The sequence below is a fragment of the Klenkia terrae genome (assembly GCF_900491935.1).
GTDB classification, from domain to species: Bacteria; Actinomycetota; Actinomycetes; order Mycobacteriales; family Geodermatophilaceae; genus Klenkia; species Klenkia terrae.
This window is the reverse complement of sequence record NZ_UEXK01000004.1, coordinates 3,551,575-3,665,496: the sequence shown is the minus strand read 5'-3', so window position 1 is coordinate 3,665,496 and position 113,922 is coordinate 3,551,575. Positions and strand designations below refer to the sequence as shown.

The following is a 113,922-nucleotide window of genomic DNA, read 5'->3' as shown; positions in this document are numbered from 1 at the left end:
GCGGGGTGGGTGCCCAGGTGCTCGAGGAGCTGGCCGGTGGCCAGGCGCTGTTCTTCCGCGGCCTGTCCGACCGGGTGGGTGCCACCGACGACCAGGCCTTCGCCGAGGTGGTCTGGGACCTGGTCTGGGCCGGCGCGCTCACCAACGACACGCTGGCCCCGCTGCGGGCGCGGCTGGCCGGCGGCGGCGCGCACAAGAAGGCGCCCGCCGCGCCGCGCGCGCGGCTGGACCGCACCCGGTACGGCCGCACCCGGGTGGGCCGCCCCGCGATGCCCAGCCGCACCGGTCCCCCGATGGTGGCCGGCCGGTGGTCCCGGCTGCCGGAGCTCGAGTCCAACTCCACCAAGCGCAACAACGCCCGCACCGAGTCGCTGCTCGAGCGGCACGGCGTGCTGACCCGGGGCGCGGTGATGGCCGAGCAGGTGCTGGGCGGGTTCTCCGCGGTCTACCCGATCCTGCGGGCCTACGAGGAGAACGGCCGGGCCCGGCGCGGGTACTTCGTGGAGACCCTCGGCGCGGCCCAGTTCGGCACCCCCGGGTCGGTCGACCGGCTGCGCAGCTTCGCCAGCCCCGACCGCACCCCCACCCCCGCGGTCGTGCTGGCGGCCACCGACCCGGCCAACGTGTACGGCGCGGCCCTGCCCTGGCCCGACCGGGCCGCCGGCGCACCCGGTGACGCGCCCACCGGGGACGGCGCCGACGAGGCGGTCGACCTCGGCGAGGGCACCGCACCCGGGGTGGCCAAGAAGCGCGGCGCCACCGGCCACCGCGCCGGTCGCAAGGCCGGTGCGCTGGTCGTGCTGGTCGACGGCGAGCTGGTGCTCTACGTCGAGCGCGGCGGCAAGACGCTGCTGTCCTGGACCGAGGACGAGGTGGCCCTCAAGGAGGCCGCGACCGCGCTGTCCAACGCCGTCGCGGCCGGCGCGCTGGGCCGGATGGTGGTGCAGAAGGCCGACGGCGCCTCGGTGCACGAGCCCACCCCGCTGTCGGCCGCGCTGCAGGCAGCCGGGTTCAGCGCGACCCCCCGGGGGCTGCGGTTGCGCGGGTGAGGTCGACCTGTCGACACGTCGACCCGGGCAGCCGCCCGCGGCCGGCTCAGTCGCGGGAGCGGGGCCGCAGCCAGCGGGCCAGCCGACGGGTCAGGAACGGCATGCAGACGTAGCCCAGCGCCAGGACCAGCACCACGGCGTAGAACAGCGCCCGCAGCACCAGCGGCCAGTGCCCGACGTACGGCGCGACGACGGCCTGCACCACCAGCTGCAGCGCGAAGACGACCGCGATGGTCAGCACCGTCAAGCGGGTGCGGGACGGGCCGTCGGCGCGGTCGGGCGCGGTGAAGAAGCTCTCCAGGCCGCTGACCCGGCTGTACCGGGAGCTGTCCACCATCGCCCCGGCCCGGCCCAGCGCGCGGTGCCGCTCCGGGGAGCGCTCCCAGGCCGCCAGCGCCTCGCGGTCGTGGAACCGGTAGACCAGGTGGTACTCCGAGCTGCCCGCCCCCGGCCGCAGCAGCGTCGAGCCCAGGTGACCCGGGAAGGTGGCCGCCAGCGCCATGATGTCCTCGGCCCACGCCTCGAAGGCCGGCACCTGGTCCGGGCGCACCTGCCGGGCCGCGGTCACCGTCACCGGCTGGGTGTCCGGGGAGGCCGGGCGGCGGCGGGGAGGCACCGGGTCAGCCTGCCTCGACGAGGTGCCGCCCGCGAGGTCCTAGCGGCGTGAGCCCGGACGCAGCCAGCGCGCGGACAACCGGGTCAGCACCGGCATGACCACGAAGCGCAGCCCGTTGACGACCACCAGCGCCGAGACCAGCAGCTGGGCCGGCCACGGCCAGTCGGCCACCAGCGGCCCGAGCAGCAGGTGGAAGGAGGAGGTCAGCAGGAACACCCCGAGGACGGTCAGCAGGATCACCCGCCAGGCGGGCGCCGCCGGGGCGGTGCGCCCGAAGAACCCCTCCAGACCCTCGACCCGGGCGAAGCGCTCGTCCTCGACGAGGTCGCCGAGCCGGGCCACGAGTGCGGCACGCTCCGGCGAACGCTCCCAGCCGGCCAGGGAGTCGGCGTCGGCGAACCGGTACACCAGGTGGTACTCGTCGCTGCCCGCACCGGGCCGCAGGGTGGAGGACCCCAGATGACCGGGGAACGTGGCCGCCAGGGCCTGCACGTCGCGGGCCCACTCCTCGAAGGCCTCGCGCCGGTCGGGCCGGACCACGCGGGCCGCGGTGACCGTCACCGGCTGCGGGGCCACCGCGTGGCCGGGGCTCCTCGTCTGCACGGAATGTCTCAGCACTGAGACATCTGGATGTCTTCCGGATGTCGGCGGCCTCACACCGCCGGGCACACCACCTCACCACCGGGGAGGATGGCGACGTGCCCGAGGGAGACACCGTCTGGCTGGCAGCGCAGCGGATGGACACCGCGCTGCACGGCGCGACGCTGACCCGCGGCGAGCTCCGGGTCCCCCAGCTGGCCGCGGTCGACCTCACCGGCGCCACCGTCACCGAGGTGGTGCCGCGCGGCAAGCACATGCTCATCCGCTTCGCCGACGGCCGCACCCTGCGCACGCACTACCGGATGGACGGCAGCTGGCACCTCTACCGCCCGGGCGCGCGGTGGCGGGGTGGGCCGGGGTTCGCCGTCCGCGCGGTCCTGGCCACCCCCGAGTGGGAGTGCGTCGGGTACCGGCTGCACGACATGGCCATGGTGCCGACCAGCCAGGAGGACAGCCTGGTGGGGCACCTGGGCCCCGACGTCCTGGGCCCGGACTGGGACCTGGCCGAGGCGGTCCGCCGGTTGCGCGCCGCACCCGAGCAGCAGGTCGGCGTGGCCATCCTGGACCAGCGCAACCTCGCCGGGATCGGGAACCTCTACAAGGTGGAGAGCCTGTTCCTCTCAGGGGTGAACCCGTGGGCGCGGGTGGCCGACGTCCCGGACCTGCCCGGCCTGGTCGAGCGGGCCCGGACCCTCATGCTGGCCAACCGCGACCGGCCGGAGCAGAGCACCACCGGGGACACCCGGCGCGGCCAGGACCACTGGGTCGCCGGCCGCAAGGGCCGTCCCTGCCGACGCTGCCGGACGACGATCCTGCTCGGCGACCAGGGCCCGGACCTGCAGGAGCGGGTCACCTGGTGGTGCCCCCGCTGCCAGGCCACCCCGGTGCCCGTCGACCCCCGCGCCCGCACCGGCCAGGCAGGCACCGAACCCCGCCGCGCGCGCTACTGACGACGAACGCCCTCCCCGCAGCGCGGGGAGGGCGTTCGTCGGTCGGAGTGCTTCTGCTTACTGCTGGGGCCGCTGGTCGTGCTGCTCGATCGGCTGGGAGACCTGCGGGGCGACCTGGGGGGCACCCTGCTCGATCGCACCGGCGGCCTGCGAACCCGTGACGGCCTGCTGGCCCGCCCCGGCGCCGCCGCCCATGCCGGCCCGGATCTGGGCCAGCCGGGACGCACCGGCGACGTCGAGGGTCGCCTTCTGCACCTCGGCCATGCGGCCCTCGACAGAGTTCTGCGCCAGCTCGGCCTGGCCGAGGGCGTTGGCGTAGCGCCGCTCGATCTTGTCCCGCACCTCGCCCAGGTTCGGGGTGTTGCCCGGCGCGGACAGCTCGTTGACCGACCGCAGCGAGGCCGAGACCTGCTCCTGCATCTTGGCCTGCTCCAGCTGGGAGAGCAGCTTGGTGCGCTCGGCGAGGATGGTCTGCAGCCGCATGCGGCTCTGCTCGACGGCGCCCTTGGCCTGCTCGGCGGCCTGCAGCGCCTCGTCGTGGCTGCGCTTGAGGTCCTCCATGGACTGCTCGGCGCTGACCAGCTGGGTGGCGAACGCCTGCGCGGCCTGCTCGTACTCCCCCGCCTTGGCCGGGTCGGTCGCCCGGGTCTGGTCGGCCAGGGCCAGTGCCTGCTGCGCCGAGGACTGCAGCTGCTCGACCTCGCCCAGCTGCCGGTTGAGCCGCATCTCCAGCTGCCGCTGGTTGCCCAGCACGGCCGCGGCCTGGTTGGCCAGCGACTGGTGGCGCTGCTGCTCGCCCTCGATCGCCTGTGCGATCTGGATCTTCGGGTCGGCGCGCTCGTCGATCTGCGCGTTGGCCGACGCCGTGAGGTACTTCCAGAACTTCACGAACGGGTTGGGCATGGTTCCTCCTGGTCGGGCGCGCCCCGCAGGGCAGGTGCGCACCGCGCGGGCGACGTCGTCGGGACCCATCGTCCCAGTACCAGGGTGCCCGGGGCCACAAGGGCTCCGCGGGAGCGCGCGCCGCTACTGTCCGACCCATGCTGACCGTGCTCGGGGAGCTCGTCGTCGACCTCATCCCGGACCCCTCCGGTGACGCCGGGGCCGAGGGCACCGCACCGCGGTTCGTGGCCCGGCCGGGGGGCAACGCGCTCAACGTGGCGGTCGCCGCCGGGCGCCTGGGCCACCCGGTGCACCTGCTCGCCCGGTTCGGCACCGGTCCCCTGGCGGGCAACCTGCGCCGGCACGCCGAGCTGTCCGGCGTGGACGTCGGCCGCAGCGTGCAGTCCGCCGACCCGGTGAGTCTGGCCGTGGTGGGCCTGGCCGCGGACGGCTCGGCGGACTACGGCTTCCACGTGCTCGGCGCCGCCGACTGGCAGTGGACCGACGCCGAGGTCGCCCAGGCCTGGCCCCAGGGCAGCCAGGCGCTGCACGTCGGGTCGATCTCGTCGTGGACCGCGCCGGGCTGCGGGGCGATCGCCGGGCTGGCGGAGCGGCTGCACGCCGACGGGTCGGCGCTGGTCAGCGTCGACCCCAACATCCGGGTCTCGCTGGCCGAGGGCTTCGGCAACACCGCAGACGACGTCCGGGCCCGGCTGGACCGCCTGCTCGCCGTCGCCGACGTGGTCAAGGTCAGCGCTGAGGACCTGGCCTGGCTCGAGCCCGCCACGACGGACCTGGACGAGGCGGCGCAGCGGTGGGCCGACCGGGGCCCGGGGGTCGTCCTGCTCACCGACGGCGGGGCACCGCTGCGGGTGGCCCGCCCGGGCCGACCACTGCTGCGGCACACGCCGCCGACGGTGACCGTCGCGGACACCGTCGGCGCCGGGGACTCCCTCGCCGCCGGGTTCCTGACCGGCCTGCTGGAGGCCGGGGTCACCACCCGTGCTGCGCTGGACGCCGTCGAGGACGACGTGCTGGCCCGGGTGGTCGCCGACGCCTCGCTGGTGGCGGCGCTGTGCTGCACCAAGGTCGGCGCGGACCCGCCGACCCGGGACGAGCTGGCCGCCGCGCGCGGCTGAGCACGCACGAGGGCCCCGCACCGTCCGGTGCGGGGCCCTCGTCGTGCGGTGCGGTGCCGGTCAGGCGGCGGTGCTGCCCGTGCCCGCGCCGGAGCCCGAGCGCTCGCCGGTCAGGCCGCCGGCGGCCTCGGCCACCTGCTCCTCGCGGTCCTCGGTGGCCATCCGGGTCAGCTCGGCGCCGGCCTCGGCGTCCCGGGTCAGGTTGTCGCCGGTCTCCGGGTCGAAGACGTGCACCTTGCGGGTGTCCAACCAGAACTCGGCGTCGCGGCCCTCGCGGATCCGGCTGGTCGAGTCGATGGACACGATCGCCTGGGTGCGCAGCTCCTCGCTGTCCAGCTCCCGGGACAGGTCCCGCAGCTGGGTGCGGATGGCGTCCGGGGCGTCGTAGGGGATGTAGGCGTACTGCTGGTCCCCCAGCCACTCGGTGACGTCGACCTTGGCGGTGAACGTCGTCCCCACGTGCTTCTTGGCCTCGTCGACCAGCGACGCGTCCTCGAAGTACTCCGGCCGGATGCCCACCAGCAGGAGCTCGTGCCCGGCGACCGCGGCGGCCCGCTTCTCGTCGAGCTCGATGGTGCCGAAGGGCGTCGTCAGCGTGGCGCCGTCGATGGTCGCGGGCAGGAAGTTCATCGGCGGGGAGCCGATGAACCCGGCCACGAACAGGTTGACCGGCTGCTCGTAGAGCTCGCGCGGCGAGGCCACCTGCTGGATGGAGCCCTTGCGCAGCACGCAGACCCGGTCGCCCAGGGTCATGGCCTCGGTCTGGTCGTGGGTGACGTAGACCGTGGTGATGCCCAGCCGGCGCTGCAGGCGGGCGATCTCGGTGCGCATCTGGCCGCGCAGCTTGGCGTCCAGGTTGGACAGCGGCTCGTCGAAGAGGAAGGCCTCGGCCTGCCGGACGATCGCGCGGCCCATGGCCACCCGCTGGCGCTGACCACCGGAGAGGTTGGCCGGCTTGCGCTCGAGGTGCTCGTGCAGCTCGAGGACGTCGGCGGCCTCCTTGACCAGGCGGTCCACCTTGTCGTCGGGGGTCTTGGCCAGCCGCAGCGGGAAGGCGATGTTCTCGTACACGCTCATGTGCGGGTAGAGGGCGTAGTTCTGGAAGACCATCGACAGGTTGCGGTCGCGCGGCGCCTTGTCGTTGACCCGCTCGCCCCCGATGATCATGTCCCCGGAGGTGATGTCCTCCAGGCCGACGATCATCCGCAGCAGGGTCGACTTCCCGCAGCCGGACGGGCCCACCAGGATCATGAACTCGCCGTCGGCGATGTCCAGGCTGATGTCGTTCACGGCGGGGAACCCGTCGCCGTACTTCTTGACGATGTTCTTCATCTCGATCGAGGCCATCGTGGACTCCTTGCGATGTCGGGGTCGGGCTGGGTGGTGGGCCGGTCAGCCCTTGACGGCGCCGTTGGTCAGCCCCGCGACGATCCTGCGCTGGAAGACCAGCACCAGGACGACGACGGGGATCGTGACGATCACGGCGGCGGCGGCGATCGCACCGGTCGGGTCCTCGAACTGCGAGGCCCCGGAGAACAGGCCCAACGCAGCCGGGACCGGGCGGGACGCCCCGGTCGACGTCAGCGAGATGCCGTAGACGAAGTCGTTCCAGGCGATGAAGAAGGCGATGATCGCGGTGGTGAACACCCCAGGTGCCGCCAGGGGCACGATCACCTTCCGGAAGGCCTGCCAGGTGGTGGCGCCGTCGACCTGGGCGGCCTGCTCCATCTCCCAGGGGATCTCGCGGAAGAACGCCGACATGGTCCAGATCGAGAGCGGCAGGGTCAGCGACAGGTACGGGATGATCAGCCCGGGCCAGGTGTCGTAGAGCCCGATCTGGCGCCACAGGTTGAACAGCGGCGTGACGATCGAGATGACCGGGAAGATGGCCACCGCCAGCGCCGTCCCGAGGATGAACTTCTTGCCCGGGAAGTCCAGCCGGGCGATCGCGTAGGCCGCGAACATCGACAGCACGCAGCTGATGAACGTGGCGATCAGGCAGATGCCGAACGAGTTGCGCAGGGCCGGCAGGAAGAGGTCGCTGGCCGCGCCGTCGAGGATCAGCGAGTAGTTCTCCGTGGTGAACAGCGACGGCAGGAACGAACCGTTGGCCAGGTCACTGGGCGCCTTGAACGACAACGACACGATCCACGCGATCGGGAACAGCGCGTACAGCGCGATCGCGACGCCGGCGACGATCCACCAGCTTCTCTCCTTCGTCGACATCAGCTGTCCCCTCGTGCCTGGGCCAGGTCGACCTTGAAGCCCTTGATGAACGTGAACGCGATCAGCACGACCACGATGAACAGCAGCACCGAGACCGCCGACCCCAGCCCGATCTCCAGCCGGGAGATGGTCTGCCGGTAGGCCAGGAACGACACCGACTCGGTGTTGTTGGCCCCCGCCGTCATGACGAAGATCGAGTCGAAGACCCGGAAGGCGTCCAGCGTGCGGAACAGCAGCGCGACCATGATCGCGGCCTTCATGTTGGGCAACGTCACCCGGCGCATCCGCTGCCACCAGGTGGCACCGTCCACCTGCGCGGCCTCCTGCAGCACCTCGGGCACCTGGGCCAGACCGGCGAGCAGGAGCAGCGAGATGAACGGGGTGGTCTTCCAGATCTCGGCCAGGCAGATGACGAACAGCGAGGTGCCGGTGTCCCCGAACCAGTCGGTGTCGGCGCCGACGCCCGGGATCCAGGCGAACCAGCTGTTGACGAACCCGGTGTTGATGTCGAAGGCGAACTGCCAGGCGAAGGCCGACACCACGGTGATGACGGCGTAGGGGATGAGGATGACCGCCCGCAGGAAGGGCCGGATCGCCCGCAGCGCCTTGTTCATCACCATCGCCAGCGCGAAGCCCAGCACCAGCTCGACCGCGACGGTGATCACGGTGATCAGCGCGGTGACGCCGATCGCGGTCCACCACAGCTGGTCGGTGAGGATCACCACGTAGTTGCTCAACCCGGTGAAGGACCGGTTGTCCGGGTCGGTGAGCCGGTAGTCGAACAGCGAGTCGTAGAACGCCTGGGCGATCGGGTACGCGGTGACCAGGAGCATCACCGCCAGCGCCGGTCCGGCGAGCAGCCAGCCGAGCTTGCGCTCGGCCTTGGCCCGGTCGCTGATCAGAGCCTTCGGCTTGGAGACCGGCTCGGTCTTCGGGGCCGGCGGCAGCGTCGTCGTACTCACAGCAGCTGCTCCTTCCGCAGGACGGCTTCGATGAGCTCGGTCGCGGATTGCGGCGTCTGCTCGGGGTCGACGGACGACGGCGGGTGGTACTCGCGCTGGATCCCGCCGGAGACCTCGCTGTAGTACGGCGTCTGCGGCCGGGGGGCGGCCTGCTGCAGGGACTCGAGGATCACCGGGGCCTGCGGGAACTCGTCGAGCACCGCCTGGTCCTCGTAGACCGTGCTGTCCGAGGCCGGGTTGCCGTTGGTGACGAAGTAGTAAGCCTGGTTCTCGGTGCTGGTGATGCACTCGGTGGCCTCGTAGGCGAGATCGGTGTGCTCGCTGAACGCGCCGATCCCGAGGTTGATCCCGCCGTACGGCGGGGCGGCCTCGGTGCCCGCATCCACCTGGGGGTAGATCGTCGCGGCGTAGTCGTCGACGGTCGCCTGGTCCAGCGTCCCGGCCTCGACCGCGGCGAGGCCCCGGGGGTAGACGAAGGGGTAGTTGACCATGAAGCCCCCCTGGTCGCTCTCGAACCCGGTGGCCGTGGAGTCCTCGTTCCCGGTGGACAGCGCCGGGCCCACCTGGCCCGACGTGGCGATGTTCCGCATGACCTCGGCGGCTCGTATCCCTGCCTCGGAGGTCAGGCCGAGCTCGATCTGCTCCGGGTCGGTGGAGTTCTCCGCGATGATCGAGCCACCGGCGCTCTCGATGAGCGCGTTGAACCACACGGTCAGTGCCTCCGCGCGGATGCCCTGGACCCCGATCAGCACGTCCTGGTCCTGGGCCGCGGTGATGATCTGGTCCCAGGTGACCGGCTGGGTCATGTCCAGCCCGGCCGCCTCGGCGACCGAGGTCCGGTACCAGAGCAGCTGGGTGTTGGCCCAGAACGGGACGGCGACGAGCTCGCCGTCCCAGGTCGAGCCCTCGATGGCGCTCTCCACGACGTCCTCGGTGACCCGGTCGGCGACGTCGTCGGGCACCGGCGCGAGGAAGCCGGCCTGGGCGAACTCCGGGATGAAGGGCGGGTCCAGGCTCATGATGTCGATCGAGGAGTCGTTGGCCGCCAGCCGACGGACCAGCTGCTCCCGCTGCGCGGAGGCCTCCCGGGGCAGCACCGCGGTGGAGATGGTGTAGCGGCCCTGCGCGGCATCGGTGCAGCGGGAGGCGATCTCGGCCTGCCCGCCGGAGTCCGGGTTGGTGTACCAGACGAGTTCCGGCACCCCGGAATCGCTGCTGCCGCACGCGGCGAGCCCGGAGGCGGCGACGACCGCGGCCGCCCCCGCCCCGAGCAGTTTGGCCCTCGACCGGACCCGGGTTCTCGTCGTCCTCGGCACGCGCAGCGCCTCCGATGGGTCGGGCGGCACAGCGCCGCGGACGGTCCGGCGATGCATGATCACCAGCTGTGAGGCGACTGTGGCCCAGGCCACTCAGGGTGTCAAACCGAGATCAGGACCGTTGCCGCCCCGTTACCCGAGCCGCTCAGGACGGGGTGTCCGATCCCGCTTCGTCGACGGCGGCGAGCACCGCGGGGGTGGTCATCTCGGCCGGGGTGCGGGGCAGCTCGGAGTCCAGGTAGGAGGCCAGCGCGGCCGTCGTCCCGACGTCCCGGCCGGCCTGCTCGGACAGGAACCAGCGGTGCTCGAGCACCTCGTGGAACATCTGCGCCGGCGCCACCCGCCCGGCCAGGTGTCGCGGCACGGCCTCCACGACGGGCAGGTAGATCTCAGCCATCCAGCGGTGGCCGGCCACCGCCTCGGGCACCGGGCGGCCGCTCTCCTGCTCCAGCCACGCGCGGTAGCTGCGCAGGTCGTTGAGCATCCGGCGGGCCTGGTTCTCCTGCGCCTCCAGGCCGGTCAGCCGGAGCAGCTCGCGGCGGTGCTGCCCCGGCTCGGAGACCCGGGTCTGCACCCGCATCCGCACACCCTCGGCGGTCGGCACCAGCTCCAGCTCGCCGGCGTCGAACCCCAGGTCGTTGATCCACTGCAGCCGCTCGGCGACCCGGTAGCGCTGCTCCTCGGGCCGGAACACCTCGGTCCTGGTCACCGCGTCCCACAGCGCCTCGTACCGCTGCGGCAGCGACTCGGCCACCTGGATCGGGTCGATGTCGGCCGAGAGCAGGTCACCGAACTGCAGATCCATGAGCTCGGCCCCGACCCGCTCGCGGGCCAGGTCGACGTCGTAGCGACGCATGCCGGGGCTCAGCTCCGGACGGCGCTCGACGGTCTCGGCGTCGACGAGGTAGGCGGTCAGCCCGTCGGCGTCGGGCCGGAACAGCGTGTTGGACAACGAGCAGTCGCCCCAGAACACCCCGGCCAGGTGCAGCCGGACCAGCAGCACGACCATCGTGTCCAGCAGCTGGGAGGTGGAGTACTGGGTCCGCGGGCTGGAGAACAGGTGCCGGTAGGACATCGAGTACTCGAGGTACCGGGTCACCAGGATGGCCTCCTGGTCGGCCGGGCGGTCCACGCAGATGCCCAGCGCCGAGACCGACGGCAGGCCCTCCTCGACGAACTCCCCCAGCAGCGAGTACTCCTTGCGGGCCAGCGGCTCGGCGATCTCCTTCAGCGCGAAGACGCTGCCCTCCGCGGCGACGAAGCGCACCACGTGCCGGGAGATGCCGCGCTGGGGCACCGACAGGAGCAACGACTCGTCCCACTCCGCCAGCGGCTGCTCCCACGGCAGCGCGAGCAGCGCCGCTGCCTCGTCTGCCGGTGGCCGGAACAGGTACCGCACGCGCGGGAAGCTACCCCGTCCGCTCAGCCGGCGGCAGCCACCCGGGCGACGGTCGCCGCCTGGCGCGCGCGCTGCTCGGCGCTGCCCGGCCGCAGCACCAGGCCGACCAGCCAGGACAGGACGACGGCCGCGGTGTCGTCGTCGACGAACAGGGCCGAGCCCAGGCGGGCGGCGCACCGGCCGTCGTCGGCGCGCTGCAGGAGCCGGGACAGCACCTCGGGCTCGGTCTGGGCCAGGCGGCGCAGCACCGGGTGTCCGCCGACCTCCTCGGCCAGGGCGAGCAGGGCCCGCTCGCGGGGCAGTCCGGCCGCGAGGCCGGCCAGCCGGGCGAGCTCGGCCTCGACCAGCGCAGCGGCGACGTCGTCCTTGGTCCGGAAGTGGTTGTAGAGCGTCGCCTTGGCGACCCCGGCCGCGGCGGCCACGTGCTGCATGGTGGCGCGCTTGAGTCCGTGCTCGGCGAACGCGACGGCCGCGCCGGCCAGGAGACCGCGCCGGGTACGGGCGAGGGTGGCCCCGGCCCGGGTGTGCCCGCCGGTCGTCGACCCGGCCGGCGGCCGCAGCAGCGGCAGCTCGCCCAGCACGACGGTGGCGTGCCGGCCGGTCTCCTCCGCGTGGGGTCCGGTCGAGGGCGTGGCGGTGAGCACGGTGCCGGTGTCCTCGATGGTGCGCGGTGAGTACCGGTCGGGCAGCGGGAGCGGATTCACCCACACTGTGTCCCATCCCGGTCACCGAGGGTCAAGGACGTCGGGCCGGAGCACCGCTCGTGTCGCCCCACCCGTCCGGGTCGTCCCGCCCGCCGCAGAGCCCCGGTCGACCCGCCGGGCCCCTACCGTGGNGGACGGCGCGGTGCACCCGACCTCCCGACCCCGACCGGCGGACCGCCCGCCGGTCGGGGTCGGGAGGTCGGGTGCACCGCGCCGTCCTGGTCCTGACCCTGCTCGTCGGCCTGCTGGCCGGCAGCGCGGTGGGGCTGCCCACCCCAGCGCAGCCGGGCACCACGGCCCCGGTGGACGCCGCCGACCCGGCCCTGGCCCCGGGGCGCCCGCTGTTCGGCAACCCGGACGCGCTCGCCGCGCTCTGGGTGGCCGCGCACCCGCAGGACCCGCGGCGGGCGGCGGTGGCCGACCTGGCCGCGCAGCCGGTCGCGCGCTGGTTCACCGAGAGCGGGCCGGGCACCCGCGGCGAGGTCGCCGGGTTCGTCGACGCCGCCGCGGCCGCCGGGGCCACCCCGGTGCTGGTGGCCTACGCCGTCCCCGGTCGGGACTGCGGGCAGTTCTCGGCCGGCGGCGCCCCGGACGCGGCGACCTACCGGGCCTGGATCGCGGCGGTCGCCGCCGGCATCGGACCGCGCAAGGTCGTGGTGGTGCTCGAGCCGGACTCCCTGGTGCACCTGGACTGCCTCACCGCGGCCGCGGCGCTCGAGCGGCAGGACCTGCTGGCCGACGCCACCGCGACCCTCGCCGCGTTGGCCCCGCAGGCGCAGGTCTACCTGGACGGCTCGCCGGCGAACGGGGCGGTGACCCCCGAGGAGCTGGCCGACCGGCTGCTGGCCTCCGGCCTGGCCGACGCCCGCGGGCTGGCCCTCGGCGTCTCCGCCCACACGCCGACCGAGACCGCGCTCGCCTTCGGGCGGGCCACCGCCGAGGTGGTCGCCGGGCGGACCGGTCAGCAGCTGGGGCTGGTGGTCGACACCAGCCGCAACGGCACCGGGACGACGCAGTGGTGCAACGCGGCGGACCAGCGGGTCGGTGAACACCCCACCACCGACCCGGACCTAGGGGACGACGTGGACGCGCTGCTGTGGATCAAGCCGCCGGGTGAGTCCGACGGCGACTGCGGGACCGGCTCGGGCACGGTCGCCGGCGAGTTCGACCCCGACCTGGCGGCCGCCCTCGCGGGCTGAGGATCAGGCGGCGAGGGAGACCGGGTCGCGACGGCGGCGGGGCGCACCCACGAGGGCCAGGGCCGGCTCGGCGGCCGGCGCGGGCTGCTCGGCCGGGGTGGCGGGCACCAGCGGGGTGACCTCGCGGCGGAGCGACCCGGACCGGAGGTCGTCGCTGACCTGGGCGAGCAGGTCGGCCAGCTCGACGTCCAGGGCGTCGCAGATGGAGGCCAGCAGCTCGGAGGAGGCCTCCTTCTGGCCGCGCTCGACCTCGGAGAGGTACCCGAGGCTGACCCGGGCGGCGCCGGAGACGTCGCGCAGCGTCCGTCGCTGCTGCAGCCGGTGGCCGCGCAGGGTGGTGCCGAGCTGGGTGCGCAGCAGCGTCATCGCCGTCTCCTGTCCCGATCTGTGGTCGTGCTCCCACGGTACGCCCGCGGGCCGGTCGCGACCTGCCCGGACGCTCCGCGTCCGCTCACGGCACAACGCCGCCGCTCCCCCGCACGTTCCGGGGGCCGCCTCAGGCCGCGGTGTCGGTGCGGTGACCGGTCCCGTCGGACCCGTGGTCGGCCGCGGCGGCGCGGCGCGCGGCGGCGTTGCGCATCGCCCGGGCGCTCGTGCGCCGCAGCCGCAGCGCGCGCACGACGTAGTCCAGCCCGGTGGCCAGGGTGAGCAGCAGCGCCACGCCCATGAACCACCAGCGGACCGAGGCGAGCACCCCGGTCAGCGGCATCAGGTACAGCCCGATCGCCAGCGCCTGGACGACGGTCTTGACCTTGCCCCCGCGGCTGGCCGCGATCACCCCGTGCCGGATCACCCAGAACCTCAGCAGGGTGACCCCCAGCTCGCGGACCAGGATCGCCAGCGTCACCCACCAGGGGAGCAGCCCCAGGGCCGAGAGCCCGACCAGCGCGGCGCCGGTGAGGGCCTTGTCGGCGATCGGATCGGCGAGCTTGCCGAACTCGGTGACCTGGTTGGTGCGCCGGGCGATCATCCCGTCGTACCGGTCGGTGATGATCGCGCCGGCGAAGAACAGCGTCGCCCACCAGCGCCGGCTGGTGTCCATGCCGCCGTCGGCGAGCAGCAGCCAGGCGAACAGCGGCACCACGGCCAGCCGCAGCACGGTCAGGGCGTTGGGCAGGTTCACCAGCCGCACCGACTGGGGCGGGGTGGCGGCCGGGTCGGGCAGGGGGCTGCTCATGCGACCCCCGGACCGGCTCCCGTGCCCGCGCCGGCCTCGACCAGGCACGCCGCCACCAGGTCGATGCCCTCGGTGCCGGTCACCCGGGCGGCCACGACCTGGCCCGGCACCGCGTCCAGCGGGACGCCGGTGACCGTGGTCGTGCCGTCGGCGTCGGGGTCCTGGTGCTCGGCATGGCCGGCCCAGCTGCCGTCGTCCTGGCGCTCGGTGACCAGCACCTGCACCGTCGACCCGACCCGCTCCTCGGCCCGCTGCGCGGTGAGCTCCTCGACCAGGTCGGTGATCCGGGCGACCCGGGCGTCGACCTCGGTCTGCGGCAGGTGGCCGTCCAGGCGGGCGCCCTCGGTGCCCTCCTCGTCGGAGTAGCCGAACACCCCGACGGCGTCCAGCCGGGCGGCTACGAGGAACCGCTCGAGCTCGTCCACGTCGGCTGGCGTCTCCCCCGGGAACCCGAGGATGACGTTGGTGCGGAACCCGGCGTCCGGGGCCAGTGCACGGGCCCGGGCGACCAGGCCCAGGAAGTCCTCGGTGCCGCCGAACCGGCGCATCCGGCGCAGCAGGGTCGGCGAGCTGTGCTGGAAGGACAGGTCGAAGTACGGCGTCACCCCGGGGGTGGCGGCGATGACCTCCAGCAGCCCCGGTCGCAGCTCGGCCGGCTGCAGGTAGGCCACCCGGACCCGCGACAGCCCCGGGATGGCGGCCAGCTGCGGCAGCAGCTTCTCCAGCGTCCGCAGGTCGCCGAGGTCCTTGCCGTAGGAGGTGGAGTTCTCGCTGACCAGCACCAGCTCGGTCACGCCCTGGCCGGCCAGCCACTGGGCCTCGCCCAGCACCTCGCCCACCGGCCGGGACACGAAGGCGCCGCGGAAGGCCGGGATGGCGCAGAACGCGCACCGCCGGTCGCAGCCCGAGGCGAGCTTCAGGGAGGCGACCGGGCCGCTGGTCAGCCGGGTGCGCTTGAGCCAGTCGTGGCCCGGGATGGCCGGGGCCGTCGGGGCGACCGCCGCCCGCGTGCGGTCGGCCGGGCTGATCGGCAGCAGGGTGCGCCGGTCGCGCGGGGTGTGCGGCACGAGGGGGCGCCCGGCCAGGACGTCGTCCAGCCGGTCCCCGATCGCCGAGTAGTCGTCGAAGCCCAGCACGGTCGCCTCGGGCAGGGCGGTGGCCAGCTCGCTGCCGTACCGCTCGGCCATGCAGCCCACGGCGACGACGTGCGCACCGCCGTCCCCGGCCTCGAGGATGGCGTCTACGGAGTCCTTCTTGGCGGTCTCGATGAACCCGCAGGTGTTGACCAGGACGGCGTCGGCGTCGGCGGCGTCGGCCACCAGCTCGTAGCCGTCGGCGGCCAGCCGACCGGCCAGCTCCTCGGAGTCGACCTCGTTCCGGGCACAGCCCAGGGTCACCATGGCCACCTTGGTGGCACCGGAGGGGAGGTCGGCGAGGGGCAGAGCGGGCACAGCAGTCACCGGATCAGCTTAGGCGCCCGGTCAGGCGTCGCTGCCGCCGCGCAGGAGGAAGAGTGTGCTCTCCAGCTCGTCGGGCTTGAGCAGCACGTCGCGGGCCTTGGATCCCTCCGACGGCCCGACGATCCCCCGGCTCTCCATCAGGTCCATCAGCCGGCCGGCCTTGGCGAAGCCGACCCGCAGCTTGCGCTGCAGCATCGACGTCGAGCCGAACTGGCTGGTGACGACGAGCTCGACGGCTTGGACCAGCAGCTCCAGGTCCCCGCCGATGTCCTCGTCGATCTCCTTCTTCTCGCCGGCCGCGGCGGTGAAGACCTCTTCCCGGTACTCGGGCTCGGCCTGCCGCTTGGTGAACTCGACGACCGCCTCGATCTCGGCGTCGGAGACGAAGGCGCCCTGCACGCGCAGCGGCTTGCCCGCACCGATCGGCAGGAACAGGGCGTCGCCCATCCCGATCAGCTTCTCCGCACCCGGCTGGTCGAGGATGACCCGGCTGTCGGTGAGGCTGGAGGTGGAGAAGGCCAGCCGCGAGGGCACGTTGGCCTTGATCAGCCCGGTGACGACGTCCACCGACGGCCGCTGGGTCGCCAGCACCAGGTGGATGCCGGCCGCACGGGCCTTCTGGGTGATCCGGACGATCGACTCCTCGACGTCGCGGGCGGCGACCATCATCAGGTCGGCCAGCTCGTCGACGATCGCCAGGATGTAGGGGTAGTGGCGGTAGACCCGCTCGCTGCCGGGGGGCACGGTGACCTCGCCGCGCTCGACCTTGCGGTTGAAGTCGTCGATGTGCCGGACGCCGGTGGACTTCATGTCCTGGTAGCGCTGCTCCATCTCCTCGACCAGCCAGGCCAGCGCGGTGGCGGCCTTCTTGGGGTCGGTGATGATCGGCGTGATCAGGTGCGGGATGCCGTCGTAGGGCGTGAGCTCGACCATCTTGGGGTCGATCAGGATCATCCGGAGCTGGTCCGGGGTGGCCCGCAGCAGCAGCGAGGTCAGCAGCGAGTTGACGCACGAGGACTTGCCGGCGCCGGTGGCGCCGGCGACCAGCAGGTGCGGCATCTTCGCCAGGTTCGCGCAGACGAACCCGCCCTCGATGTCCTTGCCCAGCCCGACCAGCATCGGGTGCGGGTCCTGCTTGGCCGCCCCGGAGCGCAGCACGTCGCCGAGGCTGACCTTCTCGCGGTCCAGGTTGGGCACCTCGATGCCGACCGCGGACTTGCCGGGGATCGGGGCCAGGATGCGGATGTTGTCGTTGGCCACGGCGTAGGCCAGGTTGCGGGCCAGCGCGGTGATCTTCTCGACCTTGACCGCCGGGCCCAGCTCCACCTCGTACCGGGTGACCGTCGGGCCGCGGGTGAACCCGGTGACCGCGGCGTCGACGTTGAACTGCTCGAGGACGCCGGTGATCGCCTCGATGGCGATGTCGTTGGACTTCGAGCGGGCCTTCGGCGGGTCACCCGCGCGCAGCGAGTTCAGCGACGGCAGGACGTAGTCGCCCTCCACCGGCTGGATGACCATCTGCTCGGGCTCGGTGATCGGCGGCAGCTCCGGCTCGGGCTGGCGCATGGTGCGGTCGACCACGGGCATGCGGCGCAGCTCGGTGCCGGGGGTCGGCTCGACGGCCACCGCGTCGCCGGCGCCGTCGACGTCCCCGGTGTCGATGATCCGGTCTCGGCGCTGTCGGCGCCGGACTGCAGGGCCGCCATGGCCGCCTGCGCGCGGCTGCGCCGGGTGCTGCGCGGCGCCGGCGGGTCGGCGTCCAGGCCGAGGTCGGGGACGAACTCGTCGTCCTCGTACTCCTCGTCGTCGTACTCGTCCTCGCCGCGGCCGGTGACCCGGTCGAGGAACCCGCGGAGCCGCTCGGGCACCTGGTGCACCGGGGTGGCGGTGACGACCAGGACGCCGAAGAACACCACGAGCAGGAACAAGGCGACCCCGACGGCGGTGCCCACGCCCGCGCCGACCGGGTTGCCGATGGCCCAGCCGACCGTGCCGCCGCCGCCGTCGCGGTCCTCGCCGGTGGGCGAGCCGGTGACCAGGTGGGCGATGCCGAGGACCGGGAGGACGACGCAGATCCAGCCGATGATCAGCCGGCCGCGCGCCTCGGGGCGGGGGCCGTGCCGCAGCAGCCGCAGTGCGGCCAGCAGCAGGACGACCGGCAGCAGGTAGGTCAGGGCGCCGAACGCCCAGCGGAAGGCGCCGACGATGCCCGACCCGACCGGGCCGACGTCGCCGACGTAGGCGGTCACGCCCAGCACGATCGCCAGGCCGAGGACGGCGAGGCCGACCCCGTCGCGGCGGTGCTCGGGGGCCAGGGGCTCGGTCTCGTCGGGCCGGGCGACCGAGCGGGCGAGCCCGCCGGCGCCGCGGGCCAGCAGCGACCAGGTGCCGCTGGCCGCACCCCAGAGACCGGCGCCGACCGACCGGCGCTTGGGGGCGGGACGGCGGGCGGCGGTGGTCGCGCCGCGCTTGGCCGGCGCCCGCTTGGCGGGCGCCTTCTTCTTGGCGGCTGTGGTGGCCGGACGGCTGCGCGACGTACCGCCGGCCGCCGGCCGTCGGTTCGAGGTCGTCGAGCGCGCAGGCATGTCGCCGACGGTAATCGCGTGCGTGGTGCCCGTGTGGCAGGCGGGAGTGCGTGTCTGCACCACCGCACTAGCGTCACAGGGCATGCAGACCCTCCCCTACGGTTCCTGGCCCACCCCCATCACCTCCGAGCTCGTCGTCCGGGCGGCGGCGCGGCTGGGCGAGGTGGCGGTGACGTCGGACGGCGTGTGGTGGGCCGAGTCCCGGGCCGCCGAGGGCGGGCGGACCGTGCTGGTGCACCGCGCGGCCGACGGCACCACCACCGACCTGCTGCCCGAGCCGTGGAACGCCCGGACCCGGGTGCACGAGTACGGCGGCGGTTCGTGGACGGTGGACGGCGGCACGGTGTTCTTCACCGACTTCGCCGACCAGCGGCTGTACCGGGTGGTCCCCGGGGCCGACCCCGAGCCCTTGACCGCGGCACCGGACATCCCCTCCGGGGTCCGCTTCGCCGACCTCGCGGTGACCCCGGGCGGCCAGGTGCTCTGCGTGCGGGAGACCCACACGGCCTCCGGCGCCTCGGCCGAGGTGGTCCACGAGGTGGTCGCCGTGGCCCCCGACGGCACGGTCGCCGTCCTGGTCAGCGGCCCGGACTTCGTGTCCGACCCGCGCACCGGACCCGACGGCGCGCTCAGCTGGTTGCAGTGGCAGCACCCGGACATGCCCTGGGACGCCGCCCAGCTGGTGGTCCGCGCCGCCGACGGCACCGAGACCGTGGTGGCGGGAGGTCACGGGGAGTCCGTCGTCCAGCCGTCGTGGGCCGCCGACGGGTCCCTGCTGTTCTTCGCCGACCGCACCGGGGTCTGGGCGCTGTACCGGTGGCGGCCGGGCGGGGAGCCCGAGCTGCTGCTGGACCCCGGCGGCGACATGGCCGGGCCGCAGTGGGTGTTCGGCGCCAGCCGGTACGCCGAGCTCGCCGACGGCCGGCTCGTCGTCGCCTACGGGCGGGACGGCGCCGACCGGCTGGCCGTGCTCGAGCCCGGTGGCCCGCGCGAGCTGCCGACCCGTTACGCCTCCTTCGGCCAGCTCCGCGCCGACGGCACCGCGGTGGTCTGCGTGGCCGGCGGCCCGACCTCCAAGCCGGAGGTGGTCCGGGTGCCCGTGGACGGCGGGGACGTCGAGGTGCTCCGGCCGGCCCCCCAGGACCTGGACGAGGCCTGGTTCTCCCGGCCCGAGCACGTGGTGTTCCCCAGCACCGACCTGGACGGCGTCACCGAGGCGCACGCGCTGGTCTACCCGCCCACCAACCCCGAGGTCACCGGACCGGCCGGGGAGCTGCCGCCCCTGGTGGTCGTCGTGCACGGCGGTCCGACCGCCGCGGCGTCCCCGGTGCTGACCCTGGGCGTGCAGTACTGGACCTCCCGCGGGTTCGCCGTCGCCGACGTGGACTACCGCGGGTCCACCGGCTACGGCCGGGCCTACCGGGACGCCCTGCAGGGCCGGTGGGGCATCGCCGACCTGGACGACGTGGTCGCCGTCGTCGGGTACCTGACGTCCGACGCCGCCCCGGACCGGCTGCGGGTGGACCCGGCCCGGGCGGTGATCCGCGGCGGCTCGGCCGGCGGGTACACCACGCTGGCCGCGCTGACGTTCCGGCCGGGGGTGTTCGCCGCCGGGGCCAGCCACTACGGCGTCGCCGACCTGGCCGCGCTGGCCGCCGACACGCACTCGTTCGAGTCCCGCTACCTCGACGGCCTCATCGCGCCCTGGCCGGCCGGCGAGGAGGTGTACGCGGAGCGCTCGCCGATCCACCACGTCGACTCCCTGGCCACCCCGCTGGCGGTCTTCCAGGGGTCCGAGGACCGGGTGGTGCCCCCGGAGCAGGCCGAGATGATGGTCGCCGCGCTGCGCGACAAGGGCGTGCCGCACGCCTACCTGCTCTTCCCCGGCGAGCAGCACGGCTTCCGGCAGGCGGCCAACATCCGGGCCTCGCTGGACGGCGAGCTGTCCTTCTACGCCCAGGTGCTGGGGTTCGACCTGCCCGCCGAGGAGGGCATCGAGCCGATCGAGGTCGTCCGCCCGTAGGCCGCGGTGCTCAGACCTCGAGGACCGTCGGGATGATCATCGGGCGGCGGCGGTGGGTCTGGGACACCCAGGCGCCCACCGTCCGCCGGACCACCTGGGCCAGCCGGTGGCTGTCGACCGGGCCGTCGGCCAGCGTGCGGCGCAGCGCCTCCTCGACCAGCTCCAGCACCGGGGCGAACACCGCGGGGTCGTCGGAGAACCCGCGGGTGGACAGGTGGACCGGGGCGACGACGGTCCCGGTGGCGGGCTCGACGACGACGGTCAGCGCCACGAAGCCCTCGTCGCCGAGGATCCGGCGGGCCTGCAGCGACTCCTCCCCCACGTCGCCCACGGCCAGGCCGTCGACGTAGACGTTGCCCACCGGCACGGCGCCGACGACCGAGGCGACGCCGTCCACCAGGTCGACCACGACGCCGTCCTCGGCGAGCAGCACCTGGTCGGGCCGCATGCCGGCCTCGGCGGCGATCGCGGCGTGCGCGCGCAGGTGCCGCCACTCCCCGTGCACCGGCAGCAGGTGCCGGGGACGCGCGACCTGCAGCAGCAGCCGCAGCTCCCCGGCCGGGGCGTGCCCGGACACGTGCACCCGGGCGGTCTCCTTGTGCACCACGGTCGCGCCCAGCCGGGCCAGCCCGTTGATCACCTTGTAGACCGCGGTCTCGTTGCCCGGCACCAGCGAGCTGGCCAGCACGACGGTGTCGCCGGGCTGGATCGTCACGTGCGCGTGGGTGCCGGCCGCCATCCGGCCCAGCGCGCTGAGCGGCTCGCCCTGCGACCCGGTGCTGACCAGCACCACCTGGTGGGCCGGCAGCGCGGTGGCCTCCTCGAGCGGGACCAGCAGGCCGTCGGGGACGTGCAGCAGGCCCAGCTCCTGGGCCACGCCCATGTTGCGGACCATCGACCGGCCGACCAGCGCCACCTTCCGGCCGTGCCGGGCCGCGCTGTCGAGCACCTGCTGGATGCGGTGCACGTGGCTGGCGAAGCTGGACACCACCAGGCGCTGCCGCGCACCGGCGAACACGGTGTCCAGCACCGGCCCGATGGAGCGCTCGCTGGTGACGAACCCGGGCACCTCGGCGTTGGTGGAGTCGCTGAGCAGCAGGTCGATGCCGGCCGCCCCCAGCCGGGCGAACGCGCCGAGGTCGGTCAGCCGCCCGTCCAGGGGGAGCTGGTCCATCTTGAAGTCCCCGGTGTGCACCAGCGTGCCGGCCGGGGTGTGCACGGCGACGGCCAGGGCGTCGGGGATGGAGTGGTTGACGCAGACGTACTCGGTGTCGAAGGGCCCGGCGCGGTGGTGGTCCCCGGCGGCCACCTCGACCAGCTGCGGCACGATCCGGTGCTCGCGCAGCTTGGCGGCCACCAGCGCCAGGGTGAACCGGGAGCCGACCAGCGGGATGTCCGGGCGCAGCCGGAGCAGGTAGGGGACGGCGCCGATGTGGTCCTCGTGCCCGTGCGTGAGGACGACGGCCTCCACGTCGTCCAGCCGGTCCTCGATCACCGAGAAGTCCGGGAGGACCAGGTCCACGCCGGGCTGCTCGGCCTCCGGGAAGAGCACGCCGCAGTCGATGACCAGCAGCCGCCCGGCGAACTCCAGCACGGCCATGTTGCGGCCGATCTCGCCCAGCCCGCCCAGGGCGATCACCCGCAGCCCGCCGTCGGCCAGGGGCGGCGGGGCGGTCCGCGGGGTGGTCACCGCAGGAGCCCGCCGGCGGCGAGGTCCCGCCGCAGCTGGGCGACCTCCTCGGCGGTGGCGTCCACCAGCGGGGGCCGGGTCGGGCCGGCGGGCAGGCCGAGCAGGTGCAGGGCGGCCTTGACCATCATCGCGCCCTGGCCGCCGCCCATGATCCCGGCGTACACCGGCAGCAGCGCGTCGTTGACCGCGCGGGCCCGGACCAGGTCACCGGCCTCGACGGCGGCGACCAGCTCGGCCAGCTGCGGGCCGACCACGTGGCCGACCACGCTGACGACGCCGACGGCGCCCACGGCCAGCAGCGCCAGGTTCAGCACGTCGTCGCCGCTGTAGTAGGCCAGGTCGGTGCGGGCGAGGGTCCAGGAGACGTCGTTGAGGTTCCCCTTGGCGTCCTTGACCGCGACGATCCGCGGGTGCTCGGCCAGCCGGACCAGGGTGTCCACGGCGATCGGCACCTGCGAGCGCGGCGGGATGTCGTAGAGCATCACCGGCAGGTCGGTGGCGTCGGCGACCGCGCCGAAGTGCGCCAGCAGGCCGCGCTGGGTGGGCCGGTTGTAGTACGGCGTCACCACGAGCAGCCCGTGCGCGCCGAGCCGCTCGGCGGCGCGCGCCTTGTCGATCGAGTGCGCGGTGTCGTTGGTGCCGGCGCCGGCCACGACGACGGCGCGGTCCCCGACCGCGTCGAGCACCGCCTCCAGGAGGGTGGTCTGCTCGGCGTCGGACACCGTGGGCGACTCACCGGTCGTGCCGTTGACGACCAGGCCGTCGTGGCGACCGCGGTCGACCAGGTGCGCGGCGAGCTCCTGCGCCCCGGCGAGGTCGACCGACCCGTCCTCGGTGAACGGGGTGACCATGGCCGTGAGCACACGACCGAAGGGGCGCGCGGGGTCAGGCATGACCGTCACGCTACCCAGCGCGGTCGGGCGCCGCGCCGTCCCTCCCGGCAGGATGCCGGGCATGTCCCCGCTCCCCCTCCGCCGTCCGCTGCTGCTCACCGGGTCCCCGGCGGCGGGCCTGTCCTCGGTCGCCGGCGCGCTCGCCGCGGCCCGGGAGCTGTGCGCGGTGGTGGAGGTGGCCGACGTCCGGGCGATGGTCCGGTCGGGGGCCGTGCAGCCGTGGCGGCCCGGCGCCGGGGAGGACCAGCACCGGCTGGCCGCCGTCCAGGCCTGCCTGCTGGCGGCGTCCTTCACCGCGGCCGGGGTCGAGGTGGTGCTGTGCGACGTCGTCCGCGGGCCGGTGGGCGAGGTGTACCGGACGTCGACCGCAGCGCCGTTCGTCGTGGCGCTGCGGGTCCCGCTGGAGGTGGCCCGGGCCCGCGCCGCGGGCGGACCGCTGACCGGTCCCGAGCTCGACGCGCTGCACGCCGAGAACGCGGCGGTGCGCGACGTCGACGCCGAGGTGGACGCCACCGCCGACCTGCCCGCCGTCGTGGCGGCGGTCGAGCAGCTGTGGGCCGCGGCCGGGACGGCGGTCCCGACCCGCTGACTCAGGCCTCGCCGACCAGCGGGCTGGCCGCGACCTCCGAGCCGTCGGCCAGCGCGCTGATCCGGAAGTCGCCGAACACGTTGCCGGCCACCCGCTGCAGCTCGCGCAGGCACCGCACGGCCAGGTCGCGGATCTCGACGTCGGCGTGCTCGCTGGCCCGCATGGCCACGAAGTGCCGCCAGGTCCGGTAGTTGCCGGTCACCACGATGCGGGTCTCGGTGGCGTTGGGCAGCACCGCCCGCGCGGCCTGCCGGGCCTGCTTGCGGCGCAGGGTGGGGTTCGGGACGTCGGCGAACCGGTCCTCCAACCCCGCCAGCAGGGCCTCGTAGGCCTGCCGCGAGCTGTCCACGGCGGCGGTGAACAGGGCGTGCAGCTCGGGGTCCTGGGCGATCGCGGCGGGCTCCACGAAGGCGGCGTCCCCCTCGCGCACGTAGCGCTGGGACAGCTGGCTGAACGAGAAGTGCCGGTGCCGCACGAGCTCGTGGGTCAGCGACCGGGAGACGCCGGTGAGGTACATCGACACCGTGCCGTGCTCGAGCACCGACAGGTGGCCGACCTCGAGGATGTGCCGCAGGTAGCCGGCGTTGGTCGCGGTCTGCGGGTTCGGCTTGCCCCAGGACTGGTAGCAGGCCCGGCCGGCGAACTCGGCGAGGGCCTGCCCGCCGTCCGCGTCGGTCTCCCAGGGCACCTCGGCCGGCGGGGTGAACTGGGTCTGGGCGACCACCTGGACCGTCAGCGGGGCGATGTCGGGCACGGCTGCCGACCCTACGGCGGCCGCGTCGCGCACCACGGAGATGTCGTCATGGTGTTGCCATGACGTCACAGTGGTACCATGCTGACGCCATGACCTCCGACCCCTACGTCGAGGAGCTGCGCAGCCAGCTCACCCGGCGGCACCCCGACCGCACCCCCGACCGCTCCCACGACCGGGACGTCGCCCGCCTCCTGTCGCCCTGGCGGCGGCAGCGCAACCTCGGCGTGCTCCGCCTCCGCTGAGCCGGCGGCAGGATCACCGCATGGACCTCAGCCAGTACGTCGACGCGCTCGGCGCCCACCTGCGCACCACGGCCGCGGCCGGCACCGAGCAGACCCAGGCCACCGCCCGGCTGCTCGCCGACACCCTCGAGCCCGCCGTCCGGCTGGCGGTCACCGACGCGTTGGCCGCGATGGCCGCCGAGGTCACGGCCGCCCTGGACGGCGCCTCGGTGGACGTCCGCATCCGGGGCCGCGACCCCGAGGTCGTGGTGACCCAGGCCGCCCCGCCCGCCGAGCCGGCCCAGGAGACCGCCGACCCCGACGACGACGGCGCGGTCGCCCGGATCAGCCTCCGGCTGCCCGAGTCGCTCAAGGGCCGCGCCGAGACCGCGGCCGCCGACGCCGGCGTCTCCCTGAACACCTGGCTGGTGCGCGCCGTCGCCGCCGGCCTGCAGTCCCCCACCCCGTCCGCCCCGCGACCCGGCCCGGGTCGCCGGTTCACCGGCTTCGCGCGCAGCTGAGCCCACCACCCCTGGAGTCCCCGTGCCGATCCGCCGCGAGTCCTTCCCCACCGACGGCAGCGCCCCGGCCGTCGAGGTCCGCAACCCCGCCGGCACGGTCACCGTGACCGCCGTCGAGGGCCTGACCGCGATGACCGTCGACGTCGAACCGCTGAACGGGTCGGCCGAGCGGCTGCTCGACGAGGTGTCGGTGGAGCTGCTCCGCGACCCGGCCCGCCTCGTCGTGGCCGTGCCGACCGCGCGCCTGCTGTCCAGCCCGCGGTTCGCGGTGGCGGTGACGGTGCCCGCGGGCTGCCCGGTCACCGCCGTGGTCGCCTCGGCCGGGTGCACCCTGCGCGGACCGCTGGCCGACGTCGAGGTCACCGGGGCCAGCGCCGACGTGCGGGTGGACTCCTGCACCGGGTTGCAGGTGCGGACGGCCAGCGGCGACCTGCACGCGGTCGCCGTCCACGGGGACGTCGGGGTGCGCTCGGCGTCCGGCGACGTCCGGCTGGACGACGTCGCCGGGTCGGTCGCGGTGTCCACCGCCTCGGGCGAGGTCCGGCTGGGCGCCGTGGGCGGGGACGTCGACGTCTCCACCGCCTCCGCGGACGTGACGGTCGGCCGGGTGACCAGCGGCGAGGTCGCGCTGCGCACCGTGTCCGGGGACGCCACCGTCGCCGTGGCCCCCGGGCTCCGGTTGTGGCTGGACCTGCAGAGCGTCAGCGGACGGCTGGACTCCCAGCTCGCCGGGGACGACGACGCCGAGGGCGCGGCGACCCTGACCGTCCGGATGCGCTCGGTCTCCGGCGACCTCCGGCTGCGCCGGGCGGGCTGATCAGACCGCCCGGGCGAGCTCGGGTGCCAGGTCACCACGCGGCTGCACCTCGACCCGGTCGAGTGAGAGCCAGCCGGCCATCAGCCGCAGCTCGGCGGCCAGCTCGTCGGCGACCAGGGCCGGCGCGGGGTGGTGCTCCTCCACGTGCGCGGCCTGGACGCGCAGCACGCCGGCCGCCCGGTCGGCCTTGAGGTCCACCCGGGCCACCAGCTCGTCCCCGAGCAGGAAGGGCAGCACGTAGTAGCCGTGCACCCGCTGCGCGGCCGGGGTGTAGATCTCCAGCCGGTAGCGGAAGCCGAACAGCCGCTCGATGCGCGGGCGCTCCCAGACCAGCGAGTCGAACGGCGACAGCAGCGCCCGGGCCCGGGCCCGCCGCGGCCGGCGCGCCGCCGGGTCGAGCCACCCGGGTCGACCCCACCCCGCCACCTCGACGGGCAGCAGCTCACCGGCCTCGGCCAGCTCGGCCACCGCCGTGCGCGCGTCGGCGACCGGGAGCCGGAAGTAGTCGCGCAGGTCGGTCTCGGTGGCCACGCCCAGCGCCCGGGCGGCCGTGCGGACCAGCTCGCGGACGGCGTCGGCCCGCGGCGGGGTCGGCGTCGCCACCACCGCGGCCGGCAGCACGCGCTCGGTGAGGTCGTAGACCCGCTCGAACCCGGCGGTGCGGGACCGGGCGGTGAGCGCGCCGACGAAGAACAGGTACTCCAGGGCCGCCTTGCCCGGGTGCCAGTTCCACATCTGCCCGGGGGTGCTGGGTCGCTGCTCCCCCAGGTCGCTGGCGCGCAGCGGGCCCGTCTCGCGCACCCGGTCCAGCAGCTCCGACACGTACTGCGGGCGCTCCCGCTGCACCCGCAGCATCGACCCCCAAGCGTGCTGCTCGGCCGCGGCCATCCGCCACCGCAGGTGGGGGTGCAGCCGCACCGGCAGGTAGGACGCCTCGTGCGCCCAGTACTCGAACACGTCGTGCCGCGGGGCGTGCAGCCGGTCCAGCAGCTCGCGCGGGTAGGCACCCAGCCGGCTGAACGCGGGCAGGTAGTGGGAGCGGGACAGCACGTTGACCGAGTCGATCTGGACCACCGCCAGCCGCTCCACCAGCGCCCGCAGCTGCCGGGTGCCCGCGGCGGTCACCGGGCGCTCGTCGGCCAGCCCCTGCGCGGCCAGCGCGATGCGGCGGGCCAACGGGGCCGGGAGGTGCTCGACGGGGGGCAGATGGTGCACGTGGTCGATCCTGCCCCCGGGGTCCGACAGCACGCGCCGCCTAGGGTGCGGGGGTGCAGCTCACCGGACGCGCCGAGTCCTCCGTCCGGCCGGCCCGCCCCACCGACGCGGCCGACATCGCCCGCGTGCAACGGGTCACCTGGCGCACCGCCTACCGCGAGCTGCTGCCGGCCGCCGTCCTCGACGAGTGGGACGACGACGCGGTCGCCGCCCGGTGGGCCGACTCGATCGGCACGCCGCCCACCCCGGGCCACGGCGTGCTGGTGGCCACCGAGAACGGCGAGGTCGTCGGCTTCCTCGCGCACGGCCCTGCCGAGCTCCAGCCCGGTGAGGCGTCGTCCGCGGACGGCCCCACCGGGGAGCTGCAGGCCCTGCTCGTCGAGCCCCGCTGGGGACGACGGGGGCACGGCAGCCGGCTGCTGGCCGCCGTCGTCGACCTGGTGGTGCCGACCGGCGTGCGCCGGCTGCAGGTCTGGGTGCCCACGGCGGACGAGGTGACGGCTGCGTTCCTGACGTCCGCCGGGTGGGCAGTCGACGGCTGGACCCGCGCGCTGGACGCCGGGACCACCACCATCCACGAGCAGCGGTGGCACGCCGCGCTGGTCGACGACGAAGGGCTGGGATGAGCTTCACCGGGTTCCCCGACGAGGGTCTGGTCTTCTTCGAGGGCCTCGAGGCGGACAACAGCAAGCCCTACTGGACGCAGCACAAGGCCTCCTACGAGGAGCACGTGCGCGGTCCGATGCTGGCGCTGGTCGAGGAGCTGACGGCCGAGTTCGGCACGCCCAAGCTCTTCCGCCCCTACCGGGACGTGCGCTTCAGCAAGGACAAGACCCCCTACAAGACCCACCAGGGTGCCGTGCTGCACCTCGAGGGGGCCGGCACGGGCGCCTGGTACGTCGAGGTGTCCGCCGACGGACTGACCGCACGCGGCGGCAGCTGGCGCATGCAGCCCGACCAGGTCGAGCGCTACCGCCGCGCCGTGGACGACGACCTCCCCGGCGGACAGCTGGAGCAGCTGGTCGCGAAGATCCGCCGCGCCGGCCTCTCGGTCGACGGCGAGCAGCTCAAGCGCGCCCCACGGGGCTACGAGCCCGACCACCCGAGGATCGAGCTCCTGCGTCACAAGAGCATCCACGGCGGCACGCACTGGACCCCGGAGGACTGGTTGGACAGCCGCGAAGTCATCGACCGCGTCCGGAAGACCTGGCGCGCCCTCAAGCCCCTCAACGACTGGCTCGCCGACAACGTCGGCGCGACCACCGCCCCACCCGACCGTCGCCGCTGACGCAGCCAGAGGCGCGGCGCGCCCTCGTCGTCGGAGTGCCGGCAACCGGGGGTGCGTCGCTTGGACGATCCTTGTCCTGAATGCACGAAACGGGGCCACAGCAGATGCTGTGACCCCGTTTCGGAAATGGTGTCCGGCGGCGTCCTACTCTCCCACCCAGTCCCCCGGGCAGTACCATCGGCGCTGAGAGGCTTAGCTTCCGGGTTCGGAATGAGACCGGGCGTTTCCCTCTCGCCATGACCGCCGTAACGCTGTGAAAGTTTCCACCCCTGTCGCACCCGGTCAAAGGGATGCTGGTGGGGCGGTCTGTGGAGCACACACGAGGTGTGTCCGTTCTTTCAGAACCGCACAGTGGACGCGAGACAAGATCTTGCTGATTGCGTGAATGTTTGAGGTGAGTCAAGTCCTCGGCCTATTAGTACCGGTCAGCTCCACACATTGCTGTGCTTCCACCTCCGGCCTATCAACCCGCTGGTCTGGGCGGGGGCCTTAACCCACAAGGGGTGAGAGACCTCATCTTGAAGCGAGCTTCCCGCTTAGATGCTTTCAGCGGTTATCCCTGCCGAACGTAGCCAACCAGCAGTGCTCCTGGCGGAACAACTGGCACACCAGAGGTTCGTCCGTCCCGGTCCTCTCGTACTAGGGACAGCTCTTCTCAAGTCTCTTACGCGCACGGCGGATAGGGACCGAACTGTCTCACGACGTTCTAAACCCAGCTCGCGTACCGCTTTAATGGGCGAACAGCCCGACCCTGGGGACCTCCTCCAGCCCCGGGATGCGACGAGCCGACATCGAGGTGCCAAACCATCCCGTCGATATGGACTCTTGGGGAAGATCAGCCTGTTATCCCCGGGGTACCTTTTATCCGTTGAGCGACACCGCTTCCACATGCCGGTGCCGGGTCACTAGTCCCAGCTTTCGCTCCTGCTCGACCCGTCGGTCTCACAGTCAAGCTCCCTTGTGCACTTGCACTCGACACCTGATTGCCAACCAGGCTGAGGGAACCTTTGGGCGCCTCCGTTACATTTTGGGAGGCAACCGCCCCAGTTAAACTACCCACCTGACACTGTCCCTGATCCGGATCACGGACCGAGGTTAGACATCCAATTCGACCAGAGTGGTATTTCAACGACGACTCCACGAACACTGGCGTGCCCGCTTCACAGTCTCCCACCTATCCTACACAAACCGAACCGAACACCAATATCAAGCTATAGTGAAGGTCCCGGGGTCTTTCCGTCCTGCCGCGCGTAACGAGCATCTTTACTCGTAGTGCAATTTCGCCGAGCCTGTGGTTGAGACAGCTGAGAAGTCGTTACGCCATTCGTGCAGGTCGGAACTTACCCGACAAGGAATTTCGCTACCTTAGGATGGTTATAGTTACCACCGCCGTTTACTGGCGCTTGAGTTCTGAGCTTCGCCCTAAAAGAGCTAACCCGTCCCCTTAACGTTCCAGCACCGGGCAGGCGTCAGTCCGTATACATCGTCTTTCGACTTCGCACGGACCTGTGTTTTTAGTAAACAGTCGCTTCTCACTGGTCTCTGCGGCCACCCACCGCTGCCCACCGCAAGGGTGATGACAGTGAATGGCCCCCCTTCTCCCGAAGTTACGGGGGCATTTTGCCGAGTTCCTTAACCACAGTTCGCTCGATCGCCTTGGTATTCTCTACCTGACCACCTGAGTTGGTTTGGGGTACGGGCCGCTCAGAGCTCGCTAGAGGCTTTTCTCGGCAGCATAGGATCATCCCATTCGCCTCATTCGGCTATGCGTCAGGCCTCACCCTATTGCGGAACGGATTTGCCTATTCCACGGGCCACACCCTTGCACCGGTACTACCACTCACCGGTAGGACTACCTTCCTGCGTCACCCCATCGCTTGCCTACTACCAGTCCGGGTCCCACGTTCCACCCACACGCCACCACCCCGAAGGGCAGCAGTCACGGAGCTTCAGATGGTTAGCATCGCTGGGTTCAGCATGGACGCTCTTTCGCGGGTACGGGAATATCAACCCGTTGTCCATCGACTACGCCTGTCGGCCTCGCCTTAGGTCCCGACTCACCCTGGGCGGATTAGCCTGGCCCAGGAACCCTTGGTCATCCGGCGGGGGAGTTTCTCACTCCCCTTTCGCTACTCATGCCTGCATTCTCACTCGTGTGGCGTCCACGGCTGGATCACTCCGCCGCTTCCATCGCCACACGACGCTCCCCTACCCATCCACACACCTGGCTCAACGACCTTGATCGAGGAGCAGGCTATTGCGTGAATGCCATAGCTTCGGCGGTGTGCTTGAGCCCCGCTACATTGTCGGCGCGGAATCACTTGACCAGTGAGCTATTACGCACTCTTTCAAGGGTGGCTGCTTCTAAGCCAACCTCCTGGTTGTCACTGCGACTCCACATCCTTTTCCACTTAGCACACGCTTAGGGGCCTTAGCTGATGATCTGGGCTGTTTCCCTCTCGACTACGAACCTTATCGCCCGCAGTCTCACTGCCACGCTCTCACTTACCGGCATTCGGAGTTTGGTTGATTTCAGTAACCTTGTGGGGCCCCTAGACCATCCAGTGCTCTACCTCCGGCAAGAAACACGTGACGCTGCACCTAAATGCATTTCGGGGAGAACCAGCTATCACCGAGTTTGATTGGCCTTTCACCCCTACCCACAGCTCATCCCCTCCGTTTTCAACCGAAGTGGGTTCGGTCCTCCACGCGGTCTTACCCGCGCTTCAACCTGGCCATGGGTAGATCACTCGGCTTCGGGTCTAGAGCACGCGACTGGAACGCCCTATTCGGACTCGCTTTCGCTACGGCTACCCCACACGGGTTAACCTCGCCACGTACCGCTAACTCGCAGGCTCATTCTTCAAAAGGCACGCAATCACCCCCACGCACGAATGCGCATAAGGCTCTCACGGCTTGTAGGCACACGGTTTCAGGTACTATTTCACTCCCCTCCCGGGGTACTTTTCACCTTTCCCTCACGGTACTTGTCCGCTATCGGTCACCAGGGAGTATTTAGGCTTAGCGGGTGGTCCCGCCAGATTCACACCGAATTTCACGAGCTCGGTGCTACTTGGGAACACATCAAAGGAGAGTGCGCGTTTTCGTGTACGGGGCTCTCACCCTCTATGGCGACCCCTTCCAGAGGCCTTCCACTAACACAACACTTTTCTGACTCCCCGAACCTTCGGCAGAAGGATCAAGATGCGTCCCACGACCCCACATGCACAACGCCTGCCGGCTATCACATGCACATGGTTTAGCCTCATCCGCTTTCGCTCGCCACTACTCACGGAATCACGGTTGTTTTCTCTTCCTGTGGGTACTGAGATGTTTCACTTCCCCACGTTCCCTCCACACGCCCTATATATTCAGGCGCGGGTCACACCACATGACTGGTGCGGGGTTCCCCCATTCGGAAATCCTCGGATCAACGCTCGGTTGACAGCTCCCCGAGGCTTATCGCAGCCTCCTACGTCCTTCATCGGCTCCTGGTGCCAAGGCATCCACCGTGCGCCCTTAACAACTTGAACACACAAACAAACAATCACTACAAGATGCTCGCGTCCACTGTGCAGTTCTCAAAGAACGAACGACCACCCACCCCACACCCACCACCAACACCCGCAAACGGGCTGATGTGACGGACAGGCAGGCCCCGTACGAGATCGCATACCCCAATCCCCACCTTCCGGTGGGCATCGGGTCCGCTCCCTCAGGACCCAACAGCGTGCCTACAACCCCTCAACCGTCCCCACCCCCGTTCCCACCAGCAAGCTGGCTGTACTTGGGGCCGATGACGACCGATCGGTCGAACTGGTCAGTGTTCCACCCGTGAGCGACACCCCACACACTTCGCGCCACCAGAAGACCTGGCGACGTCATCGGCGTGGGCGTGACTCTGGACCGGACACCCACAGGAGGAACCCCATGGACATGCGCCGGCCAGTGCTCCTTAGAAAGGAGGTGATCCAGCCGCACCTTCCGGTACGGCTACCTTGTTACGACTTCGTCCCAATCGCCGATCCCGCCTTCGACGGCTCCCTCCCACAAGGGGTTGGGCCACCGGCTTCGGGCGTTACCGACTTTCGTGACGTGACGGGCGGTGTGTACAAGGCCCGGGAACGTATTCACCGCAGCGTTGCTGATCTGCGATTACTAGCGACTCCAACTTCATGGGGTCGAGTTGCAGACCCCAATCCGAACTGAGACCGGCTTTTTGGGATTCGCTCCACCTCGCGGTATCGCAGCCCTTTGTACCGGCCATTGTAGCATGTTTGCAGCCCTAGACATAAGGGGCATGATGATTTGACGTCATCCCCACCTTCCTCCGAGTTGACCCCGGCAGTCTCCCATGAGTCCCCACCATGACGTGCTGGCAACATGGAACGAGGGTTGCGCTCGTTGCGGGACTTAACCCAACATCTCACGACACGAGCTGACGACAACCATGCACCACCTGTGTGCGACCCTTACGGACCCACCATCTCTGGAGGATTTCCGCACATGTCAAGCCTAGGTAAGGTTCTTCGCGTTGCATCGAATTAAGCAACATGCTCCGCCGCTTGTGCGAGCCCCCGTCAATTCCTTTGAGTATTGGCGTAGCGGCAGTACTCCCCAGGCGGGGCGCTTAATGCGTTAGCTGCGGCACGGAGACCGTGGAATGGCCCCCACACCTAGCGCCCAACGTTTACGGCGTGGACTACCAGGGTATCTAATCCTGTTCGCTCCCCACGCTTTCGCTCCTCAGCGTCAGTTGTTGCCCAGAGACCCGCCTTCGCCACCGGTGTTCCTCCTGATATCTGCGCATTTCACCGCTACACCAGGAATTCCAGTCTCCCCTGCAACACTCAAGTCTGCCCGTATCGACTGCAGACCCGGAGTTGAGCTCCGGGCTTTCACAGCCGACGCGACAAACCGCCTACGAGCTCTTTACGCCCAATAATTCCGGACAACGCTTGCACCCTACGTATTACCGCGGCTGCTGGCACGTAGTTGGCCGGTGCTTCTTCTGCAGGTACCGTCACTTTCGCTTCGTCCCTGCTGAAAGAGGTTTACAACCCGAAGGCCGTCATCCCTCACGCGGCGTCGCTGCGTCAGGCTTCCGCCCATTGCGCAATATTCCCCACTGCTGCCTCCCGTAGGAGTCTGGGCCGTGTCTCAGTCCCAGTGTGGCCGGTCACCCTCTCAGGCCGGCTACCCGTCGTCGCCTTGGTAGGCCATCACCCCACCAACAAGCTGATAGGCCGCGGGCCCATCCCCAGCCGAAAAACTTTCCACACAACCCCATGCGAGGCTGAATGAATATCCGGTATTAGCACCAATTTCTTGGAGTTATCCCAGAGCTGAGGGCAGGTTGCCCACGTGTTACTCACCCGTTCGCCACTAATCCACCAGCAAGCTGGCTTCATCGTTCGACTTGCATGTGTTAAGCACGCCGCCAGCGTTCGTCCTGAGCCAGGATCAAACTCTCCGTAGATGAATTTCGATCCAAGGCCGAGAACCAAGAGTTGGCACTCTCGATATCAATCAACCCAACACCCACCCCCCGAGAGGAGTGGGGATCAAACATATGGCACTGACTTTCGGCACGCTGTTGAGTTCTCAAGGAGCGGACGCGCGTTCAACCCGACCCGGAGGCCTTCGTGAACGGCTTGGTTTGTCCTGCTCGGCGCTTCAGGTCCGGCCTCTCGGTCGTTCCCGGCGCAAAGAGAAAGTTACGCCATGGGGTGGGGGTCGTCAAACCCGGGGGGTCCCCGATGTGGCCCGCAGGGGTCGGCGCGGTGGGCCGCGGAGGACAAACCGCAGGTCAACCAGGTTCCGATCCGGACCCGTCTACGACGCAGGTCACGTGTCCGCGGTGTGTCGCGGGGGTGTCGGGCCGGGTTCGACCCGGTCCCCCGCCCCCGCGGACGGGGTCAGAGACCGAGCAGGGAGTCGATCCCGATGGTCAGGCCGGGCCGGCGCTGGATCTCGCGCACGGCCAGCAGCACCCCGGGCATGAAGGACGCCCGGTCGTAGGAGTCGTGGCGCATCGTCAGCGTCTCGCCCTGGGTACCGAGCAGCACCTCCTGGTGCGCGACCAACCCCGCGAGCCGGACCGCGTGCACCGGCACGCCGTCGACCAGTGCCCCGCGGGCCCCCGGCAGCGAGGCCTCCGCCTGGGTGGCGTCCGGGGCGGGCCCGAGCCCGGCCGCGCGACGGGCCTCGCCGATCAGCTGCGCGGTCCGGGTCGCGGTGCCCGACGGGGCGTCCACCTTGCCCGGGTGGTGGAGCTCGACCAGCTCGACGGAGGAGAAGAAGCGGGACGCCTCGGCGGCGAACTTCATCAGCAGGACGGCACCGATGCCGAAGTTCGGCGCGATCAGGACGCCGAGGTCCGGCTTGGGCGCCAGCCACTCCCGGACGGTGGCGATCTTGGCCTCGTCGAACCCGCTGGTGCCCACCACGCAGTGGATGCCCTGGTCGATGCAGAACCTGATGTTCTCCATCACCGACTCCGGGCGGGTGAAGTCGACCGCGACCTGCGCGCCGCCGTCGGCGACGTTGAACAGCCACTCGCTGCCCTCCACCATGGCCACGAGCTCGAGGTCCTCGGCCTCGTTGACCGCCTTGCAGACCTCCACCCCCATGCGACCGCGGGCCCCGAGGACGGCGACCGACGTGAGCGGGGCCTCAGGGGCAGGGGTGGTGGGGCTGCTGGTGGTCATGTCGGCACTCTCACCAACCCCGGACGCCGATGCAACCCCGGGCCGGTCAGGGACGCGGCCGGACCTGTTCCGCGAGCCGCCAGAGGGCCAGCCCGACCAGGACGCCGACGACGTCGGCCAGCAGGTCCCCCAGCGAGGCGTCCCGCTGCACCAGGTCGGTGCCCTGCACCACCTCGCTGACGGCGCCGTAGAGCACCACCAGCCCGGCGGTGACCGCCTGACCCACCCCGGCCCAGCGGGCGGTGAACGCCAGCGCGGCGAACAGGGCCGCGTGGACGACCTTGTCGATGCCGTAGGGGCTGGGCGGGACGTCGCCGGGCGGGGCGAAGAGGACGGCGAGCGACACCAGCACCGTCACCACGAACGCGCCGCGGGCCAGTGCGCCGTGCTCGCCGAACCACTCCCTCATGCCGACAGCCGCTCCAGGTCCTTGTCCCGGTACGGCCCGACCACGGCCAGCGCCGTCGGCCGGGTGAACAGGTCGGCCGCGACCGCCCGCACCGCGTCCGCACCGACGGCGTCCAACCGGGCGAGCACCTCGGTGACCGGCAGGTACTCCCCGTAGGACAGCTCGCTCTTGCCCAGCCGGCTCATCCGGGACCCGGTGTCCTCCAGACCGAGCACCAGGCCGCCCTTGAGCTGGCCGATGCCGCGGGCCACCTCGTCGTCGGTGATGCCGTGCGCGGCGACCTCACCCAGGGACTCCCGGATCAGCCGCAGCACCTCGGGCACCCGCTTGGGCGCGCAGCCTGCGTAGACGGAGAAGACCCCGGTCCCGGCGTAGTGCGTGAGGGCGGAGCCCACGCTGTAGACCAGGCCCCGCTTCTCGCGGATCTCCTGGAACAGCCGGGAGCTCATCCCCCCGCCGACGGCGGCGTCCAGCACCGCTGCGGCGTAGCGCGCGTCGTCCAGCCGCCCCATGCCCACCGAGCCCAGCAGCAGGTGCGTCTGCTCGGTGCGGCGGTGGATCAGGCCGGTGCGCCGGGCCGGCGCGGTGGACACCCCGTCGTCCCCGGTGCGCAGCGGGTCCGGGCGGGTGTCGCCGGACAGCCGCTCGCCGAACGCCTGCCGGACCAGCTCCAGGACCTCGCGGTGGTCGACCCGGCCGGCGGCGGCCACCACGATCGAGGGGGCGGCGTACCGGCCGCGGTACCAGCCGTCGACGTCCTCGCGGGTCAGGGACTCGATGGACCCGACCGTGCCCAGCACCGACCGGCCCAGCGGGGTGTCGCCGAAGAGCGTCTCGGCGAACAGGTCGTGGACGGCGTCGGCGGGCTCGTCGTCGCGCATGGCGATCTCCTCGAGCACCACCGTGCGCTCGGACTCCAGGTCCGGGGCGGTGTTGAGCGCATCGGTGACCAGGTCACCGAGCAGGGTCACCGCCAACGGCAGGTCGCTGGCGAGCACGTTGGCGTAGTAGCAGGTGTGCTCCTTGGCGGTGAAGGCGTTCATCTCACCGCCGACGGCGTCCATCGCCGTGGCGATCTCCAGCGCCGTGCGCGACCGGGTGCCCTTGAACAGCAGGTGCTCCAGGAAGTGCGAGGACCCGGCCAGCACCGGCGTCTCGTCCCGGGAGCCGACACCGACCCAGATGCCCACGGTGGCCGACAGGACACCGGGCATCAGCTCGGTGATGACCCGCAGCCCGCCGGGCAGCTCGGTGCGCTCGACGCGACCGCCGAACTCGTCGACGTCGAGGACCTCCGTGTGCCCGACGACCACCGGGGTGGGCGCGGCCGCAGCCGCACCCACCCCGGCGCCGTCCAGGCTGGTGTCAGCCGTGGTCACTCACCCGCAGGGGCGTCGGCGGCCTCGGCCGGCGCCTCCGCGGAGGCACCGCCCTCGACGACCGGGACCAGGCTGATCTTGCCGCGGGCGTCGATGTCGGTGATCTCGACCTGCAGCTTGTCGCCGACGTTCGCGACGTCCTCGACCTTGGCGATCCGCTTGCCGTTGCCCAGCTTGCTGATGTGCACCAGGCCGTCGCGGCCGGGCAGCAGGGAGACGAAGGCACCGAAGGCGGTGGTCTTGACGACCGTGCCCAGGAACCGCTCGCCGACCTTGGGCAGCGTCGGGTTGGCGATGGCGTTGATCCGGTCGACCGCGGCCTGGGCGGACGGGCCGTCGGAGGCGCCGACGTAGATCGTGCCGTCGTCCTCGATGGTGATGTCCGCGCCGGTCTCGTCCTGGATCGCGTTGATCATCTGGCCCTTGGGCCCGATCACCGCACCGATCTTGTCGACGGGGATGCGCACCGTGGTCACCCGGGGGGCGAACGGGCTCATCTCGTCGGGACCGTCGATCGCCTCGAGCATGACGTCAAGGATGTGCAGCCGGGCCGCGCGGGCCTGGGTCAGCGCACCAGCGAGGACGTCGGAGGGGATGCCGTCGAGCTTGGTGTCCAGCTGCAGCGCCGTCACGAAGTCCTTGGTGCCGGCGACCTTGAAGTCCATGTCCCCGAAGGCGTCCTCGGCGCCGAGGATGTCGGTGAGCGCGACGTACTGCGTCTGCCCGTCGACCTCGTCGGAGACCAGACCCATGGCGATGCCGGCGACCGGGGCGCGCAGCGGCACGCCGGCGTTGAGCAGCGACAGGGTGGAGGCGCAGACCGAGCCCATCGACGTCGAGCCGTTGGAGCCCAGCGCCTCGGAGACCTGGCGGATGGCGTAGGGGAACGCCTCGCGGTCGGGCAGCACCGGCAGCAGCGCCCGCTCGGCGAGGGCACCGTGGCCGATCTCGCGACGCTTGGGCGAACCCACGCGGCCGGTCTCGCCGGTGGAGTACGGCGGGAAGTTGTAGTTGTGCATGTAGCGCTTGCGGGTCACCGGGTTCAGCGTGTCCAGCTGCTGCTCCATGCGGAGCATGTTCAGCGTGGTGACACCCATGATCTGGGTCTCGCCGCGCTCGAACAGCGCCGAGCCGTGCACCCGCGGGAGCACCTCGACCTCGGCCGACAGCGGCCGGATGTCGGTGACGCCGCGGCCGTCGATGCGGACCTTGTCGCGCAGGATGCGCTGGCGCACGACCTTCTTGGTCACCGCGCGGAAGGCACCGGAGACCTCCTTCTCGCGACCCTCGAACTGGTCGGCCAGCGCGGCCTTGACCTCGTCCTTGAGCGCGTCGGTGGCGTCCTCGCGCTCGGCCTTGCCCGGGATGGCCTGGGCAGCGGTGAGCTTCTCGGTGGCCTGGGCCTCGACCGCGGCGTAGACGTCGTCCTGGTAGTCCAGGAAGCGGGGGAAGTGCGCCTCGGGCTTGGCGGCCTTGCCGGCCAGCGCGGACTGGGCGTCGCACAGCGCCTTGATGAACGGCTTGGCGGCCTCGAGGCCCTGGGAGACGACCTCCTCGGTCGGGGCGGTGGCCCCACCGGCGACCAGGTCGATGGTCTTCTCGGTGGCCTCGGCCTCGACCATCATGATCGCGACGTCGCCATCGGGCAGCACGCGGCCGGCCACGACCATGTCGAAGACGGCGTCCTCGAGCTCGGTGTGGGTCGGGAAGCCCACCCACTGGCCGTTGATCAGCGCGACGCGGGTGGCGCCGACCGGGCCGGAGAAGGGCAGGCCCGACAGCTGGGTGGACGCCGAGGCGCCGTTGATCGCCAGCACGTCGTACAGGTGGTCGGGGTCCAGGCTCAGCACGGTGATGACGACCTGTACCTCGTTGCGCAGGCCCTTGGCGAAGGTCGGGCGCAGCGGGCGGTCGATCAGCCGGCAGGTGAGGATGGCGTCCTCGGACGGGCGGCCCTCGCGGCGGAAGAACGAACCGGGGATCTTCCCGATCGCGTACATCCGCTCCTCGACGTCCACCGTCAGCGGGAAGAAGTCGAAGTGGTCCTTGGGCTGGCGGCCGGCCGTGGTGGCCGACAGCAGCGTGGTGTCGCCCATGGTGGCGACGACGGAGCCGGCGGCCTGCTTGGCCAGCCGGCCGGTCTCGAAGGTGACGGTGCGGGACCCGTAGGACCCGTTGTCGATCACGGCGGAGGCGGTGAAGACGCCGTCCTCGTCGTAGTCGACGACGTCGGTGGTGGGTGCGGACATCGTGTCCTCTTCCTGCGCCGCATGCGGCGGCGCCCTCTTGGTTCGGCGGCGGTGCACCGGGTGGTCCCTGGGACCGGTCTTCGATCGAAGCCCTCGGGCTGCGGGGCGTGCGCCTGCCGCATCCCGGGGGCCACCACCGAGGACCGGGCCGTGCGCCGGGGTGGCGCGACCAGGGCCGGGCGTGGCCGCCTGGGCCCGTGCGACGGGTGCCGCACGAGTGAGGGGACCGACTCCGCGGTGCGGAGCGGTCCCCTCGACTGGCTAGCGGCGCAGGCCGAGCCGCTCGATGAGCGAGCGGTACCGGCTGATGTCGGTCTTCGCCAGGTAGTTCAGCAGCCGGCGACGCCGGCCCACCAGCAGGAGCAGGCCCCGCCGGCTGTGGTGGTCGTGCTTGTGCATCTTGAGGTGCTCGGTCAGGTCGCTGATCCGTCGGGTCAGCATCGCGACCTGCACCTCGGGGGAACCGGTGTCGCTCTCGACCGTGGCGTACTCGGTCATGATCTGCTTCTTCGTCGCGCTGTCGAGCGCCATGTGGTGCCTCCTGGGCAGGTCACGTGTGGCCCCCGGTCGGTGTCACGGGGGCAGCATGCACACGCGTCGGTCTCCCGACGCTCCCACCAGGTTACACGGTGCTGATGGTCGTCCTGCGGACTCCGACCGCGGCCAGGTGCCGTCCCGACCTCCGACGAGCCCCCCTGCCGATCCTTGCGGGACCCTCCGGGCCCCACTCGTCACGGCACCTGCAGGACGACCCGCGCCTGGACCACGTCCTGGTCCATCTGCTCGATGAGGGCCTCGACGCCCCGGTAGGCGACCATCGGGCGCAGGCGCTCGACGAACTCGACGCCGACGTGCTCGCCGTAGAGGTCGCCCGACCAGTCGAGCAGGAAGGCCTCCACGGTGCGCCGGGTGCCCTGGAAGGTCGGGTTCGTGCCCACCGAGATGGCGGCGGGGAAGCTCTCGCCGCTGCGGCCGTGCGGGTCCTGCAGCACCAACCGGCCGGCGTAGACGCCGTCGGCGGGGACGGCGGTGAACTTCGGCGACTCGACGTTGGCCGTGGGGTAGCCGAGCTCGCGCCCGCGCCGGTCCCCGCGGACGACGACGCCGTCCACCCGGTGCGGGCGGCCCAGGGCACGGGCGGCCGAGCGCATGTCACCGGCGGAGACGCACGCGCGGATGTAGGTCGAGGAGATGGTGACCTCGCCGTCGTCGGCCACGTCGGTGGCGCTGGCGGTCTGCAGCCCGAGCCCCTCGACGGCGAAGCCGAACCGGCGGCCCTCCCGGGTCAGGGAGGCGACGTCACCGGCGGCGAGGTGGCCGTAGGTGAAGTTCTCCCCCACCACCACCGCGGCCGCGTGCAGGTGCTCGACCAGCACGGTGTGCGTGAAGCCCTCCGGGGACAGCCGGCTGAACTCCGGGGTGAACGGCAGCACGCACATGGCATCGACGCCCAGGTCGGCGACCAGCTCGGCCTTGCGGTCCGGCGAGGTGAGGATGGCCGGGTGCGAGCCGGGGCGGACCACCTCGGCCGGGTGCGGGTCGAAGGTCAGCAGCAGGGCCGGTCGACCCAGCCCCCGCGCCTTCGCGACCGCCGCGGCCACCAGCTGCTGGTGCCCCAGGTGGACGCCGTCGTACATGCCGACGGTGACCACCGTGCGACCCAGGTCGGCCGGGGTGGCCTCCAGCCCGCGCCATCTCTGCACCGGTTCAGCCCGCGGTGACGGTGTGCCGCCAGCCGTGGTCGTCGGCGACCCGGCCGTGCTGGATGTCCAGCAGCCGCTCGCGCAGCGCCATCGTCAGCGTGCCGGGGGTGCCGTCGCCCACGGTGAAGTCGCCGGTGCGGGCCTTGACCTCGCCGACCGGGGTGATGACCGCCGCGGTGCCGCAGGCGAAGGTCTCGGTGACCGTGCCGTCGGCGACGCCGGCCCGCCACTCCTCGACGGTGAACCGGCGCTCGGTCACCCGGTGGCCCATCTCGCGGGCCACGGTGATCAGCGAGTCGCGGGTGATGCCGGGCAGCAGGGTGCCGGTGAGCTCGGGGGTGACCAGCTCGGCGTCGGCGCCGGTGCCGAGGACGAAGAACAGGTTCATCCCGCCCATCTCCTCGACGTACTTCTTCTCCGTCGCGTCCAGCCAGACGACCTGGTCGCAGCCGGCCGCGATGGCCTGCTCCTGGGCCAGCAGGCTGGCGGCGTAGTTGCCGGCGCACTTGACGTCGCCGGTGCCGCCGGGGGCGGCGCGGATGTAGTCCTCGGAGAGGTAGACCGACACCGGCTGCACGCCGCGGGGGAAGTAGGCCCCGGCCGGGCTGGCGATGACGACGAAGAGGTACTCCGCCGCCGGCCGCACGCCCAGGAAGGGCTCGACCGCCAGCTGGTAGGGCCGGATGTAGAGGGTCTGGTCCGGGCCGGTGGGGACCCAGTCGCGGTCGGCGTCGACCAGGGCGTCGACGGCGGACAGGAAGCCCTCGGCCGGGACCGGCGGCATGGCCATGCGGACCGCGCCGCGGGCCATCCGCGCGGCGTTCTGCTCCGGCCGGAAGATCGAGACCGAGCCGTCGGGCTGGGCGTAGGCCTTCAGCCCCTCGAAGATCGACTGCGCGTAGTGCAGCGCGGCGGTGCTCGGGTCCAGCTGCAGCGGCGCGTAGCCGGTCAGCTTCGCCTCGGTCCAGCCCCGACCGGCGACGTACCGCGCGACCACCATGTGGTCGGTGAACACCTTGCCGAAGCCCGGGTCGGCCAGCAGCTGCTGGCGCTCGGCGGCCGGGCGCGGGGTGGCCTGCTCCACCACCACCGGCACGCCCTCGGCGAAGGTGCGCGAGGAGGTACGGCTGGGGCTGAGCATGTCGGTCATGGCTCCCACTTCGGATCGGGACGACGCCGGGCACGTGCCCGGCGACCCGAGACTAGCCCCGGTCCCCCGGCCCGGCCGCGACGGCGGAGCTGCACTGCCGGGCTGCCCGGCGTCCTAGGCTCGGTGCATGTCACCCGCGGACACACCATGGACGTCGACCCGCGTGCGGCGGATCCGGGTCCGCCTGCACGGGCACGACCTGCACGCCCGGATCGGCGGCGTGGACGGCCCCGTGCTCCTGCTGGTGCACGGCCTGCTCGGGTCCGGGGCCAGCTTCGGTCCCGCGCTGGGCGAGCTGGCCCGCACGCACCGGGTGGTCGCCCCGGACCTGCTGGGCCACGGGCAGTCGGAGAAGCCGGCCGGGGACTACAGCCTGGGCTCGTTCGCCACCCAGGCGCGCGACCTGCTCACCGTGCTGGGCGCCGAGGCCGCCACCGTGGTGGGGCACAGCCTGGGCGGGGGCATCGCCCTGCAGTTCGCCCACCAGTTCCCCGCCCTGGTCGAGCGGCTGGTGCTGGTGGACTCCGGCGGCCTGGGCCGCGACGTCTCCCCCGCCCTCCGCGCCGTGACCCTGCCGGGCGCGGAGTGGGTGCTGCCCGCGGTGTTCAACCGCTGGACCCGCGCGGCGGGCCGGCAGGTGCTGGGCCCGCTGCAGCGCTTCACCCCGCCGGGCACCACCCAGGTGGTCACCGGGCTGGACACGCTCGCCGACGCGGACTCCCGCGCGGCCTTCGTGCACACCGCCCGCGCCGTCCTGGACGCCGGGGGCCAGCGGGTGAGCGCCGCCGACCGCCTCTACCTCGCCGAGGCCCTCCCGCTCCTGCTGGTCTGGGGCGGCTCGGACACCGTCATCCCGGTGCGGCACGCCCACGACCTGCACGCTCAGCTGCCCGGCAGCCGGCTGGAGGTCTTCGCCGGGGCCGGGCACTTCCCGCAGGTCGACGACCCGGCCCGGTTCGCCGCCGTCGTCGCCGACTTCGTGGCCACGACGGCCGACCAGGTGCTCACCCCCGCCGGGCGGGAGGAGCGCTGGGCGGCCGCCGTCCGGGGGGCGACCACGGTCCGGGACGTCGAACGGGACGTCGAACGGGCCGTCATGCCTTCGGCGACGCCTGGGTGACCACCTCGAAGGACCACACGCTGGACCCGGTGGCGGCCGGGGCCATCCCCGACCCGCCGCCGGAGTGGCCCCGGGCGAAGTCCTGCCCGTTCTGCCACGCCTCGAAGTCGGCCTCGCTGCGCCAGCGGGTGTAGACGAGGTAGGAGTCGGTGCCCTCCACCGGGCGGAGCAGCTCGAACCACTCGAACCCGTCGGAGGCCTCCACGGCCCCGGCCCGGTTGCTGAAGCGGTCCTCCAACCGCTCGCGGGCCTCGGCCGGCACGGTCAGCACGTTGATCTTCACGACGCTCATGCCTCCAGCCTGCCCCAGCCCCCGGGGGTCCGCAGCCCGTTCAGGCGGGGAAGCCGACCCCGACCCGGGCCGTCGTCCCGGCGTCCTCGACGAGGGCGACCAGCCGCCCGTCGGGGTCGACGGCCGCGTGCAGGCCGGGCGCCCCGGTCGCCGCGACCCGCTTGCCGTGGCCGAGGTCCACCGCCTCCGCGGCGGTCACCCGGCGCTCGGGGAAGACCGCGGTCGCGGCGGTGGTCAGCGGCACGAACCCGGTACCGCCGCCGGCCAGCAGCGCCGCGGCGGCCTCCTCGACCGGCCGGGCCACCGCCTCGTCGAGGGGACCCGACCGGGGGCGCCGCAGCGCCGTGAGGTGGCCGCCCACGCCCAGGGCGGCCCCGGCGTCCCGGGCGATGGCCCGGATGTAGGTGCCGGTGGAGCAGGTGACGTCGACGTCCACGTCGACCAGGTCCGCGGTCGGACGGCGGATCCCGTGCACGGCGAGGGCGTGCACGGTGACCGAGCGGGCGGCCAGCTCGAACTCCTCGCCGGCCCGCACCCGGTCGTAGGAGCGCACGCCGTCGACCTTCACCGCGCTGACCGAGGACGGCACCTGCTGCAGGGGCCCGGTCTGGGCGGCCAGCGCCGCGCGGACGTCGTCGTCGGCGAGGTGCGCGGCGGAGGTGGTCTCGAGCACCTCGCCCTCCCGGTCATCGGTGACCGTGGTCTGGCCGAACCGGACGGTGGCCGCGTAGCTCTTGTCGTTCCCCGACAGGTACCCCAGCAGCCGGGTCGCGGTGCCGACGCCCAGCACGAGGACGCCGGTGGCCATCGGGTCCAGCGTCCCGGCGTGGCCCACCTTGCGCACCGAGAGCACCCGCCGGGCGATCGCCACCACGTCGTGGGAGGTCATCCCCGGTTGCTTGTCCACGACCAGCAGGCCGGGCGGGACGTCGGCGTCGGGCTTCCTCGGGCTCACCGGACCACCGTCGCAGAGGTCCACCGGTGGCCGGACACCCGGGCCACCACCGCCACCAGCCGGAGCGCGACGAACAGGGTCAGCCCGCTCCACACCCCGGGCAGCCCCCAGCCCAGCGGGACCGACAGCAGCGACAGCGGGACGAAGCCGACCAGCGAGGAGCCGATGGTCACCGTTCGCAGGTAGGCCACGTCGCCGGCGCCCATGAGGACGCCGTCCAGCGCGAACACCACACCGGCCACCGGCTGCATCAGGGCCAGGAACCACCAGACGACCGCGGCCTGGGCCAGCACGGCCGGGTCGTCGGTGAACAGCGGGACCACCACCGGACGGGCCAGCAGCAGGGCCGCCGCCACGACCACCCCGGTGCCCAGCCCCCACCGGGCGACCCGCAGGGCAGCGCCGCGGGCCTCGTCCACCCGGCCGGCACCCAGCGCCTGGCCCACGAGGGTCTGCGCGGCGATCGCGTAGGCGTCCAGGACCAGGGCCAGGAAGAGCCACAGCTGCAGCGCGATCTGGTGGGCGCCGAGCTCCGCGGTGCTCGACCGGGCCACCACGGCGGCGGCCACCGCGAAGGCGCCCTGCAGGACGGCGGCGCGCAGCAGCAGGTCGCGGCCGATCGTCAGCTGGGCGAGGACCGCCGGCAGCCGGGGCCGCAGCGGGACGCCCTCGCGGCGCAGGGTGGCCAGGAAAAGGACGGCGGACACGGTCTGGCCGGCGACGTTGGCCACCGCCGAACCCTCCAGCCCCAGCCCGGCGGGGTAGACCAGCAGGGGGTTGAGCGCCAGGCTCACCAGGCTCCCGGCCACGACGAACCGGACCGGGCGGCGCAGCTCGGCGACCCCGCGCAGCCAACCGTTGCCGGCCAGGGCGACCAGCAGCATGGGCAGGCCGAGGACGGCGATCCGCAGCCACCCCTCGGCCGCCGACGCCACGGGTCCCGCCCCGCCGGCGAGCAGCCGGGTGAGCGGTCCGGCGGCGAGCTGGAAGCCCAGGACGCCCAGCAGGCCGAGGCCCAGGGCCAGCCAGGTGGCCTGCACGCCCTCGGCGACGGCGCCCGCCCGGTCCCCGGCGCCCGCCCGCCGGGCCGCGCGGGCCGTCGTCCCGTAGGCCAGAAAGTTCAGCAGCCCGACGACCGGGGCGAGCAGCCCACCGCCCACGGCCAGCCCGCCCAGCTGGACGGTGCCCAGGTGGCCGATGACCGCGGTGTCGACCAGCAGGTACAGCGGCTCGGCCGCCAGGACGACCAGCGCCGGCAGCGCCAGGGCGGGGACGGACCGGTCGCGGGGCCCGGAGGGCTCCCGACCGGGTCGTCCGAGCCGGCTCATGCCCGGTCGGGGACGGCCCCTGGCCGCGGGTGGAGGCCGGAGGCCGACATCAGGTGTCCCCGAATGGCGGCCATCGTCTCCTCGCGGCCGACGTGGGAGGTGAAGCCGGCGGCCATCCGGTGGCCGCCGCCGCCGAGCGCCTGCGCGATCGCGGACACGTCGGTGCCGCCCCGGGAGCGCAGCGAGACGTTCCAGCTGCCGTCGTCGTCGCCCTTGAGCACGCAGGCCACGTCGGCCTCCTGCGCCGAGCGCACCACGTCGACCAGGGCCTCCAGGTGGTCGGCGGCCAACCCGTGCCCGGCGGCCTCGGCAGCGGTCGCCCAGGTCCACACCAGGCCGGCGCCGGTGCCGGTCTCCAGCGCGGCCCGGCCGGCCGCCAGCGACAGCAGCGCCAGCCAGCCGAAGGGCGCGGTGTCGAACAACCGCTGGCTGATCCGGGCGTGGTCGATCCCGGTGCCCAGCAACCGGCCGGCCAGGGCGTGCGTACCCGGGGAGGTGTTGCCGAAGCGGAAGGACCCGGTGTCGGCCGCCAGCCCCGCGTACAGGCAGGTGGCGAGGTCGACGTCCAGGTCGACGCCGAGGCCGTCGAGCAGGTCCGCGACCAGGACGACGGTGGCCGCGGCGTCGGCGTCGATCAGCCGGACCGCGCCGAAGCCGGGGTTGGACGCGTGGTGGTCCACGACGAGGGACTGCGGGGCCGCGGCCAGCACCGGTCCGACCTCGCCGAGCCGGCGGAGGTCGGCGGCGTCCAGCCCGACCACGAGGTCGGGGGCGGCGGGCAGCGCGTCGGCGGGCACCAGGCGGTCGGCGCCGGGCAGCCACCCCAGCGAGGCGGGCAGCACGAACGGCCCGGGGAAGGTCGCGGTGACCCGGGCGCCGCGCCGGCGCAGCCCCTCGGCCAGCGCCAGCGTGCTGCCCAGGGCGTCGGCGTCGGGCTGCACGTGCGCCGACAGGACGACGACCGAGCCGTCGTCGGCGGCCCGGGACAGCAGGGCGACCGCGGCACCCAGGGCACCCTCGGGGGCCACCGGGATCAGCTGTCGGTCGGGCCGGACGAGGCGTGCGGGACCTCGTCGGGCTCCTCGCCGGGCGAGCCGCCGGCGACCGGGATGGGCGGGCCGCCGTCGGTGGGCTCGTCGGCGGCGATGGAGGCCGCGTTGGGGTCGGTGGCCGGGTCGGCGGAGCCGGCCTCGCCGTCCCGACCGCCCGCGGTGGGGTCGCGCCGGTCCCCCGGCACGGTCCGACCACCCAGGGTCGAGCCCGGCTGGTCCTCCTGCGGGGTGTTCGGGTCGGGGTCGACCGCCTCGGTCACGGGGTGCTCCTCTGCCGGTGGGTGTCGAGCTCGTCGTCGGCCGGGACGCCGCCGTCGGCGGTGCCGTCGGTGACGTCGTCGGTGGTGCCCTCGGTGCCGTCCTCGTCCTCGTCGTCGAGGGCGGGCTTGCGGTAAGGGTCGGCGTCGCCGGCGTAGGCGGCACCCTCCCGGGCCCGGGCCAGCTCCTCGTCGGCCCGGCGGGCCCGCTCGAGGGCCTCCTCGAGCTCGCGGGCGGTGTCCGGGACGACGTCGGCGATGAACTCCAGCGTGGGGACGAACTTGATGCCGGTCTGCTTGCCGACCGTAGAGCGCAGCACCCCCGTCGCGCTGGCCAGCGCCGCCGCGGAGTCGGCGACGGCCTCGGCGTCGCCGTACACGGTGTAGAACAGCGTGGCCTCGCGCAGGTCGCTGGTCACCCGCGAGTCGGTGATGGTGACCATCCCCAGCCGGGGGTCCTTGATCTGCATCTCGATCGTGGCGGAGACGATCTGGCGGATGCGCACCGCCAGCTTCCGTGCACGGGCCGCGTCGGCCATAGCGAGGACCTCTCAGGAATCGGTGTCGCTGATCAGTTGTCGGTGGGTGGCCAGCAGGGTCACCTCGGGCCGTTCGGCCAGCATCCGTTCGCACGCGTCCAGGACGTCGGTCACCTGCCCGGCCTCGCCGGCCACGGTGGCGACCCCGACCTGCACGCGACGGTGCAGGTCCTGGTCGCCGACCTCCGCCGCCGCGACGGCGAAGCGGCGCCGCAGCTCGGCCACGATCGGTTTCACCACGGCGCGCTTGCCCTTCAGCGAGTGCACGTCACCGAGCAGCAGGTCAGCGGTCAGCGAACCGGTGAACAACCAGACCTCCCGGTGGACGTGCGGGAGGGACCCCGCTGCCCGGGGGCAGCGGGGTCCCGTCCGTCAGGCGCGGGGCTTCTCGCGCAGCTCGAACGTCTCGATGACGTCCTCGGGCTTGATGTCGTTGAACGACCCCAGCCCGATGCCGCACTCGTAGCCCTCGCGGACCTCGGTCGCGTCGTCCTTGAAGCGGCGCAGCGAGTCGACCGACAGGTTGTCGGCGACGACCGCACCGTCGCGGATGAGCCGGGCCTTGCTGTTGCGCACGATCGTGCCGCTGCGCACCAGCGAACCCGCGACGTTGCCGATCTTGGGCACCCGGAAGACCTCGCGGACCTCCGCGCGGCCCAGCTGGACCTCTTCGTAGATCGGCTTGAGCATGCCCTTGAGCGCGGCCTCGATCTCCTCGATGGCCTGGTAGATGACCGAGTAGTACCGGACGTCCACGCCTTCGCGGTTGGCGAGCTCGGTGGCCTGGCCCTCGGCCCGGACGTTGAAGCCCAGGACGATGACGTCGTCGGCCAGCGCCAGGTCGATGTCGCTCTTGGTGATCCCGCCGACGCCGCGGTGGATGACCCGCAGCGACAGGTCGTCGTCGACCTCGATCTTCATCAGCGCCTCTTCCAGCGCCTCGACGGTGCCGGAGTTGTCGCCCTTGATGATCAGGTTGAGCTCGCGGCTCTCCTTGAGGGCTGCGTCCAGGTCCTCGAGGCTGATCCGCTTGCGCGCCGAGGCGTTCTGCGCGTTGCGGATCCGGGCCTGGCGGCGGTCGGCGATCTGCCGGGCCGTGCGGTCCTCCTCGACGACGAGGAACGTGTCGCCGGCGCGGGGCACCGAGGTGAGACCCACGACCTGCACGGGGCGGGCCGGCAGGGCCTCCTTCAGCTTGTTGCCGTGCTCGTCGAGCAGCGACCGGACGCGACCGTAGGCGTCGCCGGCCACGATCGAGTCGCCGACGCGGAGCGTGCCGCGCTGGACCAGGACCGTGGCGACGGGGCCCCGACCCTTGTCCAGCTTGCCCTCGATGACGACGCCCTGCGGGTCCTGCTCGGTGTTCGCGCGCAGGTCCAGCGACGCATCGGCGGTCAGCAGCACCGCGGCCTCGAGGTCCTCCAGGCCGGTGCGCGCCGTCGCCGAGACGTCGACGAACATCGTCTCGCCGCCGTACTCCTCGGCGACCAGGCCGTACTCGGTGAGCTGCTGGCGGATCTTGGCGGGGTTGGCCCCCTCCTTGTCCACCTTGTTCACCGCGACCACGATCGGCACCTGGGCGGCCTGGGCGTGGTTGAGCGCCTCGACCGTCTGGGGCATGACGCCGTCGTCGGCGGCCACGACCAGCACCACGATGTCGGTCACCTTGGCGCCACGGGCACGCATCGCGGTGAACGACTCGTGACCCGGGGTGTCGATGAAGGTGATCGGCCGCTCGACGCCGTCCAGCTCGGTGACGATCTGGTAGGCGCCGATGTGCTGGGTGATGCCACCGGCCTCCTTCGCCACGACGTTCGTGTTGCGGAGGGCGTCCAGCAGCTTGGTCTTGCCGTGGTCGACGTGACCCATGACCGTGACGACCGGCGGACGCCAGTCCCAGTCGGTCTCGTCGCCCTCCTCGTCGCCGAAGGTGAGGTCGAAGGTCTCGAGGAGCTCGCGGTCCTCGTCCTCGGGGCTGACGACCTGGATGACCCAGTCGATCTCGGCGCCGAGGAGCTGGAGCGTGTCCTCGTTCACCGACTGCGTGGCGGTGACCATCTCGCCCAGGTGGAACAGGGCGGTCACCAGCGCGGCCGGCTGCGCGTCGATCCGCTCGGCGAGGTCGGTCAGCGAGGCACCGCGGGGCAGCCGGACGGTCTGCCCGTTGCCGCGGGGCAGGCTGACGCCACCCATCGAGGGCGCCGACATGGAGTCGAACTCCTGACGCCGCTGCTTCTTGCTCTTGCGCCCGCGGACGGGTCCGCGACCACCGGGACGCCCGAAGGCACCCGCGGTACCGGCACCGGAGCCACCGCGACCACGGCCGCGACCGCCACCACCGGGACGGAAACCGCCCGCGGGAGCGCCGCCGCCACCGGGGGCACCGCCACCGCCACCGGGGCGGAAGCCGCCACCGGCACCGGGAGCACCCGGACGGCCACGGCCACCGGGGGCACCGGGACGACCGGCAGCCCGGCCGGGCATCATGCCCGGGCTGGGACGCTGCGGCATCATGCCCGGGTTGGGACGCGGTCCACCGGGACCGGCGGCCGGACGCGGGCCACCGGGGCCCGACGGCGGACGGGGCCCACCGGCACCGGGGGCCGGACGGGGACCGCCCTGGCCCGGGGCACCCTGCGCGGGCGCGCTGCCGCCGGGGGCCTGACCGCCGGGGCGGCCGGGCGCGGCGGGACGCGGCGCACTGCTGAAGGGGTTGTTGCCCGGCCGCGGGGCCGGACGGGGGCCGGGCCGCGGAGCGGCACCGCCGGGGCGCGGGGCGCCCCCCCCCTCCCCCGCGGCCCCCCCCCCGCCGCGCGCGCCCCCCGGCGCCCCCCCCCCCCCCCCCCCGCCGGGGACCCCCCCGCCGTCCCCCCGCCGCAGGACGCCGACCCGCTCCAGCGCGGTGAGGTCCTTNTCGGCCTCACCGCGCTTGGCGCCCTCGATCGCCTCGGCGTCGGCCAGCGCCGACCGGCGGGCCCGCTCGCCCTCACCCGAGAGCTTTGCCTGCTCTGCGGCGGCCTGGGCGGCGGGGAGGGTGGCCCTCCCGGCGGGCGCTGCGGGGGGGGTCTTTGAGGGTTTTCGGGCCTCGGGCCCCTGCTTGACCCCGTACCGCCCCGCGGCGGGCGGGCCGGGGACCCGGGGTCGGCGTCGTGGACCCGTAGGCCTCGCGCAGACGGCGGGCCACGGGGGCCTCGACGGTGGACGATGCGGACTTCACGAACTCGCCCTGCTCCTTGAGCTTGGCGAGTACGGCCTTGCTGTCGACACCGAGCTCTTTAGCGAGCTCGTGTACGCGGGCTTTGCCTGGCACGGGTCTCCTCAGTGGTGAGGCCGGCGGCTAGCCCGCTCGACCTCGTCGTCAGTGGTACATGGTCATCGGTGCGACTTCACGGGTGGGTCATCCGAGGACGTCCTGCTCTCGACGAGCGGACCGGCCGGGTGCCGGTCCGACGGTTGGTGCTGTGCACTGCCGGTCCGCGCCGGGTCGACGTGGTCCTGCAGCAGTCCGGTCTCCAGCGGGGCGCTGACGCGCAGCGCCCGCGGGAAGGCCCGACGCCGATCCGCTGCGCGCAGGCACTCGAGGGTGGGGTGCACGGAGGCACCCCGTCCCGGGAGCCGGCGGGCGGGGTCCGGGGTGAGCCGGGAGTCCCGCACGACGACGCGCAGCAGTTCGGTGACCGGGGCGCGTCGTCGGCAGCCCACACAGGTGCGGACAGGGATCGGCGTCTCGGCCATCGACGAGTCTAGCGCGCCGACGGCCCGCGGTGTTCCGGCCGTCGGACGGGACCCCCGCGGGCGTCCCGCGGGCCGCCGCGCTGGGGGCCACCCCGACCGGGCAGGCCACCGGTCTCCCCCGCCGGCCGCGGGGCCGAGCGGAGCGGGGCCCGGCCGACGCCCGGGGACACGGTGTCCTCGGACTCGGGCTGGGCGTCGCTGCGGATGTCGATCCGGCAGCCGGTGAGGCGGGCGGCCAGGCGGGCGTTCTGGCCCTCCTTGCCGATGGCCAGCGACAGCTGGTAGTCCGGGACGACGACGCGCACCGCGCGGGCGGCCGGGTCGACCACCCGGGCGCTCGTCACCCGGGCCGGGGACAGCGCAGAGGCGACGAAGGTGGCCTCGTCGTCCGACCAGTCCACGATGTCGATCTTCTCGCCGTGCAGCTCGCTCATCACGTTGCGCACCCGCTGGCCCATCGGGCCGATGCAGGAACCCTTGGCGTTCAGCCCGGGCACCGAGGTGCGGACGGCGATCTTGGAGCGGTGGCCGGCCTCCCGGGCGACCGCCACGATCTCGACGCTGCCGTCGGCGATCTCGGGGACCTCGAGGGCGAACAGCTTGCGCACCAGGTTGGGGTGGCTGCGGGAGATGGTGACCTGCGGCCCGCGGAACGTGCGGGCGACCGACACGACGTAGGCCTTCAGCCGGCTGCCGTGCGGGTAGGTCTCGCCCGGGACCTGCTCGGTGGAGGGCAGGTTCGCCTCCACCTTGCCGATGTCCAGCAGGACGGTGCCCTCGCTGTTGCGGCGCTCGTGGGCCTGGACGACGCCGCCGACGATGTCGCCCTCCTTGCCGATGTACTCGCCGAAGGTCTTCTCGTGCTCGGCGTCGCGCAGCCGCTGCACGATGACCTGCTTGGCGGTGCTGGCCGCGATCCGGCCGAAGTCGGTGGGGGTGTCGTCCCACTCGTGCACGACCTCGCCGTCCTCGCCCAGCTCCTGGGCCAGCACGGCGACCTCGCCGCTCTTGCGGTCGATCTGCACGCGGACGTGCTTGGCGGCACCCTCGGCGTGCCGGTAGGCGGTGACCAGCGCGGTCTCGATCGCCTGCAGCACGGTGTCGGCCGGGATGCCCTTCTCGCGCTCGACCGCCTTGAGGGCGGTCACGTCGATGTTCACTGTCTCTCCTGGTCCTGGGCCGCGTCGGCGGCCCCGTCGTGCGCGTCGTCCTGCTCGTCTGTGCCGTCGTCCAGCTCGTCGACGTCGTCGGCGGTGAGCGGCTCGTCGTCGTCGTCCGCGGGTCCCTCGTGCACCAGGTGCTCGTCGCGGTGTCCGGCCGGGCGGTTGAACTCGACCTGCACCCGGCCCTCGCCGAGCTCGTCCCAGCCCAGCGTGCGGTCGCCGGCGGCCTTGCGGACCTGGCCCTTCTTGGCCCCGCCCTTCTCGACCGCCAGGGTCACGCCCTCGGCGTCGTCGACCGACACGACCCGGCCCAGCACCTCGGCGCCGCCGACGCTGGTGGTGACCAGCCGGCCGACGTTGCGCCGCCAGTGCCGGGGCAGGGTCAGCGGCCGGTCCACGCCCGGGCTGGTGACCTCCAGGACGTAGGGCGAGCGGCCCGGGTCGTCGTCCTGGACGTCGAGCACGTCGGACAGCGCGCGGCTGACCTCGGCGACGTCGTCCAGGCTCACGCCGCTGTCCCGGTCCACGACGACCCGCACCACCGACCGGGTGCCGGCGGCCCGGACGTCGAGGTCCTCGAGGTCGTAGCCGGCGGCGGTGACCACCGGGGTGAACCAGCCGGTGAGCCGCTGGGCGGCGACGGGACCGGAGCGGGAGCCGGACGTGGACACCGGGGGCCTCCTCGGGCGGGCTGGTGGCGGACCGGTGCGCGTCCCGGGCGGACCGGGGAGCGGGCACCGGACGCGGCGACGGTCGCGGGGAGCCGCGACGGAAGCCCCACGGTACCGCCCGCGGGCCCGCTCCCGGCCCGGCGGGCGTGCCCGGCCCCGGGGCTGCTGCCAGGATGTGCCCGATGTCCACCCGCCCCGTCCACCCGGCCGCCGCGGGCACGCTGTCCCGCCGGTCGCTGCTGGTCGCCGCCGGGGCCCTCCCGCTGCTGGCGGTGGTCGCCGGGTGCACCGACGCCCCGCCCGGCGCCGACGCCGTCACCCCGGCCCAGGTGGACCAGCTCGCCGAGCAGGTGGCGGTGCAGGAGCAGCTGGTCGCCGCCTACGCCACCGCGTTCACCGCGGCGCCGGACCTGGCGGCCGCGGGCACCGCGCTGGCCGACCAGGCGCAGGCCCAGCTCGACCGGCTGCGGGCGGCGGCGCCCTCGGTCACCGGGTCGGCGACCCCCTCGGGCGGGACGGCGCCGGCGGCGACGGGCGACCCCCGGGCGGACCTGCGCGCCCGGGTCGCCGCGGCGGCGCAGTCGCACGCCACCGCCTGCCTGGACTTCACCGGCGCCCGGGCGGCCCTGCTGGGCAGCATCGCCGCCGGGCTGCGCGGCCAGGACGGGCAGCTGGCATGACCTCCCCTTCCCCCTCCCCCGCGTCCACGTCCTCCTCCGACGACGGCGAGGCCGGGTCCACCCGCGCCGAGACCGCCGCGCTGCAGGAGGCGCTGGCCGCCGAGCACGCCGCCGTCTGGGGCTACGGCACCGTCGGCGCGGCCCTGGCCGGTGCCGACCGCACCCCGGTCGTCGCGGCCGCCGAGTCCCACCGCGACCTGCGGGACCAGGTGGCCGCCGTGCTGACCGCACGGGGCGCCGACCCGGTGCCGACGCAGGCGGCCTACCAGCTGCCGTTCCCGGTGCTGTCCGCCGTCGACGCCGCCCGGTTGGCGGTCACCCTGGAGGAGGGCACGACGTCGGCCTGGGTCTGGGTCCTGGACCAGGCCGCCGAGCGCTCCGTGCGCGAGACCGCCGTGGCCGCCGCCTGCGCCGCGGAGGTGCGCGCCGTGTCCTGGCGGCCGCAGGCCGGGGTCACCCCGGTGACGACGGCGACCCCGGGCCTGCCCGCGGCCTGAACCTGCGAGCCGGCTGTGCGGCCCCGATGATCGGCGGCATGGCCGAGCCCGAGACCGACCCCCTCGCCGCCCAGGAACCCGGACGCCGGTTCCCCACCGCCCGGGGTGCCCTGCCCGTGCCGGGGACCGCCGACCTGCCCGAGCCCCGGCCGCTGCGGAAGGTCCTGGGCCCCGGCGTCATCGGCGCGGGCATCGGGCTGGCGTCGGGTGAGTTCGTGCTCTACCCCTACATCGCCAGCGAGGTCGGGCTGTCGTTCCTGTGGGCGGCGTTCGTCGGGGTGACCCTGCAGCTGTTCATCAACATGGAGATCGAGCGGTACACCCTGGCCACCGGGGAGACGGCGCTGACCGGGTTCTCCCGGCTGTGGCGGCACTGGGGCCTGGTCTTCGGGCTGCTGACGATCCTGGCCAACCTGTGGCCCGGGTGGGCGACCAGCTCGGCCACGGTGCTGACCTACGCGGTCGGCGGCGGGGACGTCACCCTCATCGCCCTGCTGATGCTGGGCTCGATCGGGCTGGTGCTGACGCTGTCGCCGGTGGTCTACACCGCCGTGGAGCGGATCGAGTTCGTCAAGGTCGGCGCGGTGCTGGCGTTCATCGTGATCGCGTTCGTCGCCGTCGTGGGGGCCGACGACGTGGCCGAGACCCGCCGGGTCGTCACCGACTTCGGGTCGGTGCCCAGCCAGCTCGGCCTGGCCCTGGTGCTGGGCGCGCTGGCGTTCGCCGGCGGGGGCGGCGGGCAGAACCTGGTGCAGAGCAACTGGATCCGGGACAAGGGCTTCGGCATGGGTGCCCGGATCCCCCGCCTGGTCTCCCCCGTCACCGGCGAGGACCAGGCGAAGCCGTCCACGGGCTTCCTGTTCCCGGCCACGCCGGAGAACCTGCGGCGCTGGAAGGGCTGGTGGCGGGTCGCCAACACCGAGCAGATGGTCAGCTTCTGGTTCCTGACCTGGCTGACCATCTCGGCGACGTCGGTCATCGCCTACGCCACGGTGTTCGGCGCCGACACCCCCGGCAACGACATCAGCTTCCTGCAGACCGAGGGCCAGGTGCTCACCGACACCGTGGGCAGCTGGTTCGGCACGTTCTTCTGGTGGATCGGGGCGGTGTCGCTGTACGCGGCCGCCCTGGGCATCTGCGACTACACCGCCCGGCTGGTCGCCGACACCGTCAAGGTGACCTACCTGGCCGGGTCGCAGCGCTGGAGCGAGAGCCGGATCTACTCCACCGTCGTCTGGGGCCTGCTCGTCGTCGGCGCCGTGGTGCTGCTGTCCGGCTTCGACCAGCCGCTGGTGCTGCTGGTGATCAGCTCCGTGGTCGGCGGCTTCATGATGTTCGTCTACTCGATCCTGCTGATCCGCCTCAACCGGACCGCGCTGCCGCAGGCCATCCGGGTGCGCGGCTACCGCCTGGTCGTGATGGTCGTCGCGGTCCTGGTCTTCGGCGGCATCTCGGCGGTCATCATCGGCAACCAGGTCCTCAACCCCGGCGGTTAGCCCAGCCCGCCGAGGACGGCGTCGGCCACCTGGACGGCGACGCTGCTGGACTGCCCGGCTTCCACGAGGACGGCGAAGGCGATGTCGCCCTGCGGCCCGCCGAGCTGGTAGCCGACGAACCAACCGTGCGAGTCCGGCGGCGTGTTCGTGCCGAACTCGGCGGTGCCGGTCTTGCCGTAGACCTCGCCCTGCCCGGCCAGCCCGGTCGCCGTCCCGGAGAGCACCACCTGGCGCATCATCGGCCGCAGCTGGTCCAGCACCGCCTGGCCCGGACCGGCCGGCGCGGCACCGGCCGGGTCGGCGCCGACCACCTCGACCGGCGCGGCCGGGGTGCCGCTGGCGATGCCCGCGGCCACCAGGGCCAGCTGGGCGGGGCTCATGAGCACCTCGCCCTGGCCGATGGCGTCGGCGGCCTTGGTCGTCCCCGTGCTGGTCGCCGGCACGCTGCCGGAGAAGATGCCGACCGGCAGCTGCCAGTCGGTGCCCACCCCGTAGCTCGCCGCCGCCGCGCTGAGCGCGTCATCGGGCAGCGTCAGCCCCTGCTGGATGAAGGTGGTGTTGCACGACTGCGCGAAGGCCTCGGTGAACGGCACGGTGCCCAGGTCGAACTGGTCCTCGTTCTCGAACTCGCGCCCGTCGACGGTGGTGGTGCCCGGGCAGGCGACCGCGGTGTCGGGGGTGACCGCGCCGGCCTGCAGCAGGGCGGTCGCGGTGATCGTCTTCATGCTCGAGCCGGGCGGGAACTGCCCGCTCAGCGCGTTCGCCGGGTTGGCGGCCGCGTTCGAGCTCACCGCCAGCACCTCGCCGGTGCCCGGGCGCACCACCACGACGTGGGTGGCCAGGGACTGCCCGGCGACCGCGGCGTCGGCCGCGGACTGGATCGCCGGGACCAGCGGCACCTGCACCGGCGTGCCGGGCACCGGGTCGACCGAGCCCACGACCGTGCCGGTGTCGCCGGTGCTGGTGTCCAGGCTGATCACGGACACCGTGAAGCCGGCGGTGCCGGTGAGCTGCTCCTGGTAGGCGCGCTGCAGCCCGGACAGGCCCAAGGAGTCCCCGGCGGCGTAGAGCGGCTGGCCGTCCTCGCCGGTGGTCTCCTCGATCGCCTCGGCGGTGGCGTCGCCGACCCGGCCCAGCAGGGCGGCGCCGAACTGCGCGGTGGGGGCCAGCACGCGGGTGGAGGTCGGGAAGACCGCCCCGGGCAGGTCGAACACCTGGGCCCGGATGGCCTCGAAGTCCGGACGGCGCAGGGTGATCACCGGGACGAACTGGCCCTCGCCCGCGGCCTCGACGTCGGTGGTGATGGTGGCCGGGTCGATGCCGGTGGCCGCGCCCAGCGCCGCGGCCAGCGTCGGCAGGTCGGTGACCTGGGCCTTGTCGACGCCGACGTTCACCACCTCGGTCTCGGTGAACAGCGGGGCGCCGGAGGCGTCGGTGATCGCGGCCCGCTCGGGCAGGGCCCGCGACAGCTGCAGGTGCTGGCCCACGCCCAGCTCGGGGTGCACCCCGGTGGGCTCGGCGACGACCTGCCAGTCGGCGTCCGCGTCGGCGCGGGCGAGGTCGAGGGTGGCCGTGTAGGTCCAGTCCGGGGCCGCCGCGAGGTCCCAGGTCGCCGTCCACCCGGCGGTGGCGGCGGTCTCGTCGTCCCCGGTGACCGTCACCTCGCCGAGGTCGGCGGCCAGGGTGGCGTCGGGCAGGTCGGTGACGGTCTGCTGCAGCAGCGCGGTGGTCGTGGCGGGGTCGTCGGTGTCGCCGGCCGCGCCCTCGAGGTCGCCGCCGGTCCAGGCGTCCAGGAACGCCTGCGCGGCCGACCGGGCGCCGTCGGCGGGGTCGTCGGAGGAGCAGGCGGCCAGCACCGGACCGGCCAGCAGGGCCGTCGTCACCAGCAGGACCGCGCCCCGTCGTGTGCTCACCCCTGCACTCTGGCACGGGACCCCGACGGTCCTAGAAGAGCACCGACGCGTACGTGCCGGCGTCGCGGAAGCCCACCCGGTGGTAGGCCGCGCGGGCCGCGGCGTTGAAGTCGTTGACGTACAGGCTGACCACCGGGGCGATGGACCGGCGGGCGTACTCGACGACCGCGGCGGTGCCCGCCTGGCCGATCCCCCGGCCGCGGTGCTCGGGGGCCACCCACACGCCCTGCACCTGGCAGGCCCGGCGGGAGACCGCGCCCACCTCGGCCTTGAACACCACGGCGCCGTCCTCGATCCAGGCCAGGGACTGACCGGCCCGCACCAGCTCGGTGACCCGGGCCCGGTAGCCGGCCCCGCCGTCCACCCGCAGCGGGCTGACCCCGACCTCCTCGGTGAACATCGCGATGGCCGCCGGGAGCAGGGTCTCCAGCTGGGCCAGCCGGACCGGGCGGACCCGGGTGTCGGCGGCCACCAGCGGTGGCCCGTCGATGGCGAGCAGCGGCTGCCGCGGCCGGATGTCGCGGGCAGGACCCCAGTGCGGGGCCAGCCGGTCCCACAGCGGGGCGACGGCGGCCACCGGGCCGACGATGGTCGAGCACCGTCGGCCGGCCCGTCGGGCGCGGTCGGCGAAGGCCCGGGCGGCCTCGACCTCGATGCCCGGCCGGGCGAACGGGATCAGGTTCGCCCCGGCCAGGCAGACCGCGTCCAGCCGGCCCGGCGCCCCCACGCCCCACAGCGGGGCGCCCAGCGACGCCGGGTCCACGCCGTGGGTCTCGACCCGGCCGGCGAGCATGCAGGTGGCCACCGGGTCGGTGTCCAGCAGCTCGCGCACCGCCCGCTCGTCGGAGGCGTCCAGCACCCGGGCGGCCCGGGCGCCCAGCACGGTCACCGGGTCAGGAGACGCTGACGGTGGGCGCGCCGGAGGCCACGCCCGCGTCGGCCTGCTGCTCGGCGATCCGGAACGCCTCCTCGATGAGGGTCTCCACGATCATCGACTCGGGCACGGTCTTGACGACCTCGCCCTTGACGAAGATCTGGCCCTTGCCGTTGCCGGAGGCCACACCCAGGTCGGCCTCGCGGGCCTCGCCGGGGCCGTTGACGACGCAGCCCATGACGGCCACGCGCAGCGGGATCTCCATGCCCTCGAGCCCGGCGGTGACCTCGTCGGCCAGCTTGTAGACGTCGACCTGGGCCCGCCCGCACGACGGGCACGACACGATCTCCAGCCGGCGCGGCTTGAGGTTCAGCGACTCCAGGATCTGCAGGCCGACCTTGACCTCCTCGACCGGGGGCGCGGACAGCGAGACGCGGATGGTGTCGCCGATGCCCTGGCTCAGCAGCGCGCCGAAGGCCACCGCGGACTTGATCGTGCCCTGGAACTGCGGACCGGCCTCGGTCACGCCCAGGTGCAGCGGGTAGTCGCACTGCTGGGCCAGCAGCTCGTAGGCCCGCACCATGACGACCGGGTCGTTGTGCTTGACCGAGATCTTGATGTCGCGGAAGTCGTGCTCCTCGAACAGCGAGCACTCCCACAGCGCGGACTCCACCAGCGCCTCGGGGGTGGCCTTGCCGTACTTCTCCAGCAGCCGCTTGTCCAGCGAGCCGGCGTTGACCCCGATCCGGATCGGGGTGCCGTGCTCCTTGGCCGCGCGGGCGATGTCGCCGACCTTGTCGTCGAACTTCTTGATGTTGCCCGGGTTCACCCGGACGGCGGCGCAGCCGGCCTCGATCGCGGCGAAGACGTACCGCGGCTGGAAGTGGATGTCGGCGATGACCGGGATCTGCGACTTCTTGGCGATGATCGGCAGCGCCTCGGCGTCGTCGGTGTCCGGGACGGCGACCCGCACGATCTGGCAGCCCGAGGCGGTCAGCTCGGCGATCTGCTGCAGCGTGGCGTTGATGTCGGCGGTCTTGGTCGTGCACATCGACTGCACGCTGACCGGGGAGTCGCTGCCGACGCCGACCCCGCCGACGTCCAGCTGACGGGTCTTGCGTCGCGGGGCCAGGACGGGGGGCGGTGGGGCAGGCATGCCGAGGGAGACGCTCACGATTCCCAGTGTCCTCTACTGCAGCGTGATGGGGTTGACGATGTCGGCCACCAGCAGCAGACCCGACAGCGCGATGAACAAGCCGGCGACCAGGTAGGCCACCGGCATCAGCCGGGCGATGTCGAACGGGCCCGGGTCAGCCTTGCCCCGCATCCTGGCCACGGTGGACCGGGCCTTCTCGTACAGGGCGCCGGCCACGTGCCCGCCGTCCAGCGGGTAGATGGGCAGCAGGTTGAACAGGAACAGCACCAGGTTGACGCTGGCGAGCAGGCCGAGGAAGAAGCTGAGCTTCTCCAGGCCGCTGAACTGGGTGAGGGAGAACACCTCGCCGGAGATGCGGCCGACGCCCACGATGCCGATCGGGCCGTTCTCGTCGCGCTCGTCGCCGAGGAAGGCCGCGCCGAACAGCGCCGGGATGCGCTGCGGGATCTCCAGCAGGCGGTCCACCGAGCGGGCCACGATGTTGCCGAAGTAGGCCGGCACCTCGGTGATCGACTGCCGGGCCAGGGTGTCGGCCGGGCTGACGCCGAGGTAGCCGGCGGTGACCGTGCCCTCGCCGTCCAGGTCGGCCACGGTGTTCGGGATCGGGGTGATCTCGACCTGGCGCTCCTGCCCGTCGCGCTCGACGGTGAGGGTGAGCTGCCGGTCGGGCGCCCCGCGGACGGCGGTCTGCACCGTCGTCCAGGAGTCCCAACCGGTCGGGTCCAGACGCTGGCCGTCGATCGCGGTGATGGTGTCGCCGGGCTCCAGGCCCGCCTCGGCCGCGGGGCTCGCGGCCGGCACGGCGCAGTCCGCCGTCCCCTCCTCGCAGACCTGGCCGGCGTCCGCGCCGGTGGTCACCAGCGGGGTGGAGCAGCGCTGGGCGTCGGTGTAGTCCTGGGTCAGGGTCTCCGCGTTGGACGGGATCACGCAGGCGGGCACCGACGCCAGGGTCGTGGTGAGCACCTGCGTGCCGATCGCGGTGAGCGTGATGGTGAACAGCACGACGGCCAGCAGCAGGTTGTGCAGCGGACCGGCCGACATCACGACCACCCGCTGCCACCAGGGCTTCTTGTAGAAGACCCGGTCGCCGTCGGTGGGCAGGACGTCGTTGAGCGCCGCGCCGCGGACCTCGGCGATGAAGCTGCGCATGCGGGTGGCGCGCTTGCTCTCGCCCGCCTCGGCCGGCGGGATCATGCCGACGATGCGGATGTAGCCGCCCAGCGGGATCCACTTCACGCCGTACTCGGTCTCGCCGCGACGGCGGGAGAACAGGGTCGGCCCGAAGCCGACCATGAACTGCGGCACGCGCATGCCGAACTTCCGCGCCCAGTAGAAGTGGCCGAACTCGTGGAAGCCGATCGAGAACAGCAACCCGGCGAAGAAGGCGACGATCCCCAGGACGGTCAGCAGGAACCCGGTCAGCTCAACCTCCGGCGACGGTGCGGCGGGCGTGCTCCCGGGCCCACCTCTCGGCGGCCAGCACGTCCTCGACACGGGTGGGGACGCCGAGGTCCGGCGCCGCGTCGAGGGTACGCGCGATCGTCTGCACGATCCCTGGGAACGACAGGCGACCCGCCACGAACGCGGCCACCGCCTCCTCGTTGGCCGCGTTGAACACCGCGGGCACCACGCCGCCGGCCTCCCCGGCCGCCCGGGCCAGCCGCACGGCGGGGAACGCCTCGGCGTCCAGCGGGGCGAACTCCCAGGACTGCGCGGCCGACCAGTCCAGGGCCGGCTGCACGTGCGGCAGCCGGTCGGGCCAGGCCAGCGCCAGGGCGATCGGCAGCCGCATGTCCGGCGGGCTGGCCTGGGCGATGGTCGCGCCGTCGGCGAAGGTGACCATCGAGTGCACGATCGACTGCGGGTGGACCACGACGTCGATGTCGGCGTAGGGCACGTCGAAGAGCAGGTGCGCCTCGATCAGCTCCAGGCCCTTGTTGACCAGGGTGGCGCTGTTGATGGTCACCACCGGCCCCATCGCCCACGTGGGGTGGGCCGGGGCCTGCTCGCCCGTCACGTCGGTGAGCTCGGCGGCGCGGCGGCCGCGGAGGGGCCCGCCGCTGGCGGTGAGCACCAGCCGGGCCACCTCGCCGCGGGCACCGCCGCGCAGGCACTGGGCCAGCGCGGAGTGCTCGGAGTCCACCGGCACCAGCTGGCCGGGGGCCGCCGCGGCCGTGACCAGGGCGCCGCCGGCGACGAGGGACTCCTTGTTGGCCAGCGCGACGGTGCGCCCGGCACCCAGCGCGGCCAGGGTCGGGCCCAGCCCGATGGAGCCGGTGATGCCGTTGAGGACGACGTCGGCCGGGCGGATCGCCAGCTCCTCGGCGGCGCGGGGGCCGGCCAGGATCTCGGGCAGCCGGTAGTCCCCCGTCGCCCAGCCGCGCTGCTGGGCGGTGGCGTAGAAGGCCAGTTGCAGGTCCTGGGCCGCGGTCGCCCGGGCGACCGCCACCGTGTCGACCCCGAGGGTCAGCGCCTGCTCGGCCAGCAGGGCGATGTCGCTGCCCCCCGCGGCCAGGCCGGTGATCCGGAGACGGTCCGGGTTGGCCCGGGCCACCTCGATCGCCTGGGTGCCGATGGAGCCGGTGGACCCCAGGACGGTGACCGTGCGGGGCTCGCTCATGCGGCCATCCTGGCCGACCCGCCCGGCTGCCGGGTGCGGCGGGTGTGCGCCTGCCATGATGGGGCGGTGAGCGCGAACGACCACCTCGGCCAGCAGACCAGCGCGACCGTCGTCGCCCAGTCCAACCGCGAGGAGGCGATCGTCCGGGCGGGTTCCGAGCCGGTCCACGACATCGACCGCCCCGAGGACTGGGGCTGGCACGGCGAGACCGGCCGCAAGGGCCGCATCGGCGTCTTCGTCGCCGCGCTGGTGCTCTTCTCGATGCAGTTCACCAACCACGAGGGCGACGTCGAGAACATCTGGCTCAACGCCTTCGTCGTCATCCTGCTGGTGATCCTGGTGTGGGACTGGCGCCGCCGGAAGAACGCCTGGCGCTCCAAGTGACCGACCGGCTCCGTCCGCCCCGTGGGCGGACGGAGCCGAGCAGGTCAGTCGTCGGACTCGGCGCCCAGCTCCACGGTGGGCTCGAGCTGCGGCTGGGGCAGGGCCACGCCGGGCACACCGACGTCCTCGCTGGCCGCCAGCTGGCCGCACGCGCCGTCGATGTCCTGGCCCCTCGTGTCGCGCACCGTCGTCGAGACGCCGTGCGCGCGGAGCCGGGCCACGAACTCGCGCTGGGCCGGCAGCGGGCTGGCGTCCCACTGGCTCCCCGGCGTCGGGTTGAGCGGGATCAGGTTCACGTGCGCGAGCCGCTTGGCCAGCCGTGACCCGAGCAGGTCGGCCCGGAAGGGCTGGTCGTTGACGTCCCGGATCAGCGCGTACTCGATGGAGTACCGGCGACCGGTCTTCCGGGCGTAGGCGTCGGCGGCCTCGAGCACCTCGGTGACGTTCCACCGGGTGTTGACCGGCACCAGGGTGTTGCGCAGCTCGTCGTCGGGCGCGTGCAGGCTGACCGCCAGGGTCAGGTTGAGGCCCTCCTCGGTCAGCCGGCGGATCGCCGGGACCAGGCCCACGGTCGACACGGTGACCGAGCGCTGGGCCAGGCCCAGGCCGTAGGGCGCCGGCGCGAGCAGCGCGCCGAGGGTGGTGCGCACCCGGTTGTAGTTCGCCAACGGCTCGCCCATGCCCATGAAGACCACGTTGGACAACCGGCCGGGGCCCCCGGGGATCTCCCCGTTCGCCATCGCCGCGGCCGCCGCGACCGCCTGGCCGATGATCTCGGCCGCGGACAGGTTGCGGGTCAGCCCGCCCTGCCCGGTGGCGCAGAACGGGCAGGCCATGCCGCAGCCGGCCTGGCTGGAGATGCACACGGTGGCCCGGTCGGGGTAGCGCATGAGCACGCTCTCCACCAGGGCGCCGTCGTGCAGCCGCCAGAGGGTCTTGCGGGTCCGGCCGCCGTCCGCGCTCTGGTGCCGGACGACGGTCAGCAGCCCCGGCAGCAGCGCCTCGACGAGCTCGGTGCGGGTCGCCGCCGGCAGATCGGTCATCGCCGCGGGGTCGGTCACCCCGGCGTAGTAGTGCCGGGCGAGCTGGTCGGCCCGGAAGGCCGGGTGGCCCAGCTCGACGACGGCCGCGCGGGCCTGCTCGCGGGTCAGGTCGGCGAGGTGGCGCGGAGGCTTCGCCGCCCGGCGGGGGGCGTCGAAGACCAGGGGCAGCGGGGCCCGGGGAGCGGTGGTTTCAGCAGTCATGACCGCACCACTGTCCCACCGGCAGGTCCCCCGTGTCCTCGTCGGGACGGTGAGATCGGTCCCGGCTCAGGCCGGCGGGTCGGTCGTCGCCGGCCCGGCGGGGGCGGGTGGCGGCCCGGCCGCCGGCTCTTATANTGGATTGGACTGGAATGCAATGGAATCGAATAGATTGGAAACGGAATGCAAAGGAATGGAATGGAATAGTATGGAATGCAATGGAAGGGAATGGAGTGGAATAGACTAGAGTGGAGGGGAATGGTCGGCAACGCAAGAGGTTGAAAAGGAACGGGGGCGGCCCCGCCCCGCCGACCGTCCCCGCGGTGCCCGCCGCGGCGGGGACGGCGGCGGACGCGGGTGCCGGGGCCGTCGGGCTGCCCAGCGACGCCAGGACGGCGGCGAGGACGACCAGCACCACCGCACCGGTGGCCACGACCAGGCGGCCCACCGAGCCCGGGGACCGGGCAGGGGACGGGTCGACCTCCGGGACCTCCGGGACGGGGTCCCCGGCGGCGTCGGACGGGGCGACGGCGTCCCCCGCGGTGAGCCACTCGGGCAGCCAGCCGTCGTCCCAGGCCGGTCCGGGCCGCGGCACCACGGAGCTGCTCACGGGACCTCCCTCCGGCCCGGCGGGTCCCGGACGCAGGCCATGCTGACCGACCACCGGCGCCCGACGCGGGAGGCGCCACGGCCCGGGCCGGGGTGCGGTCAGCCGCCGTGACCGGTGGGGCTGGTGTGCTGCCGGATCCAGGCGTGCATCGCGATCCCGGCCGCCACCCCGGCGTTCAGCGACCGGGTGGACCCGAACTGGGCGATCGACACCGTCAGGTCCGCGCCGGCCCGCGCCTCGGGGGTGAGGCCGGGTCCCTCCTCGCCGAAGAGCAGCACGCAGGCCGCCGGCAGGTCGGCGGTCTCCAGCGGGACGGTGCCCGGGCCGTTGTCCACCGCGACCACGGCCAGCCCCTCGGCGTGGGCGTGGTCCAGCAGCCCGGCGACGTCGGGGTGGTGGCGCAGGTGCTGGTAGCGGTCGGTGACCATGGCCCCCCGGCGGTTCCAGCGGCGGCGGCCGACCACGTGGACCTCGGCGGCCAGGAACGCGTTGGCGGTGCGCACCACCGTCCCGATGTTCAGGTCGTGGCCGAAGTTCTCGATCGCCACGTGGAAGGGGTGCCGCCTGCGGTCCAGGTCGGCCACCACCGCCTCGAGGGTCCAGTACCGGTAGCCGTCGACGACGTTGCGCCGGTCGCCCTCGGCCAGCAGCTGCGGGTCGTACCGGGGGTCCGTGGGCCACGGCCCTGGCCACGGACCGACCCCGACCGACGTCGGCCACTCGGTGGGGCCGGGCTCGTCGACCTGGCCGGGCTCGTCGATCGGACCGGGCTCGTCGATCGGACCGGGGTCATCGGTGGCGTCGGGCTGCTGGTCCATCGCGGGCAGCCTAGGTTGGCCGCGTGTTGCTGCACCTGTGCACCGTCGAGGACTGGGACACCGCTGCTGCGCGGGGCGGTGTCGACCCGCTGCCCGAGGTCGGCTTCGTCCACCTGTCGACACCCGACCAGGTCCACCTGCCGGCCCAGCGGCTGTTCGCCGGCCGGGACGACGTCCTGCTGCTCGTGGTGGACGAGGACCGGCTGACCGACCCGGTGCGCTACGAGCCCGGCGTCCCCGGTGACCCGGAGTCCATGCGCTTCCCGCACCTCTACGGCCCGCTGCCCGCCGCCGCGGTGGTGCGGACCGTGCCGTGGCCGGAGCCGCGGACGGCGACCGACCTGCCGGCGCTCTAGCCCGGGACGATCGCGGTGAGCAGCAGGTAGGCCACCACGGCCGAGGGCAGCAGCGAGTCCATCCGGTCCATCAGGCCGCCGTGCCCGGGCAGCATCGTGCCCATGTCCTTGATGCCGAGGTCGCGCTTGATCAGGGACTCCGCCAGGTCGCCGAGGGTGGCGGTGGCCGCCATGGCCACCCCGAAGGCGATGCCGCCCCACCAGGGCCCGTGGAAGGTGAGCGTGATGACCAGGGTGCCGATGACCGCGCACGCCAGCACGGAGCCCGCGAAGCCCTCCCACGACTTCTTGGGGCTGATCGACTTGGCCATCGGGTGCTTGCCGAACAGCACGCCGGCGGCGAAGCCGCCGACGTCGCTGCAGACCACGGTGGCGATGAACAGCAGCACCCGGGCCGTGCCGTCCGCCGGGGTCAGCAGCAGGACGGCGAACCCGGCCAGCAACGGGACGTACAGCGCCACCAGAACCGCCGCGGAGGCGTCGCGCAGGTAGCCCACCGGGCCGTCGCCCAGCCGCCAGAGCAGCACGGCCAGCACGGTGAGCAGGAAGGCGACGACCAGGCCCGAGGCGCCGCGGGTCCAGGCCAGGCCCACCATCAGCAGCCCGCCGACCAGCACCGGCGGCAGCGGCGGCCGGTAGCCGCCCCGGTCCAGCGCCCGCACCAGCTCGGTCACGCTGACCACCACGGCCAGCGCCACGACCAGCAGGAACGAGGGCCGGTACAGGAACAGGGAGGCGATGACCACCGCCCCCATGCCGGCGCCGACCCCGATCGCCGCACCCAGGTTGCGCCCGGTCCGGCTGGTCCGCGGTGCCCCGCTGGGGGTGTCGGCCGGCGGCTCGCCGGTGGCCTCGGCGCCCAGGGCGTCGGGCAGCGCGGTCAGCGGGGGCTCGTCGCCGTCGTCGGCGGGGCTGGCCGGTGGCGGGATCTCGGGCCGGGGGCCGTCCGCGGCCGGCGCCGGCCGGCCGACCAGCGGCAGGGCCTCGGTGGTGGGCTCGGCCAGCCGGGAACGGCCGGAGCCCGGTCCGTCGGGACCGGGCTGCGGGTGCGGTGAGGAGGCCATCGGCGGTGGCGGCGGGGGTCGGTCAGACCTCGAGCAGCTCGGCTTCCTTGTTCTTCATCGCGTCGTCGATGCCGGTGATGTGCTGGGCGGTGAGGTCATCGAGCTCCTTCTCCGCGCGGCGCACCTCGTCCTCGCCGGCCTCGCCGTCCTTGTTGATCCGGTCCAGCTCCTCCTTGGCCCGGCGGCGGACGTTGCGGATCGCGATCTTGGCGTCCTCGCCCTTGCTGCGGGCCTGCTTGACCAGGTCGCGGCGACGCTCCTCGGTCAGCTGCGGGAAGTTGACCCGGATCAGCTGGCCGTCGTTGGTCGGGTTGACGCCCAGGTCGGAGTTGCGGATCGCCTTCTCGATGGCGCCCAGCTGGCCGGCGTCGTAGGGCTTGATGACCGCCATGCGGGCCTCGGGCACGGTGATGGAGGCCATCTGCGGGACCGGGGTCATCGCGCCGTAGTACTCGACCACGATGCGGTTGAACATCGACGGGGCGGCCCGGCCGGTGCGCACGGAGCCGAGGTCCTCGCGGGCCACGGAGAGCGCCTTGTCCATCCTGTCCTCGGCGTCGAGCAGGGTGTCGTCGATCACGTTGTTCTCCTCCTGCGGCCCTGCGGCCGGTCTGTTCTGGTCGTGCGGGCTGGGCCTCAGGCGGACCGGCTGATCAGCGTGCCGATCCTCTCACCCGCCACCGCGCGGGCGATGTTGCCGTCACGGAGCAGGTTGAACACGACGATCGGCATGCGGTTGTCCATGCACAGGCTGATCGCGGTCGCGTCGGCGACGGCCAGCTGGTCGGTGAGCACCGTGGCGTAGTCCAGGTCGGTGTACATCGTGGCGGCAGGGTTGGTGCGGGGGTCGTCGTCGTAGACGCCGTCCACCCCGTTCTTGGCCATCAGCAGCACCTGGCACTCGATCTCCAGGGCCCGCTGGGCGGCCACGGTGTCGGTGGAGAAGTACGGCATGCCGGCGCCGGCGCCGAAGATGACCACGCGGCCCTTCTCCAGGTGCCGCATGGCCTTGCGCGGGATGTAGGGCTCGGCGACCTGGCCCATCGTGATGGCGGTCTGCACCCGGGTCTCGATGCCGGCCTTCTCGCAGAAGTCCTGCAGCGCCAGGCAGTTCATGACCGTGCCGAGCATGCCCATGTAGTCGGCGTGCCCGCGGTCCATGCCCGCCTGCGAGAGCTCGGCGCCGCGGAAGAAGTTGCCGCCGCCGACGACGATGGCCACCTGGGTGCCCCGGGAGACGACGACGGCCAGCTGCTCGGCGATGTCGCGGATGATGGTCGGGTCGACCCCGACGCCACCTCCGCCGAAGGCCTCACCGGAGAGCTTGAGCAGCACCCGGTCGTAGCCGCCGGCCCCGGCGGCCTGGAAGGCGGTGGGGGCCGAGAGCGGCAGTGCGGGGGTCTGGGTCACGTGGTCCTCATCCGTGGCGACGTGCTGGGACGGCCCCGTCACGGGGACGGGATGCTTCGACGATCCTGCCGCATCGCGTGCCCGGCGGCAGCGGCGGGCGGACGCGCCACCGGCCCCGCTCCCGGGCGGGAGCGGGGCCGGTGGCGACGTGCGGGTCCTGCTGTCAGCTCTGGCCGACCTCGAACCGGGCGAACCGGTCGACGGTCAGGCCGGCCTCGTCGATGACCTGCTTCACCGTGCGCTTGGGCTCGGTGATGGAGGGCTGCTCGAGGAGCACGAAGTCCTTGTAGAAGGAGTTCACCCGACCCTCGACGATCTTGGTGATCGCCTGCTCCGGCTTGCCCTCCTCCTTCGCGGTCTGCTCGGCGACGCGGCGCTCGGTCTCGACGGCCTCGGCCGGGACCTCGTCGCGGGTGAGGAAGCGCGGACGGGCGGCGGCGATGTGCATCGCCAGCGACCGGGCGGCCTCCTCGGTGCCTGAGGAGTACTGCACCGCGACGCCGATGGCCGGGGGCAGGTCCGTGGCCCGCTTGTGCAGGTAGACCGCGGTCGGGCCGTCGAAGACGGTGAAGCGGGAGAGCACGAGCTTCTCGCCGATGCGGGCGGACTCGCCCTCGACGAGCTTCTCCACGGTCTGGCCGTCGACCTCGGTGGCCAGCAGCGCGGCGGCGTCGGCCGGCTTGCTCTGCAGCGCGATGTCGAGCAGACGCTCGGCCAGCGCGGCGAAGTCGGTGTTCTTGGCGACGAAGTCGGTCTCGCAGTCGAGCTCGAGCATCGCGCCGTCGCGGGTGACGACCAGGCCGTTGGTGGTCGAGCGCTCCAGGCGCTTGCCCACGTCCTTGGCGCCCTTGACGCGCAGGAGCTCGACGGCCTTGTCGTAGTCGCCGTCGGACTCGGTCAGGGCCTTCTTGCAGTCCATCATGCCGGCGCCGGTGGCGTCGCGCAGACGCTTGACGTCGGTCGCTGTGACAGCAGCCATGTCACTTCCTCTTCTGTGCTGGGTGTGGGGGGACATGCCGCGGCGCCGCCGTCCGCCCGGGTGGACGGACGGCGGCGCCGTCGGGTCACGCCTGGGTGGTGCTGTCCTGCACGATCTCGGTGACGGCCGGGTCGCCGGCGTTCGGCGCCTGGTCGGCCTCGGTCACCGCGGGGACCTCGGCAGGGGTCTCCGCCGGGGTCTCGGCAGCGGCGTCGGCCGGGACCGAGCTGTCGGCCGGCGCAGCGGCGTCGGCGCCCTGACCACCGGTCAGCAGCTCCTTCTCCCAGTCGGCCAGCGGCTCGGCGTCGGCGGCGGCCGGCGCAGCGCCGTCCTCACCGCGACCGGCGTTGGCCTGCGCGGCGGAGCGGGCCATGAGGCCCTCGGCGACGGCGTCGGCGATCACCCGGGTGAGCAGGGCGGCGCTGCGGATCGCGTCGTCGTTGCCCGGGATCTTGTAGTCGACCTCGTCGGGGTCGCAGTTGGTGTCCAGGATCGCCACGACGGGGATGCCCAGCTTGCGGGCCTCGCCGACGGCGATGTGCTCCTTCTTGGTGTCCACGACCCAGACGGCGCTGGGGACCTTCTTCATGTCGCGGATACCGCCGAGGGAGCGCTCCAGCTTGGCCTTCTCGCGGGAGAGGACCAGCTGCTCCTTCTTGGACAGGCTGACCAGCGAACCGGTCTGCTCGAGGTCCTCGAGCTCCTTGAGGCGCTCCAGCCGCTTGTAGACGGTCTGGAAGTTGGTGAGCATCCCGCCCAGCCAGCGCTGGTTCACGTAGGGCATGCCGACGCGGGTCGCCTGCTCGGCGATGGCCTCCTGGGCCTGGCGCTTGGTCCCGATGAACATGATCGAACCGCCGTGGGCGACGGTCTGCTTCACGAACTCGTAGGCCTGGTCGATGTAGCCCAGCGTCTGCTGGATGTCGATGATGTAGATGCCGTTGCGCTCGGTGAAGATGAAGCGCTTCATCTTCGGGTTCCAGCGACGGGTCTGGTGCCCGAAGTGGACCCCGCTGTCGAGCAGGTTCTTCATGCTGACGACTGCCACGTGGCGCCGCCTCTCTGTGTGCACGCGCGGCACCCGACCCTCCGGCCGGTCCACCGCGCTACTCGGTTGTCGCGGGCACCGGGTGGTGCACCGCCCTGGCGTCCTGAGCGGGCCACTCCCCCGCCGGAGCGGGACCGAGGTGGCATCCGCCCCACCGCGTGGCGGTGGGAGGAGGACGCGCGAAGTCGACCGGTCGCGAGACCGGTCGCAGGGGCGAGCATACCCGCACCCCGGGGACCTCCGACCGCGGTCCTCCACAGCCGGGCCCGCCGTCCACAGCCGGGCCTCGCCGGCCCTGCCGGGCGGTCCTCCGCGGCACCCTGCGGTCATGCCCGTGCTGCGCCTGGTCCTGCTCGCCGCGCTGACCGGCGCCCTGCTCACCGGGGCCGCCCCGGCGGTGGCCGCGCCGCCCGTGCCGGTCGGGACCTACGGCTGGCCGCTGGCGGGGACGCCGTCGGTGACCCGCCCGTTCGCACCGCCGGCCAGCACGTACGGGCCCGGCCACCGCGGGGTGGACCTGGCCGGCCCGGCCGGTGCCCCGGTGCTCGCCGCGGGCGCGGGCGTGGTGGCCTTCGCCGGCATGGTGGCCGGCCGACCGGTGGTCAGCGTCGACCACCCCGACGGCGTCCGGACCACCTACGAGCCGGTGCAGCCGACCGTGGCGGCCGGGCAGCCGGTGGCCCGGGGCGCACCGGTCGGCGTGCTGCTGGCCGGTCACGCGGGCTGCCCGGTCGAGGCCTGCCTGCACTGGGGTGCCCGGACCGGGGAGACCTACCTGGACCCGCTGCTGCTGCTCACCCCTCCGGGGGTGCGGCTGCTGCCGTGGGGCTGAGCGGCGTGCCCTGGTGGAACCAGATCTGCCAGCGGTCGCCCGTGCGCCGCCAGACCGAGCTGCGCCCCACGGCCACCCCGTCGCGCTCGGTGCGGTAGGTCAGGTGGACGACGTCGTCGGCCAGCCGGGTGCCGCCCATGCCGGACACCACCAGCTCGACGCCGGCCAGGGACAGCTCCCCCGCCATCGCCGCCACGATCTCCGGCCTGGTCCAGACCCGGCCGGAGGACCCGAACTCCACGAAGTCCGGGTGCAGGAGCTCCCCGGCCTGCGCCGAGGACCGCACCTGCGGCCGCAGCAGGGCGAGCTCGCCCTCGACCGCCTGGCGCACCCCGTCGTCGGTCGGCGTGCTCACCGACGGTGCCAGCGCAGGGCCCCGGCAGCGCTGGTGGCGAGGACCAGCAGGGACAGCACCGCGCTGCGGGTCGCGGTGTCGGACTTCCGCGTGGCCACCAGGACCGCAGCCGCGTCGATGCCGGTCAGCAGCAGGGTCACCTCGGTGGTGCGCTGCGCCTGGGGAGGCGGGCTGACCAGCAGGGCCGCACCCATGGCGATGTTGCGGGCGGCGGCGAGCCGGACCAGCAACGGCAGGGCGCGGTCGTGCTCCGTCGCCCGGGGGTGCACCCCGAGCAGCCGGGCCGTCCGCCGCGGTGCGAACAGGGCGACCGTGCCCAGCCACATCGAGAGGGAGCCGACGGACAGGCGGGTGGTGGCCCAGGGATCGGTCATGGCTCCCCGGTAACCCGGTCGCCCCCGTCCCGAACCCTGCCGGCGCCGACCAGCACCAGGACCAGCGCCAGGAAGGGCAAGGTGGCGGCGCTGGCCACGACGTCGCTGACGGTGGCGACGGCGAAGGCACCGACGTCCGGGTCCCGCAGCGGGCCGATCACCTGGCCCGCCCCGAGCGCCGCGACCGAGGCCGGCAGGGTGAGGACCGCCGACACCGCACCCCCGGCGACGACCCCGGCCAGCACCGTCGCCGGTGCCGCACGGACCGCCCGCAGGCCCACCCGCGTGCCCCGGGCGAGGGCCCCGCGGCGACGCGCCACCCCTCCCTCGGGCAGGTCCACCAGGGCACCGGTGACCCACAGCTGCGCGAGGACCGCGGTCAGCACGCCGACGACGTCGACCGCCAGCGCGTGCCAGCGGCTGGGGTCGTCCCGGACCAGGAGCTGACGGACGACGTCGGGGACGGTGTTGACCGCCGTGGCCAGCGCGGCGGTCAGGTAGGCGGTGCGGCGGTGGCGGACCAGCAGGCGGAGCGCCCGGGTCAGCACGTCCCGCGGCGACCCGGTCACCGGCGGGTGGCCACGCCCAGCAGCCACCGTCCCCCGACCCGGCTGCGGTGCGTCCGCGCGGGGACGTCGAAGCCGGCCTCCTCCAGCCCGCGGAGCAGGTCGTCCTCGGTGAACCGGTCCGTCGGGTGCCGGGAGACCAGGCGGAACCACCGGGCGTCGATCAACGCCGACGTCAGCTCGGCGTAGGCCAGCTGCCCGCCGGGCCGGAGCACCCGGGCGTACTCGGCGACCACGGCCGGCCAGTCCGGGACGTGGTGCAGCGTGTGCATCGAGACCACGAGGTCCTGGCTGGCGGAGTCCACCGGCAGCGCAGTCGCGTCGGCGCGCTCGACGGTGACCCGGTCGCCCAGGTCGGCCAGGGCACGCCGGGCCGCCTCGACCGAGGCCGGGTGCAGGTCGACCGCGCGGACCGCGGTGGCGCCCAGGGCTGTGACCGCGACCCGCGCACCGAGGCCGCGGCGGCCGGGGCCGACGTCCAGGCACCGGGCCCCGTGCGCACCCAGGCGGGCCAGCGCCGCCCCCTCGACCCGCAGGCCCAGCTCGTACCGCAGGCGTGAGTCCACCCAGAGCGGGGTGGCGTCGACGACGGTGGGCGGGGCGGGGCGGCGGGGTCCGGTCAGCTGGTCCACCACGGCGCGCTACCCGGGTCGAGGGGGGTGCTACGCCGGGATGTGGCCCCCGGCGGTACCGGCGCTCAGGCGATGTCGGCGAGCTTGGTGCGCAGGTGCAGCACGGCCTTGGTGTGCAGCTGGCAGATCCGGCTCTCGGTCACCCCGAGCACCCGGCCGATCTCGGCCAGGGTGAGGCCCTCGAAGTAGTAGAGGCTCACGACGACCTTCTCCCGGTCGGGCAGCTGCTCCACCGCGCGGGCCAGCAGCTGGCGGGCCTCGCCGTGCTCGGCCATCGCCTGCGGGTCCAGCGCGGAGGTGTCCTTGAGGGTGTCGACCAGCCGCGGCGCGCCGCCGTCGTCGTCGCCCAGGAGCTCGTCGAGGGCCACCACGTTGACCAGCGAGAGCTGGCCGAGGAACTTGCGGATCTCCTCCACCTCGACGCCCATCGCGTCGGCGACCTCGCTGTCGGTGGGGCTGCGCTGCAGCGTGGTCTCCAGCGACGCCACGGTGCGCTCGAACTCCCGGGCCTTCATCCGCACCGAGCGCGGGATCCAGTCGGTGGAGCGCAGCTCGTCGATGATCGCGCCGCGGATGCGGGCCATCGCGTAGCTCTCGAACTTGACCTCGCGCGAGGGCTCGTAGCGGCTGATCGCGTCGATCAGGCCGAACGTGCCGTAGGAGACCAGGTCGGCCTGCTCCACGTGCGCGGGGAGGCCGGAGCCGACCCGCCCGGCCACGTACTTGACCAGGGGGGCGTAGTGCAGGATCAGCCGGTCCCGCAGGCCGCCGTCCCGGCCCGCGACGTACCGGGCCCACAGGTCGGCCAGCGCGGCGTCCGCGTCCCGGGCCGCCTGGTCGTCCACCCGGGCCTCAGCCACGCGAGCGCTCCTGTGCCGTGCTGGTCGTCCCCGTCACCGTGTGCTCCTCCTCAGGCCCGCGGATGGGCTGCCGCATGGACCGCCCGGAGCCGCTCGACCGTCACGTGCGTGTAGATCTGCGTCGTCGCGAGGCTAGCGTGACCGAGCAGCTCCTGGACCGACCGCAGGTCCGCGCCCCCCTCCAGCACGTGCGTGGCGGCTGAGTGCCGCAGCCCGTGCGGGCCCAGCTCGGGCGCCCCGGGCACCGCCGCGGTGGCCGCGTGCACCACCCGGCGCACCTCCCGGGGGTCGATCCGCGCGCCGCGCACGCCCAGCAGCAGCGCCGGTCCGCTGCCCTCGCGGGCCAGCAGCGGGCGGCCGTCGGCCAGCCAGCGGCGCAGTGCCTGCTCGGCCGGGACGCCGAACGGGACGCTGCGCTCCTTGCGGCCCTTGCCCAGCACCCGCAGCAGCCGCCGGCCGTGGTCCACGTCGTCGACGTCCAGGCCGACCAGCTCGGCCACCCGGATGCCGCTGGCGTAGAGCAGGTCCACGGCCAGCGCGTCGCGCAGCGCGAGGGCGGCCTCGGCGGGCGGGGCGTCCGCGGCCACCGGGCGGGGCACCTCGGCCACCGCCCGCGCCTGGTCGGCGGTCAGCACGTCGGGGAGGGTGCGGTGCGCCCGGGGGCTGGCCAGCCGCAGGCCGACGTCCTCCGTCGTCAGGCCGCTGCGCCGCAGGTGGGCGGTGAACCCGCGCGCGGAGGCGGCGCGGCGGGCGGTGGTGGCCCGGCTGTCGCCCCGGGTGCGCCCGAGCGCCAGCCAGCTGCGCAGCGCCGCGAGGTCCAGGTCGGTCACCCGGGTCCCGCCCAGGCGCACCAGGTGGTCCAGCAGCGAGACCACGTCACCGGTGTAGGCGCGGACCGTGTGCGCGGACAGGTCCCGCCCGGCGACCAGGTGCTCGACCCAGGCGTCCAGCGGCTCGGCCAGCGTCGGCGGCAGCGCCGCACGCGCCAGGGCGGTCCGGCTGGTCATGACGGCGAGCCTGCGCGAGGCCGCCCCGGCTGGTCAACCGGCCACGCCGCGCACGCCATCCCCTCGGGCACGCAGGTGCAGGCCCCCGGGTGAGCGCCGTCGCAGCCGATCACCGAGCGTGCACCGTCGAGCTCCTCCCCCGCGCCCCCCGCCAGCCGGTGCCGGTGCGCTCGACCAGCCCGTGCAGCTCCAGCACCGGGAGCACCCGCAGCGCGTCGAGCTCGGCGCAGCCGGCGATCGCGGCCAGCCGCTCGGGCGGCACGCCGACCCGCACCGGGCAGGCGTCCAGCACCCGCCGGGCCACGTCGGGCAGGTCGTCGCGGACGTCGTCGGGCCGCGCGGGCGGGTCGGCCAGGTCGACCCCCAGCTCCCCCACCGCCTCCAGCACCTCGGCGGCCGAGCTGACCAGCTGCACACCGTCGTCGGCGCGCAGCAGCTGGTGGCAGCCCACGCTCATCGCGCTGGTGACCGGGCCGGGGACGGCCATCACCACCTTGCCCAGGCCGCGGGCCCGGTGGGCGGTGGCCTGCGCGCCCGACCTGGCCGCCGCCTCGACCACCACCGTGCCGGCGGTCAGCGCCGCGATCAGCCGGTTGCGGACCAGGAAGCGGTGCCCCAGCGACGCGCAGCCCGGCGGCCACTCGCTGACCAGCAGGCCCTCGGCCAGCACGGCGGCGAACAGCGCCTCGTGCTGCCGCGGGTAGACCCGGTCGACCCCGCACGCCAGCACCGCCACCGTCGTGCCGCCGGCGGCCAGCGCGCCGCGGTGCGCGGCGGCGTCGATGCCCAGCGCTCCCCCGGACACCGTCGACCACCCGCGGTCGGCCAGCCCGGCGGCGAGGTCGGCGGCCACGTGGTTGCCGTAGGCGGTGCTCGCCCGGGACCCCACCACGGCCACCGACCGGACCGTGGCGTGGTCCAGCCGCGGCCGCCCCCGCACCCACAGCGCCAGCGGGGGCACCAGCGCCGTCGTCCGGTCGCCGCCCTGGGCCCCGCCCGCGGCGGCGACGGTCAGGCAGTGCAGGGCCACCGTCGGCCACTCCTCGTCCTCCGGGGTGACCAGCCGCGCGCCGATCCGGGCCGCGGCCGCCAGGTCGTCGGCCGTGCGGTCCTCGGCCAGCCGGGAGCCGGCGAGGGCGAGCACCCGGGGCGGCGCAGACCCCCGCAGCAGGGCGCGGACGGCGGCGACCGGACCCTGCTGCTCCACCCAGCGCACCACCTCCGCCGCGCCCGGCTCGAAGGCGCGGGACAGCCACGCCCGCGCGCGGCGCGACCGCCCGGGTTCGTCGGCGTCCCCGGCGAGGGCGGCCGGCAGCGGGCCGCCCGGCACCGCGCTCACGCCGCTGCCCCGGTCAGCCGCAGCCCCAGGGCCTCGGCCACCTCGTCGGCCCCGGGGACGGCCCGGCCGGCCAGGTCGGCGATCGTCCAGGACACCCGGATCACCCGGTCCAGCCCCCGCACCGACAGCGCGCCGCGCTCGAGGGCGCGCTCGGCCAGCTGCAGCGCACCCCGCGGCACCGGCCACCTCTCGCGCAGCAGCCGTCCGGGCACCTCGGCCGTCGTCCGCAGGCCGGTGCCGGCCAGCCGGTCGGCCGCGGCGGCGCGGGCCTGCTCCACCCGGGTGGCGACGGCGGCCGTCGACTCCGGCGTGGTGCGGCCGTCCAGCCAGCCGGCCCGGGTGACCGGCGGCAACTGCACCCGGAGGTCGACCCGGTCCAGCAGCGGGCCCGACAGCCGCGCGGCGTACCGGCGGCGCTCGACCGAGCCGCAGGTGCAGGACGCGTCGCCGGCCGGGGAGGCGCAGGGGCACGGGTTGGCGGCCAGGACGAGCTGGGAGCGGCACGGGAAGGTGGCCGACCCGTGCGCCCGGTGGATGGTCACCGTGCCCCGCTCGAGCGGCTGGCGGAGGGTGTCCAGCACCGCCCGCGGGAACTCGGGCGCCTCGTCCAGGAAGAGGACGCCGGCGTGCGCCCGGGACAGCGCGCCGGGCCGGATCTGCCCGGAGCCGCCGCCGACCAGGCTGACCGCGGTCGCCGAGTGGTGCGGCGCCTCGAACGGCGGCCGGGTGATCAGCGGTGCACCGGGCGGCAGCGTGCCGGCCACCGACGCGATCGCGGTGACCTCGGTCGCCAGGTCGTCGGCCAGCGCCGGCAGCAATCCGGGCAGCCGCTCGGCGAGCATGGTCTTGCCCGCACCCGGTGGACCGGACAGGAACAGGTGGTGCCCGCCCGCCGCGGCCACCTCCAGTGCCCGGCGGCCGGTGGCCTGACCGACCACGTCGGACAGGGCGGGCCCCGGCGCGGGCGGGCCACGGGGACGGCGCCGGTGCGGCGCCACCCGGACCCGGCCGGCCAGGTGGGCGAGGACCTCGGCCAGCTCGCCGACCGCCAGCACCTCCACCCCGGGCACCAGGGACGCCTCGTCGGCGTTGGCCCGGGCCACCACCACCCGGGTGCGCCCGGTCCGCGAGGCGGCCAGGACGGCCGGGAGAACGCCCCGCACGGCGCGGACCGAGCCGTCGAGCCCGAGCTCGCCCAGGAACACCAGGTCGTCCAACCCGGTGCGCGGCACCACCTGGCACGCGGCCAGCAGCCCGACCGCGATGGCCATGTCGAACCCGCTGCCCTGCTTGGGCATCGAGGCCGGGGACAGCCCGATCGTGAACTTGCGCTGCGGCAGGGCGTGGCCGACGTTGCCCAGCGCCGCGCGGACGCGGTCCAGCGACTGGCGGACCACGGCGTCGGGCAGGCCGACCAGGGCGATGCCCGGCAGGCCCTGCGCGTTGTCCACCTCGACCTCGACGGGCGTGCCGGTGACGCCGGCCAGACCCACCGACCAGGTGCGGGCCAGCATCAGAACGCTGCCCGGTGGTGGGTGACCTGGACCGGGCGGCCGGGCAGGGCCAGCACGGCGACGACGTCGAACCGCAGCTGCGCGGCGTGCGCCTCGTGCGCCTGCAGCCACAACCCGGACAGCGTCCGCAGCCGGCGGCGCTTGACCGCCGTGACCGCCTCGGCCGGGACGCCGTAGCCGGTGCCGCGCCGGGTCTTCACCTCGCAGAACACCAGCGCGTCGGCCTCGCGGGCCACCACGTCGAGCTCCCCGCGGGCGTGCCGCCAGTTGCGGTCCAGCACGAGCAGGCCGTGGTCGGTGAGGTACCGGACGGCGATGTCCTCGCCGAGGGCGCCGAGCTGGGACCTGGTGAGCGGTGGACGGGCGGGAGGTGGGGGCACCCCGTCACCGTTCCGCGCACACGTGCTCCGCGGGGTGCCCGGCGCCGATCTGTGGACGGCGCCCCCGGATGTGGACGACGGCGCGCACGACCGGCGCGGATGTGCTGGGGATCAGGTGATCCGCGGGTTCTCCGGCAGCTCGAGGTCGGGCTTGTCCAGCTCCTCGACGTTGACGTCCTTGAACGTCACGACCCGCACGTTCTTGACGAACCGGGCCGGTCGGTACATGCCCCAGCCCCAGGCGGCGGACAGCTACAGCTCGAAGTAGCCCTCGCCGCCGCCCCCCCGCCCCTGCAGGTCGACCGAGTTGGCCAGGTAGAACCGCCGCTCGGTCTCCACCACGTAGGAGAACTGCCGGACGATGTCCTTGTACTCCCGGTAGAGCTGCAGCTCCATCTCGGTCTCGTACTTCTCGAGGTCCTCGGTGCTCATCGCGAGTTCTCCACGGGCGTCGGGGACTGGTGCACGCGGCCATCATCGTCCATCGGGCCGCGCGCGGTCCCGGGGGCGGTCCGCGCGGCGTGCGCGTCGCGGGCCCGGGCCACGTTGACGAACCGGTGCCGGTGCTCCGGGCAGGGGCCGAACCGGTCCAGCGCGGCGGTGTGCAGGTCGGTGATGTAGCCCTTGTGCACGTCGAACTCGTAGTGCGGGAACCGGCCGTGCAGGTCGACCATCATCGCGTCCCGGGTGACCTTGGCCAGCACGGACGCCGCCGCGACGCAGGCTGCGACCCGGTCGCCCTTCCACACCGCCAGGCCTGGCTGGGCGAGCCCGGGCACCGGGAAGCCGTCGGTGAGCACGTAGTCCGGCGTGACCGCCAGCGTGCCCACCGCGCGGCGCAGGGCCTCGATGTTGGTGACGTGCATGCCGCGCTCGTCGAGCTCGGGGACGTCGACGACGACCACCGACCAGGCCAGGGCGCGGTCGACGACCTCGGCGTAGACGCGTTCGCGGGCGGCGGCGGTGAGCAGCTTGGAGTCGGCCAGGCCGGGCACCCGGCCCCGTCGTCCGGCCGGGAGGATGCACGCCGCGGCCACCAGCGGTCCGGCGCAGGCACCGCGCCCGGCCTCGTCCGCGCCGGCGACGGCGGCGAACCCGCGGCGGCGCAGGGAGCCCTCCATGGACCAGAGGGCGTCGGGCCGGGCGTCGGCACGGCGGGCGGGAGCAGACATCGCCTCCCGACCCTACGACGCCCGGGACGGGTCACGGGCCGGCCCCCGGGCGACGGGGACCGGCCCGGGGGTCGGAGGGTGGGAGTGCGGCCGGGGCGCCGAGGAGGCGGACACCCCGACCGCACGGGTCGGGGGGTCAGACCGCGGCGGCCTCGACGTCGGCGGGGGCCTCGGCGGTGTGGCCGTGCGAGCAGGTGCAGGTGCTGCCGTTGCGGGCCGAGAGCACCAGCGAGACGGCGTGCGCCCGGTCGCGGGCACCCAGCTTGCGCAAGATGGCCTTGACGTGGCTCTTGACGGTGTCCTCGCTGATGAACAGGTTCCGGCCGATGGCGCGGTTGCTCTGGCCCTGGATGAGCTCGTCGAGGACATCGGACTCGCGCCGGGTCAGCGGCACGGAGGGGGTGAGCTCCTTGGCGGCGGGCACCTCGCTGGGCTCCACCCGACGGATCTGGGGGTCGACGACGGTGCGCCCGGCGCGGGCGGCCAGCACGGACCAGCCCAGCAGCGTGGGCGAGGTGTTCATCAGCAGGTAGCCGCGGATGCCGGCGGCCAGGGCCTCGTTCACCACGGCCGGGTCCTCGGAGGTGGCCAGGGCGACGATGGCGACGCGGGGGTAGCGGCGGCGCAGGTCGCGGCAGACGTTCAGGGTGGCGGCGCGGCCGGCACCCAGCTCGACGACGACGGCGTCGGGGCGGGCGGACTCGACCAGGGTGAGCGCGCGGCGGACCTCGCCGGGGACGCCGACGGCCTGCATGCCGGCGGTCTCGTTGATCATGCTGACCAGGCCGCGGCGCAGGACCGGGGCGTCGGCGAGCAGCAGCACGCGGGTGACGCCGCGGGTCGTTCCGGCCGGGGTGCTGGACATTGCGATTTCTCCGTTTCGAGAGCGATAACTGACAATGAGTTCATCGACTCACCCCACGGGGTGCTTGAACACTTTCTGATGATTTTTCTCGAACACCACCAGAAACACGCAATGCCATTCCCGAATGGAGTCGCGGATCAGCCGTACCGGCGACGGCGCCAGGCGGTGACCGGCACGGCACCGGCCAGGCCGAGCAGGACCGGGGCCACGGCCACCACGTCGGCCTGCGGCGCGGCACCCTCGACCTGCTGGGGCTGGATGTCCGGGCTGTCCAGGAAGGTGAACCGGCTGAACGGCCAGACGATGACCGAGGCCTTGCCGATCACGTCGTCCACGGCGATCGTCCCGGAGTACTGGTCGGAGACGTGGGAGCGGGAGTCCGCCGACGCCGACCGGTGGTCGCCCATCACCCAGAGCCGTCCCTCGGGCACGGTGACCGGTCCGAACGGACGGGACTCCGGCGGGGTGTTCTGGTAGATGTACGGCTCGTCCAGCGGCTGGCCGTCGACGGTGATGCGGCCCTGGTCGTCGCAGCACAGCACGGTCTGGCCGCCGGTGGCGATGACCCGCTTGACGTAGTCGTCCTCGCTGGGCGGGGCCACCCCGATCGCCCGGCCCAGGAACAGCGCCGCCGAGGAGAACCAGTTGGTGGGCTCGGCGACCTCGACCTCCGGCGTCCAGGTGTCCGGGCCCTGGAAGACGACGATGTCGCCGGGCTGCGGGTCGGAGAACCAGTAGGGCGGCTTGGTGACCAGCACCCGGTCCCCCGTGCAGCCGGTGCAGCCGTGCAGCGTGGTCTCCATCGACCCCGAGGGGATGAAGAAGGCCTGCACGAGGAAGGTCTTGACCAGCAGGGCCAGCACGAACGCGACGACCAGCAGGATCGGCAGCTCCTTGAGCAGCGACCCCTTCTTCTGCTCCTCGCGGTCGCGGCGGCGGGCGCGGCGGGAGAACCGCCCGACCGGCACCTCGGCGCGGGCACCCTCGGCGCGGTGGCCGGCGCTGTCGTCGTCGGCGGGGCCGCGTGCCCGGTCGGTGCTCATCGCCGGTCAGCGTACGGTCCGCCGCCGACGAGCCCCCCGGGACGCAGGACGGCCCGGCTGCGTGTCGCAGCCGGGCCGTCCTGGGTGGTGCTGGGGTGGTGCGGGTGGCGCAGGGTCAGCGGGCGACGGCCTCGCGGACCTCGCGCTTCTCCTTGATCTTGGCGGCCTTGCCGCGCAGGTCGCGGAGGTAGTACAGCTTGGCCCGGCGGACGTCACCGCGGGTCAGCACCTCGATCTGCTCGACGACCGGGGTGTGCACCGGGAAGGTGCGCTCCACGCCGACGCCGAAGCTGACCTTGCGGACGGTGAAGGTCTCGCGGATCCCGCCGCCCTGGCGACGCAGGATGACGCCCTGGAACACCTGGATGCGCGAGCGGGTGCCCTCGATGACCCGCACGTGCACCTTCACGGTGTCCCCGGGGCGGAAGTCGGGGATGTCGTCGCGCAGCGACTCGGCGTCGAGGGCGTCCAGGGTGTTCATCGCAGCAGTCCTCAGTCCTAGCGGTGTCTGTATCCGGGCTGCCTGCCGGGCGCGCAGCGGCCTCGGCGTCTGATCCGGGGAACCGCGCTCGATGCAGAGCGGCAGCAGCAGCGTCCTATCCTGCCACACCTGCCGGCCCCCGGGTGCCGGGGGCCTGTGATCTCAGCCCTCGACCACCCGCGGCGGGCCGGTCCAGGGCCCGACCACCAGGCCGGGGAGCAGGTCGGCGAGGTCTCCGGGGGCGAACGCCTCCCCCGACGCGGACACCTCGTCCCGGCTCCACCAGCGGTGCGGCTCGTCGGCCAGCACCTCGAGCTCCGTGCGGGCCCCGACCTGCACCACGTGCTCGACGCCGCGCAGGACGAAAAAGGTCTCGCGGCTGTCGATCTCCTCATCGCCGAACCGGCCCAGGTGCCGGCGCAGCCACACCGGGCCCTCCAGGTCCTCGGGCGCGACGACCAGCCCGACCTCCTCGGCCAGCTCCCGGGCGGCGGCCGCCCGCAGCGTCTCGCCGTCCTCGACGCCGCCGCCGGGGGTGTACCAGAACAGGACGTCCCCGGGGACGGCGTCCGGACCGGTCAGCCGGGCCCCCAGCAGCAGCACCCGGCCCTCCGGCGACAGCACCAGCACGCGGGCGGTGGGCCGGACCCAGCTCACGCGTCGGCGTCCAGCGCGGCGCGGTCGGCCGCGGTCAGCTCCACCCCGGCCAGCAGGTCGGGACGGCGGTCGGCGGTGCGCCGGATCGACTCGGCCCGCCGCCAGCGGGCGATGGCCGCGTGGTCGCCGGACAGCAGCACCGGGGGCACTGCGTGCCCCTCCCAGACGGCCGGTCGGGTGTAGGACGGGCCCTCCAGCAGGCCGTCGGCGTGCGAGTCGAACTCCACGGACTCGGCGTTTCCGACCACGCCGGGCAGCAGCCGGGTGACCGCCTCGACCATCACCAGGACGGCGGACTCCCCACCGGCCAGCACGTAGTCACCGATGCTGACCTCGGACACCGGGCCGGCGGCGGCCGCGGCGTCGGCGACCCGCTGGTCGATGCCCTCGTAGCGGCCGCAGGCGAACACCAGGCCGGGCTCGGTGGCCCACTGCGCGGCGACGGCCTGGGTGAACGGCCGGCCCGCAGGGGTGGGCACGACCAGCCGGGTGCCGGGCGGGCGGACCTCGGCCAGCGCGCGGCCCCACGGCTCGGGGCGCATGACCATCCCGGGGCCACCGCCGTAGGGGCTGTCGTCGACGGTGCGGTGCACGTCGTCGGTCCACCGGCGCAGGTCGTGCACGCCGATCTCGACCAGGCCCTTGGCCGCGGCCTTGCCCAGCAGCGCCTGGCCGAGCGGGGCGAGGTACTCCGGGAAGATCGTGAGGACGTCGATCCTCACAGCTCCAGCAGCCCCTCGGGCGGGGTCAGGACCAGGTGGCCGGCGGCCAGGTCGACGGTCGGCACGATCGCGGTCACGAACGGCACCAGCAGGTCGTGGGTGCCGGGGCGGCGGACGACGAGCAGCTCGGCGGCGTCGTGCCGGACCCCGGACACGGTGCCCACCACGGTGCCGTCGACCAGCTGGACGGTGAGCCCGACGAGCTGGTGGTCGTAGAACGAGTCGTCGTCGAGCTCGGGGAGGTCGGCGACCTCGACCACGAGCATCGTGTTGCGGATGGCCTCGGCGGCCTGCCGGTCCTCGACCCCGGCGATCCGCAGCAGGAGCGTGCCCGAGTGCCATTTGACCGACTCGACAGTGAGCGGGCCGCGCTCGGCCGGCTCGGTGGCCAGCACCGCGCCGGCGGTGAAGCGGCGGTCGGGGTCGTCCGTGCGCACCTCGACGGTCACCTCACCACGGACACCGTGGGGCCGGCCGATGCGGCCGACCACCACGGTGTCCGGTGAGCTGTCCTGCGGGTGCGGGGTGGTGCTCAGCGCCCGTCGGTGTCGACGACGTCGACCCGCAGGCCGCGCCCCCCGACACCGGTCATGACCTGGCGCAGCGCCTTGGCGGTGCGCCCGCCGCGGCCGATCACCTTGCCCAGGTCCTCGGGGTGCACCCGGACCTCGAGGGTCTTGCCGCGGCGGCCGTCGATCAGGTCGACGGCGACGTCGTCGGGGTTGTCGACGATGCCCTTGACCAGGTGCTCGAGCGCTTCTTCGAGCACGGGTTACTCGGCGGCCGTCTTGCCGGCGGAGCCGTCGGCAGGGGCGTTCTCGGCCAGCTTGGCCTCGGCCTCGGGGGTGGCGTCGGCCTTGACCGCAGCCTTCTTCTTCGGCGTGGTGGCACCGGCGGCGGGCTCGTCGGCGGCCGCACGGGCGGCCTCCTCGTAGGTGGCCTTCTTGTCCGGCTTGGGCTCGGCGACGCGCATGGGGGCCGGCGCCGGCTCGCCCTTGAACTTCTGCCAGTCACCGGTCACGCGGAAGATCGCGGCCACGGCCTCGGTCGGCTGGGCGCCGACACCGAGCCAGTAGGCCGCGCGCTCGGCGTCGACCTCCATGTAGGAGGGGTCCTCCTTGGGGTGGTACAGACCGATGGTCTCGATCGACCGGCCATCGCGCTTGGTGCGGGCGTCGGCGACGACGATGCGGTAGTACGGCGCGCGCTTCTTGCCGAGACGCATGAGCTTGATCTTGGTGGCCACGGTGTGTGGTGTGCTCCTCGTACGAGATTCGGGGTGCCCACCCCGGCAGACGTGTGGGGTTGCGTCCGGGGGCGGTGCGGCTGGACACGCTCGTCGACGGTGAGAGGGCCGCCGGGTCACGTGTTCGACCGCTCATCATGCCAGACGACAGGAGGACGCCGGATGCTGCTGCACCACCTGGAGCTGTGGGTGCCCGACCTCACGCGCGCCGAGCGCTCGTGGGGGTGGTTGCTGACGGCGCTGGGCGCGCAGCCGTACCAGGCGTGGGACCACGGGCGGTCGTGGCGGGACGGCGACCTGTACGTGGTGCTCGGCCCCGTCCAGAGGCTCGCGGCGAGCTTGCGAGTCGTGAGGGGGACGGGGTCCTTCTGCTGGCGTTCCACGTCGCGGCCGGCCACCTGGACGAGCTGGTGGCCGCGGCGCCGTCCCACGGGTGGCGGTTGTTCTTCGGCGACCGGCACCCGTTCGCCGGCGGCCCGGACCACCGCGCCGCCTACCTGGAGGACGCCGACGGCTTCGAGGTGGAGCTGGTCGCCCGCTGACCGGCGTGGATCAGCTGGGTGCAGCACCGTGCGTCCTGGCTCACCGGCGTCGGTGAGCCAGGACGGACGTGGATCAGCTGAGCTGATCCACGCCGGGGGCGTCAGCCGCGGACGGCGGCCAGGACGGCGGCGGCCGCGCCGTCGACGGGGATCTCCTCGCGCTCGCCGGTGGCCCGGTCGCGCAGCTCCAGGACGCCGTCGACCAGGCCGCGGCCGACGGTGACGATGGTCGGCATCCCGAGCAGCTCGGCGTCCTTGAACTTCACGCCGGGGCTGACCTTGGGCCGGTCGTCGTAGAGCACGGTGAGCCCGGCGGCGACCAGCTCCTGGGACAGCGCGAGGGCAGCCTCGAACACCGCGGCGTCCTTGCCGGTGGCCACGACGTGCACGTCGGCGGGGGCGACCGCGCGCGGCCAGACCAGGCCCAGCTCGTCGTGGGTGGACTCGGCGATCGCGGCCACGGCCCGGGAGACCCCGATGCCGTAGGAGCCCATGGTCACCGTGACCAGCTTGCCGTTCTCGTCGAGCACCTTGAGGTCCAGCGCCTCGGCGTACTTGCGGCCCAGGGCGAACACGTGGCCCATCTCGACCCCGCGGGCGAGCTCCAGGGGGCCCGAGCCGTCGGGGGCGGGGTCGCCGGCGCGCACCTCGGCGGCCTCGATCACGCCGTCCCAGGTGAAGTCCCGGCCGGCGGCGAGGTCGAAGACGTGCTTGCCGGGCTCGTTGGCCCCGGTGATCCAGCGGGTGCCGGGGACCACGCGGGGGTCGACCAGGTAGCGGATGCCCGAGGCCGACTCCTCCCCCAGCACCTGCGGCCCGATGTAGCCCTTGACCAGCGCGGGGTGCGCGGCGAAGTCGGTGAACGGCTCGACCTCGGCCGGGGCCACCTGGGCCTCCAGCCGCTTGGTGTCCACGTCCCGGTCGCCGGGCAGGCCGATGACCAGCGGCTGCGCGGTGCCGTCGGGGTGCCGCAGCTGGACGACGACGTTCTTCAGCGTGTGCGCCGCGGTGTACCCGGCGTCCGGGAAGCGCTCGACGGCGACGGCCACCAGGGTGTCGATGGTCGGGGTGTCGGGGGTGTCCTCGACGTGCGCGGCGGGCAGGCCCTTGAGCGGGATCGACTCGGGGACGACGGTGGTGACCGCCTCCACGTTGGCCGCGTAGCCGCCGGCCGAGCGGACGAAGGTGTCCTCGCCGATGGCCGTCGGGGTCAGGAACTCCTCGGACCGGGAGCCGCCCATGGCCCCCGACGTCGCCGAGACGATGACGTACTCCAGGCCCAGCCGCTCGAAGACCCGGGTGTAGGCCTCGCGGTGGGCGGCGTAGGAGCGCTCGAGCCCGGCGTCGTCGACGTCGAAGCTGTAGCTGTCCTTCATGACGAACTCGCGGGTGCGGAACAGCCCGGCCCGGGGCCGCGCCTCGTCCCGGTACTTGGTCTGGATCTGGTACAGCGAGACCGGCAGGTCCTTGTAGGAGCCGTAGAGGTCCTTCACCAGGAGCGTGAACATCTCCTCGTGGGTGGGGCCGAGCAGGAAGTCGGCGCCCCGGCGGTCCTTGAGCCGGAACACGTTGTCCCCGTACTCGGTCCAGCGGCCGGTGGCCTCGTAGGGCTCGCGGGGCAGCAGGGCCGGGAAGTGCACCTCCTGGGCGCCCATCGCGTCCATCTCCTCGCGGACGATCCGCTCCACGTTGCGCAGCACCCGCCAGCCCAGCGGCAGCCAGGTGAACCCACCGGGGGCCGCCCGGCGGATGTACCCGCCGCGGGCGAGCAGACGGTGGCTGGGGACCTCGGCGTCGGCCGGGTCGTCCCGGAGGGTGCGCACGAACAGGGTGGACATCTTGAGCAGCACGGGCTGCATCCTCCCAGCACCCTCCGGGCCACCCGCGACCGGTTTACGGTGCCGGCGTGGACCTGTCCGTGGCGCTCACCCCCGCGGCGACCCTGCGCCGGGCCCGGGCCGACGACGTCCCCGCCCTGGTCGGGCTGCTCGCCGACGACCCGCTGGGTCGCACGCGGGAGTCACCGACCGACCTGGCCCCGTACCGGCGCGCGTTCGCCGAGGTGGACGCCGACCCGGCGCACCTGCTGGTCGTCGCCGAGGCCGAGCACATGGTGGTGGGGACCCTGCAGCTCAGCGTGCTGACCTCCCTGTCCCGCGGCGGAGCACGGCGCGGGCAGGTCGAGGCGGTCCGGGTGCACCGCGACCACCGCGGCTCCGGGCTGGGGTCCGCGCTGGTGCGCTGGGCGGTCGAGGAGGCAGCGGGACGGGGGTGCGCGCTGATCCAGCTCACCAACGACGCGCAGCGCGCCGACGCCCACCGCTTCTACGAGCGCCTGGGCTTCCGCGCCTCGCACACCGGGTTCAAGCTCGAGCTGCCTCGTTGATCATCGTGAGGTGCAGGTGGGACACGCCGGCGGGCGGCGGGTCCGACCTGCGGATGACGATGATCAACTCCGGGGAGCGCTGACCACCCGGCCGCGGAGGAGGGTCAGCTCGGGGCCGGTCAGGGCGTCCAGGTCCTCCCGCGGGTCGGTGGCGTAGACGACCAGGTCGGCGGGCGCGCCCTCCACCAGGCCGGGCAGGCCCAGCCACTCCCGCGCGGCCCACGAGCCGGCGGCCAGCGCGGCGGCGCGCGGCAGCCCGGCGGCGTGCAGCGCGCGGATCTCGTCGGCGACCACCCCGTGGTCGATCCCGCCGCCGGCGTCGGTGCCGGCGAACACCGGCACCCCGGCCTCGTACGCCGCCCGGACGACGGCCCCCGACGAGGCGTGCAGCCGACGCATCGTCGAGGCGTAGGACGGGAACTTGCGCTCCCCCGCGTCGGCGAAGCCCGGGAAGTGCGCCACGTTCACCAGCGTCGGGACGACGGCCGTGCCGCGCGCGGCCATCTCGCCGATCAGGTCCTCGGTCAGGCCGGTGCCGTGCTCGATGCAGTCGATGCCGGCCCCGACCAGGCCCGGCAGCGCGTCGGTGCCGAAGGTGTGCGCGGTGACCCGAGCGCCCTCGGCGTGCGCGGCCGAGACCGCGGCGGCCAGCACGTCGTCGGGCCACAGCGGACCCAGGTCACCGGCGCTGCGGTCGATCCAGTCGCCGACCAGCTTCACCCAGCCGTCGCCGCGGCGGGCCTGCCGGCGCACCTCCTCGACCAGGTCGGCCGGCTCGACCTCGACGGCCAGCCCGGGGATGTAGCGGCGCTCCCGGGCCACGTGCCGCCCGGCGCGCAGGATCCGCGGCAGGGCGGGGTCGTCGTCCAGCGCCCGGGTGTCGACCGGGGAGCCGCAGTCGCGCAGCAGCAGCACCCCGGCGTCCCGCTCGACCAGCGCCTGCTCCCGGGCGGCGGTGAGGTCGTCGACGGGGCCGCCGCCGCGGGCGATGCCCACGTGGCAGTGCGCGTCGACCAGCCCGGGCAGCACGAAGCCGCCCCGGGAGACCGTCTCGGCGCCGGGCACCCGCTCGAAGGTGATCGCGCCGTCCCGCACCCACAGGTCGCGCTGCTCGCCCTCGGGCAGCAGCACCCCCGACAGGTGCAGCACGGCGGTCAGCGGTCCTTGAACTGGCTGAAGTCCAGCTTGCTCAGGTCCGGCATCGCCTGGCCCGGCGGCAGGCCCGGGATCCCGCCCGGTGGCATGCCGGACCCCGCACCGATCTGCCGGCGGGCCGGAGCCTTCTTGCCCTTCTTGCCCTTGCGGGCGACCGCCTGCTGCTGCCGGCCGCGGGCCTTCTTCGACATCGGGCCCATGCCCGGCATGCCCATGGAGCCGGCCATCTGGCCCATCATCTTCTGGGCCTGCACGAACCGCTCCAGCAGCGAGTTCACCTCGGTGACGGTGACGCCGGAGCCGTTGGCGATGCGCACCTTGCGGGAGGAGTTGATGATCTTGGGGGTGACCCGCTCCCCCGGGGTCATCGACCGGATGATCGCCGCGGTGCGGTCGAGGTCGCGGTCGTCGATGTTCGCCAGCTGCTCCTTCATCTGCCCGGCGCCGGGCAGCATCTTCAGCAGGTTGGCGATCGGGCCCATCTTGCGGATGGCCATCATCTGCTCGAGGAAGTCCTCGAGGGTGAAGCCCTCGCGGCTGGCGAGCTTGCTCGCCATGGCCTCGGCCTGGTCGGCGTCGAAGGCCTGCTCGGCCTGCTCGATCAGGGTGAGGACGTCGCCCATCCCGAGGATGCGCGAGGCCATCCGCTCGGGGTGGAAGACGTCGAAGTCGGCGAGCTTCTCACCGGTCGACGCGAACATGATCGGCTGCCCGGTCACCCCGCGCACCGACAGCGCGGCACCACCGCGGGCGTCGCCGTCGAGCTTGGTGAGCACGACGCCGGAGAACCCGACGCCCTCCTGGAAGGCGATCGCGGTGGTGACGGCGTCCTGGCCGATCATCGCGTCGACGACGAAGAGCGTCTCGTCGGGCTGGACGGCGTCGCGGATGCCGGCGGCCTGGGCCATCAGCTCGGCGTCGATGCCCAGCCGGCCGGCGGTGTCGACGACGACGACGTCGTGCATGGTGCGCCGCGCGTGCTCGATCGACTCACGGGCCACCGCGACCGGGTCGCCCACCCCGTTGCCCGGCTGCGGGGCGTAGACGTCCACGCCGGCCTGGCCGGCGACGATGGACAGCTGGTTGACCGCGTTGGGGCGCTGCAGGTCGCAGGCCACCAGCAGCGGGGTGTGCCCCTGCGCCTTGAGCCAGCGGCCGAGCTTGCCGGCCAGCGTGGTCTTGCCGGCGCCCTGCAGGCCGGCCAGCATGATCACCGTCGGGGAGTTCTTGGCGTAGCGGATCCGCCGGGTCTCCCCGCCGAGGACGCCGATCAGCTCCTCGTTGACGATCTTGATGATCTGCTGCGCCGGGTTCAGCGCCTGGCTGACCTCGGCGCCGCGGGCCCGCTCCTTGATCGCGGTGATGAACTCGCGCACCACTGGCAGCGCGACGTCGGCCTCGAGCAGCGCGATGCGGATCTCGCGGGCCGTGGCGTCGATGTCGGCCTCGGACAGGCGGCCCTTGCCGCGCAGCCCGGTGAAGACCTTGTCGAGCCGGTCGGAGAGGGTCTCGAACACAACACGTCCTCAGCAGCGGTGGAACCAACGGGCCCCAGGGTATCCAGGCTCAGCGCGGGGCCGGGTCCGGTGCCGTGCCCGACGCCGCGGCGAGCAGCGAGCGCGCCGCCCGCTCCCGCTGGCCCTCGTCGACCGGGGTGCCCGAGGGGTCGGCCAGGTAGAAGGCGTCGACGGCGTCGGCCCCGAGGGTTTCCACCGTCGCGCCCCGGACGTCCAGGCCCTCGGCGGCCAGCGCCGCGGTGAGCCGGTAGAGCAGGCCGGTCCGGTCGGCGGCCCGCACCTCCACCAGCGTGTTCGCCGCGCCGGTCGCCTCGGCGTCGAACCAGGCGACCCGGGGCGGGGCGCCGCGGGAGCCGTCCTGGCTGTAGTCCCGCTCGCGCTGGGCCAGCCGCTCCCCCAGCGGGAGGGTGCCCTCCATCGCCGCCCGGACGGCGTCGGCGAGGATGCCCGGCACCGGCGGGCGGCCGAACCGCGGCCGGACGGCGAAGACCGACGTCGCGTACCCGGCGTCCACGGTCACCCGGGCGGCGCGGACGTCGAGCTGGTTGAGCGCCAGCACCCCGGCGCAGACGCTGAACAGACCGGGCCGGTCGGGGGCGCCGATGGTGACCTGCTGGCCGTCCACCACGTCCTCCACGCCGACGGTCACCGGCCGGGTCGGGCCCGGGATCTCCGGCGCCGGCGCCTCGACCTGCGGGTCGCTGGGCTCCAGCACCGGCTCGGGCACCGCGGTCGAGCCCAGCCGGGCGGCCACCCGGCCGACGAGGGCGGCCACCAGGTGCGCCTTCCACGGCGACCAGGCCGAGCTGGAGGTGGCCGCGCCGTCGGCCTGGGCCAGGGCGTGCAGCAGCTGCAGCAGCGCGCCGTCCCCGCCGATGGTCTCCACCACCCGGTCGATGGTCGCCGGGTCGTCGAGGTCGCGGTGGGTGGCCACGTCGGGCAGCACGAGGTGGAACCGGACCATGGCGACGAGCACGTCGACGTCGGCCGGCGGGAAGCCCATCCGGGCGGCGATGCCGCGGACCAGCACGCCGCCCACCTCGGAGTGGTCCCCGGGCCGGCCCTTGCCGATGTCGTGCAGCAGCGCGCCGACCAGCAGCAGGTCGGGGCGGTCGACGTCCCGGGTCAGCTCGGCCCCGGCCGCGGCGGCCTCCACCAGGTGGCGGTCGACGGTGAACCGGTGCCAGGGGTGGCGCTGGGGCAGGGACCGGACGTGGTCCCACTCCGGCAGCATCCGGACCAGCAGGCCCTCCTGGTCCAGCTGCTCCAGCACCGGGACGGCGCTGCGCCCGCTGGCCAGCAGCCGCAGGAACGACCAGCGCACCTCCGCCGTCCACGGCTCGGGCAGCGGCGGGGCGTGCACCGCGAGCACCTTGAGCGTGTACGGCGACAGCCGGAGGTCGGCGTGCGCGGCCGCGGCGGCGGCGCGCAGCACCAGGCCGGGGTCGGCGGCCGGGCGGGCCTCGCGGGCCAGCACCACCTCGTCGCCCTGGCGCACGACGCCCTCGGCCAGCGGCTCGCGCTGCACCCGCCGATAGCGGGCGCGCGGGCGGCGCACCAGGGCGGCGTCCACCCGGCGCCAGGCCTCGTCGGCGACGAATGCCAGCCGTCGGCCGGCCAGGCTCACCCGGCGCAGCAGGACGTCGTCGTCGGCCAGCGCCAGGGCGTCGGCGACACCGGCCTGCTCCTGCCGGACCAGCACGTCGGTGGCCCGGCGGGTGCGCCGGCGCAGCTCGTCGCGGACGTCGACCAGGAACGCGTAGGCCTCCTCGGCGTCGGCCGGGGGCTGGTCGACCAGCTGGGCGAGGGACAGCGCGCGCAGGACCTGGCCCTCGCGCAGCCCGCCGTAGGCCTCCTTGAGGTCGGGCTCGAGCAGGAAGCCCAGCTCGCCGACGGTGCGGATCCGGCCGCGGCGGAGGTCACGCAGCTCGGGCAGCAGCCGGCTGGCCGACTGCCGCCAGCCGGCGAGGGTGGCGGTGCGCAGCCCCGCGGCCAGCTCGGCGTCCCCGGCGACCAGCCGGGCGTCGAGCAGGCCCAGGCCCGCCTTCACGTCGGTGCCGGCCACCTGCACCGCCTCGGCCACGGTGCGCACCGAGTGGTCGAGCTGGTGCCCGGCGTCCCAGATCGGGTACCAGAGGGCGTCGGCCACCGCGGCGATCGCGGGCCGGCCGTCGTGCACCAGCACCAGGTCCAGGTCGCCGTAGGGCGCGGGCTCGCGCCGGCCCAGGCTGCCGACCGCGACCAGCGCGATCCCGGTGCCCGGCTCGGGCGCGGACTGACCCCGGCGGACCTTCTGCGCGGGGGCGGCGGCCACGGCGCCGGCGAGCAGACCGGCCAGCCAGCCGTCCAGGGCCGCCACCCGGCCGGCCCGGTCCAGGGCGCCCAGGTCGTGCGGCCGGGGTGCGTCGTCCTGCGGGTCCTGCGGTGCGGGTGCGGGGTCGACCACGGGCTCCTCTTCCGGGTGGGCGGCGGCGGTGCCGCGCAGCGGGGGCGCAACGCCGTCGGCCGGGGCGGTGGGACGCATCCCTCCACCCCGGCCGACGGGTCGTGCGGTGGAGCTACAGGGCGTCGGCCCCGCGCTCACCGGTGCGGACCCGGACGATCTCGTCGATCGTGGTCACCCACACCTTGCCGTCGCCGATCTGGCCGGTGGAGGCGGACTCCACGACGGCGTCGACCACGCGGGCGGCGTCGGTCTCGCTGACGACGACCTCGATGCGCACCTTGGGGACGAAGTCCACCTGGTACTCCGCACCGCGGTAGACCTCGGTGTGGCCGCGCTGGCGGCCGAAGCCCTGGACCTCGCTGACCGTGAGGCCTGCGATGCCGATGAGCTCGAGGGCGTTCTTGACGTCGTCCAGCTTGAACGGCTTGACGATCGCGGTGACCAGCTTCATCAGTGGGAACCCTCCACGGTCTTGGCCGTCGTGGCCTGGTGCAGCGCGGAGCCGCTCCCGCCGCTCAGGCTGGTGAAGTCGTAGCCGGACTCGGCGTGCACGACGTTGTCGATCCCGGCCACCTCGTCCTCCTCGGTGATGCGGAAGCCCATCGTCTTCTCGATGGCCAGGCCGATCAGGTAGGTGAGGACGAAGGAGACCACGAGGACGGCGAGGGCGCCGACGACCTGGCGCCACAGCTGGTCCACGCTACCGCCGAAGAAGAGGCTCTCCACGCCGGCGGGGGCGTCGGGGTCGGCCAGGAAGCCGATGGCGATGGTGCCCCAGAGGCCACCGACCAGGTGGACGCCGACGACGTCGAGGGAGTCGTCGTAGCCGAAGCGGTACTTCAGGCCGACGGCCAGGGCGCAGAGCACACCGGCGATCGCGCCCAGGATGATCGCGCCGACCGGGGAGACCGCGGAGCAGGCCGGGGTGATGGCGACCAGGCCGGCGACGACGCCGGAGGCACCACCCAGGGAGGTGGAGTGGCCGTCGCGGATCTTCTCCGTCAGCAGCCAGCCCAGCGCGGCGGCACCGGTGGCGACCAGGGTGTTGACCCAGACCACCGCGGCGGTGTTGTTGGCGGCCAGGGCGGAGCCTGCGTTGAAGCCGAACCAGCCGAACCAGAGCAGCCCGGCGCCGATCATGACCAGCGGCAGGTTGTGGGGGCGCATCGCCTCGCGGCCGAAGCCGCGGCGCTTGCCCAGCACCAGGGCCAGGGCGAGGCCCGCGGCACCGGCGTTGATGTGGACGGCGGTACCGCCGGCGAAGTCGATCGCCGCCAGGTTGTTGGCGATCCAGCCACCGACGTGGGTGACCGTGCCGTCGTCGGCGGTGAGGGTGAAGTCGAAGACCCAGTGCGCGATCGGGAAGTAGACGATCGTGGCCCAGACGCCGGCGAACACCATCCAGGCGCCGAACTTGGCGCGGTCGGCGATGGCACCGGAGATCAGCGCGACGGTGATGATCGCGAAGACGGCCTGGAAGCCGACGAACGCCATGACCGGCAGCCCGCCCTCGGCCGTGAGGTCCTCCATCAGGCCCTTGAGCCCGAAGAACTCGGTGGGGTCACCGAGCAGCCCGGCACCGACGTCGTTGCCGAAGGCGAACGAGTAGCCGTAGAGCACCCAGAGCACGCTGATCAGCGCAGCCGCTCCGAAGCTCATCATCATCATGTTGAGGACGCTCTTCGCGCGGACCATGCCGCCGTAGAAGAGCGCGAGACCTGGCGTCATCAGCAGCACGAGAGCCGCGCTGGTGAGGATCCAGGCGGTGTCGCCGGTGTTGACCACGGCAACCTCCTGATCAGGGGTCGTCGGCCATCGGCCGCATCGGGAGCCCGGGAGGGCGGGGTGATGTGGTGAGACAGTGCCGATCCCGTGTTTCCGGGGGCTGCGCGCGCGTGTTTCCGCACCGTGAACTCCGCTGCGCGTGTCGCGGGCCCGTGTTGCGGTGCTGTTGCCGACCCCGCAGACGTGTCCGCGGCCACCCTCGTTCGCGCCTTGTTGCAACCCTTGTGCAGATGCGGGGAAGTCGCACTAGAGTCCCGCCGTGACCACGGCAGCGACGACGTCGCCCACCAGCCCCGCGACGGGCGCACGGTTCAGCGCGCAGGACAAGCGCAGCATCACCGTGATGACCCTGGTCGTCGTGGCGCTGCACGTCGTCGGCTGGGGGGTGCTCGTCCTCGGCGTAGCACCGCAGCGGCTGGAGCTGGGCAGCGCCGGCGTCCTCGGGGTCGGGGTCGGGCTGACCGCCTACCTGCTCGGCGTCCGGCACGCCTTCGACGCCGACCACATCGCCACGATCGACAACACCACCCGCAAGCTGGTCGGCGACGGCCGGTCCGCCGTCGGGACCGGGTTCTGGTTCTCCCTGGGTCACTCGTCGGTGGTGCTGGTGGCCAGCGTGCTGCTCGCGGTGGGCGTCGAGTCGGTGGCCGGTGTCATGCAGGACGGCGACTCCTCCAGCGCGCAGACCCTGGGGCTGATCGGCACCCTGGTGGCCGGCGGGTTCCTGCTGCTGATCGGGCTGATGAACCTGGTGTCGGTGGTCGGCATCGCCAAGGTGTTCCGCGGCATGCGGTCCGGCGAGCTGGACGAGGCCCAGCTCGAGCACCACCTGCACAACCGCGGGTTCATGGCGCGGATCCTGGGCCGGGTGACCCGGCGGGTGTCCGAGCCCTGGCACCTGTACCCGGTCGGCCTGCTCATGGGCCTGGGCTTCGACACCGCCACCCAGGTCGGCCTGCTGGTGCTCATCGCCGGCTCCGCGGCCTTCGTGCTGCCCTGGTACGCCATCGTCGTGCTGCCGGTGCTCTTCATGGCCGGCATGAGCCTGTTCGACACCGCCGACGGCATCCTGATGACCCGGGCCTACGGCTGGGCGATGGTCAAGCCGGTCCGCAAGGTCTTCTACAACCTGACCATCACGGTGCTGTCGGTCCTGGTGGCCCTGGTCGTCGGCACGATGGTGCTCATCGGGCTGCTGGTGGAGCGGCTGGGCATCGACGGCGGCCCGCTGGCCTGGATCGCCTCGCTGGACCTGGACTACGTCGGCTTCGCGATCGTCGGCCTGTTCGTGGTCACCTGGGCGGTGGCCCTGGCCGTCTGGCGCTACGGCCGGATCGAGGACCGCTGGCAGCAGGACCCGGTCGCGGGTTAACCGACCAGGGCCTCGGCGAAGGCGCGGGGCTCGAACGGGGCCAGGTCGTCGGCCCCCTCCCCCAGCCCGACCAGCTTCACCGGGATCCCCAGCTCGCGCTGCACCGAGACCACGATGCCGCCCTTGGCGGTGCCGTCGAGCTTGGTGAGCACGATCCCGGTGACGGTGACCGCCTCGGTGAACACCCGGGCCTGCACCACGCCGTTCTGGCCGGTGGTGGCGTCCAGCACCAGCAGCACCTCGTCGACCGGGCTCTGCTTCTCCACGACCCGCTTGACCTTGCCCAGCTCGTCCATCAGGCCGCTCTTGGTGTGCAGCCGGCCGGCGGTGTCGATCAGGACGGCGTCGACGTCGGCGGCCTTGCCCACCTTGACCGCCTCGAAGGCGACCGAGGCCGGGTCGCCGCCCTCGGCCCCGCGCACGGTGGGGACGCCGACCCGCTCGCCCCAGGTCTCCAGCTGGTCGGCGGCCGCGGCGCGGAAGGTGTCGGCGGCACCGAGCAGCACGCTGCGCCCGTCGCCGACCAGCACCCGGGCGATCTTGCCGCAGGTGGTGGTCTTGCCGGCCCCGTTGACCCCGACCACCAGCACCACCGCGGGGCGGTCGAGCTCGCGGTCGGTGGCCAGGGTGCGGTCCATGTCCGGCCCGAGGACGGCGGCCAGCTCGGTGACCAGCAGCTCCCGCAGCGCCCCGGCGTCCCCGGTGGCCAGCACCAGGGACTGGGTGCGCAGCCGCTGCACGATCTGGGTGGTGGCGGCCACGCCGACGTCGGCGGCCAGGAGGGTCTCCTCGACCTCCTCCCAGTCGTCCTCGGTCAGCTTCTCCCGGGCCAGCACCGTCAGCAGGCCGCGGCCCAGCGAGGACTGCGAGCGGGCCAGCCGGCTGCGCAGCCGGACCAGCCGACCGGCCGAGGGCGGCGGGACGTCGAAGACCAGCCCGGGCTCGGGCTCGGCCGGCGGCAGGTCGACCGGGACGACGTCCTCGTCGGTCGGGGTGCCGGTCGGCGGCGCGGTGGCCGGTGGCGCCGCCGGGGGGACGACGTCGGTGGGGCGCGGCCGGGTGAGCGTCGTGCCGGCGGCCGCGTCGTCGTCCAGGCGGGTGGTGCGGCGGCCGCGGCCGACCAGCAGCCCCGCCCCGACGAGCAGGGCGAGGACGACGATCGCCACGGCGATGATCACGAACTCCATGGACAGCAGTCTCCCAGCCCGCGCTGCGCGCCACCGGGTGCGGTGCGGGAAGCTGGTCGCGTGCCCGACAACCCGCGGCTGGTCCTCGGCCCCCTGCTCCGCCACGTGGACCCGGTGTCCGCCACCGTCTGGGTCGAGACCGACCGCGCGTGCACCGTCCGGGTCCTCGACGCCACCGCGCGCACGTTCTGCGTGGGCGGCCACCACTTCGCGCTGCTCGTGGTCGAGGGCCTGGCCCCCGGCAGCACGACCCCCTACGAGGTGCACCTCGACGACGTCCCGGCGTGGCCGTCGCGGCACTCGGCCTTCCCGCCCAGCCGGATCCGCACGCCCGGCGGCCCCGGGCCCTTCCGGATCGCCTTCGGGTCCTGCCGGTACGCCACCCCCGCGTCGGTCGACGTCCGCGACGGCATCCCGCCCGACGCGCTGGACTGCTACGCGACCCGGCTGGCCGGCCAGGACGAGGCGGAGTGGCCCGACGCCCTGGTGCTGCTGGGCGACCAGGTCTACGCCGACGAGACGACCCCGCCCACCCAGGCGTGGCTGGCCGGGCGCCGGGACGTGTCGGTGGCGCCGGGCACCCAGGTCGCCGACTTCGATGAGTACACCCGGCTGTACCGGGAGTCCTGGGGCGACCCCGAGGTGCGCTGGCTGCTGTCCACCATCCCGTCGGCCATGATCTTCGACGACCACGAGATGATCGACGACTGGAACACCTCGGCGGCCTGGCGGGACTCCGTGGTCGACGAGCCCTGGTGGCGCGCCCGGATCACCGGCGGCCTGACCAGCTACTTCGTCTACCAGCACCTGGGCAACCTGTCGCCGGCCGAGCTGGCCGCCAACGACACCTGGCAGCAGATGCAGGGCCACGACGACGCCGAGCCCATGCTCACCGCGATGGCCGAGCGCGCCGACGGCGACCCGACCGCGTTCCGCTGGAGCTACGTGCGGCACTGGGACCACGTGCGGCTGGTCATGGTGGACAGCCGGGCGGGCCGGGTGCTGGCCGAGCGCGACCGGCAGATCCTGGACGACGCCGAGTTCACCTGGGTGGAGGAGGCGGTGCGGGAGGCGGTGTCCGACGGCGTCGAGCACGTGCTGGTCGGCACGTCGCTGCCGTGGCTGCTGCCGCACGCGATCCACGACATCGAGCGGTGGGACGAGACGCTCGCCGTCCGGCACCACGGCCGCCTGCTGGGCCGGCTGGCCGAGAAGCTGCGCCAGGCCGCGGACCTGGAGCACTGGGCGGCGTTCGGGCAGTCCTTCGAGCGGCTGGGCCGCCTGCTGGTCTCGGTCGCCCGCGGCGAGGCGGGGCCGGCCCCGGCGACCACCCTGGTGCTGTCCGGTGACGTGCACCACGCCTACGCCGCCGAGCTGGTCGCCCCCGGCGGGCTGACCGGGCGGGTGCACCAGCTGACGGTGTCGCCCCTGCACAACCAGGCACCGCACGCCATCGAGATCGGCTTCCGGATCGGCTGGAGCCGCTGGGCCCGGGCGCTCACCGGCTCGATCACCAAGGCCGCCCGGGTGCCCCGCACCGGCCTGGAGTGGCGCAAGCAGGCCGGGCCGTTCTTCGGCAACGAGCTGGGCGAGCTGGTGTTCCAGGGCCGGGACGCCCGGTTCCGGCTGTGGGCCACCAGCCGGGACGACGACGGGGCGCCGGTGTTCACCCGGGTGCTGGACACCGAGCTCGCCTGAGCCGCTGCCGGCCCGGGCTCAGGCCCGCGGGTCGGCCAGCACGTCGCGCCAGGAGTGCTGCGGCTGGAAGCCGAGCAGCCGGCGGGCCTTCTCGATCGAGTAGAAGGTCTCGTGCGGGCCCATCTCCCGGCGCAGCTCGACGCCGTCGTAGAACCGCTCCCGGACCTCCTCGGTCGTCGCGGCCACGGAGGTGTCGGCGTTGGCCACGTTGAACACCTCGTAGCCCAGCCCGTCGGTGGTGAGGCAGCGCTGGACGAACTGGCCCAGGTCGCGGGTGTCGATGTAGGAGAAGACGTTGCGCCGGCGCAGCGCAGGGTCGGCGAGGAAGGCCGGGAACAGCTGCTCGTACTCGTGCGGCTCGATCACGTTGTTGACCCGCAGCCCGTACACGTCGGCCCCGGTGCGGGCCTGGAACGACCGCGCGGTGACCTCGCCGGCCACCTTGCTCATCGCGTAGGAGTCCTCGGGCACCGTGGGGTGCTCCTCGTCGACGGGCAGGTACTGCGGACGGCGCTCGCCCTGGGCGAAGCAGATGCCGTAGGTGGTCTCCGAGGAGGCGAACACCACCTTGCCGATGCCCAGCCGGGTGGCCGCCTCCAGCACGTTGTAGGTGCTCAGCACGTTGGTCGCGTAGGTCGTCGCGTCGGCGGACAGCAGGATCGCCGGGACGGCGGCGAAGTGGACGACGGCGTCGTAGGCCGGCACCGCGGGCAGGTCGAGTTCCGCCGGGCGCGCGGCCCCAGCCAGCGCGGAGTACGTCTGACCCAGGTCGGTCAGGTCGACCCGCAGGTCGGCGATGCCCTCGTGCCGCAGCGGGGTCAGGTCGGCGTTGGTGACCTGGTGGCCCTGGTCGGCCAGGTAGGGGGCCACGTGGTGCCCGGCCTTGCCGGAGCCGCCGGTGAAGAAGATGCGCATGCCCCCATGCAACATCGCCCCGGCCGGGCGCGCCTGGGAAGGTGGGGCCATGGCGGCGCTCCGGCTGGTCACGTTCAACATCCGACACGGCGTCGGCGACGACGGCCGCCACGACCTGGTGCGGGTCGCCGAGCTGCTGCAGCGCACCGACGCCGACGTCGTCTGCCTGCAGGAGGTGGACCGGAACTTCGGGCCGCGCAGCGAGGACGTCGACCAGGCCGAGGTGCTGTCCCGGGCGCTGGACCGCGAGCTGGTCTGGGCCTCGGCGATCGAGAAGGGCGTCGCCGGCGCCCCCGCGCGGCGGTACGGCAACGCGCTGCTGTCCCGGCTGCCGGTCCTCGACGAGCAGGTGCTGGCGCTGCCGGGCGAGGGCGAGCCGCGCAGCGCCGTCCGGGCGCTGCTGGGGCTGGGCAGCAGCGCGCTGACCGTGGTGACCACGCACCTGTCCAGCCAGTCCGCCCGGGCGCGGGCGGCGCAGGCCGAGGCCCTGGTGGGGCTGCTCCCGGCCGAGGGACCCGCGGTCGTCGTCGGTGACCTGAACTGCGGGCCGACGGCGCCCGAGCTGGCCCCGCTGCGGCAGCGGCTGCGCGACGGCTGGCAGGCCGCCGGCTCCCGCGCCGACCAGGCCAGCGGCTGGCAGCTGTGGAAGCGCGAGCAGGGCCTGACCCACCCGGCCCGCAGTCCCCGCGTCCGGATCGACCAGGTCTGGGTCTCCCCCGGCGTGGGCGTCCGCGGCGCCGAGGTGCTGGACGGCTCGACCTGCTCGGACCACCACCCCCTCCAGCTCGACCTCGAGATCGGTTGACNTATCTAGTAGCAAGGGTGGGGCAGGCACGGTGGTCTACACACAGCATATCAGCGGGAGCTTCGGGTGTTTGAAGGCGGCAGGTCCCGCCCGCTGGGCCGGCTGGCCCGCCCCGACGGCCGGGTGCCCGTCGTCCCGGTGTCGCCCGACGTCGCGGTCCGGCTGTTCCGGCCCGCCGGCCCGGGTCCGTTCCCGGCCCTGCTGTGGGTGCACGGCGGCGGCCTGGTGCTGGGCACCGCCGCGACCGACGACGTGTTCTGCCGCCGGGTGAGCGAGGAGCTGGGCGCGGTGGTCGCGTCGGTGGAGTACCGGCTGGCGCCGGAGCACCCGTACCCGGTGCCGCTGGAGGACTGCTGGACCGCGCTCACCTGGCTCGTCGGCCGGGCCGACGTCGACGCCGGCCGGGTGGCCGTCGGGGGTGCCAGCGCGGGCGGCAACCTGGCCGCCGGGGCCGCCCTGCTGGCCCGGGAGCGGGGCGTCGAGCTGGCGTTCCAGCTGCTGGTCTACCCGATGCTCGACGACCGGACGACCACCCGGACCGACCTGGACACCAGCGCGGTGCGGATCTGGACCCCGGGGTCCAACCGCTTCGGCTGGTCGGCCTACCTGGGCGGCCGCACCGAGGTGCCGGCCACCGCTGCGCCCGCGCGGGCGCAGGACCTGGCCGGGCTGCCGCCGACGTGGATCGGCGTCGGCACCGACGACCTCTTCCACGACGAGGACGTCACCCACGCCCGCCGGCTGCGGGAGGCCGGCGTCGACGTCGAGCTGGTCGAGGTGCCCGGCGCATACCACGGCTTCGACGCCGTGCAGCGGTCCGCGCCGGTCTCCCGCGACTTCACCACCGCACAGGTGCAGGCGCTGCGCCGGGCGCTGCTGGGCTGAGCCCGCGGGCTGACCCGGGGGGCGGGCTCAGCCCGCCGGGCGCAGGCGCTGGCTGATCACCCCGGTGATGCCGTCGCCGCGCATCGAGACGCCGTAGAGCGCGTCGGCGATCTCCATCGTGCGCTTCTGGTGGGTGATCACGATGAGCTGCGAGGTGTCCCGCAGCTGCTCCACCAGGGTCAGCAGGCGACCGAGGTTGACGTCGTCCAGGGCCGCCTCGACCTCGTCGAGGACGTAGAACGGCGACGGCCGGGCCCGGAAGATCGCGACCAGCAGCGCGACGGCGGTCAGCGACCGCTCCCCGCCGGACAGCAGCGACAACCGCTTGACCTTCTTGCCCGGCGGCCGCGCCTCCACCTCCACGCCCGTGGTCAGCAGGTCCTCGGGGTCGGTCAGGGTCAGCCGGCCCTCACCGCCGGGGAACAGCGTCTGGAAGACCTGCTCGAACTCCCGCTGCACGTCGGCGAAGGCCGCGGCGAACACCTCGTGGATCCGGTCGTCGACCTCACGGACGACGGTGAGCAGGTCCCGGCGGGTGGCCCGCAGGTCCTCCAGCTGGGTGGTGAGGAACGCGCTGCGCTCCTCCAGCGCGGCGAACTCCTCCAGCGCGAGCGGGTTGACCCGGCCCAGCGCCGCGAGGTCCCGCTCGGCCGCGGCCGCCCGGCGCTCCTGCACCGCCCGGACGTAGGGCACCGGCTCGGGTTCGGGCTCGTCGTCGGGGTGCGGGCCGGGCACCGGGACCGGGGCGGCGGGGCCGTAGTCGGCGACGAGCTGGTCGAGCTCGATGCCGTGCTCCTCCACCGCCCGGGTCTCCAGCGACTCGATGCGCAGCCGCTGCTCGGCGCGGGCCACCTCGTCGCGGTGCACCTCGCCGGTCAGCCGGTCCAGGTCGGCGGTCAGCTCACGGACCCGGGTGCGGACGGCGAGCAGATCCGCCTCCCGCCCGGTCCGGGCCGCCGCCAGGGCGTCGCGCTCGGCGACCGCCAGCTCGAGGGAGGTCCCCAGCACCACCAGTGCGTGCTCGGCGCCGGCCCGCACCTCGGCGGCCACCGCGGCGCCCTGCGCCCGGGTGCGGCGGGCCTGCTCGGCGCGCTCGCGGGCGGCCCGTTCCTGGCGGGCCTGCCGGCGCAGCGACTCCGCGCGGCCGTGCAGCGACCGGGCCCGCTCCTCGGCGGTGCGGACGCCCAGCCGGGCCTCGGTCTCGGTGACCCGCACGGCAGCGACCTCGGCCCGCAGCTGGTCGCGCTGCGCCGGGGAGGGCTCGTCGGGGACCGGTTCGGCCTCGGCCGCGGCGAGCCGGTCGGCCAGCCCGGCCTCGGCCACCGCCGCCTGCTCCAGCCCCTGCTCGGCCCGCACCAGCGCGGCGTCCGCGCGCTGCGCCTCCGCGACGGCGGAGCGCAGGTCGGCGCTCAGCCCGGCGCGTTCCCGGTCCCGGGCGGCGCGCTCCCGCTCGGCGTCCCGGCGGGCCGTGGCGGCCGCCTCGACCGCGGCGGTCGCCGCGCGGTGCGCCTCCTGCGCCTGCGCCAGCTGCTCGGCGAGGTCCCGGGCGTGCGCGGTGGCCCGGCCCAGGTCACCGTCGGCGGCGTCCACCCGGGCGCGGACCTCCAGGCCCGAGGGCGCATCCGGCTGGCCGCCCGTCGCCCGGCCGGCCCCCAGCGAGTCACCGGCCGCGGTCACCACGCGCAGGTCGGGCCGGGCGGTGACCAGCGCGACCGCGGCGGCGAGGTCGGCCACCACGGCCGCCCGGTCCAGCACCCGGGTCAGCGCCGGGCGCAGGTCGTCCGGGGCGTCCAGCAGGTCCAGCGCCCACCGCGCGCCGTCCGGGAGCGGGCCGTGCGCGGTCGGGACGGCGTCCTCCCCCGGTCCGGCGACCGGCGGGCCGCCCCGGCCGGCCGCGGTGTCGGCCGGGTGGGCCGGCGCGTCGGCGGCCGCCCGCGGCCCGGTGACCACCAGGGCCTCGGCGAGCCCGCCGAGCGCGGCGGCGACGGCCACCTCGTCCCCGGGGTGCACGGCCAGCCGGGCGGCCAGCGGGCCGGCCACCCCGCCCAGCGCCCCGTCGTCGGCCGCGGCCAGGACGGCGGCCGCGCCGTCGACCGGGGCCAGCCCGAGCGCCAGGGCATCCCGGCGGGCCCGGGCCGCGCCGCGCTCCCGCTCGGCGGCGCGCTCGGCGTCGGCCGGCCGGGTGACCTCCCGGGCCGCCTCGACCTGGGCCGCCCGCGCCGTCTCGTGCGCCCGCACCTGGGGCAGCGACTCCTCGGCGCCGTCGTCCTCGGGCTCGACCTCCGGACCGGCCGCGGCCAGCCGGTCCGCGGCGTCGTCCGCGCGGGCCTGCGCCTCCCGGGCTGCCTGGGTGGCGCGCTCGACCTCGGCCTCCCCGGCCGCGGTCCGCGATCGGGCTGCGGCGACCTGGCCGGACAGCCGGGCCAGGCCCTCGCGGCGGTCGGCCAGCGCGCGGGCCGCGGTCACCAGCTCGCGCTCGGCGACGGCCAGGGCGGCGTCCAGGTCGGTGCGGGCCGCGGTGGCGGCGGTCAGCCGGTTCCGCTCGGTGGCCAGCTGGTCGGCCAGCTCGACCTCGGCGACCTCCACCCGGCCGGCCTCCTCGTCGAGGGCGTCGGGGTCCCGGCCGGCCGGGACGGCGACCGGGGCCGACAGGTGCCGGTGCCGCTCACCGGCCAGCTGCGCGGTGCTGCGGAACCGCTCCGCCAGCGTGGAGAGCCCGAACCAGGTGTCCTGGGCAGCGGTCAGCGCCGGGGCGTCGGCGGCCAGCGCCGCCTCCAGCGCGGCCTGCCGCCCGCTCGCGGCGGCGAGGTCGGCCTCGACCCGGGAGCGCTGCTCGCGGGCCGCGGTCTCGTCGGCCACGTCGGCGTCCAGCGCGGTGCGCAGCGCGACCAGGTCGTCGGCGAGCAGCCGGAGCCGGGCGTCGCGCAGGTCCGCCTGGATGCCGGCCGCCCGGCGGGCCACCTCGGCCTGCCGGCCCAGCGGCTTGAGCTGACGGCGCAGCTCGGTGGTGAGGTCGGCCAGCCGGTCCAGGTTGGCCTGCATCGAGGTGAGCTTGCGGAGCGCCTTCTCCTTGCGCTTGCGGTGCTTGAGGACGCCGGCGGCCTCCTCGATGAACCCGCGGCGGTCCTCCGGGCGGCCGGACAGGACGGCGTCGAGCTGGCCCTGGCCGACGATGACGTGCATCTCGCGGCCGATGCCGGAGTCGCTGAGCAGCTCCTGCACGTCGAGCAGGCGCACCTTGTCGCCGTTGATCTCGTACTCGCTCTCGCCGGAGCGGTACATCCGGCGGGTGATCGCCACCTCGGCGTAGTCGATCGGCAGCGCGCCGTCGGCGTTGTCGATGGTGAGCGTCACCTCGGCCCGGCCCAGCGCCGCACGGCCGGCGGTGCCGGCGAAGATGACGTCCTCCATCTTGCCGCCGCGCAGGCTCTTGGCGCCCTGCTCGCCGAGCACCCAGGCGATGGCGTCCACGACGTTGGACTTGCCCGAGCCGTTGGGTCCGACGACGGCGGTGATGCCCGGCTCGAGCCGGAGGGTCGTCGCCGACGCGAAGGACTTGAAGCCCTTGAGCGTCAGGCTCGACAGAAACAGGACCCCGTCCTCCTCACCACTCGCAGGCTCGCGGCGAGCCTCGGGACGGGGCCAAAACTACCGGGAGAGGGCGGGCTCGACCTCGGGGTGGGCCATGGTCAGCAGCTCGTGGGCGATGCGCTCGTCGCGCTCGGCGCGCAGCTCGGCCACCTCCGCCTCCAGGCGGCGTACCCGGCCGCGCAGGGCGGCGAGTTCCTCCGCGACGCGCAGGTCGCGCGGGGCGACGACGGATCCGATGAGGGCCTTGGCCATGACGACAACGGCCTTTCGACGTACGGGTGGTCCCGCGGCGTCCGGGGACCGGGAACGCGGGCTGGTGCTGCCAGGGTGACAGCCCCCCGTCCCGAGGTCAACGCCGTGGTCAGGCGTTCACCGTGTCGCGGTCGTGTCGTCTGCCTCACGCCGCTCAGCCGGTGGTGAAGCCCTCCTCGCCCACGGGGTCCTGATCGGTCAGGGCGACGTCCCGCGGCGCACCGGCGGCCCCCGGCCCGGTCAGCGCGTCCACGACGGCGCGCACGTCGTCGTCCGCCCCCTCCAGGACCACCTCCACCCGACCGTCGGCCAGGTTGGTCGCGGACCCGGCCAGCCCGCGCTCCCCCGCCAGACCCCGGACGAACCAGCGGTAGCCCACGCCCTGCACCTCGCCGGAGACCAGGGCGACCACCCGGCGGGTCACGACCGTCGGGCCCTCGGTCGCGGCTGGCAGGTCGGGCAGCTGTAGCTCGACCGGTTCATGAACGACTCCCGGCGGATCGGCGTGCCGCAGCGCGGGCACGGCCGGTCCACCTGGCCGTAGACCGCCAGCGACCGGGAGAAGTACCCGCTCTGGCCGTTGACGTCGACGTACAGGGAGTCGAAGGAGGTGCCGCCCTGGGCCAGGGACTCCCGCAGCACGTCCTGCACGCCCTCGACGAGGTCCACCACCTGGGCGCGGGTCAGCTTCTCGGTCGGCCGGGCACCGTGCAGCTTCGCTCGCCACAGCGACTCGTCGGCGTAGATGTTGCCCACCCCGCCGATCAGCGTCTGGTCCAGCAGGGCCCGCTTGACATCGGTGCGCCGGCGGCGCAGCGCCGCGGCGAACGCGTCGACGTCGAACTCCTCGACCAGCGGATCGACCGCGATGTGCTGCAGCCGGCCGGGCAGGCCCTCGGGCCCGGCGTCCTCGACGGCGAGCCCGCCGAAGGTGCGCTGGTCGACGAAGCGCAGCTCACGGCCGCCGTCGGTGAAGGTGAACCGCGCCCGCAGGTGCTTCTCCAGCGGCTCGGTCGGCTTCTCCACCAGCAGCTGGCCGCTCATGCCGAGGTGGCCGACCAGCACCCGGCCGGTGGCGACCCCGTCGCGGGCCAGCGGCAGCCACAGGGACTTGCCGCGCCGGTGCGCGCCGGTCACGGTCGCCCCGGTCAGGTCGGCGACGAAGTGGTCGGCCCCCTCCAGGTGCCGGCGGACGGCGCGGGGGTGCAGGACCTGCGCGGTGGCGACGGTGCGGCCGGCCACCCAGCGCTCCAGCCCGCGCCGGACCACCTCGACCTCGGGGAGCTCGGGCACCTCGCTCAGCCCTTCGCGGTGCCGGTCGCCGACAGGGCACGCCAGGCGTTCTGGGCGGCCATCTGCTCGGCGGCCTTCTTGGTCCGGCCGTGCCCGTCGCCGCGGGGCTCGTCGGCCAGCAGCACGGTGGCGGTGAAGGACTTGGCGTGGTCGGGTCCCTCGGACTCGATCAGGTAGACCGGTGCACCCAGCCCCCGGGCCGACCCCAGCTCCTGCAGGCTGGTCTTCCAGTCCAGGCCGGCGCCCAGCGTCGCGGACTCCACGAGCAGCGGGTCGAACAGCCGGTGCACGATCGCGGCGGCGGCGTCCAGCCCGAGCCCGAGGTGGATCGCCCCCAGCAGCGCCTCGAGGGCGTCGGCCAGGATCGACTCCTTGTCCCGGCCGCCGGTGGCCGTCTCGCCCCGGCCCAGCAGCAGGTGCGGGCCGATGCCGCCCTCGCCCAGCAGCCGGGCCACGCCGGCCAGCGAGGTCATGTTGACCACCGAGGCCCGCAGCTTCGCCAGCTGGCCCTCGGGCAGGTCGGGCTGGCTGCGGTAGAGCTCGTCGGTGACGACCAGGCCGAGCACGGAGTCCCCGAGGAACTCCAGGCGCTCGTTGGTCGGCAGCCCGCCGTTCTCGTAGGCGAAGGACCGATGGGTCAGCGCCAACGCCAACAGGCCGCCGGGCAACGTGACGCCCAGGGCGTCACGCAGCCAGTCGGCGGCCCGGTCGGCGTGCTCGGCACCCCCGGGGAGGGCGTCTCCGGTCACGACGGGATCGTGCTGGTCCAGCAGGGTCAGACCGCGATGACCTGGCGGCCGTCGTACTGGCCGCAGGTGGGGCACGCGATGTGCGGGGGCTTGAGCTCGCCGCACGCGCGGTTCGGGCACGGCGCGAGGGTGGGGGCCGTGGCCTTCCACTGCGAGCGACGCGAGCGGGTGTTCGAGCGCGACGTGCGCCTCTTCGGGACAGCCACGGTCAGTTCTCCTTAGACGGGGTGAAACGGTCGGCGAGCCCGGCCCAACGTGGGTCGAGCACCTCGTGCGTGTGGTCGGCCGGGAGGTCGTCGAGCCGCAGTCCGCAGTCGACGCACAGACCCGAGCAGTCCGGGGTGCAGGTGGGCGAGAGCGGCAGGGCCAGGACGACGGCGTCCCGGACCAGCGGCGCGAGGTCGAGGCGCTCGCCGTCGATCCGGCGTACCTCGTCCTCCTCGCTGGTGGCTTCGGTGGTGCTGCCCTCGTAGGCGAAGAGCTCCTGCACGTCCAGGTGCAGGGTGTCCTCGACCGGCTCGAGGCAGCGGGCGCACTGCCCGGTGACCGGGGCGTCGACCTCGCCGGTGACGAGGACGCCCTCCATGACCGACTCGAGCCGCAGGTGCAGCTCGACGGGGGCGCCCTGGGGCACGCCGATCATCTCGATGCCCCAGCGCTCGGACGCCGGCACGGTCTTCTCCCAGTCGCGCATCGACCCGGCGCGGCGACCCAGCTCGCGCAGGTCGACCTTCCAGGGGTCGGCTCCGGGGCGCCGGGCGTCGGGGGACGCGGCGCCTCGGCGGGGCGAGGGGGCAGCAGGCATGACGGATTCTCTGTGCTCGGGGGCAGGTGTCACCGCAGGGCGTGCAGGGCAGCGCATGCGGGAGCAGCCCAGGTTACACCGGGCGGCCCGGTGCGGTGGACGGGGTCAGGGCTGGCGCAGCTGGCCGCGGGCGGCCTCGACCGAGCGCACCATGTGGCCCAGCGTGGTGCCGAAGTCGGCCAGCCGGCTGTCGACGTACTCGTCGACCTCGGTGCGCATCCGGGCGACCTCCGCAGCCGTCTGCTGGCCCAGCTCGTCGGACCGGTCCACCGCGCCGCGGTAGACCTCGGTCTCGGTGACCAGGCGGTCGTGCTCGGCCTGCCCGGCGGCGACCAGGGCCGCGTGCTGCGCCCGGCCGTCGGCCAGGAGCTCGGCGGCCTGCCGGTCGGCCTCGGCCAGGATCCGGTCGGCCTCGGCCTCGGCGCGGGACAGCAGGTCCTCGACCTCGGCCTGGGCCTGGGTGATCAGCTCGTCGCGCTGGCGCCGGGCGGTGCCGATCAGCTCGTCGCGCTGGCGGCGGGCGGTGCTCACCACCGTCTCGGCCTCGGTGCGGGTGCGGCCGGTGAGCCGCTCGGCCTCGGCCTGGGCCTGCTCGAGGATCTCGGTGCGCTGCTCGACGATCGCGCCGGCCTGCTGCACCTCCTCGGGTAGCCCCTCGCGAAGGTCGTCGAGCAGGTCCAGCAGGTGGTCCCGCGGCACCATGCACGACGAGGACATCGGCACGCTGCGGGCGTTCTCGATGACCGAGGCCAGCTCGTCGACGACCTCGTACAACCGGTACACGACCTCGGTCACGACTCCCCCTCCTCCTCGCGCCGGGCCACCAGCCGGGCGTTGACCCCCGGCGGCACCAGGTGCGAGACGTCCCCGCCGAAGGCGGAGATCTGCTTGACCAGGCTGGAGGACAGGTGGCCGACCTGGGGCGCGGTGGGCACGAAGAGCGTCTCGATCCCGGCCAGCTCGCGGTTCATCTGGGCCATCTGCAGCTCGTACTCGAAGTCCCCGACCGCCCGCAGGCCCTTGACGATCACCGGCACGTCGTGCGCGGTGCACCACTGCACCAGCAGGCCGCTGAAGGAGTCCACGGTGACGTTGGCCAGGCCGGCGGTGGCCTCGCGCAGCAGGGCCATCCGCTCCTCGACGTCGAAGAGCCCGGCCTTGCCGGGGTTCACCAGCACGGCCACGACGAGCTCGTCGTAGAGCGCCGCGGCCCGGGTGATGACGTCGACGTGCCCGTTGGTCACCGGGTCGAACGACCCGGGGCAGACCGCCCGCCTCATGCTGCCCTCACGGTGCGCGACCGTACCGGAGCAGGGCCTCCCCGTAGCGGCGGTCGCGCAGACCGACCAGGGGTGTCGGCCACTCCCAGGGCTGCTCGCGGGACGGTCGCTCGACCACCACGACCGCCTCGGGGGCCAGCCAGCCCCCCGTCGACAGGGCGGCCAGCACCCCCAGCACGACGTCGGGCTCGACCGCGTAGGGCGGGTCGGCGACCACCAGGTCGAACGGCGCGGACGCCGGTCGGCCGACGACCGCGGGGACCGAGCCGGCCACCACCGAGGCGCCGGGCAGGCCGAGCGCGGCGATGTTGGCCCGCAGCACCGGCAGCACCTTCGGGCCGGACTCGACCAGCACGGCCTCGGCGGCCCCGCGGGAGAGCGCCTCGAGCCCGAGGGCCCCGGACCCGGCGTACAGGTCCAGCACCCGGGCCCCGGGCAGGTCCAGCAGCGACCCGAGGCTGTTGAACAGCGCCTCGCGGGCCCGGTCGCCGGTCGGCCGCACCCCGCTGGCCGGCACCTTGAGCACCCGGCCGCGGGCGGTGCCGGCGATGATCCGGGTCATGCCCGCTCCAGCCAGTCGGCGCGGTCCCCGGCGTTGAGGGCGGCGACGGCCGCGGCCAGCTCGGGGTGCTCGGCCAGGCCCAGGTCGGACTCGAGCAGGTCGGCGGCCTCGGACCGGGCCGCAGCGATCAGCTCCTCGTCGTGCAGCAGCGACAGCAGCTTGACCCCCGAGCGCCGGCCGGACTGGGCGGCGCCGAGCACGTCGCCCTCCCGGCGGGTCTCCAGGTCCAGCCGGGCCAGCTCGAAGCCGTCGGTGGTGGCCGCGACCTGGGCCAACCGCACCCCCGTCGAGGACGACACGGGCGCCTCGCTGACCAGCAGGCAGAGCCCCGGGTGCCGGCCGCGGGCCACCCGGCCGCGCAGCTGGTGCAGCTGGCTGACGCCGAACCGGTCGGCGTCCATGACGACCATGACGGTCGCGTTGGGCACGTCGACGCCGACCTCGATCACCGTGGTGGCGACCAGCACGTCGACCTCCCGCTGGGCGAAGGCCCGCATCCGGGCGTCCTTCTCCTCGGGGGTCAGCCGGCCGTGCAGCACCTCGACCCGCAGCCCGGCCAGCGGGCCGCCGCGCAGCTGCTCGGCGACGTCGAGCACGGCCAGCGGCGGGCGCCGCTCGCTCCCGCCGTCCGCACCGCCCTCGGGTGCGCCGTCGGCGTCCTCCGGCCGCTCGTCGGCCTTCTCGTCGTCCCCGATCCGCGGGCAGACCACGTAGGCCTGCCGGCCCTCGGCCACCTCCTCGCGGACCCGCTGCCAGGCGCGGTCCAGCCAGGCCGGCTTCTCCCGCACCGGCACCACCGAGCTGCTCACCCCGCCGCGGCCGGCGGGCAGCTGGCGCAGGGTGAGCGTCTCCAGGTCGCCGTAGACGGTCATGGCGACGGTGCGCGGGATCGGGGTCGCGGTCATCACCAGCACGTGCGGGGGCCGCTGGCCCTTGGCCCGCAGCCGGTCGCGCTGCTCCACGCCGAACCGGTGCTGCTCGTCGACCACCACGAGGCCGAGGTCGGCGAACTCCACGCCCTCGGACAGCAGCGCGTGGGTGCCGGCGACGATGCCGGCCCGCCCGTCGGCCACCTCGGCCAGCGCCGCCCGACGGGCCGCCGTCCGCAGCGAGCCGGTCAGCAGGGTGACCCGGGTGCCGTCGGGGTCGCCGTCCAGCTCCCCGGACCGGCCCAGCGGGCCCAGCAGCCCGGCGATGCCCCGGGCGTGCTGCGCTGCCAGCACCTCGGTGGGCGCCAGCAGCGCGGCCTGCCCGCCGGCGTCGACGACCTGGGCCATGGCCCGCAGCGCGACGACGGTCTTGCCCGACCCGACCTCGCCCTGCAGCAGCCGGTGCATCGGCTGCTCCCGGCCGATCTCGGCCTCCAGCGCGTCACCGACCTCGCGCTGGCCGTCGGTGAGCTCGAAGGGCAGCAGCGCGTCCACGGAGTCGGCCAGTCCCCCGGCCCGGCGGGGCCGGGCGATGCCGGGCTCCAGGGCCGCGGCGCGCCGCCGGGCGGCCAGGGTCACCTGCAGGACGAGTGCCTCGTCCCACTTGAGGCGGTGGTCGGCGCGCTCGACGTCCTCGGGGGTCTCGGGGTGGTGCTTGAGCCAGATCGCGGTGGCCAGGGACATCAGCCCGTGCCGGGCGCGCACCGGCGCGGGCACCGGGTCCTCGGCCATCAGCTGGTCGGCCGCGGCCGGGGAGTCCAGGACCAGCTTGAGCGACTTCTGCAGCACCCAGCTCGACACGCTCTTGCTGGCCGGGTAGATCGGCAGCATCGCCGTGGCCCACTCCTGGGCGTCGGTGGACTCGTCCAGGAGCTGGCAGTCGGGGTGGTTGAACTGCAGCTGGCCGTGCCAGCTGCTGACCGTGCCGGCGAACAGGCCCCAGGCGCCGACGGCCAGGCGGGCGTGCTTGTGGTTGAAGAAGACCAGCCGCATCGAGCTGTCGCCGTCGCCGACGGTGATCTCGGTGATGCTGCCGCGCCGGTTCTTCATCGGCCGGGTGTCGACCTTGCGCACCTGGCCGAGCACGGTCACCCGGTCCCCGACCTGCAGGTCGGTCAGCTTGGTCATCTCGCCGCGGCGGGCGTAGCGGCTCGGGTAGTGCCGCACCAGGTCGCGGACCGTCTGCAGCTCCAGCTCGTCGGCCATCGCCTTCGCGGTGCGGTCGCCGACCACCTTGGTCAGCGGGGTGTCCAGGGTCAGCACGGTCACTCCACCCCGATCAGCAGCGGACGGGCCCCCTGACCCAGCGGGTGCACGGACACCTCGACCGTGGGGTGCCGGGCCGCCAGGTGGGCGGCCGCGGCCTCGGCCAGCCGCCCGCCCAGCAGGGTCACCAGCTCGCCGCCGCCGGCCAGCAGCCGGTCCAGCAGGTCGCAGGTGACGGTCAGCTGGGCGCCGCCGATCACCACGACGTCGCCCTCGACCACGCCGAGCGCGTCGCCGGGGTGGCAGCGGCCGGCCGACGTGAGCGCCTCGGTGTCGGCCAGGACCACCTCGGCCCACCGGGTCGCCGAGGCCGCCTCGGTCATGGAGATCACGTCGTCGGCGAAGCGCCGTCCCGGGTCGGCCACCGCCACCGCGGCCAGGCCCTGCACCGGGGAGCGGGTGGGCACCACGGCGACGTCGCGGCCCTCGCCGCGCACCGCGGCGGCCGCCCGGGACACCGGGCCGACCAGCAGCGGGTCGTCGGGCAGCACGACCACGTCGGCGGCACCGGAGGCCAGCACGGCCTGCGCGACGGCGTCCTGCACGGCGTCGGCCGCTGCGGTGTCGTCGCGGTCCTGGGGCAGCTGCACCACGAGCACCTGGACGCCCTCGCCGCCGAACAGCTCGGCGAGGCCCTCGGCCGCCGGGCCGTCGGGCACCAGGGCCAGCGTGGCGCGCACCCCGGCGACGGCGGCGGGCAGCCGGACCGGGGCCAGCGCGGTGACCGCGATCTGGTGCGGCCGGCCGGCGCGGATGCCGGCCTCGATGGCCGCGCCCACGTCGTGCACGTGGACGTGGACGTTCCACTCCCGCCCGGTCGGGGTGTCCACCCCCACGACCACCAGGCAGTCGCCCAGCCAGCCGAGCTCGGTGCGCAGCCGCTCGACAGCGGTGTCGGAGGAGTCGGCGAGCAGGAACTGGACCTCGCTGCCGGGGTCGGCGCCGGGGCGCTGCACGCCCGGCCCGGCGTCGTGGCGGTGCGGCCGCTGCGGACGGCGGGCCAGCGGGGGGCGGTCGGGCTCGGTGCCGGTGACGGTGGTGACCAGGGCGTCCAGCACCACGCACCAACCGGCTCCCCCGGCGTCGACGACCCCGGCGTCGCGGAGCGCGGCGAGCTGGTCGGTGGTGCCGTGCAGGGCCCGGCGGGCGCCGTCGGCCGCCGCCCGGACCACCTCGGCCAGCGCCGCCCGGCCCTGGTCCACCGCCGCCCCGGCCGCCTCGGCGGCCGACCGGGCGACGGTGAGGAAGGTGCCCTCGGTGGGCTCGGCGACGGCCTCGTAGGCCGTGCCTGCCGCCCGGCGCAGCGCCCGGGCGAACGTGGAGCCGTCGACGGCGCCGGCGCCGGCGAGCTCGTCGGCCAGACCGCGCAGCAGCTGGGCGAGGATCGCCCCGGAGTTGCCGCGCGCGCCGAGCACGGCGCCCCGGGCCCACCGGGTCCAGACCGACTCGGGATCACCCGTGCCGGTGTCCTCACCGGGTTCGGCGGCCTCGGCGGCGGCCTGCGCGGTGAGCAGCAGGTTCGTGCCGGTGTCCCCGTCGGGCACGGGGAAGACGTTCAGCTCGTCGAGCCGGCCCCGGGCCGCGCGCAGCGCATCGACAGCGGTGCGGCTCCAGCGGCCGACCGCGGCCTCGTCCAGCGCCGTGAGCACGTGCCGGAGGCTACCGGTGGCCACCGACACCACGGGCCCGCCGACCGCGCCGGGCGCGGACCGGCTACAGTGGACCAGCAATCCGCGCGGGTGGCTCGTACCCCGCGCCTTCTGAACGTCTTCTCTAGGAGTGATCGACCGTGGCTGCCGTGTGCGACGTGTGTGGCAAGGGGCCCGGTTTCGGCATGTCGGTGTCTCACTCGCACCGCCGGACGCCGCGCCGTTGGAACCCGAACATCCAGGCCGTCAAGGCTGTCGTCGGCAACGGCACCCGCCGTCGCGTGAACGCCTGCACGAGCTGCATCCGGGCTGGCAAGCTCACCCGCAGCTGACGGCCGCCCCTCCTCCGGGAGGGATGCCACGACGACCCCGGTCACCTCGGTGACCGGGGTCGTCGGCGTTCCGGGCCGACGTGCCCTGCTGCAGTTAAGCGGTTAGCGTCGGCGCAGTGCAGTTCCGCCGTGACCCCGAGCCCACGAGACCAGAGAGGATCTCGTATGCCGTCTTCTGCTTGAAAAAAAAAAAAAAAAAAAAAAAGAAGAGAAAAAAGATAGGAAAAGAAATAGAAGCAAGATATGGGCGCTATGCAAATGAAGAGGAGTGATGTAGAAGAAGAAAGACTGGGTAGAAGACAGAATAAGGCGTACTGGCGAGGAGTGGTACGAGGAGAAGAGA

Annotated in this window: 112 protein-coding genes, 3 rRNA genes and 1 pseudogene (1 of these 116 only partly in view); 25 read left to right on the top strand and 91 right to left on the bottom strand. The window is 73.8% G+C overall.

Annotated features, from left to right (window positions below):
- Positions 1-1,049, top strand: the 3' end of a protein-coding gene (locus LFA75_RS18275) for an ATP-dependent helicase (protein ID WP_225235022.1). 3,601 nt of this gene lie to the left of the window's left edge; only the last 1,049 of its 4,650 coding nucleotides appear in the window; the start codon falls outside the window, past its left edge; its stop codon occupies positions 1,047-1,049.
- A 46-nt stretch (positions 1,050-1,095) separates the two neighbouring features.
- Here the strand turns inward: LFA75_RS18275 and LFA75_RS18270 are convergent, their stop codons facing one another.
- Together LFA75_RS18270 and LFA75_RS18265 are read right to left on the bottom strand one after the other, a co-directional pair.
- Positions 1,096-1,665, bottom strand: coding sequence for an antibiotic biosynthesis monooxygenase (locus LFA75_RS18270; RefSeq protein WP_225235021.1), 570 nt, complete (start codon positions 1,663-1,665; stop codon positions 1,096-1,098).
- Positions 1,666-1,704: 39 nt separating this feature from the next.
- Entirely contained in the window at positions 1,705-2,241 is a 537-nt protein-coding gene (locus tag LFA75_RS18265) for an antibiotic biosynthesis monooxygenase (RefSeq protein WP_225235020.1), read from the bottom strand.
- A gap of 122 nt (positions 2,242-2,363) precedes the next feature.
- Between LFA75_RS18265 and LFA75_RS18260 the strand changes: the two genes are divergently transcribed.
- Positions 2,364-3,215, top strand: coding sequence for a DNA-formamidopyrimidine glycosylase family protein (locus LFA75_RS18260; protein ID WP_225235019.1), 852 nt, complete (start codon positions 2,364-2,366; stop codon positions 3,213-3,215).
- A 57-nt stretch (positions 3,216-3,272) separates the two neighbouring features.
- On the opposite strand, the gene LFA75_RS18255 is transcribed toward LFA75_RS18260, so the two are convergent.
- Positions 3,273-4,118 (bottom strand): PspA/IM30 family protein, encoded by an 846-nt coding sequence (locus LFA75_RS18255; protein WP_225235018.1) that lies wholly within the window; start codon positions 4,116-4,118, stop codon positions 3,273-3,275.
- A gap of 137 nt (positions 4,119-4,255) precedes the next feature.
- On the opposite strand from LFA75_RS18255, the gene LFA75_RS18250 reads away from it, so the two are divergent.
- Complete coding sequence (locus tag LFA75_RS18250; RefSeq protein ID WP_225235017.1) at positions 4,256-5,236, top strand: PfkB family carbohydrate kinase; 981 nt, start codon at positions 4,256-4,258, stop codon at positions 5,234-5,236.
- Between the two features lie 60 nt (positions 5,237-5,296).
- On the opposite strand, the gene LFA75_RS18245 is transcribed toward LFA75_RS18250, so the two are convergent.
- From LFA75_RS18245 to LFA75_RS18220, 6 genes are all read right to left on the bottom strand, one after another.
- A complete protein-coding gene (locus LFA75_RS18245; protein WP_225235016.1) occupies positions 5,297-6,583 on the bottom strand; it encodes an ABC transporter ATP-binding protein in 1,287 nt (428 codons plus the stop codon).
- Between the two features lie 45 nt (positions 6,584-6,628).
- A complete protein-coding gene (locus LFA75_RS18240) occupies positions 6,629-7,462 on the bottom strand; it encodes a carbohydrate ABC transporter permease (protein ID WP_225235015.1) in 834 nt (277 codons plus the stop codon).
- Positions 7,462-8,424 (bottom strand): carbohydrate ABC transporter permease, encoded by a 963-nt coding sequence (locus LFA75_RS18235; protein WP_225235014.1) that lies wholly within the window; start codon positions 8,422-8,424, stop codon positions 7,462-7,464. Before LFA75_RS18235 ends, LFA75_RS18240 begins: the two co-directional genes overlap by 1 nt.
- Positions 8,421-9,626 (bottom strand): extracellular solute-binding protein, encoded by a 1,206-nt coding sequence (locus LFA75_RS18230; RefSeq protein WP_225235013.1) that lies wholly within the window; start codon positions 9,624-9,626, stop codon positions 8,421-8,423. Before LFA75_RS18230 ends, LFA75_RS18235 begins: the two co-directional genes overlap by 4 nt.
- A 259-nt stretch (positions 9,627-9,885) precedes the next feature.
- Positions 9,886-11,139: a DUF4032 domain-containing protein gene (locus tag LFA75_RS18225; RefSeq protein WP_225235012.1), complete on the bottom strand. Its 1,254-nt coding sequence runs from the start codon at positions 11,137-11,139 to the stop codon at positions 9,886-9,888.
- Positions 11,140-11,162: 23 nt separating this feature from the next.
- Positions 11,163-11,843 carry a TetR family transcriptional regulator gene (locus LFA75_RS18220; RefSeq protein ID WP_225235011.1) on the bottom strand — a complete coding sequence of 227 codons (681 nt, stop codon included), beginning with the start codon at positions 11,841-11,843 and terminating at the stop codon, positions 11,163-11,165.
- A 203-nt stretch (positions 11,844-12,046) separates the two neighbouring features.
- Between LFA75_RS18220 and LFA75_RS18215 the strand changes: the two genes are divergently transcribed.
- Positions 12,047-13,042, top strand: coding sequence for a glycoside hydrolase family 6 protein (locus LFA75_RS18215; protein ID WP_225235010.1), 996 nt, complete (start codon positions 12,047-12,049; stop codon positions 13,040-13,042).
- Positions 13,043-13,045: 3 nt separating this feature from the next.
- On the opposite strand, the gene LFA75_RS24025 is transcribed toward LFA75_RS18215, so the two are convergent.
- From LFA75_RS24025 to LFA75_RS18190, 5 genes are all read right to left on the bottom strand, one after another.
- Positions 13,046-13,408, bottom strand: a complete 363-nt coding sequence (locus tag LFA75_RS24025) for a helix-turn-helix domain-containing protein (RefSeq protein ID WP_318250026.1) — start codon at positions 13,406-13,408, stop codon at positions 13,046-13,048.
- 130 nt (positions 13,409-13,538) lie between these two features.
- Positions 13,539-14,219 (bottom strand): CDP-diacylglycerol--glycerol-3-phosphate 3-phosphatidyltransferase, encoded by a 681-nt coding sequence (pgsA, locus tag LFA75_RS18205; RefSeq protein WP_225235009.1) that lies wholly within the window; start codon positions 14,217-14,219, stop codon positions 13,539-13,541.
- A complete protein-coding gene (gene rimO / locus LFA75_RS18200) occupies positions 14,216-15,670 on the bottom strand; it encodes a 30S ribosomal protein S12 methylthiotransferase RimO (protein ID WP_225235008.1) in 1,455 nt (484 codons plus the stop codon). Before rimO ends, pgsA begins: the two co-directional genes overlap by 4 nt.
- A gap of 30 nt (positions 15,671-15,700) precedes the next feature.
- Positions 15,701-17,266, bottom strand: coding sequence for a DNA translocase FtsK (locus LFA75_RS18195; RefSeq protein WP_225235007.1), 1,566 nt, complete (start codon positions 17,264-17,266; stop codon positions 15,701-15,703).
- Positions 17,152-18,264, bottom strand: coding sequence for a DNA translocase FtsK 4TM domain-containing protein (locus LFA75_RS18190; RefSeq protein ID WP_225235006.1), 1,113 nt, complete (start codon positions 18,262-18,264; stop codon positions 17,152-17,154). The genes LFA75_RS18195 and LFA75_RS18190 overlap by 115 nt, the downstream gene beginning before the upstream one ends.
- Positions 18,265-18,346: 82 nt before the next feature.
- Between LFA75_RS18190 and LFA75_RS18185 the strand changes: the two genes are divergently transcribed.
- Positions 18,347-20,287 (top strand): alpha/beta hydrolase family protein, encoded by a 1,941-nt coding sequence (locus tag LFA75_RS18185; protein WP_225235005.1) that lies wholly within the window; start codon positions 18,347-18,349, stop codon positions 20,285-20,287.
- A gap of 10 nt (positions 20,288-20,297) precedes the next feature.
- On the opposite strand, the gene LFA75_RS18180 is transcribed toward LFA75_RS18185, so the two are convergent.
- Positions 20,298-21,977, bottom strand: coding sequence for a ribonuclease J (locus LFA75_RS18180; protein WP_225235004.1), 1,680 nt, complete (start codon positions 21,975-21,977; stop codon positions 20,298-20,300).
- On the bottom strand, positions 21,974-22,870 hold the full coding sequence (gene dapA, locus LFA75_RS18175; protein ID WP_225235003.1) for a 4-hydroxy-tetrahydrodipicolinate synthase: 897 nt from the start codon (positions 22,868-22,870) through the stop codon (positions 21,974-21,976). Before dapA ends, LFA75_RS18180 begins: the two co-directional genes overlap by 4 nt.
- Before the next feature lie 61 nt (positions 22,871-22,931).
- On the opposite strand from dapA, the gene LFA75_RS18170 reads away from it, so the two are divergent.
- Positions 22,932-23,459, top strand: a complete 528-nt coding sequence (locus tag LFA75_RS18170) for a hypothetical protein (RefSeq protein WP_225235002.1) — start codon at positions 22,932-22,934, stop codon at positions 23,457-23,459.
- A gap of 1 nt (position 23,460) precedes the next feature.
- Here LFA75_RS18170 and thyX read toward each other — a convergent pair whose 3' ends face one another.
- Complete coding sequence (gene thyX / locus LFA75_RS18165; protein WP_225235001.1) at positions 23,461-24,213, bottom strand: FAD-dependent thymidylate synthase; 753 nt, start codon at positions 24,211-24,213, stop codon at positions 23,461-23,463.
- An 89-nt stretch (positions 24,214-24,302) separates the two neighbouring features.
- On the opposite strand from thyX, the gene LFA75_RS18160 reads away from it, so the two are divergent.
- From LFA75_RS18160 to LFA75_RS18150, 3 genes are read left to right on the top strand one after another with little or no spacing between them, the layout of a single operon-like run.
- Positions 24,303-24,455, top strand: coding sequence for a hypothetical protein (locus tag LFA75_RS18160; RefSeq protein WP_225235000.1), 153 nt, complete (start codon positions 24,303-24,305; stop codon positions 24,453-24,455).
- A gap of 20 nt (positions 24,456-24,475) precedes the next feature.
- The gene (locus LFA75_RS18155; protein WP_225234999.1) at positions 24,476-24,955 is read left to right on the top strand and encodes a toxin-antitoxin system HicB family antitoxin; all 480 of its coding nucleotides are present in this window, start codon (positions 24,476-24,478) and stop codon (positions 24,953-24,955) included.
- Between the two features lie 22 nt (positions 24,956-24,977).
- Entirely contained in the window at positions 24,978-25,772 is a 795-nt protein-coding gene (locus LFA75_RS18150) for a DUF4097 family beta strand repeat-containing protein (RefSeq protein ID WP_225234998.1), read from the top strand.
- Here LFA75_RS18150 and LFA75_RS18145 read toward each other — a convergent pair whose 3' ends face one another.
- Positions 25,773-26,987, bottom strand: coding sequence for a winged helix-turn-helix domain-containing protein (locus LFA75_RS18145; RefSeq protein WP_225234997.1), 1,215 nt, complete (start codon positions 26,985-26,987; stop codon positions 25,773-25,775).
- Between the two features lie 53 nt (positions 26,988-27,040).
- On the opposite strand from LFA75_RS18145, the gene LFA75_RS18140 reads away from it, so the two are divergent.
- Both LFA75_RS18140 and LFA75_RS18135 read left to right on the top strand, forming a co-directional pair.
- Positions 27,041-27,613, top strand: coding sequence for a GNAT family N-acetyltransferase (locus LFA75_RS18140; RefSeq protein ID WP_225234996.1), 573 nt, complete (start codon positions 27,041-27,043; stop codon positions 27,611-27,613).
- On the top strand, positions 27,610-28,275 hold the full coding sequence (locus LFA75_RS18135) for a DUF2461 domain-containing protein (RefSeq protein ID WP_225234995.1): 666 nt from the start codon (positions 27,610-27,612) through the stop codon (positions 28,273-28,275). Before LFA75_RS18140 ends, LFA75_RS18135 begins: the two co-directional genes overlap by 4 nt.
- A 131-nt stretch (positions 28,276-28,406) precedes the next feature.
- On the opposite strand, the gene rrf is transcribed toward LFA75_RS18135, so the two are convergent.
- The 10 genes from rrf to LFA75_RS18085 form a co-directional block, all read right to left on the bottom strand.
- Positions 28,407-28,523, bottom strand: a 5S ribosomal RNA gene (gene rrf, locus LFA75_RS18130).
- 147 nt (positions 28,524-28,670) lie between these two features.
- Positions 28,671-31,808: ribosomal RNA gene (locus LFA75_RS18125) — 23S ribosomal RNA — on the bottom strand.
- A 426-nt stretch (positions 31,809-32,234) separates the two neighbouring features.
- A 16S ribosomal RNA gene (locus LFA75_RS18120) occupies positions 32,235-33,754 on the bottom strand.
- Together the 16S, 23S and 5S rRNA genes form the textbook arrangement of a ribosomal RNA operon.
- 439 nt (positions 33,755-34,193) lie before the next feature.
- Positions 34,194-34,985, bottom strand: coding sequence for a 4-hydroxy-tetrahydrodipicolinate reductase (gene dapB / locus LFA75_RS18115; protein ID WP_225234994.1), 792 nt, complete (start codon positions 34,983-34,985; stop codon positions 34,194-34,196).
- A gap of 46 nt (positions 34,986-35,031) precedes the next feature.
- Positions 35,032-35,394, bottom strand: coding sequence for a VanZ family protein (locus LFA75_RS18110; RefSeq protein ID WP_225234993.1), 363 nt, complete (start codon positions 35,392-35,394; stop codon positions 35,032-35,034).
- On the bottom strand, positions 35,391-36,773 hold the full coding sequence (locus LFA75_RS18105) for a M16 family metallopeptidase (RefSeq protein ID WP_225234992.1): 1,383 nt from the start codon (positions 36,771-36,773) through the stop codon (positions 35,391-35,393). Before LFA75_RS18105 ends, LFA75_RS18110 begins: the two co-directional genes overlap by 4 nt.
- On the bottom strand, positions 36,770-39,022 hold the full coding sequence (locus LFA75_RS18100; protein WP_225234991.1) for a polyribonucleotide nucleotidyltransferase: 2,253 nt from the start codon (positions 39,020-39,022) through the stop codon (positions 36,770-36,772). Before LFA75_RS18100 ends, LFA75_RS18105 begins: the two co-directional genes overlap by 4 nt.
- 261 nt (positions 39,023-39,283) lie before the next feature.
- Positions 39,284-39,553, bottom strand: a complete 270-nt coding sequence (gene rpsO, locus LFA75_RS18095; RefSeq protein ID WP_225234990.1) for a 30S ribosomal protein S15 — start codon at positions 39,551-39,553, stop codon at positions 39,284-39,286.
- A gap of 200 nt (positions 39,554-39,753) precedes the next feature.
- Positions 39,754-40,725 carry a bifunctional riboflavin kinase/FAD synthetase gene (locus LFA75_RS18090; RefSeq protein WP_225234989.1) on the bottom strand — a complete coding sequence of 324 codons (972 nt, stop codon included), beginning with the start codon at positions 40,723-40,725 and terminating at the stop codon, positions 39,754-39,756.
- 4 nt (positions 40,726-40,729) lie between these two features.
- On the bottom strand, positions 40,730-41,875 hold the full coding sequence (locus LFA75_RS18085) for a branched-chain amino acid aminotransferase (protein ID WP_225234988.1): 1,146 nt from the start codon (positions 41,873-41,875) through the stop codon (positions 40,730-40,732).
- Between the two features lie 163 nt (positions 41,876-42,038).
- Between LFA75_RS18085 and LFA75_RS18080 the strand changes: the two genes are divergently transcribed.
- Positions 42,039-42,995 (top strand): alpha/beta fold hydrolase, encoded by a 957-nt coding sequence (locus tag LFA75_RS18080; protein ID WP_225234987.1) that lies wholly within the window; start codon positions 42,039-42,041, stop codon positions 42,993-42,995.
- On the opposite strand, the gene LFA75_RS18075 is transcribed toward LFA75_RS18080, so the two are convergent.
- From LFA75_RS18075 to rimP, 12 genes are all read right to left on the bottom strand, one after another.
- Positions 42,970-43,287 (bottom strand): antibiotic biosynthesis monooxygenase family protein, encoded by a 318-nt coding sequence (locus LFA75_RS18075; RefSeq protein WP_225234986.1) that lies wholly within the window; start codon positions 43,285-43,287, stop codon positions 42,970-42,972. The two genes, LFA75_RS18080 and LFA75_RS18075, sit on opposite strands and share 26 nt — an antisense overlap.
- Positions 43,288-43,327: 40 nt before the next feature.
- Positions 43,328-44,242 carry a tRNA pseudouridine(55) synthase TruB gene (truB, locus tag LFA75_RS18070; RefSeq protein WP_225234985.1) on the bottom strand — a complete coding sequence of 305 codons (915 nt, stop codon included), beginning with the start codon at positions 44,240-44,242 and terminating at the stop codon, positions 43,328-43,330.
- Complete coding sequence (locus tag LFA75_RS18065; RefSeq protein ID WP_225234984.1) at positions 44,239-45,570, bottom strand: MATE family efflux transporter; 1,332 nt, start codon at positions 45,568-45,570, stop codon at positions 44,239-44,241. Before LFA75_RS18065 ends, truB begins: the two co-directional genes overlap by 4 nt.
- A complete protein-coding gene (locus tag LFA75_RS18060) occupies positions 45,567-46,598 on the bottom strand; it encodes a DHH family phosphoesterase (protein WP_225234983.1) in 1,032 nt (343 codons plus the stop codon). The genes LFA75_RS18065 and LFA75_RS18060 overlap by 4 nt, the downstream gene beginning before the upstream one ends.
- 5 nt (positions 46,599-46,603) lie before the next feature.
- Positions 46,604-46,882 (bottom strand): hypothetical protein, encoded by a 279-nt coding sequence (locus LFA75_RS18055; RefSeq protein WP_225234982.1) that lies wholly within the window; start codon positions 46,880-46,882, stop codon positions 46,604-46,606.
- A complete protein-coding gene (rbfA, locus tag LFA75_RS18050) occupies positions 46,879-47,418 on the bottom strand; it encodes a 30S ribosome-binding factor RbfA (RefSeq protein WP_225234981.1) in 540 nt (179 codons plus the stop codon). The genes LFA75_RS18055 and rbfA overlap by 4 nt, the downstream gene beginning before the upstream one ends.
- A gap of 12 nt (positions 47,419-47,430) precedes the next feature.
- On the bottom strand, positions 47,431-47,727 hold the full coding sequence (locus LFA75_RS18045; RefSeq protein ID WP_225234980.1) for a DUF503 domain-containing protein: 297 nt from the start codon (positions 47,725-47,727) through the stop codon (positions 47,431-47,433).
- A 63-nt stretch (positions 47,728-47,790) separates the two neighbouring features.
- Positions 47,791-49,626: a translation initiation factor IF-2 gene (gene infB, locus LFA75_RS18040; protein WP_225234979.1), complete on the bottom strand. Its 1,836-nt coding sequence runs from the start codon at positions 49,624-49,626 to the stop codon at positions 47,791-47,793.
- Positions 49,627-50,404: 778 nt separating this feature from the next.
- A complete protein-coding gene (locus LFA75_RS18035) occupies positions 50,405-50,728 on the bottom strand; it encodes a translation initiation factor IF-2 N-terminal domain-containing protein (RefSeq protein ID WP_225234978.1) in 324 nt (107 codons plus the stop codon).
- Between the two features lie 62 nt (positions 50,729-50,790).
- The gene (locus LFA75_RS18030) at positions 50,791-51,153 is read right to left on the bottom strand and encodes a YlxR family protein (protein WP_225234977.1); all 363 of its coding nucleotides are present in this window, start codon (positions 51,151-51,153) and stop codon (positions 50,791-50,793) included.
- Positions 51,154-51,161: 8 nt separating this feature from the next.
- Entirely contained in the window at positions 51,162-52,313 is a 1,152-nt protein-coding gene (nusA, locus tag LFA75_RS18025; RefSeq protein ID WP_225234976.1) for a transcription termination factor NusA, read from the bottom strand.
- A complete protein-coding gene (rimP, locus tag LFA75_RS18020; RefSeq protein ID WP_225234975.1) occupies positions 52,310-52,987 on the bottom strand; it encodes a ribosome maturation factor RimP in 678 nt (225 codons plus the stop codon). The genes nusA and rimP overlap by 4 nt, the downstream gene beginning before the upstream one ends.
- 182 nt (positions 52,988-53,169) lie before the next feature.
- Between rimP and LFA75_RS18015 the strand changes: the two genes are divergently transcribed.
- Genes LFA75_RS18015 through LFA75_RS18005 form a run of 3 tightly spaced genes read left to right on the top strand, consistent with a single transcriptional unit; the run spans position 53,170 to position 55,660 of the window.
- Positions 53,170-53,667: a hypothetical protein gene (locus LFA75_RS18015; RefSeq protein WP_225234974.1), complete on the top strand. Its 498-nt coding sequence runs from the start codon at positions 53,170-53,172 to the stop codon at positions 53,665-53,667.
- Positions 53,664-54,164 carry a ferritin-like domain-containing protein gene (locus tag LFA75_RS18010; RefSeq protein WP_225234973.1) on the top strand — a complete coding sequence of 167 codons (501 nt, stop codon included), beginning with the start codon at positions 53,664-53,666 and terminating at the stop codon, positions 54,162-54,164. Before LFA75_RS18015 ends, LFA75_RS18010 begins: the two co-directional genes overlap by 4 nt.
- A 38-nt stretch (positions 54,165-54,202) precedes the next feature.
- Entirely contained in the window at positions 54,203-55,660 is a 1,458-nt protein-coding gene (locus tag LFA75_RS18005; protein ID WP_225234972.1) for an Nramp family divalent metal transporter, read from the top strand.
- Here LFA75_RS18005 and LFA75_RS18000 read toward each other — a convergent pair.
- The 5 genes from LFA75_RS18000 to dxr are packed head-to-tail and all read right to left on the bottom strand — an operon-like array spanning position 55,657 to position 62,223.
- Positions 55,657-57,573: a penicillin-binding transpeptidase domain-containing protein gene (locus tag LFA75_RS18000; RefSeq protein ID WP_225234971.1), complete on the bottom strand. Its 1,917-nt coding sequence runs from the start codon at positions 57,571-57,573 to the stop codon at positions 55,657-55,659. The two genes, LFA75_RS18005 and LFA75_RS18000, sit on opposite strands and share 4 nt — an antisense overlap.
- 31 nt (positions 57,574-57,604) lie before the next feature.
- On the bottom strand, positions 57,605-58,462 hold the full coding sequence (locus tag LFA75_RS17995; RefSeq protein ID WP_225234970.1) for a GNAT family N-acetyltransferase: 858 nt from the start codon (positions 58,460-58,462) through the stop codon (positions 57,605-57,607).
- A 4-nt stretch (positions 58,463-58,466) separates the two neighbouring features.
- Positions 58,467-59,621, bottom strand: coding sequence for a flavodoxin-dependent (E)-4-hydroxy-3-methylbut-2-enyl-diphosphate synthase (gene ispG / locus LFA75_RS17990; RefSeq protein ID WP_225234969.1), 1,155 nt, complete (start codon positions 59,619-59,621; stop codon positions 58,467-58,469).
- Between the two features lie 15 nt (positions 59,622-59,636).
- The gene (locus tag LFA75_RS17985) at positions 59,637-61,097 is read right to left on the bottom strand and encodes a M50 family metallopeptidase (protein WP_225234968.1); all 1,461 of its coding nucleotides are present in this window, start codon (positions 61,095-61,097) and stop codon (positions 59,637-59,639) included.
- Positions 61,027-62,223 carry a 1-deoxy-D-xylulose-5-phosphate reductoisomerase gene (gene dxr / locus LFA75_RS17980; RefSeq protein WP_225234967.1) on the bottom strand — a complete coding sequence of 399 codons (1,197 nt, stop codon included), beginning with the start codon at positions 62,221-62,223 and terminating at the stop codon, positions 61,027-61,029. The genes LFA75_RS17985 and dxr overlap by 71 nt, the downstream gene beginning before the upstream one ends.
- A gap of 66 nt (positions 62,224-62,289) precedes the next feature.
- Between dxr and LFA75_RS17975 the strand changes: the two genes are divergently transcribed.
- A complete protein-coding gene (locus LFA75_RS17975) occupies positions 62,290-62,607 on the top strand; it encodes a DUF2631 domain-containing protein (protein ID WP_225234966.1) in 318 nt (105 codons plus the stop codon).
- Between the two features lie 44 nt (positions 62,608-62,651).
- Here LFA75_RS17975 and rlmN read toward each other — a convergent pair whose 3' ends face one another.
- Positions 62,652-63,851, bottom strand: a complete 1,200-nt coding sequence (gene rlmN / locus LFA75_RS17970) for a 23S rRNA (adenine(2503)-C(2))-methyltransferase RlmN (protein ID WP_225234965.1) — start codon at positions 63,849-63,851, stop codon at positions 62,652-62,654.
- A gap of 705 nt (positions 63,852-64,556) precedes the next feature.
- A complete protein-coding gene (locus LFA75_RS17965; protein WP_225234964.1) occupies positions 64,557-65,276 on the bottom strand; it encodes a TrmH family RNA methyltransferase in 720 nt (239 codons plus the stop codon).
- Between the two features lie 23 nt (positions 65,277-65,299).
- Here LFA75_RS17965 and LFA75_RS17960 point away from each other — a divergent pair, with 23 nt between their 5' ends.
- Positions 65,300-65,632, top strand: a complete 333-nt coding sequence (locus tag LFA75_RS17960; RefSeq protein WP_225234963.1) for a DUF952 domain-containing protein — start codon at positions 65,300-65,302, stop codon at positions 65,630-65,632.
- Here LFA75_RS17960 and LFA75_RS17955 read toward each other — a convergent pair.
- The 5 genes from LFA75_RS17955 to rpsB form a co-directional block, all read right to left on the bottom strand.
- On the bottom strand, positions 65,629-66,696 hold the full coding sequence (locus tag LFA75_RS17955; protein ID WP_225234962.1) for a phosphatidate cytidylyltransferase: 1,068 nt from the start codon (positions 66,694-66,696) through the stop codon (positions 65,629-65,631). The genes LFA75_RS17960 and LFA75_RS17955 overlap by 4 nt on opposite strands.
- Positions 66,697-66,718: 22 nt before the next feature.
- On the bottom strand, positions 66,719-67,276 hold the full coding sequence (gene frr / locus LFA75_RS17950; RefSeq protein WP_225234961.1) for a ribosome recycling factor: 558 nt from the start codon (positions 67,274-67,276) through the stop codon (positions 66,719-66,721).
- Positions 67,277-67,332: 56 nt separating this feature from the next.
- Positions 67,333-68,106, bottom strand: a complete 774-nt coding sequence (gene pyrH / locus LFA75_RS17945; RefSeq protein ID WP_263639390.1) for a UMP kinase — start codon at positions 68,104-68,106, stop codon at positions 67,333-67,335.
- A 163-nt stretch (positions 68,107-68,269) separates the two neighbouring features.
- A complete protein-coding gene (gene tsf, locus LFA75_RS17940; RefSeq protein WP_225234960.1) occupies positions 68,270-69,085 on the bottom strand; it encodes a translation elongation factor Ts in 816 nt (271 codons plus the stop codon).
- Positions 69,086-69,170: 85 nt separating this feature from the next.
- Positions 69,171-70,133, bottom strand: a complete 963-nt coding sequence (gene rpsB, locus LFA75_RS17935) for a 30S ribosomal protein S2 (RefSeq protein ID WP_225234959.1) — start codon at positions 70,131-70,133, stop codon at positions 69,171-69,173.
- 328 nt (positions 70,134-70,461) lie between these two features.
- Here rpsB and LFA75_RS17930 point away from each other — a divergent pair, with 328 nt between their 5' ends.
- Entirely contained in the window at positions 70,462-70,965 is a 504-nt protein-coding gene (locus LFA75_RS17930; RefSeq protein WP_225234958.1) for a M23 family metallopeptidase, read from the top strand.
- Here LFA75_RS17930 and LFA75_RS17925 read toward each other — a convergent pair.
- The 19 genes and pseudogenes from LFA75_RS17925 to rpsP all read right to left on the bottom strand — a co-directional run bounded on the left by LFA75_RS17925 (position 70,928) and on the right by rpsP (position 84,178).
- Positions 70,928-71,320, bottom strand: coding sequence for a nuclear transport factor 2 family protein (locus tag LFA75_RS17925; protein WP_225234957.1), 393 nt, complete (start codon positions 71,318-71,320; stop codon positions 70,928-70,930). The two genes, LFA75_RS17930 and LFA75_RS17925, sit on opposite strands and share 38 nt — an antisense overlap.
- A complete protein-coding gene (locus tag LFA75_RS17920) occupies positions 71,317-71,694 on the bottom strand; it encodes a DUF4267 domain-containing protein (protein WP_225234956.1) in 378 nt (125 codons plus the stop codon). Before LFA75_RS17920 ends, LFA75_RS17925 begins: the two co-directional genes overlap by 4 nt.
- The gene (locus LFA75_RS17915) at positions 71,691-72,263 is read right to left on the bottom strand and encodes a hypothetical protein (RefSeq protein WP_225234955.1); all 573 of its coding nucleotides are present in this window, start codon (positions 72,261-72,263) and stop codon (positions 71,691-71,693) included. The genes LFA75_RS17920 and LFA75_RS17915 overlap by 4 nt, the downstream gene beginning before the upstream one ends.
- Entirely contained in the window at positions 72,260-72,892 is a 633-nt protein-coding gene (locus tag LFA75_RS17910) for a class I SAM-dependent methyltransferase (RefSeq protein WP_225234954.1), read from the bottom strand. The genes LFA75_RS17915 and LFA75_RS17910 overlap by 4 nt, the downstream gene beginning before the upstream one ends.
- 65 nt (positions 72,893-72,957) lie before the next feature.
- A complete protein-coding gene (gene whiG, locus LFA75_RS17905) occupies positions 72,958-73,752 on the bottom strand; it encodes an RNA polymerase sigma factor WhiG (RefSeq protein WP_225234953.1) in 795 nt (264 codons plus the stop codon).
- A gap of 50 nt (positions 73,753-73,802) precedes the next feature.
- Entirely contained in the window at positions 73,803-74,759 is a 957-nt protein-coding gene (locus tag LFA75_RS17900) for a tyrosine recombinase XerC (protein WP_225234952.1), read from the bottom strand.
- Between the two features lie 109 nt (positions 74,760-74,868).
- Positions 74,869-76,098: a DNA-processing protein DprA gene (dprA, locus tag LFA75_RS17895; RefSeq protein WP_225234951.1), complete on the bottom strand. Its 1,230-nt coding sequence runs from the start codon at positions 76,096-76,098 to the stop codon at positions 74,869-74,871.
- Positions 76,095-77,612, bottom strand: coding sequence for a YifB family Mg chelatase-like AAA ATPase (locus LFA75_RS17890; RefSeq protein WP_225234950.1), 1,518 nt, complete (start codon positions 77,610-77,612; stop codon positions 76,095-76,097). The genes dprA and LFA75_RS17890 overlap by 4 nt, the downstream gene beginning before the upstream one ends.
- The gene (locus LFA75_RS17885) at positions 77,612-77,992 is read right to left on the bottom strand and encodes a YraN family protein (protein ID WP_225234949.1); all 381 of its coding nucleotides are present in this window, start codon (positions 77,990-77,992) and stop codon (positions 77,612-77,614) included. Before LFA75_RS17885 ends, LFA75_RS17890 begins: the two co-directional genes overlap by 1 nt.
- Positions 77,993-78,103: 111 nt before the next feature.
- Positions 78,104-78,388, bottom strand: a pseudogene (locus tag LFA75_RS17880) (DUF2469 family protein).
- A 32-nt stretch (positions 78,389-78,420) separates the two neighbouring features.
- Positions 78,421-79,164, bottom strand: coding sequence for a ribonuclease HII (locus LFA75_RS17875; protein WP_225234948.1), 744 nt, complete (start codon positions 79,162-79,164; stop codon positions 78,421-78,423).
- Between the two features lie 136 nt (positions 79,165-79,300).
- A complete protein-coding gene (locus tag LFA75_RS17870) occupies positions 79,301-80,029 on the bottom strand; it encodes a LuxR C-terminal-related transcriptional regulator (RefSeq protein ID WP_225234947.1) in 729 nt (242 codons plus the stop codon).
- A 137-nt stretch (positions 80,030-80,166) separates the two neighbouring features.
- Positions 80,167-81,072, bottom strand: coding sequence for a signal peptidase I (lepB, locus tag LFA75_RS17865; protein ID WP_225234946.1), 906 nt, complete (start codon positions 81,070-81,072; stop codon positions 80,167-80,169).
- A gap of 115 nt (positions 81,073-81,187) precedes the next feature.
- On the bottom strand, positions 81,188-81,553 hold the full coding sequence (gene rplS / locus LFA75_RS17860; protein WP_225234945.1) for a 50S ribosomal protein L19: 366 nt from the start codon (positions 81,551-81,553) through the stop codon (positions 81,188-81,190).
- Positions 81,554-81,715: 162 nt separating this feature from the next.
- Positions 81,716-82,210, bottom strand: coding sequence for an NUDIX hydrolase (locus tag LFA75_RS17855; RefSeq protein ID WP_225234944.1), 495 nt, complete (start codon positions 82,208-82,210; stop codon positions 81,716-81,718).
- A complete protein-coding gene (gene trmD / locus LFA75_RS17850; protein ID WP_225234943.1) occupies positions 82,207-82,932 on the bottom strand; it encodes a tRNA (guanosine(37)-N1)-methyltransferase TrmD in 726 nt (241 codons plus the stop codon). The genes LFA75_RS17855 and trmD overlap by 4 nt, the downstream gene beginning before the upstream one ends.
- Positions 82,929-83,423, bottom strand: a complete 495-nt coding sequence (gene rimM / locus LFA75_RS17845; protein ID WP_225234942.1) for a ribosome maturation factor RimM — start codon at positions 83,421-83,423, stop codon at positions 82,929-82,931. The genes trmD and rimM overlap by 4 nt, the downstream gene beginning before the upstream one ends.
- A 41-nt stretch (positions 83,424-83,464) precedes the next feature.
- Complete coding sequence (locus tag LFA75_RS17840) at positions 83,465-83,701, bottom strand: RNA-binding protein (RefSeq protein ID WP_225234941.1); 237 nt, start codon at positions 83,699-83,701, stop codon at positions 83,465-83,467.
- Between the two features lie 3 nt (positions 83,702-83,704).
- On the bottom strand, positions 83,705-84,178 hold the full coding sequence (gene rpsP / locus LFA75_RS17835; protein WP_225234940.1) for a 30S ribosomal protein S16: 474 nt from the start codon (positions 84,176-84,178) through the stop codon (positions 83,705-83,707).
- Between the two features lie 410 nt (positions 84,179-84,588).
- Between rpsP and LFA75_RS23895 the strand changes: the two genes are divergently transcribed.
- Positions 84,589-84,720, top strand: coding sequence for a VOC family protein (locus LFA75_RS23895; protein WP_263639389.1), 132 nt, complete (start codon positions 84,589-84,591; stop codon positions 84,718-84,720).
- A gap of 101 nt (positions 84,721-84,821) precedes the next feature.
- Here the strand turns inward: LFA75_RS23895 and LFA75_RS17830 are convergent, their stop codons facing one another.
- The gene (locus tag LFA75_RS17830) at positions 84,822-86,579 is read right to left on the bottom strand and encodes a proline--tRNA ligase (protein ID WP_225234939.1); all 1,758 of its coding nucleotides are present in this window, start codon (positions 86,577-86,579) and stop codon (positions 84,822-84,824) included.
- A gap of 47 nt (positions 86,580-86,626) precedes the next feature.
- Between LFA75_RS17830 and LFA75_RS17825 the strand changes: the two genes are divergently transcribed.
- Positions 86,627-87,106: a GNAT family N-acetyltransferase gene (locus LFA75_RS17825; RefSeq protein WP_225234938.1), complete on the top strand. Its 480-nt coding sequence runs from the start codon at positions 86,627-86,629 to the stop codon at positions 87,104-87,106.
- Positions 87,107-87,169: 63 nt separating this feature from the next.
- Here LFA75_RS17825 and LFA75_RS17820 read toward each other — a convergent pair whose 3' ends face one another.
- From LFA75_RS17820 to LFA75_RS17800, 5 genes are read right to left on the bottom strand one after another with little or no spacing between them, the layout of a single operon-like run.
- A complete protein-coding gene (locus LFA75_RS17820) occupies positions 87,170-88,255 on the bottom strand; it encodes an amidohydrolase family protein (protein WP_225234937.1) in 1,086 nt (361 codons plus the stop codon).
- Positions 88,256-88,260: 5 nt separating this feature from the next.
- Entirely contained in the window at positions 88,261-89,778 is a 1,518-nt protein-coding gene (gene ffh / locus LFA75_RS17815; protein ID WP_225234936.1) for a signal recognition particle protein, read from the bottom strand.
- A 49-nt stretch (positions 89,779-89,827) separates the two neighbouring features.
- Positions 89,828-92,302, bottom strand: a complete 2,475-nt coding sequence (locus LFA75_RS17810) for a [protein-PII] uridylyltransferase (protein ID WP_225234935.1) — start codon at positions 92,300-92,302, stop codon at positions 89,828-89,830.
- Positions 92,303-92,336: 34 nt separating this feature from the next.
- Positions 92,337-92,675, bottom strand: coding sequence for a P-II family nitrogen regulator (locus LFA75_RS17805; protein WP_056288122.1), 339 nt, complete (start codon positions 92,673-92,675; stop codon positions 92,337-92,339).
- On the bottom strand, positions 92,675-94,009 hold the full coding sequence (locus LFA75_RS17800) for an ammonium transporter (RefSeq protein WP_225234934.1): 1,335 nt from the start codon (positions 94,007-94,009) through the stop codon (positions 92,675-92,677). Before LFA75_RS17800 ends, LFA75_RS17805 begins: the two co-directional genes overlap by 1 nt.
- Positions 94,010-94,268: 259 nt before the next feature.
- Here LFA75_RS17800 and nicT point away from each other — a divergent pair, with 259 nt between their 5' ends.
- On the top strand, positions 94,269-95,381 hold the full coding sequence (gene nicT / locus LFA75_RS17795) for a Nickel transporter NicT (RefSeq protein ID WP_225234933.1): 1,113 nt from the start codon (positions 94,269-94,271) through the stop codon (positions 95,379-95,381).
- On the opposite strand, the gene ftsY is transcribed toward nicT, so the two are convergent.
- Positions 95,378-96,568 (bottom strand): signal recognition particle-docking protein FtsY, encoded by a 1,191-nt coding sequence (gene ftsY, locus LFA75_RS17790; RefSeq protein ID WP_225234932.1) that lies wholly within the window; start codon positions 96,566-96,568, stop codon positions 95,378-95,380. The genes nicT and ftsY overlap by 4 nt on opposite strands.
- Positions 96,569-96,628: 60 nt before the next feature.
- Here ftsY and LFA75_RS17785 point away from each other — a divergent pair, with 60 nt between their 5' ends.
- Entirely contained in the window at positions 96,629-98,266 is a 1,638-nt protein-coding gene (locus LFA75_RS17785; protein WP_225234931.1) for an alkaline phosphatase D family protein, read from the top strand.
- Positions 98,267-98,284: 18 nt separating this feature from the next.
- On the opposite strand, the gene LFA75_RS17780 is transcribed toward LFA75_RS17785, so the two are convergent.
- On the bottom strand, positions 98,285-99,181 hold the full coding sequence (locus tag LFA75_RS17780; protein WP_225234930.1) for an NAD-dependent epimerase/dehydratase family protein: 897 nt from the start codon (positions 99,179-99,181) through the stop codon (positions 98,285-98,287).
- Between the two features lie 49 nt (positions 99,182-99,230).
- Between LFA75_RS17780 and LFA75_RS17775 the strand changes: the two genes are divergently transcribed.
- Both LFA75_RS17775 and LFA75_RS17770 read left to right on the top strand, forming a co-directional pair.
- Positions 99,231-99,986 carry an endonuclease/exonuclease/phosphatase family protein gene (locus LFA75_RS17775; protein ID WP_225234929.1) on the top strand — a complete coding sequence of 252 codons (756 nt, stop codon included), beginning with the start codon at positions 99,231-99,233 and terminating at the stop codon, positions 99,984-99,986.
- A 66-nt stretch (positions 99,987-100,052) separates the two neighbouring features.
- Complete coding sequence (locus LFA75_RS17770) at positions 100,053-100,871, top strand: alpha/beta hydrolase (protein ID WP_225234928.1); 819 nt, start codon at positions 100,053-100,055, stop codon at positions 100,869-100,871.
- A 27-nt stretch (positions 100,872-100,898) separates the two neighbouring features.
- Here the strand turns inward: LFA75_RS17770 and smc are convergent, their stop codons facing one another.
- The 12 genes from smc to LFA75_RS17710 form a co-directional block, all read right to left on the bottom strand.
- On the bottom strand, positions 100,899-104,447 hold the full coding sequence (gene smc, locus LFA75_RS17765) for a chromosome segregation protein SMC (protein WP_225236084.1): 3,549 nt from the start codon (positions 104,445-104,447) through the stop codon (positions 100,899-100,901).
- Positions 104,448-104,519: 72 nt separating this feature from the next.
- Positions 104,520-104,714, bottom strand: a complete 195-nt coding sequence (locus LFA75_RS17760) for a hypothetical protein (RefSeq protein ID WP_225234927.1) — start codon at positions 104,712-104,714, stop codon at positions 104,520-104,522.
- Between the two features lie 154 nt (positions 104,715-104,868).
- Positions 104,869-105,138, bottom strand: a complete 270-nt coding sequence (locus LFA75_RS17755) for an acylphosphatase (RefSeq protein WP_225234926.1) — start codon at positions 105,136-105,138, stop codon at positions 104,869-104,871.
- Complete coding sequence (mutM, locus tag LFA75_RS17750; RefSeq protein WP_225234925.1) at positions 105,135-106,007, bottom strand: bifunctional DNA-formamidopyrimidine glycosylase/DNA-(apurinic or apyrimidinic site) lyase; 873 nt, start codon at positions 106,005-106,007, stop codon at positions 105,135-105,137. The genes LFA75_RS17755 and mutM overlap by 4 nt, the downstream gene beginning before the upstream one ends.
- Positions 106,008-106,012: 5 nt before the next feature.
- Positions 106,013-106,756: a ribonuclease III gene (rnc, locus tag LFA75_RS17745; RefSeq protein ID WP_225234924.1), complete on the bottom strand. Its 744-nt coding sequence runs from the start codon at positions 106,754-106,756 to the stop codon at positions 106,013-106,015.
- Between the two features lie 26 nt (positions 106,757-106,782).
- Entirely contained in the window at positions 106,783-106,962 is a 180-nt protein-coding gene (gene rpmF, locus LFA75_RS17740; RefSeq protein WP_225234923.1) for a 50S ribosomal protein L32, read from the bottom strand.
- Between the two features lie 2 nt (positions 106,963-106,964).
- Positions 106,965-107,561, bottom strand: a complete 597-nt coding sequence (locus LFA75_RS17735) for a YceD family protein (RefSeq protein ID WP_225234922.1) — start codon at positions 107,559-107,561, stop codon at positions 106,965-106,967.
- A 105-nt stretch (positions 107,562-107,666) separates the two neighbouring features.
- Positions 107,667-108,356: a hypothetical protein gene (locus tag LFA75_RS17730; RefSeq protein ID WP_225234921.1), complete on the bottom strand. Its 690-nt coding sequence runs from the start codon at positions 108,354-108,356 to the stop codon at positions 107,667-107,669.
- Positions 108,353-108,841 (bottom strand): pantetheine-phosphate adenylyltransferase, encoded by a 489-nt coding sequence (gene coaD / locus LFA75_RS17725; protein WP_225234920.1) that lies wholly within the window; start codon positions 108,839-108,841, stop codon positions 108,353-108,355. The genes LFA75_RS17730 and coaD overlap by 4 nt, the downstream gene beginning before the upstream one ends.
- Before the next feature lie 7 nt (positions 108,842-108,848).
- Positions 108,849-109,403, bottom strand: coding sequence for a 16S rRNA (guanine(966)-N(2))-methyltransferase RsmD (rsmD, locus tag LFA75_RS17720; protein WP_225234919.1), 555 nt, complete (start codon positions 109,401-109,403; stop codon positions 108,849-108,851).
- Positions 109,400-111,595: an ATP-dependent DNA helicase RecG gene (gene recG / locus LFA75_RS17715; protein ID WP_225234918.1), complete on the bottom strand. Its 2,196-nt coding sequence runs from the start codon at positions 111,593-111,595 to the stop codon at positions 109,400-109,402. Before recG ends, rsmD begins: the two co-directional genes overlap by 4 nt.
- Positions 111,596-111,597: 2 nt before the next feature.
- Positions 111,598-113,247: a DAK2 domain-containing protein gene (locus LFA75_RS17710; RefSeq protein WP_225234917.1), complete on the bottom strand. Its 1,650-nt coding sequence runs from the start codon at positions 113,245-113,247 to the stop codon at positions 111,598-111,600.
- Between the two features lie 140 nt (positions 113,248-113,387).
- Here LFA75_RS17710 and rpmB point away from each other — a divergent pair, with 140 nt between their 5' ends.
- Positions 113,388-113,579 (top strand): 50S ribosomal protein L28, encoded by a 192-nt coding sequence (gene rpmB, locus LFA75_RS17705; protein ID WP_225234916.1) that lies wholly within the window; start codon positions 113,388-113,390, stop codon positions 113,577-113,579.
- Positions 113,580-113,922: the final 343 nt, after the last annotated feature.

Coding starts and splice junctions, on each gene's coding strand:
- LFA75_RS18255 (WP_225235018.1), bottom strand. CDS start 4,118: ATGCCCAACCCGTTCGTGAAGTTCTGGAAGTACCTCACGGCGTCGGCC.
- LFA75_RS18250 (WP_225235017.1), top strand. CDS start 4,256: ATGCTGACCGTGCTCGGGGAGCTCGTCGTCGACCTCATCCCGGACCCC.
- LFA75_RS18245 (WP_225235016.1), bottom strand. CDS start 6,583: ATGGCCTCGATCGAGATGAAGAACATCGTCAAGAAGTACGGCGACGGG.
- LFA75_RS18240 (WP_225235015.1), bottom strand. CDS start 7,462: ATGTCGACGAAGGAGAGAAGCTGGTGGATCGTCGCCGGCGTCGCGATC.
- LFA75_RS24025 (WP_318250026.1), bottom strand. CDS start 13,408: ATGACGCTGCTGCGCACCCAGCTCGGCACCACCCTGCGCGGCCACCGG.
- pgsA (WP_225235009.1), bottom strand. CDS start 14,219: ATGAGCAGCCCCCTGCCCGACCCGGCCGCCACCCCGCCCCAGTCGGTG.
- LFA75_RS18195 (WP_225235007.1), bottom strand. CDS start 17,266: ATGCCCGTGGTCGACCGCACCATGCGCCAGCCCGAGCCGGAGCTGCCG.
- LFA75_RS18190 (WP_225235006.1), bottom strand. CDS start 18,264: ATGCCTGCGCGCTCGACGACCTCGAACCGACGGCCGGCGGCCGGCGGT.
- LFA75_RS18185 (WP_225235005.1), top strand. CDS start 18,347: ATGCAGACCCTCCCCTACGGTTCCTGGCCCACCCCCATCACCTCCGAG.
- dapA (WP_225235003.1), bottom strand. CDS start 22,870: ATGCCTGACCCCGCGCGCCCCTTCGGTCGTGTGCTCACGGCCATGGTC.
- LFA75_RS18170 (WP_225235002.1), top strand. CDS start 22,932: ATGTCCCCGCTCCCCCTCCGCCGTCCGCTGCTGCTCACCGGGTCCCCG.
- LFA75_RS18160 (WP_225235000.1), top strand. CDS start 24,303: ATGACCTCCGACCCCTACGTCGAGGAGCTGCGCAGCCAGCTCACCCGG.
- LFA75_RS18155 (WP_225234999.1), top strand. CDS start 24,476: ATGGACCTCAGCCAGTACGTCGACGCGCTCGGCGCCCACCTGCGCACC.
- LFA75_RS18135 (WP_225234995.1), top strand. CDS start 27,610: ATGAGCTTCACCGGGTTCCCCGACGAGGGTCTGGTCTTCTTCGAGGGC.
- dapB (WP_225234994.1), bottom strand. CDS start 34,985: ATGACCACCAGCAGCCCCACCACCCCTGCCCCTGAGGCCCCGCTCACG.
- LFA75_RS18110 (WP_225234993.1), bottom strand. CDS start 35,394: ATGAGGGAGTGGTTCGGCGAGCACGGCGCACTGGCCCGCGGCGCGTTC.
- LFA75_RS18100 (WP_225234991.1), bottom strand. CDS start 39,022: ATGTCCGCACCCACCACCGACGTCGTCGACTACGACGAGGACGGCGTC.
- rpsO (WP_225234990.1), bottom strand. CDS start 39,553: ATGGCGCTCGACAGCGCGACGAAGAAGCAGATCATGACCGAGTACGCC.
- LFA75_RS18085 (WP_225234988.1), bottom strand. CDS start 41,875: ATGACCGACATGCTCAGCCCCAGCCGTACCTCCTCGCGCACCTTCGCC.
- LFA75_RS18075 (WP_225234986.1), bottom strand. CDS start 43,287: ATGAGCGTCGTGAAGATCAACGTGCTGACCGTGCCGGCCGAGGCCCGC.
- LFA75_RS18065 (WP_225234984.1), bottom strand. CDS start 45,570: ATGAGCCGGCTCGGACGACCCGGTCGGGAGCCCTCCGGGCCCCGCGAC.
- rbfA (WP_225234981.1), bottom strand. CDS start 47,418: ATGGCCGACGCGGCCCGTGCACGGAAGCTGGCGGTGCGCATCCGCCAG.
- infB (WP_225234979.1), bottom strand. CDS start 49,626: ATGTCGGCGCCCTCGATGGGTGGCGTCAGCCTGCCCCGCGGCAACGGG.
- LFA75_RS18030 (WP_225234977.1), bottom strand. CDS start 51,153: ATGGCCGAGACGCCGATCCCTGTCCGCACCTGTGTGGGCTGCCGACGA.
- LFA75_RS18015 (WP_225234974.1), top strand. CDS start 53,170: ATGTCCACCCGCCCCGTCCACCCGGCCGCCGCGGGCACGCTGTCCCGC.
- LFA75_RS18010 (WP_225234973.1), top strand. CDS start 53,664: ATGACCTCCCCTTCCCCCTCCCCCGCGTCCACGTCCTCCTCCGACGAC.
- LFA75_RS18005 (WP_225234972.1), top strand. CDS start 54,203: ATGGCCGAGCCCGAGACCGACCCCCTCGCCGCCCAGGAACCCGGACGC.
- dxr (WP_225234967.1), bottom strand. CDS start 62,223: ATGAGCGAGCCCCGCACGGTCACCGTCCTGGGGTCCACCGGCTCCATC.
- rlmN (WP_225234965.1), bottom strand. CDS start 63,851: ATGACTGCTGAAACCACCGCTCCCCGGGCCCCGCTGCCCCTGGTCTTC.
- LFA75_RS17965 (WP_225234964.1), bottom strand. CDS start 65,276: ATGGACCAGCAGCCCGACGCCACCGATGACCCCGGTCCGATCGACGAG.
- LFA75_RS17955 (WP_225234962.1), bottom strand. CDS start 66,696: ATGGCCTCCTCACCGCACCCGCAGCCCGGTCCCGACGGACCGGGCTCC.
- tsf (WP_225234960.1), bottom strand. CDS start 69,085: ATGGCTGCTGTCACAGCGACCGACGTCAAGCGTCTGCGCGACGCCACC.
- LFA75_RS17930 (WP_225234958.1), top strand. CDS start 70,462: ATGCCCGTGCTGCGCCTGGTCCTGCTCGCCGCGCTGACCGGCGCCCTG.
- LFA75_RS17920 (WP_225234956.1), bottom strand. CDS start 71,694: ATGACCGATCCCTGGGCCACCACCCGCCTGTCCGTCGGCTCCCTCTCG.
- LFA75_RS17900 (WP_225234952.1), bottom strand. CDS start 74,759: ATGACCAGCCGGACCGCCCTGGCGCGTGCGGCGCTGCCGCCGACGCTG.
- LFA75_RS17890 (WP_225234950.1), bottom strand. CDS start 77,612: ATGCTGGCCCGCACCTGGTCGGTGGGTCTGGCCGGCGTCACCGGCACG.
- LFA75_RS17875 (WP_225234948.1), bottom strand. CDS start 79,164: ATGTCTGCTCCCGCCCGCCGTGCCGACGCCCGGCCCGACGCCCTCTGG.
- LFA75_RS17870 (WP_225234947.1), bottom strand. CDS start 80,029: ATGTCCAGCACCCCGGCCGGAACGACCCGCGGCGTCACCCGCGTGCTG.
- lepB (WP_225234946.1), bottom strand. CDS start 81,072: ATGAGCACCGACCGGGCACGCGGCCCCGCCGACGACGACAGCGCCGGC.
- rplS (WP_225234945.1), bottom strand. CDS start 81,553: ATGAACACCCTGGACGCCCTCGACGCCGAGTCGCTGCGCGACGACATC.
- LFA75_RS17830 (WP_225234939.1), bottom strand. CDS start 86,579: ATGCAGCCCGTGCTGCTCAAGATGTCCACCCTGTTCGTGCGCACCCTC.
- LFA75_RS17810 (WP_225234935.1), bottom strand. CDS start 92,302: ATGCGTCCCACCGCCCCGGCCGACGGCGTTGCGCCCCCGCTGCGCGGC.
- LFA75_RS17805 (WP_056288122.1), bottom strand. CDS start 92,675: ATGAAGCTGGTCACCGCGATCGTCAAGCCGTTCAAGCTGGACGACGTC.
- ftsY (WP_225234932.1), bottom strand. CDS start 96,568: ATGGAGTTCGTGATCATCGCCGTGGCGATCGTCGTCCTCGCCCTGCTC.
- LFA75_RS17780 (WP_225234930.1), bottom strand. CDS start 99,181: ATGCGCATCTTCTTCACCGGCGGCTCCGGCAAGGCCGGGCACCACGTG.
- LFA75_RS17775 (WP_225234929.1), top strand. CDS start 99,231: ATGGCGGCGCTCCGGCTGGTCACGTTCAACATCCGACACGGCGTCGGC.
- LFA75_RS17760 (WP_225234927.1), bottom strand. CDS start 104,714: ATGGCCAAGGCCCTCATCGGATCCGTCGTCGCCCCGCGCGACCTGCGC.
- LFA75_RS17735 (WP_225234922.1), bottom strand. CDS start 107,561: ATGCCTGCTGCCCCCTCGCCCCGCCGAGGCGCCGCGTCCCCCGACGCC.
- coaD (WP_225234920.1), bottom strand. CDS start 108,841: ATGAGGCGGGCGGTCTGCCCCGGGTCGTTCGACCCGGTGACCAACGGG.
- rsmD (WP_225234919.1), bottom strand. CDS start 109,403: ATGACCCGGATCATCGCCGGCACCGCCCGCGGCCGGGTGCTCAAGGTG.